This is a genomic window from Pseudomonas sp. T1.Ur, assembly GCF_023516725.1.
Lineage (GTDB): Bacteria > Pseudomonadota > Gammaproteobacteria > Pseudomonadales > Pseudomonadaceae > Aquipseudomonas > Aquipseudomonas alvandae.
Genome location: NZ_JAMGSN010000001.1, coordinates 2,966,727 through 3,082,069, shown reverse-complemented (window position 1 = coordinate 3,082,069; position 115,343 = coordinate 2,966,727). Strand labels below are relative to the sequence as shown.

Annotated in this window: 93 protein-coding genes (2 of these 93 cut by a window edge); 41 read left to right on the top strand and 52 right to left on the bottom strand. The window is 61.6% G+C overall.

What is annotated here, in order from left to right; all coding sequences use genetic code 11:
• From M8Q45_RS13600 to M8Q45_RS13580, 5 genes are all read left to right on the top strand, one after another.
• A protein-coding gene (locus M8Q45_RS13600; RefSeq protein WP_249875176.1) for a sugar ABC transporter substrate-binding protein crosses the window boundary here: on the top strand, window positions 1–258 show its final stretch. Its footprint begins 666 nt before the window's first position; only the last 258 of its 924 coding nucleotides appear in the window; the start codon falls outside the window, past its left edge; the stop codon is at window positions 256–258.
• Window positions 259–331: 73 nt separating this feature from the next.
• Window positions 332–1,885 carry a sugar ABC transporter ATP-binding protein gene (locus M8Q45_RS13595; RefSeq protein ID WP_249875175.1) on the top strand — a complete coding sequence of 518 codons (1,554 nt, stop codon included), beginning with the start codon at window positions 332–334 and terminating at the stop codon, window positions 1,883–1,885.
• A gap of 282 nt (window positions 1,886–2,167) precedes the next feature.
• A complete protein-coding gene (locus M8Q45_RS13590) occupies window positions 2,168–3,190 on the top strand; it encodes an ABC transporter permease (RefSeq protein ID WP_030141285.1) in 1,023 nt (340 codons plus the stop codon).
• Window positions 3,191–3,671: 481 nt separating this feature from the next.
• Window positions 3,672–4,076, top strand: a complete 405-nt coding sequence (locus M8Q45_RS13585; protein ID WP_030141286.1) for a TraR/DksA family transcriptional regulator — start codon at window positions 3,672–3,674, stop codon at window positions 4,074–4,076.
• Between the two features lie 171 nt (window positions 4,077–4,247).
• On the top strand, window positions 4,248–5,855 hold the full coding sequence (locus M8Q45_RS13580; RefSeq protein WP_249875174.1) for a methyl-accepting chemotaxis protein: 1,608 nt from the start codon (window positions 4,248–4,250) through the stop codon (window positions 5,853–5,855).
• A 665-nt stretch (window positions 5,856–6,520) separates the two neighbouring features.
• On the opposite strand, the gene M8Q45_RS13575 is transcribed toward M8Q45_RS13580, so the two are convergent.
• From M8Q45_RS13575 to M8Q45_RS28620, 3 genes are all read right to left on the bottom strand, one after another.
• A complete protein-coding gene (locus M8Q45_RS13575) occupies window positions 6,521–6,757 on the bottom strand; it encodes a DUF2789 family protein (RefSeq protein WP_249875173.1) in 237 nt (78 codons plus the stop codon).
• 90 nt (window positions 6,758–6,847) lie between these two features.
• Window positions 6,848–7,078 carry a hypothetical protein gene (locus M8Q45_RS13570; protein ID WP_181290429.1) on the bottom strand — a complete coding sequence of 77 codons (231 nt, stop codon included), beginning with the start codon at window positions 7,076–7,078 and terminating at the stop codon, window positions 6,848–6,850.
• A gap of 122 nt (window positions 7,079–7,200) precedes the next feature.
• Entirely contained in the window at window positions 7,201–7,437 is a 237-nt protein-coding gene (locus M8Q45_RS28620; RefSeq protein WP_502940303.1) for a hypothetical protein, read from the bottom strand.
• Window positions 7,438–7,846: 409 nt separating this feature from the next.
• Here M8Q45_RS28620 and M8Q45_RS13560 point away from each other — a divergent pair, with 409 nt between their 5' ends.
• The 3 genes from M8Q45_RS13560 (at window position 7,847) to M8Q45_RS13550 (ending at window position 10,229) form a co-directional block, all read left to right on the top strand.
• Window positions 7,847–8,296 (top strand): hypothetical protein, encoded by a 450-nt coding sequence (locus M8Q45_RS13560; RefSeq protein ID WP_217861986.1) that lies wholly within the window; start codon window positions 7,847–7,849, stop codon window positions 8,294–8,296.
• Window positions 8,297–8,484: 188 nt separating this feature from the next.
• Entirely contained in the window at window positions 8,485–9,495 is a 1,011-nt protein-coding gene (locus M8Q45_RS13555; protein ID WP_249875172.1) for an ABC transporter substrate-binding protein, read from the top strand.
• 296 nt (window positions 9,496–9,791) lie between these two features.
• Window positions 9,792–10,229 carry a DUF3995 domain-containing protein gene (locus M8Q45_RS13550; RefSeq protein WP_249875171.1) on the top strand — a complete coding sequence of 146 codons (438 nt, stop codon included), beginning with the start codon at window positions 9,792–9,794 and terminating at the stop codon, window positions 10,227–10,229.
• Between the two features lie 224 nt (window positions 10,230–10,453).
• Here the strand turns inward: M8Q45_RS13550 and M8Q45_RS13545 are convergent, their stop codons facing one another.
• From M8Q45_RS13545 to M8Q45_RS13520, 6 genes are read right to left on the bottom strand one after another with little or no spacing between them, the layout of a single operon-like run.
• The gene (locus M8Q45_RS13545) at window positions 10,454–10,816 is read right to left on the bottom strand and encodes a Na+/H+ antiporter subunit G (RefSeq protein WP_249875170.1); all 363 of its coding nucleotides are present in this window, start codon (window positions 10,814–10,816) and stop codon (window positions 10,454–10,456) included.
• Window positions 10,813–11,091: a K+/H+ antiporter subunit F gene (locus M8Q45_RS13540; RefSeq protein WP_030141293.1), complete on the bottom strand. Its 279-nt coding sequence runs from the start codon at window positions 11,089–11,091 to the stop codon at window positions 10,813–10,815. Before M8Q45_RS13540 ends, M8Q45_RS13545 begins: the two co-directional genes overlap by 4 nt.
• Entirely contained in the window at window positions 11,088–11,576 is a 489-nt protein-coding gene (locus M8Q45_RS13535; RefSeq protein WP_249875169.1) for a Na+/H+ antiporter subunit E, read from the bottom strand. The genes M8Q45_RS13540 and M8Q45_RS13535 overlap by 4 nt, the downstream gene beginning before the upstream one ends.
• The gene (locus M8Q45_RS13530) at window positions 11,573–13,258 is read right to left on the bottom strand and encodes a monovalent cation/H+ antiporter subunit D (protein WP_249875168.1); all 1,686 of its coding nucleotides are present in this window, start codon (window positions 13,256–13,258) and stop codon (window positions 11,573–11,575) included. The genes M8Q45_RS13535 and M8Q45_RS13530 overlap by 4 nt, the downstream gene beginning before the upstream one ends.
• The gene (locus tag M8Q45_RS13525; protein ID WP_003180540.1) at window positions 13,255–13,599 is read right to left on the bottom strand and encodes a Na+/H+ antiporter subunit C; all 345 of its coding nucleotides are present in this window, start codon (window positions 13,597–13,599) and stop codon (window positions 13,255–13,257) included. Before M8Q45_RS13525 ends, M8Q45_RS13530 begins: the two co-directional genes overlap by 4 nt.
• A complete protein-coding gene (locus tag M8Q45_RS13520; RefSeq protein WP_249875167.1) occupies window positions 13,599–16,523 on the bottom strand; it encodes a monovalent cation/H+ antiporter subunit A in 2,925 nt (974 codons plus the stop codon). The genes M8Q45_RS13525 and M8Q45_RS13520 overlap by 1 nt, the downstream gene beginning before the upstream one ends.
• A 258-nt stretch (window positions 16,524–16,781) precedes the next feature.
• Between M8Q45_RS13520 and M8Q45_RS13515 the strand changes: the two genes are divergently transcribed.
• The 3 genes from M8Q45_RS13515 to M8Q45_RS13505 all read left to right on the top strand — a co-directional run bounded on the left by M8Q45_RS13515 (window position 16,782) and on the right by M8Q45_RS13505 (window position 21,521).
• Window positions 16,782–19,352, top strand: a complete 2,571-nt coding sequence (locus tag M8Q45_RS13515; protein ID WP_249875166.1) for a pyocin-S2/colicin E7-DNase domain-containing protein — start codon at window positions 16,782–16,784, stop codon at window positions 19,350–19,352.
• A complete protein-coding gene (locus M8Q45_RS13510; protein WP_249875165.1) occupies window positions 19,352–19,828 on the top strand; it encodes a DUF6392 family protein in 477 nt (158 codons plus the stop codon). Before M8Q45_RS13515 ends, M8Q45_RS13510 begins: the two co-directional genes overlap by 1 nt.
• A 193-nt stretch (window positions 19,829–20,021) precedes the next feature.
• Entirely contained in the window at window positions 20,022–21,521 is a 1,500-nt protein-coding gene (locus tag M8Q45_RS13505; protein ID WP_249875164.1) for an S-type pyocin domain-containing protein, read from the top strand.
• 216 nt (window positions 21,522–21,737) lie between these two features.
• On the opposite strand, the gene M8Q45_RS13500 is transcribed toward M8Q45_RS13505, so the two are convergent.
• The gene (locus M8Q45_RS13500; RefSeq protein ID WP_249877325.1) at window positions 21,738–22,742 is read right to left on the bottom strand and encodes a DMT family transporter; all 1,005 of its coding nucleotides are present in this window, start codon (window positions 22,740–22,742) and stop codon (window positions 21,738–21,740) included.
• A gap of 12 nt (window positions 22,743–22,754) precedes the next feature.
• Between M8Q45_RS13500 and M8Q45_RS13495 the strand changes: the two genes are divergently transcribed.
• Window positions 22,755–23,318 (top strand): helix-turn-helix domain-containing protein, encoded by a 564-nt coding sequence (locus M8Q45_RS13495; protein WP_249875163.1) that lies wholly within the window; start codon window positions 22,755–22,757, stop codon window positions 23,316–23,318.
• 17 nt (window positions 23,319–23,335) lie between these two features.
• Window positions 23,336–24,778 (top strand): FAD/NAD(P)-binding protein, encoded by a 1,443-nt coding sequence (locus tag M8Q45_RS13490; RefSeq protein ID WP_249875162.1) that lies wholly within the window; start codon window positions 23,336–23,338, stop codon window positions 24,776–24,778.
• A 206-nt stretch (window positions 24,779–24,984) separates the two neighbouring features.
• Here M8Q45_RS13490 and M8Q45_RS13485 read toward each other — a convergent pair whose 3' ends face one another.
• From M8Q45_RS13485 to M8Q45_RS13470, 4 genes are all read right to left on the bottom strand, one after another.
• Entirely contained in the window at window positions 24,985–26,097 is a 1,113-nt protein-coding gene (locus M8Q45_RS13485) for a Gfo/Idh/MocA family protein (protein ID WP_249875161.1), read from the bottom strand.
• A 232-nt stretch (window positions 26,098–26,329) separates the two neighbouring features.
• Entirely contained in the window at window positions 26,330–27,097 is a 768-nt protein-coding gene (locus M8Q45_RS13480) for an SDR family oxidoreductase (protein WP_003180553.1), read from the bottom strand.
• Window positions 27,098–27,121: 24 nt separating this feature from the next.
• Entirely contained in the window at window positions 27,122–28,189 is a 1,068-nt protein-coding gene (locus M8Q45_RS13475; protein WP_249875160.1) for a phosphotransferase family protein, read from the bottom strand.
• A 145-nt stretch (window positions 28,190–28,334) separates the two neighbouring features.
• Complete coding sequence (locus M8Q45_RS13470) at window positions 28,335–29,300, bottom strand: 2-hydroxyacid dehydrogenase (RefSeq protein WP_249875159.1); 966 nt, start codon at window positions 29,298–29,300, stop codon at window positions 28,335–28,337.
• 286 nt (window positions 29,301–29,586) lie between these two features.
• Here M8Q45_RS13470 and M8Q45_RS13465 point away from each other — a divergent pair, with 286 nt between their 5' ends.
• Entirely contained in the window at window positions 29,587–30,867 is a 1,281-nt protein-coding gene (locus M8Q45_RS13465; RefSeq protein WP_249875158.1) for a serine/threonine transporter, read from the top strand.
• 258 nt (window positions 30,868–31,125) lie between these two features.
• Here the strand turns inward: M8Q45_RS13465 and acnB are convergent, their stop codons facing one another.
• Complete coding sequence (gene acnB / locus M8Q45_RS13460; protein WP_249877324.1) at window positions 31,126–33,735, bottom strand: bifunctional aconitate hydratase 2/2-methylisocitrate dehydratase; 2,610 nt, start codon at window positions 33,733–33,735, stop codon at window positions 31,126–31,128.
• Window positions 33,736–34,141: 406 nt separating this feature from the next.
• Between acnB and M8Q45_RS13455 the strand changes: the two genes are divergently transcribed.
• Complete coding sequence (locus tag M8Q45_RS13455) at window positions 34,142–34,612, top strand: DUF1289 domain-containing protein (protein WP_198797473.1); 471 nt, start codon at window positions 34,142–34,144, stop codon at window positions 34,610–34,612.
• Window positions 34,613–34,691: 79 nt separating this feature from the next.
• Here M8Q45_RS13455 and uspL read toward each other — a convergent pair whose 3' ends face one another.
• Window positions 34,692–35,555 (bottom strand): universal stress protein UspL, encoded by an 864-nt coding sequence (uspL, locus tag M8Q45_RS13450; protein ID WP_249875157.1) that lies wholly within the window; start codon window positions 35,553–35,555, stop codon window positions 34,692–34,694.
• Window positions 35,556–35,714: 159 nt separating this feature from the next.
• Here uspL and M8Q45_RS13445 point away from each other — a divergent pair, with 159 nt between their 5' ends.
• On the top strand, window positions 35,715–36,317 hold the full coding sequence (locus M8Q45_RS13445; protein WP_249875156.1) for a MiaE family protein: 603 nt from the start codon (window positions 35,715–35,717) through the stop codon (window positions 36,315–36,317).
• On the opposite strand, the gene M8Q45_RS13440 is transcribed toward M8Q45_RS13445, so the two are convergent.
• The 3 genes from M8Q45_RS13440 to M8Q45_RS13430 form a co-directional block, all read right to left on the bottom strand.
• Window positions 36,314–36,802, bottom strand: a complete 489-nt coding sequence (locus tag M8Q45_RS13440) for a GFA family protein (protein ID WP_249875155.1) — start codon at window positions 36,800–36,802, stop codon at window positions 36,314–36,316. The two genes, M8Q45_RS13445 and M8Q45_RS13440, sit on opposite strands and share 4 nt — an antisense overlap.
• Window positions 36,803–37,005: 203 nt before the next feature.
• Window positions 37,006–37,620 carry a DNA-3-methyladenine glycosylase family protein gene (locus M8Q45_RS13435; protein ID WP_249875154.1) on the bottom strand — a complete coding sequence of 205 codons (615 nt, stop codon included), beginning with the start codon at window positions 37,618–37,620 and terminating at the stop codon, window positions 37,006–37,008.
• A gap of 23 nt (window positions 37,621–37,643) precedes the next feature.
• Window positions 37,644–38,726 (bottom strand): bifunctional transcriptional activator/DNA repair enzyme AdaA, encoded by a 1,083-nt coding sequence (locus tag M8Q45_RS13430; RefSeq protein ID WP_249875153.1) that lies wholly within the window; start codon window positions 38,724–38,726, stop codon window positions 37,644–37,646.
• Between the two features lie 146 nt (window positions 38,727–38,872).
• Between M8Q45_RS13430 and M8Q45_RS13425 the strand changes: the two genes are divergently transcribed.
• Window positions 38,873–39,361 carry a hypothetical protein gene (locus M8Q45_RS13425; RefSeq protein WP_249875152.1) on the top strand — a complete coding sequence of 163 codons (489 nt, stop codon included), beginning with the start codon at window positions 38,873–38,875 and terminating at the stop codon, window positions 39,359–39,361.
• Window positions 39,362–39,436: 75 nt separating this feature from the next.
• On the opposite strand, the gene M8Q45_RS13420 is transcribed toward M8Q45_RS13425, so the two are convergent.
• Window positions 39,437–40,891, bottom strand: coding sequence for a TrkH family potassium uptake protein (locus tag M8Q45_RS13420; protein ID WP_249875151.1), 1,455 nt, complete (start codon window positions 40,889–40,891; stop codon window positions 39,437–39,439).
• 177 nt (window positions 40,892–41,068) lie between these two features.
• On the opposite strand from M8Q45_RS13420, the gene M8Q45_RS13415 reads away from it, so the two are divergent.
• Window positions 41,069–41,656, top strand: a complete 588-nt coding sequence (locus M8Q45_RS13415; protein ID WP_249875150.1) for a LysE family translocator — start codon at window positions 41,069–41,071, stop codon at window positions 41,654–41,656.
• A 246-nt stretch (window positions 41,657–41,902) separates the two neighbouring features.
• On the opposite strand, the gene M8Q45_RS13410 is transcribed toward M8Q45_RS13415, so the two are convergent.
• Window positions 41,903–42,727 (bottom strand): helix-turn-helix transcriptional regulator, encoded by an 825-nt coding sequence (locus M8Q45_RS13410; RefSeq protein WP_249875149.1) that lies wholly within the window; start codon window positions 42,725–42,727, stop codon window positions 41,903–41,905.
• A 119-nt stretch (window positions 42,728–42,846) separates the two neighbouring features.
• On the opposite strand from M8Q45_RS13410, the gene M8Q45_RS13405 reads away from it, so the two are divergent.
• Complete coding sequence (locus M8Q45_RS13405) at window positions 42,847–43,809, top strand: GGDEF domain-containing protein (RefSeq protein ID WP_249875148.1); 963 nt, start codon at window positions 42,847–42,849, stop codon at window positions 43,807–43,809.
• A gap of 243 nt (window positions 43,810–44,052) precedes the next feature.
• Here M8Q45_RS13405 and fabI read toward each other — a convergent pair whose 3' ends face one another.
• The 8 genes from fabI to gloB all read right to left on the bottom strand — a co-directional run bounded on the left by fabI (window position 44,053) and on the right by gloB (window position 54,798).
• The gene (gene fabI / locus M8Q45_RS13400; RefSeq protein ID WP_003202751.1) at window positions 44,053–44,847 is read right to left on the bottom strand and encodes an enoyl-ACP reductase FabI; all 795 of its coding nucleotides are present in this window, start codon (window positions 44,845–44,847) and stop codon (window positions 44,053–44,055) included.
• A gap of 19 nt (window positions 44,848–44,866) precedes the next feature.
• Entirely contained in the window at window positions 44,867–46,477 is a 1,611-nt protein-coding gene (locus M8Q45_RS13395; RefSeq protein ID WP_249875147.1) for an ABC transporter ATP-binding protein, read from the bottom strand.
• 1 nt (window position 46,478) lies between these two features.
• Window positions 46,479–47,498 carry an ABC transporter permease gene (locus tag M8Q45_RS13390; protein ID WP_217861752.1) on the bottom strand — a complete coding sequence of 340 codons (1,020 nt, stop codon included), beginning with the start codon at window positions 47,496–47,498 and terminating at the stop codon, window positions 46,479–46,481.
• 1 nt (window position 47,499) lies between these two features.
• Window positions 47,500–48,573, bottom strand: a complete 1,074-nt coding sequence (locus M8Q45_RS13385) for a microcin C ABC transporter permease YejB (protein ID WP_030142635.1) — start codon at window positions 48,571–48,573, stop codon at window positions 47,500–47,502.
• A gap of 4 nt (window positions 48,574–48,577) precedes the next feature.
• The gene (locus tag M8Q45_RS13380; protein ID WP_249875146.1) at window positions 48,578–50,431 is read right to left on the bottom strand and encodes an extracellular solute-binding protein; all 1,854 of its coding nucleotides are present in this window, start codon (window positions 50,429–50,431) and stop codon (window positions 48,578–48,580) included.
• Entirely contained in the window at window positions 50,428–52,260 is a 1,833-nt protein-coding gene (locus M8Q45_RS13375; RefSeq protein ID WP_283939040.1) for an extracellular solute-binding protein, read from the bottom strand. The genes M8Q45_RS13380 and M8Q45_RS13375 overlap by 4 nt, the downstream gene beginning before the upstream one ends.
• 222 nt (window positions 52,261–52,482) lie before the next feature.
• Window positions 52,483–53,931, bottom strand: coding sequence for a transglycosylase SLT domain-containing protein (locus M8Q45_RS13370; protein ID WP_249875145.1), 1,449 nt, complete (start codon window positions 53,929–53,931; stop codon window positions 52,483–52,485).
• A gap of 99 nt (window positions 53,932–54,030) precedes the next feature.
• A complete protein-coding gene (gene gloB, locus M8Q45_RS13365; RefSeq protein ID WP_249875144.1) occupies window positions 54,031–54,798 on the bottom strand; it encodes a hydroxyacylglutathione hydrolase in 768 nt (255 codons plus the stop codon).
• A gap of 65 nt (window positions 54,799–54,863) precedes the next feature.
• Here gloB and M8Q45_RS13360 point away from each other — a divergent pair, with 65 nt between their 5' ends.
• From M8Q45_RS13360 to M8Q45_RS13345, 4 genes are all read left to right on the top strand, one after another.
• Window positions 54,864–55,622, top strand: coding sequence for a class I SAM-dependent methyltransferase (locus M8Q45_RS13360; protein ID WP_030142630.1), 759 nt, complete (start codon window positions 54,864–54,866; stop codon window positions 55,620–55,622).
• A gap of 92 nt (window positions 55,623–55,714) precedes the next feature.
• Complete coding sequence (gene rnhA, locus M8Q45_RS13355; RefSeq protein ID WP_030142629.1) at window positions 55,715–56,167, top strand: ribonuclease HI; 453 nt, start codon at window positions 55,715–55,717, stop codon at window positions 56,165–56,167.
• A 300-nt stretch (window positions 56,168–56,467) separates the two neighbouring features.
• On the top strand, window positions 56,468–57,232 hold the full coding sequence (gene dnaQ / locus M8Q45_RS13350) for a DNA polymerase III subunit epsilon (RefSeq protein ID WP_249875143.1): 765 nt from the start codon (window positions 56,468–56,470) through the stop codon (window positions 57,230–57,232).
• A 298-nt stretch (window positions 57,233–57,530) separates the two neighbouring features.
• Entirely contained in the window at window positions 57,531–58,145 is a 615-nt protein-coding gene (locus tag M8Q45_RS13345; protein WP_249875142.1) for a GNAT family N-acetyltransferase, read from the top strand.
• On the opposite strand, the gene M8Q45_RS13340 is transcribed toward M8Q45_RS13345, so the two are convergent.
• Window positions 58,111–59,004, bottom strand: coding sequence for a LysR substrate-binding domain-containing protein (locus M8Q45_RS13340; RefSeq protein WP_249875141.1), 894 nt, complete (start codon window positions 59,002–59,004; stop codon window positions 58,111–58,113). The two genes, M8Q45_RS13345 and M8Q45_RS13340, sit on opposite strands and share 35 nt — an antisense overlap.
• Window positions 59,005–59,089: 85 nt before the next feature.
• Window positions 59,090–59,350 carry a hypothetical protein gene (locus tag M8Q45_RS13335; protein WP_249875140.1) on the bottom strand — a complete coding sequence of 87 codons (261 nt, stop codon included), beginning with the start codon at window positions 59,348–59,350 and terminating at the stop codon, window positions 59,090–59,092.
• Window positions 59,351–59,537: 187 nt separating this feature from the next.
• Between M8Q45_RS13335 and M8Q45_RS13330 the strand changes: the two genes are divergently transcribed.
• Both M8Q45_RS13330 and M8Q45_RS13325 read left to right on the top strand, forming a co-directional pair.
• On the top strand, window positions 59,538–60,095 hold the full coding sequence (locus M8Q45_RS13330) for an NADPH-dependent FMN reductase (RefSeq protein ID WP_249875139.1): 558 nt from the start codon (window positions 59,538–59,540) through the stop codon (window positions 60,093–60,095).
• 205 nt (window positions 60,096–60,300) lie between these two features.
• Window positions 60,301–61,584, top strand: coding sequence for an arsenic transporter (locus tag M8Q45_RS13325; protein WP_249875138.1), 1,284 nt, complete (start codon window positions 60,301–60,303; stop codon window positions 61,582–61,584).
• A gap of 114 nt (window positions 61,585–61,698) precedes the next feature.
• Here M8Q45_RS13325 and M8Q45_RS13320 read toward each other — a convergent pair whose 3' ends face one another.
• Window positions 61,699–62,649, bottom strand: a complete 951-nt coding sequence (locus M8Q45_RS13320) for a DUF1853 family protein (RefSeq protein WP_249875137.1) — start codon at window positions 62,647–62,649, stop codon at window positions 61,699–61,701.
• A 105-nt stretch (window positions 62,650–62,754) separates the two neighbouring features.
• Between M8Q45_RS13320 and M8Q45_RS13315 the strand changes: the two genes are divergently transcribed.
• The 8 genes from M8Q45_RS13315 (at window position 62,755) to M8Q45_RS13280 (ending at window position 73,176) form a co-directional block, all read left to right on the top strand.
• Window positions 62,755–63,645: an NAD(+) kinase gene (locus M8Q45_RS13315; RefSeq protein WP_003180647.1), complete on the top strand. Its 891-nt coding sequence runs from the start codon at window positions 62,755–62,757 to the stop codon at window positions 63,643–63,645.
• On the top strand, window positions 63,642–64,616 hold the full coding sequence (locus M8Q45_RS13310; RefSeq protein WP_249877322.1) for a metallophosphoesterase: 975 nt from the start codon (window positions 63,642–63,644) through the stop codon (window positions 64,614–64,616). Before M8Q45_RS13315 ends, M8Q45_RS13310 begins: the two co-directional genes overlap by 4 nt.
• Window positions 64,613–65,485: a rhomboid family intramembrane serine protease gene (locus tag M8Q45_RS13305; protein WP_249875136.1), complete on the top strand. Its 873-nt coding sequence runs from the start codon at window positions 64,613–64,615 to the stop codon at window positions 65,483–65,485. Before M8Q45_RS13310 ends, M8Q45_RS13305 begins: the two co-directional genes overlap by 4 nt.
• A 47-nt stretch (window positions 65,486–65,532) precedes the next feature.
• Window positions 65,533–65,793, top strand: coding sequence for a YeaC family protein (locus tag M8Q45_RS13300; RefSeq protein ID WP_030142618.1), 261 nt, complete (start codon window positions 65,533–65,535; stop codon window positions 65,791–65,793).
• A complete protein-coding gene (locus M8Q45_RS13295) occupies window positions 65,790–66,620 on the top strand; it encodes a DUF2797 domain-containing protein (RefSeq protein ID WP_249875135.1) in 831 nt (276 codons plus the stop codon). The genes M8Q45_RS13300 and M8Q45_RS13295 overlap by 4 nt, the downstream gene beginning before the upstream one ends.
• A gap of 13 nt (window positions 66,621–66,633) precedes the next feature.
• Complete coding sequence (gene pepN / locus M8Q45_RS13290) at window positions 66,634–69,291, top strand: aminopeptidase N (protein WP_249875134.1); 2,658 nt, start codon at window positions 66,634–66,636, stop codon at window positions 69,289–69,291.
• 413 nt (window positions 69,292–69,704) lie between these two features.
• Complete coding sequence (locus M8Q45_RS13285) at window positions 69,705–70,757, top strand: WD40/YVTN/BNR-like repeat-containing protein (protein WP_249875133.1); 1,053 nt, start codon at window positions 69,705–69,707, stop codon at window positions 70,755–70,757.
• Window positions 70,758–70,800: 43 nt separating this feature from the next.
• On the top strand, window positions 70,801–73,176 hold the full coding sequence (locus M8Q45_RS13280) for an efflux RND transporter permease subunit (RefSeq protein WP_249875132.1): 2,376 nt from the start codon (window positions 70,801–70,803) through the stop codon (window positions 73,174–73,176).
• 70 nt (window positions 73,177–73,246) lie between these two features.
• On the opposite strand, the gene M8Q45_RS13275 is transcribed toward M8Q45_RS13280, so the two are convergent.
• The 3 genes from M8Q45_RS13275 to M8Q45_RS13265 form a co-directional block, all read right to left on the bottom strand.
• Complete coding sequence (locus M8Q45_RS13275; RefSeq protein WP_249875131.1) at window positions 73,247–77,947, bottom strand: dermonecrotic toxin domain-containing protein; 4,701 nt, start codon at window positions 77,945–77,947, stop codon at window positions 73,247–73,249.
• Window positions 77,948–78,158: 211 nt separating this feature from the next.
• Window positions 78,159–82,700: a dermonecrotic toxin domain-containing protein gene (locus M8Q45_RS13270; protein WP_249875130.1), complete on the bottom strand. Its 4,542-nt coding sequence runs from the start codon at window positions 82,698–82,700 to the stop codon at window positions 78,159–78,161.
• 269 nt (window positions 82,701–82,969) lie between these two features.
• Window positions 82,970–83,689, bottom strand: coding sequence for a FadR/GntR family transcriptional regulator (locus tag M8Q45_RS13265; protein WP_249875129.1), 720 nt, complete (start codon window positions 83,687–83,689; stop codon window positions 82,970–82,972).
• Between the two features lie 236 nt (window positions 83,690–83,925).
• Here M8Q45_RS13265 and M8Q45_RS13260 point away from each other — a divergent pair, with 236 nt between their 5' ends.
• A complete protein-coding gene (locus M8Q45_RS13260; RefSeq protein ID WP_249877317.1) occupies window positions 83,926–84,999 on the top strand; it encodes an IS110 family RNA-guided transposase in 1,074 nt (357 codons plus the stop codon).
• A 412-nt stretch (window positions 85,000–85,411) separates the two neighbouring features.
• Here M8Q45_RS13260 and M8Q45_RS13255 read toward each other — a convergent pair whose 3' ends face one another.
• On the bottom strand, window positions 85,412–87,148 hold the full coding sequence (locus tag M8Q45_RS13255) for an IlvD/Edd family dehydratase (protein WP_249875128.1): 1,737 nt from the start codon (window positions 87,146–87,148) through the stop codon (window positions 85,412–85,414).
• A gap of 193 nt (window positions 87,149–87,341) precedes the next feature.
• On the opposite strand from M8Q45_RS13255, the gene M8Q45_RS13250 reads away from it, so the two are divergent.
• The 7 genes from M8Q45_RS13250 to M8Q45_RS28415 all read left to right on the top strand — a co-directional run bounded on the left by M8Q45_RS13250 (window position 87,342) and on the right by M8Q45_RS28415 (window position 93,727).
• Complete coding sequence (locus M8Q45_RS13250; protein ID WP_181290492.1) at window positions 87,342–88,664, top strand: MFS transporter; 1,323 nt, start codon at window positions 87,342–87,344, stop codon at window positions 88,662–88,664.
• Between the two features lie 149 nt (window positions 88,665–88,813).
• On the top strand, window positions 88,814–89,806 hold the full coding sequence (araD1, locus tag M8Q45_RS13245) for an AraD1 family protein (protein ID WP_249875127.1): 993 nt from the start codon (window positions 88,814–88,816) through the stop codon (window positions 89,804–89,806).
• A 13-nt stretch (window positions 89,807–89,819) separates the two neighbouring features.
• A complete protein-coding gene (locus M8Q45_RS13240; RefSeq protein WP_249875126.1) occupies window positions 89,820–91,400 on the top strand; it encodes an aldehyde dehydrogenase (NADP(+)) in 1,581 nt (526 codons plus the stop codon).
• A gap of 228 nt (window positions 91,401–91,628) precedes the next feature.
• Complete coding sequence (locus M8Q45_RS13235; RefSeq protein WP_249875125.1) at window positions 91,629–91,925, top strand: DUF5629 family protein; 297 nt, start codon at window positions 91,629–91,631, stop codon at window positions 91,923–91,925.
• On the top strand, window positions 91,912–93,087 hold the full coding sequence (locus M8Q45_RS13230; RefSeq protein WP_249875124.1) for a lactonase family protein: 1,176 nt from the start codon (window positions 91,912–91,914) through the stop codon (window positions 93,085–93,087). Before M8Q45_RS13235 ends, M8Q45_RS13230 begins: the two co-directional genes overlap by 14 nt.
• Before the next feature lie 156 nt (window positions 93,088–93,243).
• Window positions 93,244–93,423: a hypothetical protein gene (locus M8Q45_RS13225; protein WP_030142605.1), complete on the top strand. Its 180-nt coding sequence runs from the start codon at window positions 93,244–93,246 to the stop codon at window positions 93,421–93,423.
• Window positions 93,424–93,595: 172 nt separating this feature from the next.
• Window positions 93,596–93,727: a hypothetical protein gene (locus M8Q45_RS28415; protein WP_283939038.1), complete on the top strand. Its 132-nt coding sequence runs from the start codon at window positions 93,596–93,598 to the stop codon at window positions 93,725–93,727.
• Between the two features lie 130 nt (window positions 93,728–93,857).
• On the opposite strand, the gene M8Q45_RS13220 is transcribed toward M8Q45_RS28415, so the two are convergent.
• The 16 genes from M8Q45_RS13220 to M8Q45_RS13145 all read right to left on the bottom strand — a co-directional run.
• Complete coding sequence (locus M8Q45_RS13220) at window positions 93,858–94,469, bottom strand: glutathione S-transferase (RefSeq protein WP_249875123.1); 612 nt, start codon at window positions 94,467–94,469, stop codon at window positions 93,858–93,860.
• Window positions 94,466–98,107, bottom strand: coding sequence for an AAA family ATPase (locus tag M8Q45_RS13215; RefSeq protein ID WP_249875122.1), 3,642 nt, complete (start codon window positions 98,105–98,107; stop codon window positions 94,466–94,468). Before M8Q45_RS13215 ends, M8Q45_RS13220 begins: the two co-directional genes overlap by 4 nt.
• The gene (locus tag M8Q45_RS13210; RefSeq protein ID WP_249875121.1) at window positions 98,104–99,348 is read right to left on the bottom strand and encodes an exonuclease SbcCD subunit D C-terminal domain-containing protein; all 1,245 of its coding nucleotides are present in this window, start codon (window positions 99,346–99,348) and stop codon (window positions 98,104–98,106) included. Before M8Q45_RS13210 ends, M8Q45_RS13215 begins: the two co-directional genes overlap by 4 nt.
• A 134-nt stretch (window positions 99,349–99,482) precedes the next feature.
• On the bottom strand, window positions 99,483–101,120 hold the full coding sequence (locus M8Q45_RS13205; protein ID WP_249875120.1) for a BatD family protein: 1,638 nt from the start codon (window positions 101,118–101,120) through the stop codon (window positions 99,483–99,485).
• Window positions 101,117–102,850 (bottom strand): vWA domain-containing protein, encoded by a 1,734-nt coding sequence (locus M8Q45_RS13200; RefSeq protein ID WP_249875119.1) that lies wholly within the window; start codon window positions 102,848–102,850, stop codon window positions 101,117–101,119. Before M8Q45_RS13200 ends, M8Q45_RS13205 begins: the two co-directional genes overlap by 4 nt.
• On the bottom strand, window positions 102,847–103,926 hold the full coding sequence (locus M8Q45_RS13195; RefSeq protein ID WP_249875118.1) for a vWA domain-containing protein: 1,080 nt from the start codon (window positions 103,924–103,926) through the stop codon (window positions 102,847–102,849). Before M8Q45_RS13195 ends, M8Q45_RS13200 begins: the two co-directional genes overlap by 4 nt.
• On the bottom strand, window positions 103,919–104,413 hold the full coding sequence (locus M8Q45_RS13190; RefSeq protein WP_249875117.1) for a DUF4381 domain-containing protein: 495 nt from the start codon (window positions 104,411–104,413) through the stop codon (window positions 103,919–103,921). The genes M8Q45_RS13195 and M8Q45_RS13190 overlap by 8 nt, the downstream gene beginning before the upstream one ends.
• Window positions 104,410–105,354, bottom strand: coding sequence for a DUF58 domain-containing protein (locus M8Q45_RS13185; RefSeq protein ID WP_249875116.1), 945 nt, complete (start codon window positions 105,352–105,354; stop codon window positions 104,410–104,412). The genes M8Q45_RS13190 and M8Q45_RS13185 overlap by 4 nt, the downstream gene beginning before the upstream one ends.
• A 9-nt stretch (window positions 105,355–105,363) precedes the next feature.
• Window positions 105,364–106,323, bottom strand: coding sequence for an AAA family ATPase (locus M8Q45_RS13180; RefSeq protein WP_030142594.1), 960 nt, complete (start codon window positions 106,321–106,323; stop codon window positions 105,364–105,366).
• 305 nt (window positions 106,324–106,628) lie between these two features.
• Window positions 106,629–108,344, bottom strand: coding sequence for an ATP-binding cassette domain-containing protein (locus M8Q45_RS13175; RefSeq protein ID WP_249875115.1), 1,716 nt, complete (start codon window positions 108,342–108,344; stop codon window positions 106,629–106,631).
• Between the two features lie 28 nt (window positions 108,345–108,372).
• Window positions 108,373–109,545 carry a YcaO-like family protein gene (locus M8Q45_RS13170; RefSeq protein WP_249875114.1) on the bottom strand — a complete coding sequence of 391 codons (1,173 nt, stop codon included), beginning with the start codon at window positions 109,543–109,545 and terminating at the stop codon, window positions 108,373–108,375.
• A 556-nt stretch (window positions 109,546–110,101) separates the two neighbouring features.
• On the bottom strand, window positions 110,102–111,079 hold the full coding sequence (locus M8Q45_RS13165; RefSeq protein ID WP_249875113.1) for a 2-hydroxyacid dehydrogenase: 978 nt from the start codon (window positions 111,077–111,079) through the stop codon (window positions 110,102–110,104).
• A 13-nt stretch (window positions 111,080–111,092) separates the two neighbouring features.
• Window positions 111,093–112,391, bottom strand: coding sequence for an MFS transporter (locus tag M8Q45_RS13160; RefSeq protein ID WP_249875112.1), 1,299 nt, complete (start codon window positions 112,389–112,391; stop codon window positions 111,093–111,095).
• Window positions 112,392–112,477: 86 nt separating this feature from the next.
• Entirely contained in the window at window positions 112,478–113,458 is a 981-nt protein-coding gene (locus M8Q45_RS13155) for a sugar kinase (protein WP_249875111.1), read from the bottom strand.
• Window positions 113,451–114,233 carry a sugar phosphate isomerase/epimerase family protein gene (locus M8Q45_RS13150; protein ID WP_249875110.1) on the bottom strand — a complete coding sequence of 261 codons (783 nt, stop codon included), beginning with the start codon at window positions 114,231–114,233 and terminating at the stop codon, window positions 113,451–113,453. The genes M8Q45_RS13155 and M8Q45_RS13150 overlap by 8 nt, the downstream gene beginning before the upstream one ends.
• Before the next feature lie 155 nt (window positions 114,234–114,388).
• Window positions 114,389–115,343: the 3' portion of a LacI family DNA-binding transcriptional regulator gene (locus M8Q45_RS13145; RefSeq protein ID WP_349654624.1), read on the bottom strand. 71 nt of this gene lie beyond the right edge of the window; the window shows 955 of its 1,026 coding nt (coding positions 72–1,026); the start codon falls outside the window, past its right edge; its stop codon occupies window positions 114,389–114,391.

Genomic DNA, 115,343 nt, shown 5'->3' with positions numbered 1-115,343 from the left:
GCCATCGGCGCCGCCATGGCCCTCAAGCAAGCGGGCACCAAGAAGGGCAGCGTGTTGATTGCCGGGGTCGACGGCACGCCGGACGGCTTGAACGCCATCAAGAAAGGCGACATGGCGGTCTCGGTGTTCCAGGACGCCAAGGGCCAGGCCGATGGCTCCATCGACACGGCGGTCAAAATGGCCAAGGGCGAGAAAATGGAATCCGTCGTGGTGCCGTATCGCCTGATCACGCCGGAGAACGTCGACCAGTTCAAGTGACGCCGCGCCTGGCCCACCACAACAATAAGCAGGCAAGGTCGCCGCGCCGACCTTGCCGAGGGAGTACCTGACCATGTTCGCATCTGCGACTGCTTCGAGCGCCCCGGCGGCAACGTTCCGGCCGGATGTATTACCCGACGAACCGTACCTGTTGGAGGTCGTCAACGTCAGCAAGGGCTTTCCCGGCGTGGTGGCGTTGTCCGACGTGCAATTGCGGGTGCGCCCTGGCTCGGTACTGGCCCTGATGGGCGAAAACGGCGCAGGCAAATCGACCCTGATGAAGATCATCGCCGGCATCTACCAGCCCGACGCCGGCGAGCTGCGCCTGCGCGGCAAGCCGGTCACCTTCGACACGCCCCTGGCGGCGTTGCAGGCCGGGATCGCGATGATCCACCAGGAATTGAACCTGATGCCACACATGAGCATCGCCGAGAACATCTGGATCGGCCGTGAACAGCTCAATGGCCTGCACATGGTCGACCACGGTGAAATGCATCGCTGCACCGCCCGGTTGCTGGAGCGCTTGCGCATCAAGCTCGACCCGGAGGAGCAGGTGGGCAACCTGAGCATTGCCGAGCGCCAGATGGTGGAGATCGCCAAGGCGGTCTCGTACGACTCCGACATCCTGATCATGGACGAGCCGACCTCGGCCATCACCGAGACCGAAGTCGCCCATCTGTTCTCGATCATTGCCGACCTCAAGGCCCAGGGTAAGGGCATCATCTACATCACCCATAAAATGAACGAAGTCTTTGCCATTGCCGATGAGGTGGCGGTATTTCGCGATGGCGCCTACATCGGCCTGCAACGGGCCGACAGCATGGACGGCGACAGCTTGATTTCGATGATGGTCGGACGCGAACTGAGCCAGTTGTTCCCGGTGCGGGACAAGCCCATCGGTGACTTGGTCCTGTCGGTGCGCGACCTGAGCCTGGACGGTATTTTCAAAGGCGTGTCGTTCGACCTGCATGCCGGGGAAATCCTTGGCATCGCCGGGCTGATGGGCTCGGGGCGGACCAATGTCGCCGAAGCGATCTTTGGCGTGACCCCGAGTACCGGTGGCGAGATCCTGCTGGACGGCCAGCCGGTGCGCATCACCGACCCGCACATGGCGATCGAGAAGGGCTTCGCGCTGTTGACCGAGGACCGCAAGCTCAGTGGCCTGTTCCCGTGCCTGTCGGTGCTGGAAAACATGGAAATGGCGGTGCTGCCCCATTACGTCGGCAACGGTTTCATCCAGCAAAAAGCCCTGCGTGCGCTGTGCGAGGACATGTGCAAGAAGCTGCGGGTCAAGACCCCGTCGCTGGAGCAGTGCATCGATACCTTGTCCGGCGGCAACCAGCAGAAGGCCTTGCTCGCTCGCTGGTTGATGACCAACCCGCGCATCCTCATCCTCGACGAGCCGACCCGCGGCATCGATGTCGGCGCCAAGGCCGAGATCTATCGGCTCATTGCCTACCTCGCCAGTGAAGGCATGGCGGTGATCATGATTTCTTCGGAGTTGCCGGAAGTGCTGGGCATGAGCGACCGCGTCATGGTCATGCACGAAGGCGACCTGATGGGCACCCTCGACCGCAGCGAAGCCACCCAGGAACGCGTCATGCAACTGGCGTCGGGCCTGTCCTGATGCCAGTCGTTCGGATCAATAACGTCGGGCAATAATCCCGTGGCGAGGGCGCTTGCTCCCGCTGGGGGCCCGTAGGAGCTGGCGAAGCCTGCGATCTTTTGATCTTTGATCTTTGATCTTTGACCTTTGATCTTTCGCTTGAGATCCGAGTGCCCTTGGAAAGATCGCAGCCTCGTTTCACTCGGCAGCTCCTACGCAGCTCCGACGCAGTTCCGACGCAGCTCCTACGGCGCAACCCAGGGGGGGCAAGCTCCCTCGCTACAGATAAAAAGGTAAATGGTTATGAACGCGATACTGGAAAACAAACCCGCGGCCGCACCGGCCAGGACGCGTCGGCGGTTGCCGACGGAACTGAGCATTTTCCTGGTGCTGATCGGCATCGGCCTGGTGTTCGAGCTGTTCGGCTGGATCATGCGTGACCAGAGCTTCCTGATGAACTCCCAGCGCCTGGTGCTGATGATCCTGCAGGTGTCGATCATCGGCCTGCTGGCCATCGGCGTGACCCAGGTGATCATTACCACCGGCATCGACCTGTCATCGGGCTCGGTGCTGGCACTGTCGGCGATGATCGCCGCCAGCCTGGCCCAGACCTCGGATTTCGCCCGGGCGGTGTTTCCTTCCCTGACCGACCTGCCCGTGTGGATCCCGGTGGTGGCGGGGCTCGGCGTGGGGCTGCTGGCGGGAGCGATCAACGGCAGCATTATCGCCGTGACCGGCATCCCGCCGTTCATTGCCACCCTCGGCATGATGGTCTCGGCCCGTGGCCTGGCGCGCTACTACACCGAAGGCCAGCCGGTGAGCATGTTGTCCGATTCGTACACGGCCATCGGCCATGGCGCGATGCCGGTGATCATATTCCTGGTGGTGGCGGTGATCTTCCACATTGCCCTGCGCTACACCAAGTACGGCAAGTACACCTACGCCATTGGCGGCAACATGCAGGCGGCGCGAACGTCGGGCATCAACGTCAAGCGTCACCTGGTGATTGTCTACAGCATCGCCGGGCTGCTGGCGGGGTTGGCCGGCGTGGTCGCCTCGGCGCGGGCGGCGACCGGGCAGGCGGGCATGGGCATGTCGTATGAGCTGGACGCGATTGCCGCGGCGGTGATCGGCGGCACCAGCCTGGCCGGTGGGGTGGGGCGCATCACCGGGACGGTGATTGGCGCGTTGATCCTTGGAGTCATGGCCAGCGGCTTCACGTTCGTCGGCGTCGATGCGTACATCCAGGACATCATCAAGGGCTTGATCATTGTGGTCGCGGTGGTGATCGATCAGTATCGCAACAAGCGCAAGCTCAAGCGCTAGGCTTTGTACGAAAAGTGCCTGCGCGACGATCATGCTGCGTTGAAAACAGGCTCGGAATGCTCATTGACAACCAGTCAAGTCGAACGCGACCCCGGCCGTTCCTCGCCTGTTTTCGCCTTGCCTGATCGCCGCTCGGCGACTTTTCATACAAACCCTAACGGTTTTTATGTGACAAAGCGCCACGCCTGACCCGCGTGGCGCTGCCATTTGTCTTCTTGATAAAGCCATTACAGCGAATTTCTTGTTATAAACGCACTCCGACGACCGGCGGAAGCCCGTTAAACGGCATTTGAAGCGCTTGTCGGACATTTTCCCCATGTTTTCTGTTGCTGAGGCCACAACTCGGCCTTAGACTGCCGCCCCTCGTAAATTGAGTGCCGGGTGGCGCTTGGAATAGACGGCGCCTTTCCGATGAGCGTGGCCGCTTGATGCGGGACGCTCCATAATTCGCCTTAATGCACGTTTTTTTATAGAGAAATCAATGACAAAGGAAAAGTTGCTGGCCATGCCGGCGGATGACTACATGAATGCCGAGCAACTGGCTTACTTCACCAAGCTGTTGCAGAACATGAAAGTCGAAACCCACGAGCGCATCGAACAGAACCGAATCGCCATTGAAAGCCTGGACAGCCCGGCCGACCCGGCGGACGCTGCTTCCGTAGAAGAAGAGCGCACCTGGCTGGTCAACGCCATCGATCGCGACCAACGCATGCTGCCGCAACTGGAGCAGGCCCTGGACCGCATCAACGATGAAAGCTTCGGCTGGTGCGATGACAGCGGCGAGCCCATCGGCCTCAAGCGCCTGCTGATCAGCCCGACCACCAAATATTGCATCGAAGCTCAAGAACGCCACGAGCAGATCGACAAGCACCAACGTCAGGCCTGATCCCCGTTTCTGGAAAAGATCGCAGCCCTTCATCCGAAGCTGCGATCTTTTTGCTTTCTGATCTTCACGCTTCTTGATCTGTAGCCGAAAACACGACTAATGGACCATGGATAATGGCTCGGTAGTGGCGTTTAATGCTGGCATAACAACGAGAAATGTGGGTGACGAAAAATGGCGACAGACGGATCTCTGGCGGCGACAGCGTCGGCCTCGGTGCCTGTGGCGCGCGGTACGGCGCGCTGGCTTGCGCCGACGTTGCAAAGCCTGGCGCTGGTTGTGTTGCTGTGCGGCGTGACGTTGGGCGGGTGGCCTTTGTACCTGGGCCTGCCCATGGCGATGCTCATTGTCTGGTTGCCACGTCTGCGCTCGCGCCTGGCCAATGTGCCGGCACAAGTGGCAAGCGACAGCCTGGCCGAGCTGACCCGCGACCTTTCCTATACCACCAGCCATAACGCACTGTCCGCGGCGGGCGTGGCCTATTCCGTCAAGCAGTTGGCCGGCAAGGTCCAGTCGCAACTGGGTGCCGCCGCGCAGATCGTCAGCAATGCCGAATCGATGATCGCCACCGAACAGGCCACCTCGCAGCTCAGTCAACAGGCCTTGGGGGCGGCCAGCGAGGCTCATCGCAGCAGCGTGGCCGGGCGCAGCGAGCTGGTGGAATCCATCAGTCGCATGCATCAGCTCAGCCAGCGCGCCAATGAAAGTCGTGAACTGATCGAAGCGCTGAGCGTGCGCAGCGACGAAATCCAGCGCGTGAGCCTGGTCATCCAGTCGATTGCCAGCCAGACCAATCTGCTCGCCCTCAACGCGGCCATCGAGGCCGCGCGGGCCGGTGAACATGGTCGTGGCTTCGCGGTGGTGGCCGATGAGGTGCGCGGTCTGGCCGGGCGCACCGCCGCGGCGACCGGCGAGGTCGGCGTGATGGTGGCGGACATCCAGCAGCGCACCGCGCAAGTCGTCGAGCAGATCCGTCAGTTGGCCGGCGACCTGGACAGCGGCGTGCAGCAAGTCGAGCACACGGGCCAGCATCTGGAAAATATCGCTCGCCTGGCGGCCGGCGTCGAAACCCAGGTCAGCGCCATCGCCCAAGGCACCGACACCAATCGCGAGCAACTCGACAGCCTGTTCCATGCCATCGAGCAAATGCGCGGTGACCTGGCCATCAGCGACCAGCAGACCCAGCGCCTGGCCGAAGCGGCCGTGCAGATGGAGGGCCAGGCCGAAACCATCAGCGAGCGCCTGGCCGAGGTGGGCCTGGACGATTATCACCAACGGGTTTATGACTTGGCCCGGGAAGGGGCCAGCCGGATTGCCGCGCAATTCGAGGCGGACATCGACCAGGGCCGCATCAGCCTGGACGATCTGTTCGACCGAAACTACCAAGCCATCCCCAACACCCATCCGGCCAAGTTCCAGACGCGTTTCGACCGCTACACCGACCAGGTGCTGCCGGCGATCCAGGAACCGTTGCTGGCGCGACATGAAGGACTGGTGTTTGCAATTGCCTGCACCCAGCAAGGCTACGTGCCGACCCACAACAACGCGTTCTGCCAGCCGCTGACGGGCGATCCTCAGGTGGACACGCTGAGCAACCGCACCAAGCGCAAGTTCTCCGACCGCACCGGAATTCGCTGTGGCAGTCACCAGCAGCCGGTGTTGCTGCAAACCTACACCCGGGACACCGGTGAGCTGATGCATGACCTGTCGGTGCCGATCATGCTCAAGGGGCGTCATTGGGGTGGGTTGCGGTTGGGCTATAAGCCGGAGAAGGCGCGCTGAGTCTCGACGCAACCTAGGCGATGAGCAAGCCCTTGTGGCGAGGGAGCTTGCTCCCGCTCGGCTGCGCCTTGTCGGAGCAGCGCAGGAGCTGCGTTGGAGCTGCGCAGGAGCTGTGTAGGAGCTGTGTAGGAGCTGCCGAGTGCAACGAGGCTGCGATCTTTACCCAACCACCTTAAATCTCAAGCGAAAGATCAAAAGATCAAAAGATCGCAGGCTGCGCCAGCTCCTACAGGCCAAGCTCCCGCGCGCGCCTGTAGGAGCTGCCGAGTGCAACGAGGCTGCGATCTTTACCCAACCACCTTAATCTCAAGCGAAAGATCAAAAGATCAAAAGATCGCAGGCTGCGCCAGCTCCTACAGGCCAAGCTCCCGCGCGCGCCTGTAGGAGCTGCCGAGTGAAACGAGGCTGCGATCTTTACCCAACCACCTTAATCTCAAGCGAAAGATCAAAAGATCAAAAGATCGCAGGCTGCGCCAGCTCCTACAGGCCAAGCTCCCGCGCGCGCCTGTAGGAGCTGCCGAGTGCAACGAGGCTGCGATCTTTCCCAGGCGCCTGAATTTCAAGCGACAGATCAACATCAAAAGATCGCAGGCTTCGCCAGCTCCTACAGAGCCGAGCGGGAGCAAGCTCCCTCGCCACAAGAGCAATTCTGCCGGTCTTCAGGCTTATTTCCCGTCGTGCAGACGCACGTTCAACTGGTCCACCAATACCGCCTCTTCGCCGTCTGCAAGCAGCCACTCCCGAAGCAGATCTTGCTGTTGACTCGACCAGAAAGGCGCATCGACCAACTTGGTATTCGGGTCCAGCGGGTGCGCCATGATGAAATCGTCGATGGCTTTGCCGTCCGAAGGCAGGCCGAGTTGGTCGAACAGGGTTTTGAGCTCGTGGGATGGTTGTTCCATTTTGTAGGACTCCTCTGGACTGCCGCCGTCATGGCGCCTCGGTTGCTTCCTTCTATCTGAGGCAAGCAGTCGTCAGGAGTTCGATCGGTTTCAAGCTTTCAGCGCACCTTCGTCGATGGCGCGCTTGAGGGCCTTCGCCGCTTCCCTGGCTGCCTGGGCGGCAACTTCCGGAGTCTTGAACCAGCGATCCTTTTCCACCTGGTGACAGGTGATGGCGGTCAACGGTGGTTTGGCGCGCATGACAATCACCGCCTGGAATTCGCCTTCGACCTCTCTGGCCTCGCCCCGAATAAAAAAATCACCGATATCAAGTTCCGTCACGTCGCGCTTCCCTTCTGCCTATGCGAAGACCGCCAATGAGCGGCGGTCTTTTTTGGGCAGCCAGTATGGCAGCAGTTGTCGTGGCACGGCTGAGTTAAGTCATGGACGGTTCATAAATGAGCTCAAGCGCGTCGTTCGAGGCTTCTGGCCAGATGGCAGGCTTCGTTGTGATCGGCGCGGAAACCTCTTACACGTCCAGTCGATGTTTCTTCGATGTGAAAAAAACACCTGCCGGCCAGGACAACCCTGTAACGCGGCTGGACCAACGCAATGGGCGGGTAATCGCCATCGTCAGCGGTCCCACGGGCTTGGGCAATACTGGGGGTGACAGGGCGGATCAGGGTAGTGAAGGTTGCCATGCGAATTCCTTTTCTATGGTTTACCGACGAATTGCCGGTTATTTCGAGTAGTCTGCGCGCCATCGGCTGCTCTAGAATCGACTACACCGTGGGGGCGGCTGTGCTATCTAAAGCAATTTTTTTTGGCCTCGATGTCAGAAAAAAGCTTTTTTAAGTGAGAAATTTCCCTAAAGTTAGTAGTCCCACCTTTTCCGATGGCCAGAGTGGTGTTTTCCTTCAGCCTCTGGTGACCGCCGGGAAAGGCAGCGAGAGCGACAATCCTTTAGTCTTCTCTCGCCCCGGGCCTGGGCACGCCGTTCACTTCGAATTCAACTTCCGGTCATTGCGACCATACGGGTTCTCGTGGTCCATCCTTCGCGGGTGGCCGTATAAAGATGGGGATGTTTCCTTGGCAGTAAGTAATCTCGACATGCATGCGTTATTTGTACTGGGTGATCTACGGGCAAAGCTGGTCAAGCTGTTCCAGTCACGTTTTGTCTACATCACCGAACAGACCGCCGAAGGCATCTATGTTGCCGAAATCGATACCGAGTCGGCGTTGGTGGTGGATGACAAGCCGCGGCTCGAGCTCAAGGTTGGTGATCATTTCCGCGCGGCAGTATTGCCCAGTCGCGAGGGTGGCAAATTTGAAATCAGGTTTCGCGAAATCAAGTTGACCGTCTATGGCCTTGGCGATTATGCGTTCGTCACGACTGCCGATGGCCATGCCATTCTCTTCAAGGAAGGGCACAGCGTGGTGACCGTATTTGCGGCCAATGAACAGTTGCAGGAAGGTTTGACCAAGACCTTGAAAGCGGTCACCGCCAAGGCGGCCAAATGGCGCAAAGGTGAACTTGTGACATTCAAGGCCAGCGAATAACAAGTGGCCGTTGATTGGCAGAAATGACGCATCGGGTTGATGGGCCTTCGCTCTTTCCCTTTCCCTAACAGTTTTAAAGGCTCTTGCTGGAACCTTGGCTACAGTCAATTGACTGAACTATTCAGAGGCTTGCGTCCGGTTCGCCAGTCTGTTCGGTTTATTGCTGTGTTCGGCATGAGGTATCAAGCATGAAACGAGTTCGACAGTGGTTGGCTGCCTGGGCCACCCTCGCTGTGTTGGTTTCACCCCTTCCGACGTCTGCTGCATCGGCGCCGATCCATTTCGCCGACCTGAACTGGGAAAGCGGCAGCCTGATCACCGATATCCTGCGAATCATTGTTGAAAAAGGCTACGGTCTATCGACCGACACGCTACCGGGGACGACCATCACTCTGGAAACCGCCCTGGCCAACAACGACATCCAAGTGATCGGTGAAGAATGGGCCGGTCGCAGTCCGGTGTGGGTCAAGGCCGAGGCCGAGGGCAAAGTGATTGCCCTGGGCGATACCGTCAAAGGCGCGACCGAAGGCTGGTGGGTGCCGGAATACGTCATCAAGGGCGATCCGGCCAAGGGCATCAAGCCCCTGGCGGCGGACTTGCGCAGCGTCGAGGACCTGGCGCGCTATAAGCACGTATTCAAGGACCCGGAAAGTCCCGACAAGGGCCGCTTTCTCAACAGCCCCATCGGCTGGACGTCCGAGGTGGTCAATAAGCAGAAGCTCAAGGCCTACGGCCTTTCCGACAGCTACGTGAATTTCCGCAGCGGTTCCGGCGCCGCGCTCGACGCGGAAATCACCTCTTCGATCCGCCGTGGCAAGCCCATCCTGTTTTACTACTGGTCCCCCACGCCGTTGCTCGGGCGATTCAAGCTGGTGCAACTGCAAGAACCGCCGTTTGATGCCGAGGCCTGGAAAACCCTGACCGATGCCGATAACCCCAATCCGAAACCGACCCGGTCCCTGGCGTCGAAGCTGTCGATTGGCGTGTCCGCGCCGTTCCAGCAGCAACACCCGGACATCGCCGAGTTTTTCAGCAAGGTCGACCTGCCCATCGAGCCGCTGAACAAGGCCCTGGCCGACATGAGCGAGAAGCGCACGCCGTCCCGCGAAGCCGCCGAGGCGTTCCTCAAGGCCCATCCCCAGGTCTGGCAGGCCTGGGTGCCCAAGGAAGTCGCCGACAAGGTTTCCGCCGGGCTGTAGCGAGCTCCTGCGCCAGTCCGTTGAACAGTTGATCCTGGGCAAGTCGTCATTCGCTGGAAACGGGCAATCTTTGCCGGTCCGGCGAAATGCCAAATTCGAGCTAGGCTTTGTACGAAAAGTCGCCGAGCGGCGATCAGGCAAGGCGAAAAAAGGCGAGGAACGGTCGGGGTCGCGTTCGACTTGACTGGTTGTCAATGAGTATTCCGAGCCTGTTTTCAACGCAGCATGATCGTCGCGCAGGCACTTGTCGTATAAAGCCTAGGATGAATGTTCAATCTTATTCAGGAGGCTGGCGAATGACGCTTTTATTGGCTCGGTCGCTGGTCGCAGTGTTTGCGACCATCAGCTTGATTCATTTGTATTGGGCGCTGGGGGGCCGTTGGGCGACTTCGGCGGTCGTGCCGCAGGTTCCGGTGAAGCAGGGCGGCACGCTGCAACCGGCTTTCAACCCATCGGGTTGGCTGACGCTGTTGGTGGCCCTCGCGCTGCTGATGATTGCGGTGCTGGTGTGCCTGCGGGTCGGCCTGATCGCGCCTCCGGTCACTCACCGGGCGTTGCAGTGGTTGATCAGTGCGATTGCCTTGCTGATGTTCGCCCGCGCCATCGGCGAGTCGAACCTGGTGGGCTTCTTCAAGGAGGTCAAGGACTCGACGTTCGCCCGGCTCGATACCTGGGTCTATTCGCCGTTGTGTGTCGTGTTGGGGGCAGGGTTGCTGGCGGTGGCGTGGGCTTGAGCGCTTGCCAGTCCCGTGGCAAAGGAGCTTGCTCCCGCTGGGCCTGTAGGAGCTGTGTAGGAGCTGCCGAGTGCAACGAGGCTGCGATCTTGTCCCAGACAATTGAGTCGAGAGCGAAAGATCAAGATCAAGATCAAGATCAAAAGATCGCAGGCTTCGCCAGCTCCTACAGGCCCGGCGGGAGCAAGCTACCTCGCCACAATGGTGCCTGGCCGAAGCTTCTCCTAATCTTCGGGGCCGGTCCTCGGACTGCTCACCTCCGCCGGCACATCATCCCCGGCCATGCGCTTGCGAAACAACGCCGCCCGGGCCAGCAGCAGGGTGGTGACCGGTACGGTGATGGACAGCAGGATCGGTATCAGCCAGGCGTGCAGCACCGGCCCGGACTTGAGCGCCGAAAAGTAGATGATCGAGGCCAGCGCCACGCACCAGGTGCCCAGTGTCGAAGCCAGCGCAGGCGGGTGCATGCGCTGGAAATAGTCCTTCAAACGCACCAGTCCGATGGCGCCGACCAGGGCGAGCAGGCTGCCGGACACCAGCAGGATCGCCACCGGGATTTGCACCCACATCGACAATTCCCCGGTCATTCGATCACCTCCCCACGCAACAGGAACTTGGCCAGCGCGAAGGAGCCGACGAAGCCGAACAGGGCGATCAACAACGCCGCCTCGAAATAGGTATCGCTGGCATAACGAATCCCCAGCACCAGCATCATCAGCATCGCGATGATGTACAGATAGTCCAGGGCCAGGACCCGATCCTGTGCCGAAGGGCCCTTGAACAGGCGCACCAGGGTCAGGACCATGGTCAGCGAGAACAGGAACAGGCTCAGCAGGATCGCGTTGGACAGCAGCGGGCTCATTCGAAAATCTCCATCAACGGGCGCTCATAGGTGGCCTTGAAGTGCGCGATGAACGCCGCCTCGTCGTCCAGATCGAACACGTGCATCAGCAAGAGGCTGCGATCGAGCGCCAACTCCGACCAGACCGTCCCGGGAATTACCGTGGCGATCATCGCGAGCGCCGCCAGGCCGTTGGCGTCGTGCAGGTCCAGCGGCACCTTGATGAACCGTGAGCGAGGCGGGTGGCGTCCTGCGTTGAGTACGCCCCAGGCAACTGCCAGGTTGGAAGCCAGTACGTCGCGGCCTACCAGCAGGAACAGCCGCAGCATGACCCATGGTCGACGGATACGGATGGGGCGCGGTCGCAGTGGGCGCATCATCAACGGCGCGAGGAAACCCAGTGTCGCGCCCAGCAACAGATGGCCGGCGCTGAGGGACAGGTTCAGCAACAGCCAGAGCAACCACAATGCGAGGGACAGCCAGGGGGCGGGAAACAGGCGCTTCATGGCTGCACCGCCTGCAATTCCGTGCTGGCTTGCGGGCTGGGGACGGCACGGGTAGCCAGCACCGCCATGACATAATGTTCAGGCGCGTTCAACGCATCGGCGGCGGATTGGGTGTAGCGCAGCAACGGCTCGGCCTTGAAACTCAACACGATGCCCAGGCCCAGCAGCGCGATGATCGGTACGCATTCGAAAGGTCGCAGCAGTGGCGAAGGCCGCTCTTGCGGCGTCCAGAAGCGCTGGATGCCCAAGCGCGAGAAAGCGATCAGCGAAGCAAGCCCGGACAGAATCAGCAACGCCAGCAGGCCCCAAGCCTGATTGGACACCGGCACATCACCGCTCGCCCCAAGCCCTTCGGGATTGAGCAGCGCGCTGAGCAGGCTCAGTTTGCCGATAAAACCCGACAGTGGCGGCATGCCGATAATCAGTAGCGCGCAGGCGATGAAGCTCAGGCCGAGGAAAGCCATGGTCCAGGGAATCACCTGGCCGACCACGGCTTTCTGCTCGTCATCGAGGTTGCTGCCCTTGGGTGGCTGCAGCGACTCGAGCGGTCGCGGAAGGCTATCGAGGTCGTCTTCAAGCGCCAAGTCATTGGCCGAGCGCGATCGCTCGATCAACTCGGCCAGCAGGAACATTGCGCACAGCGCCAGGGTCGAGCTCACCAGATAGAACAGCGCCGCGCCCACCAGGTTGGGTTGGGCGAAGCCGATGGCCGACAAGAGGATGCCGGCCGAGACCAGGATGCTCAGGCTGGCCATGCGCTCCAGGCGCTGGGCCGCGAGAATCGCAATCGCGGCGCAGGTGATCGTCGCCATGCCGCCGTAGACCAGCCAGTCGGCGCCAAAATACGCCGAGGCGCCGGCCTGCCCGGAAAACATCAAGGTCCACAGGCGCAGAATCGTATAGACACCGACCTTGGTCATGATCGCAAACAGCGCCGCCACCGGTGCACTGGCCGCGCTGTAGGCCGGCACCAGCCAGAAATTCAGCGGCCACATGCCGGCCTTGGCCAGGAACGCCACGGCCAGGATCGCCGCGCCGGCGTGCAACAGGCCGCGGTCGGCTTCCGGCACCAGCGGGATTTTCAGGGCCAGGTCAGCCATGTTCAACGTGCCGGTAACGCCGTAGATCAGGGCCGCGCCAATCAGGAACAGCGACGAAGCCAGCAGATTGATGGAGATGTAATGCAGGCCCGACGAGACCCGCGCCCGGCCCGAGCCATGCAGCATCAGGCCATAGGATGCCGCCAGCAGCACCTCGAAGAACACGAACAGGTTGAACAGGTCCGCGGTCAGGAACGCCCCGTACAGGCCCATCAATTGAATCTGGAACAGCGCGTGAAAACTCGCCCCGGCCCGGTCCCAGCGGGCCATGGCGAACAGCAGGGCGCAGGCGCCGATGATGCCGGTCAGCACCAGCATCAGGGCTGAGAGACGATCGACCACCAGCACGATGCCGAACGGCGCCTGCCAGTTACCCGGCAGGTAGACGCCGATGGAGGCGGGCAAGGGCTGGTCCTGGGTCCAGGCCAGCAACAGCACGGCGATGCCCAGGCCCAGCAGGGTAGAGAACAGATTAATCCGCGCCTTGAGCGGACGGTGTTTCTCGCCGAGCATCAGCATCAACGCGGCGGTCAGCAACGGAAGCAGGATGGGCGCGGCGATCAAGTGAGGCGTCAACGTCATTCCCTGGGCTCCCGACCGTCCACGTGGTCGGTGCCGGTCAGCCCACGGGACGCGAGCAGGACCACGAGGAACAGCGCGGTCATGGCGAAGCTGATCACGATGGCGGTCAGCACCAGCGCCTGGGGCAGCGGATCGGTGTAGTGCAGCAGGTCCTGGGGCACGCCGTCCTTGATGATCGGCTCCTTGCCGATGAACAGGCTGCCCATGCTGAAAATGAACAGGTTGACGCCGTAGGACAACAGGCACAGGCCCATCACCACCTGGAACGTCCGTGGGCGCAGCACCAGCCAGACACCGGAGGCGGCCAGCACGCCAATTGCAATCGCGATGACTTCTTCCATCAGGCGTTGGCTCCTTTGAGGGGGGCTACGGGCCTGGCGTGCAGGCCCGGTTTATGGGCTCGCACCGATTGGTGGGCCAGGGCGGTGAGAATCAACAGTGTGGAACCGACCACGACGGCATAGACGCCGATGTCGAAGAACAGCGCGCTCGCCAAGTGAATATCACCCAGCAACGGCAGTTCGAAATGCCAGGTGTGAGTGGTCAGGAACGGATAACCCACCGCCATCGCCCCCAGGCCCGTGGCAGTGGCGAAAAACAGCCCGGTGCCCATCCAGCGCAGCGGTCGCAGGCTCATCTGGGCCTCGACCCATTGGGTGCCGGCAACCATGTATTGCAGGATGAACGCCACCGACATCACCAGGCCGGCGACGAAGCCTCCGCCGGGTTGGTTGTGGCCACGCATGAACAGGTAGAACGACACGACCAGGGCAATCGGCAGCAGCAGGCGCACCAGCACCGACGGCACCATCATGAAGCCCAGCGCGGTGTCGCTGGCGTGGCGTGGGTTGACCAGGTCGGTGACCACGTCCGGCGCCAGCAGGCGCTGTTGCGCCGGCAGCTGCATACTTTCCTTGGGCGGCCGGAAACGCCGCAGCAGGGCGAACACCGCCAGGGCCACCGCCACCAGCACGGTGATTTCCCCGAGCGTGTCGAAGCCACGGAAGTCCACCAGCATGACATTGACCACGTTGCTGCCGCCGCCTTCGGGCAGGGCCCGGCTCAGGTAGAACGATGAAATGTCGTTGGGCGTCTGGCGCGTCAGCATCGCATAGGACAACAGCGCCATGCCGCCACCCACCGCGACGGACAGCAACAAGTCCCGCAGGCGCCGGACGCGCGCGCGGCGTTCGCTGTTGGGCAGGGGAGATACCTCTTCGATTCGCCGTGGCAGCCAGCGCAGCCCCAAAAGGATCAGTACCGTGGTGACCACTTCCACCACCAACTGGGTCAACGCCAGGTCAGGGGCCGAGAACCAGACGAAGGTCACGCACGTCATCAAGCCGCAGACACTCACCATCGTCAGCGCCGCGAGACGGTGATACTTGGCCTGCCAGGCGGCACCCAAGGCGCAGCCAATCGCCAGCACCCACAGCACGACGAACACCACGGAGCCGGGGATCTTCGGTCGATCACCCCAGACCAGCGCGCTGTTCATCATCGGAATCAGCCCGGCCAGTACCGCTGCCAATACCAACCAGAACAACTGGGCTTGCAGGCGCCGCGTGCTGATCTTGCGTTCCAGCCGCCGACCCTGACGCATCATCAGCACCAGGCAGCGCTCGAACAAGCGCTTGCCGCTGAGACGACCGATCAACGGCGGATGCTTGATGTGGCCTTGCTTGAACTGTTTGCGCAGCAGCAGGTACAGGGCGATACCACCCGACATCGCCACCAGGCTCATGATCATCGGTGCGTTCAGGCCATGCCAGATCGCCAGGCTGTACTCGGGCAGCGGGCCGCCCACCACCGGCAGCGCGGCGGCGGCCAGCAACGAGCCCACCACCTGGGCGGGAAAGATGCCCACCAGCAGGCAGGTGAACACCAGCAGTTCCACTGGTGCGCGCATCCAGCGCGGCGGTTCGTGGGGTATCAGGGGCAGGTCGCTGGCGGTCGGACCGAAGAACACATCCACGGTGAAACGCAGGGAATAGGCGACGCTGAACGTGCCGGCGATGGTGGCGATGATCGGCAGCGCCAGCTCGACCCAGGCCGTGGCGGAGATAAACACGGTCTCGGCGAAGAACATCTCCTTGGACAGGAAGCCATTGAGCAGCGGCACCCCGGCCATGGCCGCGCTGGCGACCATCGCCAGGGTGGCGGTGAACGGGATCAACCGCACCAGGCCGCTGAGCCTGCGTATGTCCCGGGTGCCACTCTCATGGTCGATGATGCCGGCGGCCATGAACAGCGAGGCCTTGAACGTGGCGTGGTTGAGGATATGAAACACTGCCGCCACCGCCGCCAGCGGACTGTTGAGGCCCAGCAGCAAGGTGATCAGCCCGAGGTGGCTGATGGTCGAATAGGCGAGGAGGCCCTTGAGGTCGTTCTGGAACATCGCGCAATAAGCGCCCAGCACCAGCGTGCACGCTCCGGCCCCGCCGACGATGTAGAACCATTCTTCACTGCCCGACAGCGATGGCCATAACCGCGCGAGCAGAAAGACACCGGCCTTGACCATGGTCGCCGAGTGCAGGTACGCCGACACGGGCGTGGGCGCGGCCATGGCGTGGGGCAGCCAGAAATGGAAAGGAAACTGGGCGCTCTTGCTCAGGGCGCCGATCAGGATCAGCGGCAGCAGGACGGGGTAGAGGGCATGGTCACGAATCAGGTTGCCGGCGGCCAGGACCTTGTCCAGGTCATAGCTGCCCACCACATGGCCGAGCAGCATCACCCCTGCCAACAGGCACAACCCGCCGGCGCCGGTCACCATCAACGCCATGTAGGCGCCGCGTCGAGCGTCGGCGCGGTGATGCCAATAGCCGATCAGCAAGAACGAAAACAGGCTGGTCAGCTCCCAGAAAAACACGATCTGGATCAGGTTGCCGGAAATCACCAGGCCGAGCATGGCGCCCATGAACGCCAGGAAAAACGCGAAGAAACGCGGCACCGGATCGTCCGGTGACATGTAATAGCGAGCGTACAACGACACCAGCGTGCCGATGCCCAGCACCAACAGCGAAAACAGCCAGGCGAAGCCGTCCAGGCGCAGCACGAAATCCAGGCCCAGGCTGGGCAGCCAGTCATAGTGCTCGCGAATCACGCCGCCGTCGGCGATCTGCGGGTACCACAAGGCCACCTGAACCGTACCGACCAGGGCCACGAGGCCGGCCAGCAGGGATTCGGCGTTACGGGCGTTATGCGGCAACAGCGCCGCGACACAGCTGCCGATGAAGGGCAAAAGCAATAGAACTATCAGTGACATAGGTTTCTATTCGGCAAAGGTTGTTGGGGATCATACGTGGCGTATTCCCGATCACCAACCGCGAGGGTGTCGCAGAATCCTACAAGGTAGACGGATTTTTCCTGTTTAGGTTTGTTTCGGTCAGTGGCGGGCTGCGGGGATTGGTCACGGATATCGAAGCGCTCTTAGCTCAAAAACAGAATCCAGGTGCGGTACTTATGTACCGCACCTGAACATCGCTCCATCGCCATGCTGCGCCATACAGAAAAGGAGATCTGTATGGCACAGCAAACACTTAACGATGGATCAGATGGAACAGTAGTCATCAGCCCTGGGCCAACGGCTTCAGGTGGCGGTTTCCAGATTGGAAGCGGCGGCTTTTCAGGCGGGTTTGGTGGCTCGGGCAGCAGGCGCAGCAGACGACGGCGTAAAGCCAGGGCGAGAGCCAGATACGAGCAGCTGAAGGCTCAGCGAGAAGCCCAGGCAAAGGTAGACGCGGAAAAGGCCCAGGCTGCGGCCACGGCCCAGGAGCAAGCGCGCGCCCAGGCACGTCAACAAGCGCTGGCGACTATGGTGCAACGCCACACCAGCACCCGGGCTGAGGTGGATCGGAGCTTCGCGGGCAAAAAGCAACAACTCGACGCGTCCCTTCAAAAGGAAATTTCCGCCGCAAAACGGCCGCCCGTCTCGAACTCGACCGAACGCTGGCAGCTTTACCTCATCACCAAGGAGAAAAGCGAAATCGACGGGCTGATCGCCCGTAAGACCACGGAACTCAAGGCAAAAAATAGCGCCGCCCGCGTTTTCGACGGACAGGATCCACTTACCCGTTCGGCGAACGACTATCGAGCGCGACTGGACCAGTTCGGCCCAGCGCTCGACGCCGGCCACCGACTCTGGGAACAGGCTTACACCGCAGCCCAAGAGGCGCGACTGCTGTCCGAGCAGATCAAGGCCCTGAGCGAAAAATCCAACGCGCTGTCCCGGCACCATGCCGAACTGACGGTGGTTTGGCGTGAGCGGGAAGCCGTCTGGGAGCGCCAGCGTCAATACGCCGAACAACGGGCAGCGCGTATTCGCTTCAAACAGCAGGTTGATGAAAACCTCCGGCTAGAAAGGCTCAGGCAAGTCCATACCGTGAGTGTGCCCGCCGCTTCGTTGACAGCAGGCGGGATGGTGTTGAGCCAGGGGACCGTGTTTGTGCCTCGACAAGACACGGCGGTATTGGACAAGGCTGTCCAGTCGGCCGTGGAAATGCTCGGTGAGTTAAAGAGCATTGCCTTGAAGGGGCCAGGTTTATTTATCGCACTGGCGACACACACCACCCCTCTGGGCAACGGAGAGCTTACCGTCGAGCAACGTCGGCGACTGTTTCAAGGCGTTGGCGTACCGGCCCAGGCACTGGGTCTGGCAGACGAGCAGAGGCTGAGGTCAGTTGCCGATGCAGGTGGCTCGATGCTAATGCCGCACCGGCTCAAACCTGAAACCGTATCCGAAGGCACCACGATCCACGTCGCCAATACCGGCGGGGCAATCAGCGCTCAGGTTCCGGTCATCAATGCAGTCCTGGACCCTCTGACCGGCCTCTATAACGCCGAAGTTCCTGGCGTTGTACCCCGGCAACTCCAGTTCGCCACTGACGCGGTCCCACACACCGCCCCGACAAGCCCGCCAGTGCTGATGCTCATGGCGCCACAAGTCGAGACCCTTCCGGCGAACGCGGACCTGCGCATTCAAGACTGCATCGTCTGCGTGCCTGGGTTGCCGCCGACCTATTTCTCCTTCGATTTGCCACCCCTGGGCTCGGGCATCGTCGCGGGCGCCGGCAAGCCGGCTGCCAATGATTGGTGGAGCACGGCCAGCCAGCCCCAGGGCGCGGCCATTCCCGAGCAAGTCGGCCAGCAGATGCGGGCGCAGACGATAAAGTCCTTCAGTGCCTTCGACCAGGCACTGTGGCGCACCCTCGCCGAGCACCCAGCGCTGTCGGTGTCGGGCAACGCAGATGAAATCAACCAAAAACGCATCGAACGAGGTTTTGCGCCCTACGCGCCGAAAAGCACGTGGGTAGGCCAGCGTCGTGAATTCGAACTGCGTTACCAGGAACGGGTCGAGCTGGGCGAAAACCCGTTCAACCTCGACCGCATCAGCATCACCACCCCAAACAGCCTGCTGGGCAGGCCGGGCATCGTACCGGCCGTCATCCCCTGGCCCGCGCCTCCCATCGGCAAAGGGACCCGGACACCTCTGGTACCACCGGGCATCGAACAGCTTGGCCCGACCACCTCACCGATCACACCGCCACTCTCGTCGGTATATCCCGGCAATCCTGTCATCCCGGTCCTACCGGAAAACGAGACGTTTCCGGCTGTTGATCCGGGGCAAACCGGTGCCAATATGCCGGGGTATCCGGCGGACATGGAACTGCCTTCGCCGGGGTTGGTGTTTGTCGGCCCTCCAGTGGAACCGTTGGAGGTAGGGCCGTATAACGAACTCAGTGGTCGAAGCAGAGGGGATGGGTTGGATATTGATCACATACCGTCTAGGAAGGCGTTGAGGGCCTATATAGATCTGAACCATGAAGGTATGAACACCTCCGAAATTCGGGACGCCATCCGAAGGGCGCCGTGTATTGCTATTCCTTCGAGTGTTCATCAGAAATTCAGTGAGACATATGGTGGGCGCAACAGTGTTGAGAAAAGCATGAACGACGCTTCAGATCTGGAGGCGGCGGTGAACAGTAATTTGACAGCACTTAAGCTGGGGCTTATTGAGTCTGGAGCGTCAGAGTCAGATATAGATGCCGCCCTGAAATCGTTGCATGAACTGCATAAAAAACAAGGATGGTATTGATGAGAGTTGCTGAACTTGAAGTGCTTATTGAACGTATGGGAAGTCAGCATGAGGTATTGGTAAGCGAGGGCATACTGCCCGATCAATCGTTGACCGAAATGTTTGAAGGAGATGATCGACTTGGGCTTGAGACGGAGCCGGGTATAGAGATGGAGTTCTGGCGGGAGACGAGGAGGCTCGAGACGCTTTTCGTTACCCTCATACGAACTACACCTTCGACGAAGGAGTATAAAGGCGAGCTCCCTGCTCTCTATATGGCACAAATGACGCAGTCTGATGTTCATGTCATTTTCGGGAAGCCGATGGCATCGAGAGGCCCAACCAAAATGCCAGTTCCGATAGGGATGACGGGGGGGTGGGATTCGTACCCATTGGACCCAGAACGGTATCCGGGTAAAAAGGTTATTTTTCAATACACCCAGGATATGAGAGTGAAGACCTTGGTCTTCACTTTGATAGATAAAGGGCACCTTTGATCAGGTGATGAGTGCGTTGCATCACTTTTTCCGCAGCGCTTAAATCTTCAGGAAAAAATTTAGGCTGTAACGAATCTGAGTTTTTACAAACCCGGCTTCGAACCGAATAGATCAAGCCCCGTGTACGCCCCTGCTCGACCAATCGAGCAGGTGCGTTACCGAGCATGCATGTTCAAACAAGGAAAAACCATAGATGGAACTTAAACCCAAACTCCAGGATTACACTGAAACCGAGTTTCAGGCGTTCGTAGGAAAAATCTGGAATGTCGACGTGGGCAAAGAAGAGCATGACCGACTCATCAACCATTTCGATCGAATTGTCGGGCACCCCAAAGGCGCGGACCTGCTGTTTTACCCCGAGGACACCGGCTATACGAACGCCCCGGACATGATTATCCACTTCATAAAACAGTGGCATTTCAAAAAGAACGTTATTCCCTTCAAGGGTGGGGTACTGCCTGCCCCGGCCAAGCCCGCGCCTCGCTTGAGCATGGCGCAACACGCGACGGCAAGGGCCAAGCGCGAGCTTGCCAATGCACAGCGGTTGGCCTCGGACATCACCGCCGCAGACCAGACGGTTGAAAAAGCCTTTACCCAGCTGGAGCTTGCGACCCGGCAACGACAAAACCAACCCGAGGCAGAGCTGACACTGGATGCACTCAAGCAGGGGATGCGGCAATTGGAGCAGGCACAACACGAAGTGGTCATGGCCGTTAGCACGTTCGAGCGGCATAAAATGCGTGTCGAGTTCGCCTTGAGTGGCGCCCAGCGTGATCTCACCTATAACAAAGCCGACCAGGCGCTCTGGCAAGCGAATGCACGGCAGGCCACTGCCAATCATGGCCGCTATCTTGCGCGTTTGTCCTCGATCGCCCAGCGCCATGCCGTTCTTCATGCCGCCGCTGAAGCGGTACTGGAGCGTTCCTCGCAGCGACTGATGCGGTTACGCGGGCAGGACAACGGCTCGGTGTTGTTTCGCATGTCAGCTATCCAGGATATGGGGCGTCCGAACCTGCTGCTAAGCGACGCGCCGCCGCTAAGAACCAGTCAGCGGGTGGACTTGCAGAAATCCATTCGTTCAGCCGTCGCCGAGTTCAATTGGTTGATGACGCATCCAGAGCAGGGCCACGCCGGGCAATATGCCGAGGTCCTGAGTTTTGATTTTGTCAGTCGAACCAAAGAGGTGCGTTTTGGCCTGTGTGTGGCGCTGGCCGAGATCTTTGCAATCGAACAGGACTGGCAAGCCCTTGCCGCACAGCAGGGCGAGGTGGCGTTGCCGTTGCGAATGAGCACCGCCACCGTCGCGGCAAAACCCGGCAGCCACTTCAGGGGCCTGAAAGAAATACGTGAGCTTCTTCAGATCTACATCACGCCTGCCACGGGTGTGTTGCCGTCCAAGGTGCGCGTGAGGCTGGCGGTTTGGGATGAAACTGGACGGGCTTTTCGCTTCACCACGGACGGCCCGCACGCCCGAGTGATTGAATGGACCCGTGCGGAGAGCTTGGCGCCGCCGGTTGCGTCCGAGCAAAGTCGACTCGATTCTGCCGGTCTTATTCACTCTTCACCGGTGCCGACATTGGCATCCTTTGATTTCATCGAAGACGTTCGATTCGATGATTATGTCGTGGTGTTTCCTCAGGATTCGGGATTGGAACCGCTCTATGTCGCGTTCAACGACCGCCGAAGCGCGTGATTGAAAGCGCTTGGGTAATGCCAGTCAGGAGATAGCACGCCATACAGATAACCCGTGGCGAGGGAGCTTGCTCCCGTTGGGCCTGTGTGAGCTGCCGAAGGCTCGGGCCGCGTTCGGACGATCTTTTGATCTTTCGCTTGGGATTCAAGTGTCTGGGGAAAGATCGCAGCCTCGTTGCACTCGTCAGCTCCTACACCGGTTCAAACGCCCCCGGCCTCACTGCTCCCGCTCAAGCACCTCATCCACCTCGACAACCGCTTTGTTCCGAGTCTTCAGCTCACTGACAATCACCGCCGCCACGATCAGCGCCGCGCCGAACAATGCAACAGCCGGCAGCCGCTCGCCAGCCAGGCGCCCGGCAATGCCGGCCCACACCGGTTCGCCGGCATAGATCAACGTGGCGCGGGTCGGCGAGACGCTTTTTTGCGCCCAGTTCATCGCCACCTGGATCGCTGCGCTGGCGGCGCCCAGGCCGACGGCGCTGACCAGCAGCAACATGGAAAAATCCGGGATCTTTTCCTGGGTCGGCACCACCATCAGGAAGGCCAGCACCGCCGTGCTCGCCAGTTGCACCACGGTCACCCGGCGCACATCGACCTGGCCGGCATAGGCGCTGATCAGGATGATTTCGGCGGCAATCGCAATAGCGCTGATCAGCGTGGCGATTTCACCGGGGCTGAAGTTCAGCGAGGCCCCGGCCGGGCCCGACACCAGCATCAGCCCGGTGAACGCCAGCATGATGCCGATGCTTGGCATCAGTCCGGGCCGGCGGCCCAGCACCAGCCATTGCAGTAACGGCACGAACGGCACGTAAAGTGCTGTGATGAACGCCGACTGGCTGCTGGGGATGGTTTGCAGGCCAACGGTCTGCAGGCCATAGCCGAGCATGATCGCCATGCCAATGAAACATCCAGCCTTGAGTTCGAACAGCGTCAGGTCCCGCAGGTGCCGCCAAGAGAACAACGCGACAAACGCGGCCGCCGCGGCGAAGCGCAGGCCGACGAAAAACATCGGGCCGCTGACGGTCATGGCGCGCTGCACCAACAGGAAAGTCCCGCCCCAGATCATGGTAATCAGCACCAGCACGCATTCGGCCTTGCTGAACCTTGAGAAACGGGAGGAAGCTTGCGGGGAATTCACCGATGCCATGACCTTGCGCGCCACTTGAGGCGGACGCACAATGCGCCCGAAGTTGGGCAGTATAATGCGCAACCCAGCCATGTGAGCAATATAGTGCACAAAGAATCCGGTCAGCGGGCCTCCGTCCTGCAACACGTCAGCCAGAATGTCCGTCGTCTGCGGCATGCCGCCGAGCTCAGCCAGACGGCGCTGGCCGAGCGGTCGGGGGTCAGCCGGCGAATGCTGGTGGCCATCGAGGCTGGCGAAAAGAACGTCAGCCTGACGACCCTGGACCGGGTCGCCGAAGCCCTTGATGTCGCCTTCAGCGATTTGATCCAGGCCCCCGAAGCCCGCGACCCGAGCCGCATCAACGAGCTGGTCTGGGCCGGTGTGATCCCAGGCAGCAAAGCTGTGTTGCTCGCCAAGGCCACCGCCAGCCGTGAGGTAGAACTCTGGGAATGGCGGCTGGAGCCAGGCGAGCATTACCATTCCGAGTGCGACGCAGATGGATGGAGCGAACAACTTTATGTATTCGAAGGCTGCCTGACGTTGCTGCTGGGCAGCGAAGAGCGCCGCATAGGCGTCGGTGAGTTCTTCATGTTCGCCAGCAACCAGCCCCATGCCTATCGCAACGATGGCTCGGTGGCGGCGAGATTCGTACGCAACGTGGTGATTTGATGCCTGGGGAGAGCGGTATGGACACAGCGCTGGAGCAACAGGGCAGCGGCCTCATCCGCGAAGTCGATATCCTGATCATCGGTGGCGGCCTGAGCGGTGCCATGCTGGCCGCGCAGTTACTGCGCCTGCCGGGCCGGCGCGAGGTGCTGATTGTCGAGCCGCGTAGCGAGTTGGGCCGGGGCGAGGCCTACAGTGCCGTGGAACTGGGCCATACCTTGAATGGAAACGGGGCCCGCATGAGCGTCGACCCGGACAACGCCGACGATTTGACCCAATGGCTCACCGCGTTCATCGCGGCCGGCGGCTGGCCCGAGTCGGATCAGCAACACGTGCCGATCAGCGAGCTGTTCCCGCCCCGAGGAATGTTTGGCCTCTACGTACAGCAACGCCTGGCCGAAGCGCGCGAATCGGGCGCACAGAACGGTTCGACCGCCGAGCATGTGCGGGGGGAAGCCGTGGACCTGCGGCTTGTCGACGGTGGCGTGATGGTGACGCTCGGCGACGGCCAGGTCTTGCGTGGCCGTTTCGCTGTGCTGGCCACCGGCATGTTCCCGGCGGCGCGCACCCCGCAGACCGAATCCAGCGGCTTGAACGCCGCAGCCCTCGATCCCTGGGACGTGGCCGCCATGCGCCAGCTCGATCCGCAGTCCACGGTGCTGATCATCGGCTCGGGGCTGACCATGGTCGATGCCGTGGTGTCCCTGGAACAGGCCGGGCATCGCGGGCCGATCGAAGTGTTTTCCCGCCATGGCCTGCTACCCCATGTACGCCGCCAGCCACCGGCCTGGGTGGATTTCCTCGCCGAAGATCCCAGCCTGCGTTCGCCCCGCCAGTTGATGCGCGCCCTGCGGGAACAATGCCGTCAGGCCCAAGCCCAGGGCATCGATTGGCAGGCGCCGCTGGACACGGTGCGCGCCCATATCGGGCGTTTATGGAACCAGGCCAGCGATGTGCAGCGCCGGCAGTTCGTGCGGCATGTGCGGCCGTGGTGGGAAAGCCATCACCATCGCTCGCCGCCGTTGAGCGCGGAACTGGTGGCGCGCCTGCATGGGGAAGGGCGGTTGCGGATTCAGGCGGCGTCGTACAAGGGGCTTGTATCGTCTGGCGAAGGATCGGTGGCGGTCAACATTCGCCGACGGGGCGAGGCTGGACTGGAAGTGGTACAGGGCGCCGCGTTGATCAACTCCAGCGGCATTGAGTATGACTGGCGTCGCGTTGCGCGACCGTTGCCGCAGCAGTTGTTGGCGCGAGGTTTGGTCCAGCCCGGCCCGCTAGCGTTGGGCATCGCCGCCCGTCCCGACGGCGCAGTGTTGGACGCCCAAGGCAACCCTGCCGAGCGCCTGTTCGCCATGGGCCCGCCACTGCGGGGGATGTGGTGGGAAAGTACCGCTGTGACTGATGTGGCGAGCCAGGCCAAGGCGTTGGCGGGACGGTTGGCTGAGCTAAAAGCTCAAGACTGAGCACCGTGGCGAGGGAGCTTGCTCCCGCTGGGCTCTGTAGGAGCTGGCGAAGCCTGCGATCTTTTGATCTTGATCTTGATCTTTAGATTCAAGGTGTCTTTGGAAAAGATCGCAGCCTCGTTGCACTCGGCAGCTCCTACACAGCTCCTACACAGTTTCTACAGAAGAGCTCCTACACAGCTCCTGCTCAGGGGGAGCCGGTTTCATCATTTCTGCACTGCCACCCAACGCTCCTCACGCGCCGCTACGCGAATCGCCGCCGCCAGCCGCTCCACTTCCCAGGCCTCTTCGAAGTCCGTCCCGCTGGCGCCTTTGCCGGCCAGCGCCATGATCAATTCCTGCACCTCCAAGGTCTTCAACTCGTTGTACCCCAACTGGTGCCCGGCGGCTGGGCTGAAGGCGGCGTAGCCGGGCAAATCCGGGCCGGCCAGCAGTCGCTGGAAACCCGCCTGGCCGGCGCGGCACACGCGCAGTTCGTTCAGCCGCTCCTGATCGAACGCCAGGGTGCCGAGGGTGCCGCTGATCTCGAAACTCAGGTGGTTCTTGTAGCCGTGCTTGAGCCAACTGCTGCTCACCGTGCCCCGGGCGCCGCTGGCGAAACGCAACAGTGCGTGGACCTGATCATCCACCGCGATCGCGCGTTGTTCGGTATTGCCGACGCTGGCAGGGCGTTGGTTGTGAACGGTCTGGCTGTCGGCGCACACCGCCTCGACATCGCCCAACAGATGCCGGGCCATGGCCAGCAAATGGCTGCCCAGGTCCGCCAGCGCGCCACCGGCATGCTCGGCCTCGCAACGCCACGACCAGGGTGAGGTCGGGTCGGCCATGAAGTCTTCACTGAATTCGCCCTGGAAACTGACAATGCGCCCCAGCTCCCCACGATGGATCATTTCCCGCGCCAGCTGGATGATCGGGTTGTGCTGGTAGTTGTAGCCGACCCGTGTCACCACGCCCGCAGCCTTGGCCGCCTGGCGCATCTGCTCGGCCTGCTCCAGTGAGACCGCAAGAGGCTTTTCGCAATACACCGGTTTGCCCGCCGCCAGCGCGGCCATGGCCATCGGGAAATGCAAATGGTTGGGTGTCGTGATGGCGACCACGTGAACCTTCGGGTCATCAATCAACCGTTGCCAATCGCTGTGGGCCGTTTCGAACCCCCAGCTCTGGGCGCACTGGCGGGCACGCTGGGGATCGGCGTCGGCCAGGGCGGCCAATGTCAGGTTCAGGGGAAGGTCGAACACCGCTTTGGCATTGTGGAATGCCAAGGCATGGGCGCGGCCCATGAAGCCGGTGCCAATCAGACCGATGCCGAGTTCACGCATGAGAAGAGCCCTTTGAGTTTTTATTGTCAGAAGGGCTCTTTATGGAATAAATATTCGCTAATTGCAAATAGTAGAATAAATATTCATTTTGGCGATCACTGAAGATCCCCCTGCGGGAGCGAGCTTGCTCGCGATAGCGCTGTATCAGTCACACAAGTATTGGCTGACCCACCGCTATCGCGAGCAAGCTCGCTCCCACAGGGGCACTCTCAGGTCTGCCATGCGCCTGCTGTCAGGACAGGAACCCACCATCCACATTCAGCGCCACGCCTGTGGTGTAGCTCGACGCATCACTGGCCAGGTACAACACCGCGCCGGCCATTTCGCTCGGGTCGGCCACGCGCTTGAGGGGGATCTGCGCCAGGGCGGTTTTCAGGATGGCGTCGTTCTTCACCAGCGCCGAGGCGAACTTGGTGTCGGTCAGGCCCGGCAACAGGGCGTTGCACCGGATACCGAACTGCGCGCATTCCTTGGCGAAGACCTTGGTCATGTTGATCACCGCCGCCTTGGTCACCGAATAAATGCCCTGGAAGATCCCCGGCGAGATGCCGTTGATCGACGCCACGTTGATGATGCTGCCGCCGCCGTTTTCGCGCATCAGCTTGCCGGCTTCCACCGACATGAAGAAGTAGCCGCGGATGTTCACGTCCACGGTTTTCTGGAACGCACCGAGATCGGTGTCCAGCACGTTGCAGAACTGCGGGTTGGTAGCCGCGTTGTTCACCAGGATGTCCAGGCGCCCGAACTGTTCGCGGATGCCGGCGAACACCTGGCTGATCTGCTCCATCTCGCCGATGTGGCAGGCAATGGCGGTGGCCTTGCCGCCAGCGGCGATAATCGCGTCGGCGACGTGCTGGCAACCGTCGAGCTTGCGGCTGGACACGATCACATGGGCGCCTTGCTGGGCCAGCAGTTTGGCGATGGCTTCGCCGATGCCACGGCTGGCGCCGGAAACGAAGGCGATTTTACCGTCGAGGTCGAACAACTGGGTCTTGGACATGCTGTTTCCTTGTTATAGGTGCGCTCAGAGCGTGGATTTGCTGATGACCTGCAGGCTCATCTGCTCCAGCAGTTTGTTCATCTGAACGAACTGCGCGAAGCGTTTGTCCTGGGTCTGGCCATGGAAGAAGCGGTAGTAGATCTGCTGGACAATACCGGCCAGGCGGAACAGTCCGTAGGTGTAGTAGAAGTCGAAGTTGTCGATACGGATCCCGGCGCGCTCGGCGTAGTAGTCGACGAATTCGCGGCGGGTCAGCATGCCCGGCGCGTGGCTTGGCTGACGGCGCATCAGTTGCACCGGTGCCGGGTCGTTGGCCTCGATCCAGTAGGCCAGGCTGTTACCCAGGTCCATCAGCGGATCGCCGAGGGTGGTCAGTTCCCAATCCAGCACACCGATGATCTGCATCGGGTTGTCCGGGTCGAGGATCACGTTGTCGAAGCGGTAGTCGTTGTGGACGATGCTCGACGTCGGATGATCGGCGGGCATCTTGTCGTTGAGCCAGGCCTTGACCGTCTCCCACTTGGGCGCATCGGGGGTCAAGGCTTTTTCGTAGCGCTCGCTCCAGCCACGGATCTGCCGCGCCACGTAACCTTCGGGCTTGCCCAGGTCGGCGAGGCCGCAAGCGTTGTAGTCGACGCGGTGCAGCTCGACGAGCCGGTCAATGAAACTCTTGCACAGTGCTTCGGTGCGGGCGGCGTCGAAGCCCAGTTCCGGCGGCAGCTCGGCGCGCAGGATGATGCCCTTGACCCGTTCCATCACGTAGAACTCGGCACCCATCACCGACTCCTCGGTGCAGTGCACGTAGGCTTTCGGGCAGTACGGGAAACCTTCGCGCAGTTGATTGAGGATGCGGAACTCACGGCCCATGTCGTGGGCCGATTTGGCCTTGTGGCCGAACGGTGGCCGGCGCAGGACGAACTCCTGTTCGGGGTATTCCAGCAGGTACGTCAGGTTCGACGCACCACCGGGAAACTGGCTGATCACCGGCGTACCGGTCAAGCCAGGAATGTGGGCCTTGAGGTACGGGTCGATCAGGTTGGCATCGAGTTCTTCACCGTCGCGCACGTGGGTGGACTGATCAGTCACTGCCATGCTTATCCCTTCTGCTTATTTTGGAGGCCATCGATCATTGGCTAATCTAATGGCGTGCGACAGCCGTCACAAGCACGCCGGGGTGTTATAGGTTAGCGTGTTGCTAGGTGATCAGCGGATTTGATGAGCCGTGGTGCTGCGTGGCCTATCGGTCGACGCAAGCCTGTGCGTCGGGCATCTCCACCGGTGTTAGCACCGGTTTGCCGGAAAAGAACGCGTTCAGGTTATCGCCGACCAGTTCCACCATGGCGCGTGTCGCTTCCGGCGACAGCCCGGCCACGTGGGGTGTCAGCACGACGTTGGGCAAATGCTTGAGGGCGTCGGGTACTTCGGGCTCATGGTCGAATACGTCCAGCGCAGCCCCGGCAATTCGCCGATGTTCAAGGGCGCTGATCAGGTCGGCGGTGGCGACCACGCTGCCCCGGGCGATATTCACCAGGAAGCCGTTGGGCCCCAGGGCATCGAGGGCCTGTTTGTTGATCAGTTGCCGGGTATCCAGGCCGCCAGGCGTCGCAACGATCAAGAAATCGGAAACCCGGGCCAGTTCCGTGGGCGTGGCGCAGAAGCTGTAGGGCACGTCGGTGCGCACGCGGCGATTGTGGTAGCTGACGTTCATGTCGAAACCGAGGGCGGCCCGCTTGGCAATCGCCATGCCCACGGCGCCGAGTCCCAGCACGCCCAGGTGCTTGCCGGCGAGGGAAGGGCGCGTGCTTCGCGGCCATTCCCCCCGGCGCAGGGCTGCATCGGATCGAGGCACATCGCGCACCAATGCCAGCAACAACGCCATGGCATGGTCGGCCACCGACGAGGCGTTGACCCCGGCCCCGTTGGTGACGACGATGCCTCGGTCGCTGGCGGCTTGCAGGTCCACTTGTTCATAACCGGCGCCGATCACGCAGATGATCTTGAGGTTGGGCAGGGCCGCCATTTCTTCAGCCGTCAAACCCAGCGGGCCACGGGTCAACACCGCGCTGAATCGGTCGCCGTGTTCGAAGATCGCTGCCTTGCGTTCGGCGGGCGTGGGCGCCAACTCCAGGTGATAGCCCTGGCGCTCGAGGATCGGCAGGTATTCGTTGACGGTTTCAACCAGTACCAGAACGGTTGCGGTCATGCTGGGCTCCTGTGGGCGGTGTTTCGATCATTACGTATTCAACCTGATTGTAGGAGTCGAAAGGAGAGGTAGCCTGGGCTTTTTAGGGTCATTTTTGGATCCGGTTCAATCCTTGTGGGCGTGAGTCAAAAAATCTGCTCCGCAAAACCACTCCTCAGCTAAGTCTTTGCTTCTGCTCGCTAATCCCGGACAATCGCGCCCCTGTTTCGGCCAGGGCGCTGCCTGTCGGGGTTTTCCGACTCGTCCCGGCCGGGTGCATGTGACCGGAAAGCGGAGATCCGACCGGATGAATGATCAGGCCAACAGCGTCGAAGAGCGCTTTGAAACGACAGCCCCAGCCACCCTCAGCCAATGGAGTCGCCACGATACGACGTGGATGTTGGGCCTGTTTGGAACCGCCATTGGCGCTGGCACGCTGTTTTTACCGATCAATGCTGGCCTGGGGGGCTTCTGGCCGCTGCTGGTCCTGGCAGTGCTGGCATTCCCGATGACGTTCTATGCGCACCGGGGCCTGACCCGTTTCGTGCTGTCCGGTCGCGACGGGGCGGACATCACCGAGGTGGTGGAGGAGCATTTCGGTATCAAGGCTGGCGCGCTGATCACGCTTCTGTACTTCTTCGCCATCTTCCCGATCCTGCTGATCTACAGCGTGGCGCTGACCAATACGGTCGGCAGTTTCCTGGAACACCAGCTGCACGTGCAGCCCCCTCCCCGGGCGGTGTTGTCGCTGATGCTCATCCTCGGCCTGTTGGCAGTGGTGCGCTGTGGCGAGCAGGCGATCGTCAAGGCCATGAGCCTGATGGTCTATCCGTTCATCGTGGCGCTGCTGTTCCTCGCGGTGTTCCTGGTGCCTCACTGGAACGGCGGGATCCTGACCACCGCGTCGACGCTGCCGGAGCCTTCGGCGTTGCTGCATACCTTGTGGCTGGCGATTCCGGTGATGGTGTTTTCGTTCAACCATTCGCCGATCATCTCGGCATTCGCGGTGGACCAGAAACGGCGCTACGGCAACAATGCCGAAGAGCGCAGCTCACAAATCCTGTCGCGTGCCCATGTGCTGATGGTGGTGATGGTGCTGTTCTTCGTGTTCAGTTGCGTGCTGACCCTGTCCCCGGCACAGCTGGCCGAGGCCAAGGCGCAGAACCTGTCGATCCTGTCGTACCTGGCCAACCATTTCAGCAACCCGACCATCGCCTTTGCCGCGCCGCTGATCGCATTTGTCGCCATCTCCAAGTCGTTCCTGGGGCACTACATCGGCGCCAGTGAAGGCCTCAAGGGCCTGATCGTCAAGAGCGGCCGCCGCCCAGCCCCCAAGACCCTCGATCGCCTGACTGCGGCGTTCATGCTGGTGGTGTGCTGGGTCGTCGCCACGCTCAACCCGAGCATCCTGGGCATGATCGAAACCCTGGGCGGTCCGGTGATCGCGGCGATCCTGTTCCTGATGCCGATGTACGCCATCCGCAAAGTGCCAGCCATGGCCCGCTATCGCGGCCAGGCGTCGAATGTCTTTGTGGTCGCGGTGGGCTTGGTGGCGATTACGGCGTTGGTCTATTCCCTCTTGACGTAGGCCTTTCCTGTGGGAGCGAGCTTGCTCGCGAAGGCGTTGTCACAGTCGATGAAGATGTTGGACGGGCCGGCCTCTTCGCGAGCAAGCTCGCTCCCACAGGTTTTGCGGTGTATATGAATTTTGTGTTCGCTGAAAATCCAATGTGGGAGCGAGCTTGCTCGCGAAGGCGGTGGCTCAGCGTGCATCAAAAATAGACAGGCATAAAAAAACGCCGCCCCTCGCGAGAAGGGCGGCGTTTTTAGTTGGGCGTCTTAAGCGTTAGGCTTGGACGACCGGGATGTTGGCGTTCGCAGCCGCCTCACGGAACTCGGCGATCTGGTCGAAGCTCAGGTAGCGGTATACGTCCGCTGCCATGCTGTCGATCTTGCCGGCGTATTCCATGTACTCCTCGACGGTCGGCAGGCGACCCAGGATGGACGCTACGGATGCCAATTCGGCCGAAGCCAGGTAGACATTCGCGCCATCGCCCAGACGGTTCGGGAAGTTACGGGTGGAGGTCGAGACCACGGTGGAGTTCGGCTCGACGCGTGCCTGGTTACCCATGCACAGCGAGCAGCCTGGCATTTCCATCCGTGCACCGGCCTTGCCGTAGATGCCGTAGTAGCCTTCTTCGGTGAGCTGGTGAGCGTCCATCTTGGTCGGTGGCGACAGCCACAGACGGGTTGGCAGCTGGCCCTTGACCTGATCCAGCAGTTTACCGGCGGCGCGGAAGTGACCGATGTTGGTCATACACGAGCCGATGAACACTTCGTCGATCTTCTCGCCAGCAACGCTGGACAGCAGACGGGCATCGTCCGGATCGTTCGGCGCGCAAAGCACAGGCTCGCTGATGTCGGCCAGGTCGATCTCGATGACTTCGGCGTATTCGGCGTCGGCATCGGCTTCCATCAGTTGCGGGTTGGCGATCCAGGCTTCCATCGCTTGGGCGCGACGTTCCAGGGTACGTGCATCGCCGTAGCCTTCGCCGATCATCCAGCGCAGCAGGGTGATGTTGGACTGCAGGTACTCGGTGATCGACTCTTTGGACAGCTTGATGGTGCAACCGGCAGCCGAACGTTCGGCCGAGGCGTCGGACAGTTCGAACGCCTGTTCCAGGGTCAAGCCTTCCAGGCCTTCGATTTCCAGGATTCGGCCGGAGAAGGCGTTTTTCTTGCCTTTCTTCTCGACGGTCAACAGACCGTTCTGGATCGCGAAGTACGGAATGGCATGAACCAGGTCACGCAGGGTGATGCCAGGTTTCATCTTGCCTTTGAAGCGCACCAGGATCGATTCCGGCATGTCCAGCGGCATGACGCCGGTGGCAGCGGCAAACGCGACCAGGCCGGAACCGGCCGGGAACGAGATGCCCATCGGGAAACGGGTGTGCGAGTCGCCGCCGGTGCCCACGGTGTCTGGCAGCAACATGCGGTTCAGCCACGAGTGGATGATGCCGTCGCCCGGACGCAGGGAAACGCCGCCGCGGGTCATGATGAAGTCAGGCAGGGTGTGGTGGGTGGTCACGTCGATCGGCTTTGGATAAGCCGCGGTGTGGCAGAAGGACTGCATCACCAGGTCAGCCGAGAAGCCCAGGCACGCCAGGTCTTTCAGTTCGTCACGGGTCATAGGACCGGTGGTGTCCTGGGAACCTACGGTGGTCATTTTCGGTTCGCAGTAGGTGCCAGGACGAACGCCTTGGCCTTCCGCCAGGCCGCAAGCCTTGCCGACCATCTTCTGCGCCAGGGTGAAACCCTTGGTGCTTTCGGCTGGCGCTTCAGGCTTCTTGAACAGGTCGAACGGTGGCAGGCCCAGTTCGGCGCGAGCCTTCTCGGTCAGGCCACGGCCGATGATCAGCGGAATACGGCCGCCGGCGCGGACTTCGTCCAACAACACCGGGGTCTTCATTTCGAAGGTGGTGATGACTTCGTCGGTACCGTGCTTGCAGACCTTGCCGGCATGCGGGTACAGGTCGATCACGTCGCCCATGTTCATGTTCGACACGTCGAACTCGATCGGCAATGCGCCGGCATCTTCCATGGTGTTGTAGAAGATCGGGGCGATCTTGCTGCCGAAGCAGAAACCGCCAGCGCGCTTGTTCGGTACGTAAGGGATGTCGTCGCCGAAGAACCACAGCACCGAGTTGGTGGCCGATTTACGCGAGGAACCGGTACCGACCACGTCACCGACGTAGGCGATCGGGAAGCCTTGGCCGCGCATTTCTTCGATCTGCTTCATCGGGCCGGTCTTGCCTTGCTCGTCCGGAACGATGCCGTCACGGGCCATTTTCAACATGGCGAGGGCGTGCAGCGGGATGTCAGGACGCGACCAGGCGTCCGGGGCAGGGGACAGGTCGTCGGTGTTGGTTTCGCCGGTGACCTTGAAGACGCGCAGGCTGATCTTGTCGGCCAGCACCGGGCGCTTCTTGAACCACTCGCCGTCAGCCCAGGATTGCAGCACGGCCTTGGCGTGGACGTTACCGTTCTTGGCTTTCTCAGCCACGTCGTGGAAGGCATCGAACATCAGCAGGGTGTGCTTGAGTTCTTCGGCGGCGACTGGCGCCAGCTCGGCGTCGTCCAGCAGTTCGACCAGGGTCACGATGTTGTAGCCGCCCTGCATGGTGCCGAGCAGTTCGACGGCGCGCTTCTTGTCCAGCAGAGGGGATTGGGCCTGGCCCTTGGCCAGGGCGGACAGGAAACCGGCCTTGACGTAGGCGGCTTCGTCGACTCCAGGCGGAACGCGATTGGTGATCAGGTCAACGAGGAAAGCTTCTTCGCCAGCCGGAGGATTCTTCAGCAGCTCGATCAGGCCTGCGGTTTGTTCGGCGTTAAGCGGCTGGGGAACGATACCCAGTGCTGCGCGCTCTTCGATATGTTTGCGGTAGGCTTCAAGCACAGTTATTACCCTCATCAGTGGTCCCAAATGGGTGTCCGGGACGCTCATCCAGAAACTCACGGCATTCATGCGCGCAGGGGGCTTTTTGAGCCGCCGCGCCAGGATGGCCGGAGTTCCTCACAGAAGCTGCTTTCAAAGTTTTACGCCTGCAGAACGGGAGCTGATGAGGGTTGGCGCTGGGCTTTCCCCGCTGGAAAGACCCTTCGCCAACACCGCTCTGAAGGAACGACTGTGCTCGTGACGCTTTGAAAACAGCTTCTAACGGACATTGGCGCCTTAAAAGGCTGGCTGATTCTACGGGAAAAAAAAATTAAAGGTAAGTTGGGCTTCCAGGTTTGAGGGGTGATCAATCTTAGACAAAGGGCTAACATGCCCGCCTGTCCTGTTTTTGCGTGTGCGTTGCCTTATGCCCAACCAGCTCATCAAGACGCCCTGCGTCGGCCTCTGTTCCACTGTCTACGGTGACCTGGTGTGCCGTGGCTGCAAGCGGTTCCACCATGAAGTGATTCACTGGAACGGCTACAACGAGGACGAGAAACGCGCGGTGTGGATGCGGCTCGAGCAACTGCTGGTGCAGGTGATGGTGGCGAAGCTGGAGGTTTTCGATCCGGCGCTGCTGCGCCAGCAACTGGAAGCGCGCAAGATCCGCTTCGTGCCGCACCAGTCTGAATATTGCTGGGCCTACCAGTTGATTGCCCGGGGTGCGCGGGTGATCAACAACCTGGAAGCCTACGGGATGGTGCTGCTGCCCGAATTCCGCGATTGGGAGCTGCCGGACCTGCGCGATGCCATTGATCGGGAATTTTTCCTGCTGTCCGAAGCGCATTACCAGCGCTACATCGCGCCGGGATTCCTGAAGGATGCGATCGGCGGCTGAAAAGATCGCAGCCTTCGGCAGCTCCTACAAGGACCGCGCCATACTGTAGGAGCTGGCGAAGCCTGCGATCTTTTGATCTTCAACCCTTGACCGCCAGTTCCACCAGGTGATCCTCGACCTCCTGCGGCTTGAGTACCAGCACGTCGCTTTCCAGCGCATCGAGCACGGCTTCGGCGGTATTGCCGATCAGCACCCCTGACAAACCGGAGCGCGCCACGGTGCCGATCACCGTGACCGCGGCCTGGAGCTTGTGGGCCATGTAGGGAATCAACACGTCCGCCGGGCCTTCCTGGATGTGCAGGTGCTGGTCGTCAATGTCGAATTCGGCCTGGAACGCCCGGCACTGTTCGCGATAACGGGCCTCGATGGTTTCCTTGAGCTGGAACGTCGGGTCGGCCGACGAGAGCATCGGTGACGGATGGGCGCTGATGACGTGCAGGTGCGCCTTGGCCAGGAGGGCGATGTCATAGCCATGGTCGATGATGGTCGAGTGCAGGTGGCGATGCTCGCCATCGGCATTGCCGACGTCGACAGCGGCGAGGATGACCCTGTCTTTCCAGGAACCGGTGGTCTTGACCAGCAGCACCGGGGTCGGGCAATGGCGCAGCAGTTTCCAGTCCGCCGGGGTCAGCAGGGCTTTTTTCAACGGGCTGTCGGGGAAATGCTGCTTGATGACCAGGCCACAGCCTTCGGCCTGTTGCACGTCGATGATGGTTTCGTGGAGGCTGTCGTTCCAGGCTTGCTCGGTGGTGACGCTGTAGCCGTCCGACAGCAGCGCGCTCTTGAGCACACTGAGCAGGCCCGCGTGGTCATGGTGCTTGTCGCACACCAGCAAGTGCAGGTGGGCTTGGGTCACTCCGGCGATCAGCTTGGCGCGCTTGAGCGCCAGGCTTTCCGAATGTTCGGGTTCGATGACCACCAGGATGCTGCGAATGGCTTGCATGATCGGCGTCTCCAGCAATAAAGAGGCATGGCGTTGCTCAACTATAGTTGCTGTGGATGGCCCGTCGACTTGATGCATATCAACGGCGGTGGCTGGTGGTCTGGAGGCAGGCCGGTATAATCGGCGCCCTTTGCTCGACTACCTTTTCCCGTGAGCCCCATGATCCTTCCCGAAATCCACGAATTCCTTGGCTGCCGCACGCCCGATGCCTGGGTCCAGGCGGCGCTGGCCGATCAGGAAACCTTGCTGATCGACCACAAGAACTGCGAGTTCAAGGCCGCCAGCACTGCCCTGAGCCTGATCGCCAAGTACCATTCCCATGTTGACTTGATCAATATGATGTCGCGCCTGGCCCGGGAAGAACTGGTGCATCACGAGCAGGTCATGCGCCTGATGAAAAAGCGCAAGGTCGGCCTGCGCCAGCTTTCCGCCGGGCGCTACGCCTCGGGGTTGCGCAAAGTGGTGCGCAGCCACGAGCCGGTGAAACTGGTGGATACCCTGGTGGTCGGCGCCTTCATCGAGGCCCGCAGTTGCGAGCGTTTCGAGGCGTTGGTGCCGCATCTGGATGAGGAGCTGGGCAAGTTCTATTTCGGTCTGCTGAAAAGCGAGGCCCGGCATTTCCAGGGCTACTTGAAGCTGGCCTATCAGTATGGCGACGCCAAGGACATCGCCCAGGTGATCGACAAGGTGCGTGAGGCCGAGCGGGAACTGATCGAGTCGCCGGATGTGGAGTTCCGGTTCCACAGCGGCGTGCCGGCCTAACGAGGCAAACCCAGGCGCTCATGCCATTGGGCAATCGATTCTTCGGGATACACCTCGAACTGCTGGTCGTCCTGATGCGCCTCGACCTCGACCCACGACGCCTTGGAGCCCAGCATCAGGTGGGTGTGTTCCGGCGGGATCGGCAACGGCGTGTCGATGGCCGAGGCAAAAGGATGTATCAGCTCCGGCCATTCCGGGCTGAACAGCCACAAACCCGACCCGCATAACGAGCAGAAGTGTCGTTCGGCGCTGCTGCGGTGGGCGCGTTTATCGCCCTCATCCTTCAGCCGCGCGTGATAGACCGTGATGTGTTTGCGGCCTTGCACCTTCAGGCTCTGCGCATCGCCCCCCAGGTTGATCGCAAAACCGCCGCCGCCCTGGGTCTTGCGGCAGATCGAGCAATAGCAGCGCTGATAAGGATAGGGATGATGGCTGTCCAGGCTGAACGACACGGCGCCGCAGTGGCAGGATCCTTCGAGGTGCATGGGGGAACCTCCGATTGGGGTTGGAAATGACTCAGTACAGCCTAGACGGCCGGTGTCTTGACCGTTGAATCGAAAGTGACCATGCGACCGCCTTCGCGAGCAAGCTCGCTCCCACAGGGATCTTCAGTGTCCACACATTGTATCTACACAGAAAATCCCCTGTGGGAGCGAGCTTGCTCGCGAAGGCGCCGGCACAGCCAGCATCACTTGGGAATCCGCCACAAATACCACGCCGCCACCGTCCGATAAGGGCTCCAGCCCAGGCCGATCTCGACCATCTGCTTGCGGCTGGGCTGTTGCGCCAATCCCTTTAGCCGCCGATATCCCTCGCGAACCCCAAAGTCATCCGCCGGCAGCACATCGGGTCGCTCCAGGCTGTAGATCAGCAACATCTCCACGGTCCAGCGCCCGACGCCGCGCAAGCTGACCAGGCGTTCGATCAGCGCTTCGTCGTCCATGTCTCGCGCCGTGGCGTAATCCGGGACGACGCCGTCCAGTGTGGCTTGGGCGATGCCTTGGATGGTTGTGATCTTGCTGGCGGAGAATCCGCAACCGCGCAGTTGCGCCACGTCTGTCGCCAGGATCTGCTCGGGGCGGGGAAACGCCTGCGCCGGGAACAACGCCTGGAGGCGACCGAGGATCGCATCGCCTGCCTTGGCGTGCAGTTGCTGGTAGGCGATCGCCCTGGCCAAGGCTTCATAGGGATCCCGGGCCGGCTTGGGCTGCAACAGGCAAGGGCCAATCGCCTCGACGTGCCGTCGCCAGTCTTCGTCGAGATTCGCCAGGAAAACACTGGCGTCGTGGTAGGGCACAGGCATGCGTCGTTTGTTCTCCGGGACGTTCAAAACGCCAGCGGCAGTGAAACCTGCACCTTGGCCTTTTCCAGCCGCAAGAGGAAAGCCTTGCGCGGCTGGCCGCCACCGTAGCCGGTCAGCGAGCCATCGGCGCCAATCACCCGGTGGCAGGGAATGACGATGGCCAGGCGATTCTGCCCGTTGGCCAGGCCCACGGCGCGGCTGGCGCCAGGGCTGCCCAGGACGGAGGCGATGGCGCCGTAGCTTCGGGTTTCACCGTAGGGGATCTTCTGCAGCTCGGCCCAGACCCGGACCGCAAAGACGCTGCCGGGCATGTGCAGGGGGACGTTGAACACCGTGAGTTTGCCGGCGAAATACTCCGCCAGTTCGGTTTCGATCTGTTGCAGATGAGCGTTGTGCCCCGGTGCGACTGTGTAGCCGTAGCGTTGCTGAAGTTCCTCCAGCTCCTTGGTCAGGGCCGGGCGGTCGAGGAATTCCAACAGCACCAGGCCACGGCGCTCGGCCATCGCCAGCATCGGCCCCAGCGGCGTGGTCAGGCGAGTGAACAACAAGGGTTCACTGAGACCGGCACGGCCGGGCGTGATATGAAAGGATTTCACGAAGGCATCGCGAAACCCGCTCAGCGATTCATAGCCGGAATCGAACGCTGCGTTGTCGATCGAAGCGCCGTCCTTGATGCCGCCCAAGGCAATGCCCAGGCGCCGGGTACGCAGGTAGGCATGGAAAGTCATGCCGAAATGCTGCTTGAACCAGCGGCGCAAAGTCAGCGGTTCGATGCCTTGTTCCAGTAGCAGGGCGTCGGTCCAGCGCAGGTCGGGTTCAGCGTCCACGGCCTTGAGCAGCGCCTGGATCCAGTCCGGCGCAATGGCGGCGGCGTCCAGCGGCTTGCAACGCAGGCAGGCTCGATAGCCGGCGGACATGGCTTCATCGGCGTGGGCGAAGAATTCTACGTTCTCCGGTTTCGGCTTGCGCGCGGTGCAACTGGGGCGACAGAAGATGCCGGTGGTCTTGACCGCAGTGAAAAACACCCCCTCGTAGGCGGTGTCTCGTTCGAGCATGGCGCGGACCATCTCGGCGTGGGGCGGGAGCAGCGAGTCATGTAGGTTCATGGGGCAGAGCATAGAACCGCGTGCGGGACGACTCCACCGAAAAATCGACAGTGAATTTTCCAGTCATTTGGTCGGACGATCACGAACAAAAATTGAACCTTCGAGTCTTAAGGGTTCACCCGCTGTTTTTGTCTTTCGGAGACATCATGTCCAAACATAAGAAAACCCTGATTGCCGTTGCTGTCTGTGCCTTGGCGTTCGGTGCCTCGGCATTGTTGCCTGCCGACCTGTCGCCAATCGGCTCGACCTACGCCGCAGGCGGTGGCAATGGGGGCGGGGGTGGTAACGGCGGCGGAAACGGTGGCGGCAATGGCGGCGGCCACGGTGGTGGCATGGGGGGCGGCATTGGCGGGGGCCAGGGCCATGACAAGTCGGGCGATTCCAGCGGTCATGGCAAGGGACTGGCCAGCGACCACACCGGCACCCGCACCCGTGATCACGGCCTGAGCGGCAAGCACACCGGCACCACCCGCACCGACCGTGCCAGCAAGTCTTCCGTGACCTCGGCCATTGCGAAGGATCGCGATACTCGCGGCTTGAGCAAGGCGTCGGCGATTTCCACGGCGACACCGGGTACGCACAACACCAAGGGCCTGACCAATGCGACCCGTTCTTCGATAAAGAACGACCGCTGATTGCGTGAATGAAGCCGCGATGCCTGTACAGGCATCGCGGCTTTTTTTCGTCTGTCGATCGGCCGTGGCGAAGGGTCAGTATTTCCAGAACACCGGCGTGAACAACACCAGCACCGTCAGGATTTCCAGGCGTCCCAGGAGCATGCCGATGGTCAGCAGCCATTTTGCCGAATCCGGCAAGGTCGAGAAGTTGCCGGCCGGCCCGATGATGTTGCCCAGGCCCGGGCCGACGTTACACACGGCGGTGGCTGCGCCGGTCAAGGCGGTCGTCCAGTCCAGGCCGATCAGTGCGAGGCCCAGGGCGATGGCGCCGATCGTGATGGTGAAGAAGAACGAAAAAGTCAGCAGCGAGCGAACGATTTCCTCGTCGATGGGGTGGTTGTTGTATTTCTTCTGGATCACCGCCCGGGGGTGGATCAGTTGCTTCAAACTGCCCATCAGCAGGACGTTGGCGACCTGAAAGCGAAAAATCTTCAGGCCCCCGGCCGTGGACCCTGAACAGCCGCCGACGAAGGTCAGGTAAAAGAACAGCAACAGGGCGAAACTGCCCCACAGCGTGTAGTCGCCCAACGCCACGCCCGTAGTGGTGACAACGGATGTGACGTTGACCGCCACGATACGGAACGCGTCCCACCACCCGTAGTCGCTGTTCAGGCTCAGCCAGGTACCGACCACGAGCCAGGTGACGACCAGGAACCCGACGAACCCCCTGACTTGCTGGTCCTTGAGCAAGGCGCGCCGGTGGCCTCGCAATGTCGCGACATACAGCGTAAAGGGCAGCGATCCGGCCATCATGACGATCACCGACACCCAATGAACCGCCGGTTGCGGCCAGTGTGCAAGTGACGCATCGGAGGTGGAGAAGCCGCCGGTGGAAATCAGCGACATCGCATGGTTGATCGCCTCGAAGGGCGTCATGCCGGCCAGCCACAGCGCCAGGGTCGAGAGGGCGGTCAAGCCGACGTAGATCCACAGGATGTAGTTGGCCGCGACGTGAGAGCGCGGCGTGACTTTCTCCGACCAGTCCGATGATTCGGTCTGGAACAGCCGCATGCCGCCGACCCGCAGCAATGGCAGCACCGCCACGGCCATGCCGATGAAACCGATCCCGCCGAGCCAGTGCAGCATCGAGCGCCAGATCAACAGGCCCGGAGACGCGGTATCCAGCCCGGTCAGGATGGTCGAGCCCGTGGTCGTGATGCCCGACATGGTCTCGAAGAAGGCATCGGTGTAGCTGATGTGCTGGATCAACACCATGGGCAGGGCGGCGAATGCACAGACGAACACCCAACTGGCGGTGGTCAGCAGGTACATTTCCCGAGGGCGCATATGGGCATGTTCCGGACGGCCACGGGCGACCAGTGCAATGCCGCAGACGAAGGTGATCAGGCTCGACCAGAGAAACGCCGACAAGTCGTCGTTGCGGTCGTAGAACATCAGCGTGAACAGCGGAATCGCCATGCTGATCGCGAGGGTGATCAGGAAAATACCAAGGATGAAACCGATGAGACGCAGAACCGCAATTGACATGAGAAACGCCTGATCCAATGAGCCGCACAGTATCGATTTTGGTGAATCGGCTACCGCGTAAAGTTTGCGTAAAAAAATGAGCGGTGGCGCTCGATGACAAGGCAGTTTTCTTCAATACCCCCGGAGCAGGCCCGTTTACCTTTGGGGCCTCTTTCCTGAACTGAAGAAGATTATGTGATGAGCTTGATATTTTCCATGGCAACCTTCGCACTGGTGGCTTCCATCACACCGGGGCCGGTCAACATCGTGGCCCTCAGCGCCGGGGCCCGCTATGGGTTTCGCGCCACCTTGCGCCATGTCGCCGGTGCGACCCTGGGGTTTGTCCTGCTGCTGGTCTTGATGGGGTTGGGGTTGCACGAGGTCTTGCAGCGCTGGCCGGGCCTCACGCGTGTGGTGCAACTGGCGGGCGTGGCATTCCTGTTGTACATGGCCTGGAAACTGGCGATGGACAACGGCGAGCTGGGGAGCCGGGACGAGGGGCGCGCGCCGTCGATGTTCCATGGCGCGCTGATGCAATGGCTCAACCCCAAGGCCTGGCTGGCCTGCGTCGCGGGGATGGGCGCTTTTGTGGCCGATGGCGAGGCATCGCTGGTGTGGCAGTTCGCGGCGATTTACCTGGTGATCTGTTACGTCTCGGTGGGGTGCTGGGCCTACGCTGGGAGTTTTTTGCGTGCCTGGCTGGGGAACCCCGCGACCATGCGCCTGTTCAATCGGGCGATGGCCGCGTTGTTGGTGGCGAGTGCGGTGTATCTGCTTTTGCCTTGAGCCAACCCGTCCTTGTGGTGGAGCTGCGTAGGAGTTGCGTAGGAGCTGCGTAGGAGCTGCCGAGTGCAACGAGGCTGCGATCTTGTCCCTGGCAATTGAATCGAGAGCGAAAGATCAAAAGATCAAAAGATCAAAAGATCAAAAGATCAAAAGATCAAAAGATCAAAAGATCAAAAGATCGCAGGCTTCGCCAGCTCCTACAGAGCCCAGCGGGAGCAAGCTCCCTCGCCACGGGGATGGGTAGCATCAGCCGCGATACTGCCCGGGCGTCGCCGCCAGGTGTTGCTTGAAGGCCCGCTGGAAATGCGCCTGGTCGGCAAACCCACTCTCCAGCGCCACGTCGGCGATCAACTTGCCCTCGCGCAATTGGCGACGGGCGAACTGGATTCGCCGGTTAATCAGGAAGGCATGGGGCGTCATGCCGTAGTGACGTTTGAACGCCCGGCTCAGATAGGATGGGGAAAGCTGGGCGAAGGCGCAGATGTCTTCAAGCTTGAGGGCTTCGGTGCAATGATCATGAATGAACTGCGCGGCCCGCATCAGCGCTGGATGACTGCCCCGATCCGGGCGTCCCGCCGGGTTGAGCCGATACTGCAGGTCAGTGAAAAACGCCAGGGCGGCGCCTGTCTTGTCATCGGCATCGATCTGCTCGTCCACCAATACTTCGTAAAGTGCGCACAGGCCCGAATAGAGCACGACGTCCCGGCTGTGCGTCGTGTCGAATGCCTGGAAATCCAACGTCGGATCAAAGCCGATCCGCCGTTGCAGGTCCCTCAGCCACTGCGTGTCGACATACAGCATCACGTAGGACCAGGGTTGATCGTTGATCGGGTTGCAGGCGTGGACATCGCCCGGGTTCATCAGCACCACCGTGCCGCTCTGGACCAGGAAGCGCGATTGTTCGTGCAGATAGGTACTGCGTCCGCCCGTGATCGCGCCAATGGAAAAATGGTCGTGGGCGTGGCGCGAATAACAGACCTTGCGGCCATCGGCGATGGACCGGGCTTCGATAAAGGGCAGCGCCGCGTCGCGCCAGAAGCGTGGGGCGGCGTCGTGGTTGGCAAGCTTCATCGATGAGTGTCCTGTTTTTGTCGGCTGCTTGAGTGTATTCGCCTGTGCCGCAAAATGCCCGTTCGAGTTCGGCACGGGCCTGGACTAGAATGCAAGGACTCTCGCCAACGGAGTTTCCGATGCTTGCGCCCGGCAAACCTGACAACGAAGCCGTCCGGCTGAAAAACCTGCAATCGCTGAAGTTGCTCGATACCGCCCCCGAGGAGCGGTTTGATCGACTCACCCGTCTCGCCCGACGCCTGTTCAACGTGCCTTTTGCCCTGGTTTCACTGGTGGATGCCAACCGGCAGTGGTTCAAGTCCAGCGCCGGCCTGGATGCCAGTGAAACCCCGCGAGAGATATCCTTCTGCGGGCACGCCATTCTGCAAGACGAGATCCTGGAGATTTGCGACGCGGAGCAGGACGAGCGGTTCCATGACAATCCGCTGGTTACGGACCAGCCCGGCATCCGCTTCTATGCAGGCCACCCCTTGGGCCTGGGCGATGGCAGCAAGATGGGCACGTTGTGCCTGCTGGACACCGAGCCACGCAAGCTCAATGACGAAGAGCGCGAGCTGCTGCGGGACCTGGCAAGCATGGCCGAGCAGGAATTGATCGCCGTGCAGATGGCCAGCATGGATGAACTGACGCTGTTGTCGAATCGGCGCGGCTTCAAGACGTTGGCCCAGCATGCGCTGAATGTTTGCGATCGGCTTTCACGACCGGCCACGCTGCTGTTTTTCGATCTCAACGATTTCAAACCCATCAACGATCGCTTCGGGCATGCCGAGGGCGATTGCGCGCTGAAGACCTTTGCCGACGTGCTGCGCATCGCCTTCCGCGAAAGTGACGTCATCGGCCGTCTGGGCGGTGATGAGTTCGTGGCGTTGCTCACCGGGTCCTCCCATGTCGAGACGACCGCGATCATGGCGCGGCTCAGGGAAATTCTCGACGAGCGCAACGCGACGTTGCAGCGCGGCTACGACATCGGTTTCAGCGTTGGCCAGATCGAATACCACCCCGAGCGGCATGCATCGATCGACAGCCTGCTGGCCGAGGCGGACGCGGCGATGTACCGGCAGAAGCAGGCACAGCGCCAATAGCCCTAGCCCCGGTACCCTGTGGGAGCGAGCTATGTCGTGCCCGGGTATGTTGGACGACGCAGGCCAATGTGGAGCGAGCTTGCTCCGGGCGGCGATCCGACGAAGACGCCGGCACAGCCTACATCACCGTTGACTGACCCACTGCAATCGCGAGCAAGCTCGCTCCCACAGATATTTTTACAGGGCAAAAAAACGCCGCTTGTCCTTTCCAGGGCAAGCGGCGTTTTTGTTGCAGCGCGAAGATTACTCTTCGATGTTGCCCATGGCGGTGGTGTTGAAGCCGCCGTCCACGTACATGATTTCACCGCTGATGCCCGACGCCAGGTCCGAGCACAGGAAGGCGCCGGCGTTGCCGACTTCTTCGATGGTGACGTTGCGACGCAGCGGGGTTTGCGCTTCGTTGGCGGCCAGCATCTTGCGGAAGTTCTTGATGCCGGAGGCGGCGAGGGTGCGGATCGGGCCAGCCGATACGCAGTTTACGCGGGTGCCATCCGGGCCCAGGGAGCCGGCCAGGTAGCGAACGCCGGCTTCCAGGGAAGCCTTGGCCATGCCCATGACGTTGTAGTTCGGCATGGTGCGCTCGGCGCCCAGGTACGACAGGGTCAGCAGGCTGCCGTTGCGGCCTTTCATCATTTCGCGGCCGGCCTTGGCCAGGGCCACGAAGCTGTAGGCGCTGATGTCGTGGGCGATGCGGAAACCTTCACGGGTGGTGGCTTCGGTGAAGTCGCCGTCCAACTGGTCGCCCGGGGCGAAGCCCACGGAGTGCACGATGCAGTCCAGGCCGTCCCACTTCTTGCTCAGTTCTTCGAAGACCTTGGCGATTTCTTCATCGCTGGCCACGTCGCAGGGGAAGCACAGCTCAGGGCTCGAACCCCAGCCTTGCGCGAACTCTTCGACACGACCCTTGAGTTTGTCGTTCTGATAAGTGAAGGCAAGCTCAGCGCCCTCGCGATGCATGGCGGCGGCGATGCCGGATGCGATGGACAGCTTGCTGGCGACACCGACGATCAGTACGCGCTTACCGGCGAGAAAACCCATGTGTTGCTCCTCTTTCAGGTTATTCGGCAGTTGTTGGGGCCAGGAAGGCGGCCTCCAGCAACTGCTGTGTATAGGGGTGTTGCGGCGCGGCGAATATGCTGCGGGCATCACCTTGTTCGACCACTTGGCCATGCTTGACCACCATCAGTTGGTGGCTCAGCGCTTTGACGACAGCCAGGTCATGGCTGATAAACAGGTACGTCAGGTTGTACTTGGTTTGCAGCGACCGCAACAGCTCCACCACTTGGCGTTGCACGGTACGGTCCAGGGCCGACGTTGGTTCATCCAGCAGAATCAACGCCGGCTTGAGCACCAGGGCCCGGGCAATGGCGATACGCTGCCGTTGCCCTCCGGAAAATTCATGGGGGTAGCGGTTCCGGGTTTCCGGGTCCAGGCCGACCTCCTTCAATGCCGCGATTATCGCTTGTTCCTGTTCGGCCGGGGTGCCGATCTTATGGATCCGCAACCCTTCGCCGACGATCTGGCTCACACACATCCGTGGGCTCAGGCTGCCGAACGGGTCCTGAAACACCACTTGCATCTCCCGGCGCAGCGGCCGGACCTGTTGCTGCGTCAGGCTGCCCAGCTGTTTGCCTTCGAAGCGGATCCCACCCTGGCTGCCGATCAACCGCAGGATCGCCAGGCCCAAGGTGGACTTGCCGGAACCGCTTTCGCCAACGATGCCCAGGGTCTGGCCCTGGGGCAGGTCGAAGCGGATGCCGTCCACGGCCTTGATGTAATCGACCGTGCGCTTGAACAGGCCTTTCTTGATCGGAAACCAGACTTTCAAGTCCTCGACCTGCAACAGCGGCGGGCCGACGACGTTGTCTGCCGGGTTGCCGCTGGGCTCGGCGGCCAGCAATTCCCGAGTGTACGGATGTTGCGGCGCGCGGAACAACTCTGCGCACGTTGCCTGTTCGACGATGCAACCGCGCTGCATGACACATACGCGATGCGCAATTCTTCGCACCAGGTTCAAATCGTGGCTAATGAGCAGCAGCGACATGCCCAGTCGCGCCTGCAAATCCTTGAGCAGATCGAGGATTTTCAGCTGTACGGTGACGTCCAGTGCCGTGGTCGGTTCGTCGGCGATCAGCAGTTCCGGCTCGTTGGCCAAGGCCATGGCGATCATCACCCGTTGCCGCTGGCCACCGGACAGCTCGTGGGGCAGGGCCTTGAGGCGCTTGTGGGGTTCGGGAATCCCGACCAGCTCCAACAGTTCCAGCGTTCGCCGAGTGGCAACTTTGCCGGTCAGGCCCTTGTGGATGCCGAGCACCTCATTGATCTGTTTTTCAATGGAGTGCAGCGGATTAAGGGAGGTCATCGGTTCCTGGAAAATCATCGCGATCCGGTTGCCGCGGATGTGGCGGATGGTTTTTTCCTTCAGGCCCAACATGTTCTGGCCGGCATACTGGATGGTCCCGGTGGGGTGATGGGCCAGCGGGTAGGGCAACAAACGCAGTATCGAGTGGGCCGTCACGGACTTGCCGGAGCCGCTTTCGCCCACCAGGGCCAGGGTTTCGCCGCGCTTGATGTCGAAACTGACGCCCTCGACCACCCGCTGGCGGCGTTCGCCGACGATGAATTCCACCGCCAGGTCGCGTACTTCGATCAGATTGTCCTGGTTCATATCACTTCCTCGGATCGAAGGCATCGCGAGCGGACTCGCCGATGAACACCAGCAGGCTCAGCATGACCGCCAGCACGGCGAACGCGCTGATGCCCAGCCACGGCGCCTGGAGGTTGGACTTGCCCTGGGCCACCAGCTCGCCCAGGGAGGGCGCGCCCGCCGGCAGGCCGAAGCCGAGGAAATCCAGGGCGGTGAGGGTGCCGATGGCGCCGGTGAGGATGAAGGGCATGAACGTCATGGTCGAGACCATGGCGTTGGGCAGGATATGCCGGAACATGATCGCGCCGTTCTGCATGCCCAGCGCCCGCGCGGCGCGCACGTATTCCAGGTTGCGCCCGCGCAGGAACTCGGCGCGGACCACGTCCACCAGGCTCATCCAGGAAAACAGCAGCATGATGCCCAGCAGCCACCAGAAATTGGGCTGGACGAAACTGGCGAGGATGATCAGCAGGTACAGCACCGGCAACCCGGACCAGATCTCCAGGAAACGCTGGCCGGCCAGGTCCACCCAGCCGCCATAGAAACCCTGCAGGGCCCCCGCGATTACGCCGATGATCGAGCTGAGTATCGTCAACGTCAGCGCGAACAGCACCGAGATACGAAAGCCATAGATGACTCGCGCCAGCACATCGCGGCCCTGGTCGTCGGTGCCGAGCCAGTTCACCGAGGAGGGCGGCGCCGGGGCCGGGACTTTCAAGTCGTAATTGATGCTCTGGTAGCTGAACGGAATCGGCGCCCACACCACCCAGGCATCCTTGGCAGCGAGCAACTCACGAATGTACGGGCTCTTGTAGTTGGCCTCCAGCGGGAACTCACCGCCGAAGGTGGTCTCGGGGTAGCGCTTGAGGGCCGGGAAGTACCAGCCGCCGTCGTAATGCACCACCAGCGGCTTGTCGTTGGCGATCAACTCGGCGCCCAGGCTCAGCCCGAACAGGATCAGGAACAGCCACAACGACCACCAGCCACGCTTGTTGGCCTTGAACAGTTCGAAACGGCGGCGATTGAGTGGGGACAGGTTCATCTCAATGCTCCCGGCTTTCGAAGTCGATGCGCGGATCGACAAGGGTGTAGGTCAGGTCGCCGATCAGCTTCACCACCAGCCCCAGCAGGGTGAAGATGAACAGGGTGCCGAACACCACCGGGTAGTCGCGGTTGATGGCCGCTTCGAAACTCATCAGGCCGAGGCCGTCGAGGGAGAAAATCACTTCCACCAGCAGCGAGCCGGTGAAGAAAATCCCGATGAACGCCGAGGGGAACCCGGCGATCACCAGCAGCATCGCGTTGCGAAACACATGGCCATAGAGCACCCGGTTGCGCGTGAGGCCCTTGGCCTTGGCTGTGACCACGTACTGTTTGTTGATCTCATCGAGGAAGCTGTTCTTGGTCAGCAAGGTCATGGTGGCGAAGTTGCCGATCACCAGCGCTGTCACGGGCAACGCCAGGTGCCAGAAATAATCGAGGATCTTGCCGCCCAGGGTCAGCTCGTCGAAATTGTTGGAGGTCAGTCCTCGCAGGGGAAACCAGTCGAAATAGCTTCCCCCGGCAAACACCACGATCAGCAGGATGGCGAACAGGAACGACGGGATGGCGTAGCCGACAATGATCGCCGAGCTGGTCCACACATCAAAATGACTGCCGTGGCGCGTCGCCTTGGCGATCCCCAGTGGAATCGACACCAGGTACATGATCAGCGTGCTCCACAACCCGAGGGAGATGGACACCGGCATCTTTTCCTTGATCAGGTCGATGACCTTGGCGTCGCGGAAGAAACTGTCGCCGAAGTCCAGGTGGGCGTAGTTCTTGATCATGATCCACAGGCGTTCCGGGGCCGATTTGTCGAAGCCGTACATGCGCTCGATTTCCTTGACCAGTGCCGGGTCCAGGCCCTGGGCGCCACGGTAGGAGGAACCGGCCACCGACACCTCGGCGCCGCCGCCAGCGATGCGGCTGGTGGCGCCTTCGAAACCTTCGAGCTTGGCGATCATCTGCTCGACCGGCCCGCCGGGCGCGGCCTGGATGATCACGAAGTTGATCAACAGAATGCCGAACAGGGTCGGGATGATCAGCAGCAGTCGCCGAAAAATGTAAGCCAGCATGTTGTTACTCCACGCTCGCAGGGGCGGCGATTTGCTGCTCGATGACCTGCTTCTCTACTTCATCGGCCGGCTTGACCTCCGGCTTGACCCACCACGTGGTCGTGCCGATGTCATAGGTCGGCGTGATTTTCGGATGACCGATGTGGTTCCAGTAGGCGACGCGCCACGTCTTGATGTGCCAGTTGGGAATTACGTAGTAGCCCCACTGCAACACCCGGTCGAGTGCCCGGGCGTTTGCCACCAGGCTCTGGCGTGAGTCGGCGTTGATCAGTTGCTCCACCAACCGGTCGACGGCGGGGTCTTTCAGGCCCATGGTGTTTCGGCTGCCAGGCTTGTCGGCCGCGGCGGACATCCAGAATTCGCGCTGTTCGTTCCCCGGCGAACTGGACTGCGGGAAGCTGCCCACTACCAGGTCGAAATCCCGGGAACGCACGCGGTTGATGTACTGGGATACATCGACGCGGCGGATCACCAGGTCGATGCCCAAGTCACTCAGGTTGCGCTTGAACGGCAGCAAGACCCGCTCGAAGTCGGTCTGGGCCAGCAGGAACTCGAGCACCACGGGCTTGCCTTGGGCATCGACCATCTTGTCGTCGACGATGCGCCAGCCGGCTTCTTGCAGCAGTTGATAGGCCTTGCGCTGTTGGTCGCGGATCATACCGCTGCCGTCGCAGATCGGAGCCTGGAAGGCTTCAGTGAACACCTGCTCGGGAATCTTGCCGCGCAGGGGTTCGAGAATCTTCAGTTCATCTTCGCCAGGCAGGCCGGTGGCGGCCATCTCGGAATTTTCGAAATAACTGCGGGTGCGGGCGTAGGCCCCGTTGAACAGTTGCTTGTTGGTCCATTCGAAGTCAAACAGCAGGCTCAGGGCCTTGCGCACCCGTATGTCCTGGAAGACCGGCCGGCGCAGGTTGTAAATAAAACCCTGCATGCCGGTAGGATTGCCGTTGGGGATCTGTTCCTTTATCAGCCGGCCTTCGGTCACGGCCGGGATGTTGTAGGCGTTGGCCCAGTTCTTGGCAGTCATTTCCAGCCAGTAGTCGAACTGCCCGGCTTTCAACGCCTCGACCGCCACGGTGTTGTCGCGGTAGTAGTCGGTGACCAGCACATCGAAATTGTAGAAGCCGCGATTGACCGGCAAGTCCTTGCCCCAGTAATCCTTGACCCGCTCGTAGCGGATCGAGCGTCCGGCCTTCACTTCGGCGACCCTGTACGGGCCGCTGCCCAGGGGGATTTCCAGGTTGCCCTTGCTGAAGTCGCGGCTGGCCCACCAATGCTTGGGCAATACAGGCAATTGGCCGAGGATCAACGGCAATTCACGGTTGTTGGTGTGCTTGAACTTGAACAGCACCTTGAGCGGGTCTTCGGCGATGACTTCGGCGACGTCGTTGTAATAGCCACGGAACATCGGCGCGCCGTCCTTGGTCAGCGTCTGGAAGCTGAATACCACGTCTTCGGCGCGCACCGGATGGCCGTCGTTGAAGCGGGCCTCGGGGCGCAGATAAAAACGTACCCAGGCGTTATCCGGGGCTTTCTCGATTTTTTCGGCGACCAAGCCATATTCTGTGAAGGGTTCGTCCAGGCCCTGCTTGGCCAGGGTGTCGTAGATCAGCCCGATGTCATCGGCCGGCACGCCTTTGCTGATGAACGGATTGAGGCTGTCGAAACCGCCAAAGCCACCCTGGCGGAACACGCCGCCCTTGGGCGCGTCCGGGTTGACGTAGTCGAAATGCTTGAAGTTGGCCGGGTACTTGGGGGGCTCGTTGTACAAAGTCACGGCGTGCTGCGGCGCGGCACAAGCCAACCCGGCGAATAGCAGGCTGCTGGCCTGCAGGAGCAGGGCGCGTAAAGGCTTCATTGATCTTTCTCCGAAGATTTCAGCCACCATGCGCTCAAGCCCAGGGTGTAGGGCGGCGTAGTGACGAAGGCGAACCGGTTGCGGTACGCCAGGCGATGATAATTGATATACCAGTTGGGGATGCAGTAATGCTGCCACAGCAGCACGCGGTCCAGGGCCTTGCCCGCCGCGACTTGTTCATCCCGGGTCTGGGCGGCGAGGAGCTTTTCCAGCAGGTGATCGACGACGGGGTTGGCAATGCCCGCGTAGTTCTTGCTGCCCTTGATCCCGACCTGGCTGGAGTGGAAATACTGCCACTGCTCAAGGCCTGGGCTGAGCGTCTGGTTCAGGGTCAGCAGGATCATGTCGAAATCGAACTGGTCCAGGCGCTGCTTGTATTGGGCGCGGTCCACTGTGCGCAGCCGGGCCTGGATGCCGATGCTGGCGAGGTTCTCGACGTAGGGTTGCAGGATGCGCTCCAGGTTCGGGTTCACCAGCAGGATCTCGAAGCGCAGGGGCTGGCCGTCGGCGTTCAGCAGGCGCTGGCCGTCGAGGGACCATCCGGCCTCCTTCAGCAGGGCGAGGGCCTTGCGCAAGGTTTCCCGGGGAATGCCGCGCCCGTCCGTCTGGGGCAGGCTGAACGGTTCGGTCAGCAAGCGCAGCGGCAGTTGTTCGCGATACGGCTTGAGCAGCAGCCATTCGTGGCCCACGGGCAGTCCCGTGGCGGAGAACTCGCTGTTGGGGTAGTAGCTGAGGGTGCGTTTGTAGGCGCCACTGAACAGGGTGCGGTTGGTCCACTCGAAATCGAACATCAGCCCCAGTGCTTCGCGCACCTTCACTTCGGCGAAGGTGCTGCGCCGGGTGTTCATGAACAGGCCTTGGGTCTGGGTCGGAATCTGATGGGGAATCTGCGCCTTGATCACCTCGCCACGGTCCACCGCCGGGAAGTCGTAGCCGTTGGCCCAGTTCTTGGCCTGGTGTTCGATGTAGATGTCGAATTCGCCGGCCTTGAAGGCTTCGAAGGCGACGTCGCTGTCGCGGTAGAACTCGACTTCCATTCGATCGAAATTGTACTTGCCGCGATTGACCGGCAGGTCCTTGCCCCAATAATCCTTGACCCGCTCGAACACCAACTGGCGACCTGGCTGCACTTTGGTGATGCGGTAAGGGCCGCTGCCCAGGGGCGGTTCGAAGGTGGTGGCCTTGAAATCGCGGTCTTTCCAGTAATGCTGCGGCAACACCGGCAGTTCACCCAGGCGCAGGATCAGCAGCGGATTGCCCGAGCGCTTGAAGACAAAACGGATTTTCAGCGGGCCGAGGACGTCGACTCGCAGCACTTCCTGGAGGTTGGTGCGGTATTGCGGATGGCCGTCCTTGAGCAGCGTCCGGTAGGAGAACGCCACGTCATAGGCGGTGATCGGCACGCCGTCGTGAAAGCGCGCTTCGGGCCGCAGGTTGAACACCACCCAGCTACGGTCCTCGCTGTACTCCACGGATTGGGCGATCAGGCCGTAGCTTGACGTCGGTTCGTCACCGGATGGCGCGTACTGGCCGGTGCCGACCATCAACGGTTCGTTCAGCTCATTGATGCCGTATTGCAGGAAGTTCGGCGTGGAAACCGGGCTGCTGCCCTTGAATGTGTAGGGATTGAGGGTATCAAAGGTGCCGAACGCCATGATCCGCAGCGTGCCGCCCTTGGGCGCTTGCGGGTTGACCCAGTCGAAGTGGGTGAACCTGGCCGGGTACTTGAGCGTGCCGAACTGCGCATAGCCATGGCTTTCGCTGATGGTGGCGCCGGCGGGGGAGCTCAAGGCCAGGCTGATCAGGAGCAGGAGGAGGGGACGTATCAAGTCTGGGATCCGATCCAGGCGGCTTGGGCTGTTATGGGCTGTACAGTAACAGCTTGTATCGGCAGGAAAAAGGCGGGGGTGTGTAGGAGCTGCCGAGCGAAGCGAGGCTGCGATCTTGACCCTGACGCTTGAATCTCAAGCGAAAGATCAAAGGATCAAGGGCCGAGATCAAAAGATCGCAGGCTTCGCCAGCTCCTACAGAGGCCAGCGGAGTCTCGATGATCAATGCGGGGAATAGACCGTCAGCATCTGCCCAGGCTTGAGCGCCTTGCCCATGCTGGGATTCCAGCGCTTGAGGTGCTGCATTTCGACGTTGAAGCGCTTGGCGACGACATACAGCGAGTCACCTTGCTTGACCTTGTATTGGGTCTGCTTCTTTTGCTTCTTGTCATTGACGGCCACTACGGTATTGATGCGCTTGCCCGTGGCCCTGGTCGGTTTGGTGTCCTGCATCACCAGGGTCTGCCCGACCTTGAGCTTGTTGCCGCTGAGCTTGTTCCAGCGCTGCAAGTCCTTGGTCTCGACGTTGTTGGCCTTGGCGATCTGGGCCAGGTTGTCGCCGCGCTTGACGCGGTAGGTGCGCCTGGCGCCTTCCACTTCGCTGTCATCGGCGGTCTCGAAGACCGGCTTGAGCGAGCGTGGACTGATCAATTCTTCCGGGCGCATGGTCGACAGGCTGGCAGTCAGCAGTTGCGCCTTGGAGGTTGGGACGAGCAGGTGCTGCGGGCCGTCGATGGTGGTGCGTTGCTTGAAGGCCGGGTTGAGCTGGAACAGCTCGTCTTCGTCGATGTTGGCGACAGCCGCGACCTTGGACAGGTCCATGCGCTGGTTGATCTCGACGACCTGGAAGTAGGGTTCGTTGGCGATCGGGTTGAGGTTCACGCCATACGCATCGGGGGCCATCACGACCTGGGACAGCGCCAGCAGCTTGGGCACGTAGGCCTGGGTTTCGCTGGGCAGCGGCAGGTTCCAGTAGTCGGTGGGAAGGCCAAGCTTCTCGTTGCGTTCGATGGCGCGGCTGACCGTGCCTTCGCCTGCGTTGTAGGCTGCCAGTGCCAGCAACCAGTCGCCGTTGAACATGTCGTGCAGGCGCGTCAGGTAGTCCATGGCGGCCGTGGTGGACGCGGTGATATCGCGGCGCCCGTCATAGAAGCGGGTCTGGCGCAGGTTGAAATAACGGCCGGTGGACGGGATGAATTGCCACAGGCCCACCGCGTTGGCCCGTGAGTAGGCCATGGGGTTGTAGGCGCTTTCGATCACCGGCAGCAGCGCCAGCTCCAGCGGCATGTTGCGTTCTTCGAGACGCTCGACGATGTAGTGGATGTACAGGCTGCCGCGCTCGCCAGCGTTTTCCAGGAAGGACGGGTTGCTGGCAAACCACAGGCGCTGTTGTTCGATGCGCGGGTTGACGCCGGCGGTTTCCTGGAGCTGAAAGCCTTGGCGCATGCGCTCCCAGACGTCCTGGGGCACCTGCGGGCTGGGTTTTTCATTGAGCCACACAGGTTTCTGCTTGGCTCGCGCGGCGATATTCGGCGTATGCGCGGCATCGGTCTGCGGCACCTGGCCGCTGCTCTGACAGCCCGCCAGCGTGGCGGACACAGCCACCGCGATGGCTTGAGCCAAGCGGGTCAATGTGTCTGACTGGACGGACCTACGGATAGATGACGACATTGGCTGGAAGTAAGTTCCGGGCAAAAATGTCGGCCGATTCTAGGAAGCGCACCCCAGCAGGTCAACCATTCAGAATTTTTGTATCAATCGATAGCTGCCTTAGAACTTATCTTTCCAGGCCCTCAAGGCCGCAAAAACCTCACTCGGCGTCTGGTTTCGCTGGCCGTTCCGTTCGTCTGCTTTTTGTTTAACGGATGTTTCAGACGTGCGCAAAAACGGATTGGTGAGTTTCTCCAGGGCGAGGGTCGAAGGCAGGGTCATGACGCCCTGGTTGCGTTGCTCGACGACTTTTTCCAGGCGGGCGGCGACGTCCGGATTGCCCGGCTCGACCGCGGCGGCAAACTTCAGGTTGCTCAAGGTATATTCATGGGTGCAATAAACGAGGGTATCTTCAGGCAGCGCGGCGAGTCGGCTGAGGGAATGGTGCATCTGCTCGGGCGTGCCCTCGAAGAGCCGGCCGCAACCGGCGGCGAACAGCGTGTCGCCGCAAAACAGCAGGCCGCGGTGGTAGTAGGCGATGTGGCCCAGCGTGTGCCCTGGCACGGCATGGACATCGAATTCCAGGCCGAGCACAGTGATGTTCGCGTTGTCGCTCAGGGCGATGTCCCGCGCCGGGATGTTTTCGCTGGCCGGGCCGAAGACCGTGGCGTTCGTTGCGCTTTTCAGCGATTCGACACCGCCGACATGATCATGATGGTGGTGGGTGACCAGGATGTCGCTCAGGGTCCATCCGGGATGGGCGTCGAGCCAGGCCCGCACGGGCGCGGCATCGCCGGGATCGACCACGGCGCAGCGTTGGGTCGTGTGGTCCTGTAACAACCAAATGTAGTTATCGGTAAACGCGGGCAGGGCACTGATCTGTATCATCGTGGAATTCGCCAAGCTTGAAACAAAGGCGCATCTTAGAACTTCCTGGCGCGTTGGAGAATGCAATGACCGATGAAGCGTTCGCTCAGGCTGATCCTGACTGGCTGGCATTGATCAGCTCCGCCCGTGAATGGCTGTCCGGCCCTGTCGGGCAATTTTTACTGGAAGAAGAACGGCGGATGCTCGAAGACGAGTTGGGCCGGTTCTTTGGTGGCTATCTCGTGCATTACGGCCCTTCGGCGCAAACACCGCCTTCGGCACCGCAGGTCCAGCGCAATGTGCGCCTGGGCGCTCCGTTGCCCGGGGTGGAGATCGTCTGCGAGGAGCAGGCCTGGCCGTTGAGTGAGCATGCCGCCGACGTGGTGGTCATGCAGCACGGCCTGGATTTTTGCCTGTCGCCCCATGGCTTGCTGCGAGAAGCCGCCAGCAGCGTGCGCCCCGGCGGGCATCTGCTGATCCTCGGCATCAACCCCTGGAGCAGTTGGGGGCTGCGCCACGTGTTCGCCAGCGACGCGTTGCGCCAGGCCCGTTGCATCTCGGCTTCGCGGGTCGGGGATTGGCTCAACCTGCTGGGCTTTGCGCTGGAGAAACGCCGCTTCGGGTGCTATCGTCCGCCGCTTGCGTCACCCAAGTGGCAGGCCCGCCTGGCCGGCTGGGAGCGCAGGGCCGGTGGCTGGCAGTTGTCCGGCGGCGGTTTTTATCTATTGGTGGCGCGCAAGATCGCAGTCGGGTTGCGCCCGGTGCGCCAGGCGCGACGCGAGCCGATGGGCAAGCTGATTCCCTTGCCGATGGCCAAGGTCAATCGGCGCCACATCGAGCCGTGACCCTTTTCCGCTGGTCCTGGCCTGCATCCTGTTGCGAGTGCTGAACGCTCCCCGGGCGGCAGGTCTTTGTATTTTTTTCTGGATAGATTGGCATGAGCGATAGCGTAGAACTCTTCACCGATGGCGCCTGCAAAGGCAACCCCGGTCCGGGCGGCTGGGGGGCCTTGCTGGTGTGCAAAGGCGTGGAAAAGGAGCTCTGGGGCGGCGAAGCCAACACCACCAACAACCGCATGGAGTTGATGGGGGCCATTCGGGGCCTCGAAGAGCTCAAGCGGCCATGCGATGTGCTGCTGGTGACCGACTCGCAATACGTGATGAAAGGCATCAACGAGTGGATGGCCAATTGGAAGAAACGCGGCTGGAAGACGGCGGCGAAGGAACCGGTAAAGAACGCCGACCTGTGGAAGCTGCTGGACGAGCAGGTCAATCGCCACAACGTCACCTGGAAATGGGTGCGCGGGCACATCGGCCACCACGGCAACGAGCGGGCCGACCAGTTGGCCAATCGCGGGGTGGATGAGGTGCGGGGCTACAAGCAGGCTTGACGCCCGTAGGAGCTGCCGAAGGCTGCGATCTTTTGATCTTTTGATCTTTTGATCTTTTGATCTTGATCTTGATCTTGATCTTGATCTTTCGCTTGAGACTCAAAGGGCACTGGAAAGATCGCAGCCTCGTTTCACTCGGCAGCTCCTACGCAGCTCCTACGCAGCTCCTACGCAGCTCCTACGGTGCAGCCGAGCGAGAGCAAGCTCCCTCGCCAAAAAAGCAGGGCTGCGGCTTATCCTTTATCCGAGCGTGCTAATATCCGCGCTTTTGCAAGACTGCCCGTTGAGAGCTGAACACTGATGGCCAACAGATCTGTAGTACTGGATACCGAAACCACCGGCATGCCGGTGACCGACGGTCACCGGATTATCGAAATCGGCTGTGTCGAGTTGATCGGTCGACGCCTGACCGGTCGCCATTTCCACGTTTACCTTCAACCGGACCGCGAAAGCGACGAGGGCGCCATCGGCGTGCACGGCATCACCAACGAATTCCTGGTGGGCAAGCCGCGTTTCGCCGAAGTGGCCGATGAGTTCTTCGAGTTCATCCAGGGCGCGCAGCTGATCATCCACAACGCGGCGTTCGACGTCGGGTTCATCAATAACGAATTTGCCCTGATGGGCCAGCATGACCGGGCCGATATCACCCGGCATTGCACCATCCTCGATACCCTGATGATGGCCCGGGAACGGCACCCGGGGCAGCGCAACAGCCTCGATGCCCTGTGCAAGCGCTACGGCGTCGACAACTCCGGCCGTGAATTGCACGGCGCCTTGCTCGATTCCGAGATCCTGGCCGACGTCTACCTGACCATGACCGGCGGCCAGACCAGCCTGTCCCTGGCGGGCAACGCCTCGGACGGCAACGGTACCGGTGAAGGGTCCGGCAACCAGGCCACGGAAATCCGTCGTCTGCCGGCAGACCGCAAGCCCGCCCGGATCATCCGCGCCAGCGAAAGCGACCTGGCCGAACATGCCGCACGTCTGGAAGCCATCGCCAAGTCCGCCGGCGCCCCGGCATTGTGGACGCAATTGGTCGAGGCGCAAGCCACCGCGCACGGATGAACCCCTGTTAGGCCATGTCGTTCCGTAGGAGCTGCCGAGCGGAGCGAGGCTGCGATCTTTCCCCTGGCAGTTGAGTCTCGAGTGAAAGATCAAAAGATCGCAGGCTTCACCAGCTCCTACAGGGGCCATCGCGAGCAAGGTTATCCATCGTTCATTTCTCGCCACAATCGCCACGACCTTCTAACCTGAGGTAACGGGCAGGCTACGGATCCCGCTTGATGTGTGATGATTTGAAAGACAAGGGCAATGGATGGCATTTCGCTGTTGGTTGCCTCAAGGAATGAGGACCTTCCCCAGCATGCAACCCGTCATGAATCCCAAGCACCCTGGCTTGTCGGTCCGCGTTGCCGATGACGGATTCGCCACCTATATCTGGGGCAGCGATTTCAGTTTCGACGTCAGCGCCTATGGCACGGCGCAGATCGGTCGGCCGGTAAGCCAGTGGCCGGTGACGCCCATCGTTCCGTATCGCAAGTGCTATGGCATCGATCCGGAAGAGTTCGCCAGCTTCCGCAATGCCCCGGAAAGTGAAATCTTCATGGCCTATCTGGACGACCAGCCCGTGGGGCATCTGGTGGTCAGTACCAATTGGAACGGTTACGCCCATATCGACGAGTTGGCGGTGCATGCCCCGGCGCGCCGGCATGGTGTGGCGAAGGCATTGCTGGACGTGGCGCTGTTCTGGAGTCGCAAGAAAAAACTCCCGGGCATCATGTTGGAAACACAGAACAACAACCTCGGTGCCTGCCGGCTCTATGAGCGCTGCGGCTATGTGCTGGGTGGCATCGATCACTTGCGCTATCGCGGCATTGATCGGCACACCGCCGAGGTGGCGTTGTTCTGGTACCGGTTGTTCGACGACCCACTGGGCATGACGATCAGTGGTTCAGCAACGCCTCGGCTTGTTCCTTGATCCGCTCCAGCAACGATTGGATCGTGGGTGTCGGCTCCGCGCCGTTCAGGCTCAGTGCGTAAAGGCAGATGGGTACCGCCGGTGACACCGGGCAGATATCCAGCCCGCTGCCCTTGGCCCCTGAGGCGGTGAACGGATCGACAATGGCGAGGCCTTCGCCGGCCTCGACCATCGCCCGCATCATCTGGTGCGTCTGCACGCGGATCTGGATCACCGGCGCGGGACGCAGTGCTGCCAGTTTATGGTCGAAGGCCGGGCTCAAGGGGTCGTGACCTTCGAGCCCCACCAGCGACTGGCCCGCCAGGTCCTGAAGCGAAATGTATTTTTGCCGCGGTTGCAGCCAGCCGTGAGGCGCCAGCAATTGCAATTTGCCTTGGGCGATCATCTGGCACTGGATGTCGGGATGTTCGGGGTCGTGCAGGCTCAGGCCCAAGTCGCTTTCGCGCAGCAACAGATGCTTGACGATGTCGCGGGTCGGCTGGCTGAGGAGCGTGCAAGGCGCATCTGGATGTCGCCGGCGCAAGGCGGCGACGCTCAGGGGCACCAGTTGTTGGGCCAATGGTGGCGTGCAAATGATGCGAAGGGGCGGCGCCTGGTAATGTTTCAGGCTACTCGCCAGCCGTTGTATCGGTTCGAGGGTGTCGTACAGCTGCGTGATGCCATCGCGCAACGCCAGGGTTTCGCGAGTCGCCTGCAATCGTCCACGCACGCTGGCGAACAGCATGAAGCCGAGCTGGGCTTCGGCATCGCGCAGGATCGACTCGACCTCGGCCACTGGCAATTGCAGCCATTCGGCCGCTGTGCCCAGGTGGCCAGTCTGCAACAGCGCCTGGATCACTTCGATGTGGCGTAAACGCATGCAAGAAGTCCGTATTAGGCAGGTAAGCCATTGAGTGGCTGAATCCTAACCCAATTGCGGGTGCGACTTCTGCTCATGCAGGCCGTTATAACGCGATCTGCGGTTCAACGTGTGCCTGCGGCTGCGGCGCTGTTTCCGGCTCGCGGATCAGTTGGACGCCGGACTGCACCAGGCGGAAAGTGTCCTCATCCAGCTTGTCGACGCGGTCGCCAATGGCCAGCTTATAGGTGATGACATCCTTGCCACTGCCGTCTTGCGACGGGTCTGATTCTTGGAATTCATGCACCGAATAGACGCGGCCTTCGGCGTCCCGTGCATGGAATTGTCCGACAAGTACTGCTGCCATTGCTTAGAACCTCTGGAAATAGATCACTCGATTTGCGGTTCTGTAGACCTTGGTCAAGTGCGGTAAGTTTTCCTACAAGAAAAAAATAGTCGGTGTGGCGGGTTTTCGACGTTCCACTGGTCCAATTGTCGTGCCGATCATCTATAACTACACGCTTCCCTTTAATCCGACAGTCGAGAAACTTCCCATGAGTCATGTCTACACAGTCGCCGTTTTAGTGGGCAGCCTGCGCAAGGCGTCAATCAACCGCAAGATTGCCCTTGCACTGGCCGAACTCGCACCGGCCCATCTGAAGCTGGAAATCGTCGAGATTGGCGAGTTGCCACTTTATAACGAAGACCTCGACGTCACGCCGCCGGCGGCCTATACCGCGTTTCGCCAGAAGGTGGGGGCCGCCGATGCGTTGTTGTTCGTGACCCCGGAGTACAACCGCTCGGTCCCGGCCCCCCTGAAAAACGCCATCGACGTCGGCTCGCGCCCCTATGGCCAGAGCTGCCTGAGCGGCAAACCGGGCGCGGTGATCAGTGCTTCACCGGGTGCCATGGGTGGCTTCGGCGCCAATCATCATCTGCGTCAGTCCCTGGTATTTCTCGACGTGCCCTGCATGCAGCAACCGGAAGCCTACCTGAGCGGCGCGGGGACGGCGTTCGACGAGGCGGGCAACCTGTCGGATTCGGTCAGGCCGTTTTTGCAGAAATTCATCGATGCCTATGGCAAGTGGGTCGAGCAACACAAGAAAGCCTGATACCACCGCAGCCCCGTGGCGAGGGAGCTTGCTCCCGCTGGGCCGCGAAGCGGCCCCCCCAACACTGTCTGCGTATCAGCACAAAACCCGGGGCCTGCTGCGCCCGAGGCGTCGGATCGGTCCAGCGGGAGCAAGCTCCCTCGCCACGCCCTGTTGCGTGGTTGTTGTTCCTTGTCTTTAGCATTCTCTTTTCAGGTTGTTATGCATGCTCGTCGCGTCATTGATTTTCCTGCTGACCATCACGCTGGTGATCTGGCAGCCCAAAGGCTTGGGTGTCGGCTGGAGCGCTACCCTCGGCGCATTGTTGGCGTTACTCAGCGGGGTGGTGCAGGTCGGTGACATTGCAGTGGTCTGGCAGATCATCTGGAACGCCACCGGTACGTTCGTCGCGCTGATCATCATCAGCCTGCTGCTGGACGAGGCCGGTTTCTTCGCTTGGGCGGCCCTGCATGTGGCGCGTTGGGGGCGGGGCAATGGACGCAAGCTTTTCGCCTTCATGGTGTTGCTTGGCGCCCTGGTGTCGGCGCTGTTCGCCAATGACGGGGCGGCGCTGATCCTGACACCCATCGTGATTTCCATGCTGCTGGCCCTGCGCTTTTCTCCAGCGGCCACGCTGGCGTTCGTGATGGGCGCCGGCTTCATCGCCGACACCGCCAGCCTGCCGCTGGTGGTGTCGAACCTGGTGAACATCGTCTCGGCGGACTTCTTCGGTATCGGCTTCAATCGCTATGCGTCGGTCATGGTGCCGGTGAACCTGGTCAGCGTGGCGGCCAGCCTGGCGATACTGCTGTGGGTGTTTCGTCGCGATATCCCGAGCGACTACGACCCCCATCAACTGGACGATCCGGCGACCGCGATCCACGACACCGCGACGTTTTATGCCGGCTGGGCGGTGTTGGTGATCCTCTTGCTGGGCTGCTTTGCCCTGGAACCGCTGGGGATTCCCATCAGCGCGATTTCAGCGGTGTGCGCGGCGTTGCTCCTCGCCGTGGCGGCACGCGGCCACAAGATTTCCACGCGCAAGGTGATGAAAGAAGCACCCTGGCAGATCGTGATTTTTTCCCTGGGCATGTATTTGGTGGTCTATGGCCTGCGCAACGCGGGCCTGACGGGCTACCTGGCCCACTGGCTCGACGGTTTTGCAGGCTATGGCGTGTGGGGCGCGGCCATGGGCACGGGGCTTCTGACCGCGCTTTTGTCCTCGGTGATGAACAATTTGCCGACGGTGCTGGTCGGCGCCTTGTCCATCGATGCCAGCCAGGCTACCGGGGTGGTCAAGGAGGCGATGGTCTACGCCAACGTCATTGGCAGCGACCTGGGCCCGAAAATCACCCCGATCGGCAGCCTGGCGACCTTGCTGTGGTTGCATGTGCTGGAACGCAAGGACATCCGCATCGGCTGGGGCTACTACTTCAAGGTCGGCATCGTGTTGACGGTGCCGGTGTTGCTGGTGACGTTGGCAGCGCTGGCTGTGCGGTTGTCGCTGTAGGAGCTGCCGAGCGAAGCGAGGCTGCGATCTTTCCCCTGGCACTTGAGTTCCAAGCGAAGGATAAAGATCGTCCGAACGCGGCCCGAGCCTTCGCCAGCTCCTACAGGGCGTGTGTCAGCCATTGCCCGGCACATCCGGCCAAAGGTCCGCCACCAGGAATGCCCGCTCGGCTTCTTCCCATTCGCCCTCGGCATTCTCGGTCAGGCGCACCATCAGTTGCGCCGGCGCCATTGGGTCGAGGGCGGTTCGCCAGGCGTCCAGTTGCGCCTCGGTCCACACCTGCTCCGCAGGGTAATGGGCCGGCGCGAGCCAGGCGGCGCGGGGCAGGGGTTGCCAGTGCCCAGGCGGTCGCTGGGCGACGAATCCGGACCAGTCGCGCTGATGCAGCCAACGGCCGCGCAAATGCCTGGGGTGCGCGCCGCTCGGTGGTTCGGCCTCGCCCGGCCAGGGGTAGAGCAGGTAGCCGCCGAGCCAAAGGTGGGAACGAAACGATTCGATGCCCAGCGCCGCCAAGGCCTCGCGGCTCTCTGGACGAGCGCAAATCGGCAGTTGGTGTTCGTGCAGGTGCGCCAGCTTGCGATCGAGTCGGTCATGGCAGCCGGGGCCGAGCCATTGCGCAGTGTCGAGCCCGTTGCCTTGCTGCGGGCCCAGGTACAGCTTGATCGCCAGCTCCAGGTGATGAACACCTTCGCCGTCACGCAGCAGCAAATCCAACTCCCCCAGCGTATGACCCTCGCGACGAATGGGCAGGTTCGCCGCGATCCATTGGATGCCCGGCGCGTGCTGCACGGCAAATTGCCACAACCTTTCGTAATACAGGCCCAGGCGCCGTGTCCGACCTTGGGACAGGCATTGCAGCAGCGGGTAGCTGTCGCGATCCAGTTGCCGCAGCCAGTGTTCCAGCCGGTGCGGCTGTTGCACCCAGTCGCTGCCCGCCAGGGGGTGACGCTGGGGCCAAGGGGTGTCGATGAGCATCGGCGGCGCGATGATCACCCACGCCAGGTCCCGCACTTCGGGATGGCGCAGGCGGCGGGGCAGGTCGAGCAATTCAGGAAACAGGATCATGTTGCGAGCATAGCCGTTGCGCTGGAGGCTTAAAGAATTTTGTCTACGGAGCGCTTTCGCCCATAATCGGGTTTTTCGCCCGCCGCAGACCCTCGCAGGAGCCTCATGGAGCAATTTCGCAATATCGGCATCATCGGTCGCCTGGGCAGTTCACAGGTGCTGGACACCGTTCGCCGTCTCAAGCGCTTCCTCCTGGAGCGGCATCTGCACGTGATCCTCGAAGACACCATCGCCGAAGTGCTGCCGGGCCACGGCCTGCAGACGTCGTCGCGCAAGATGCTCGGCGAGGTCTGCGACATGGTCATCGTCGTCGGTGGCGACGGCAGCCTGCTGGGGGCCGCCCGGGCCTTGGCACGGCACAACATCCCGGTACTGGGGATCAACCGGGGCAGCCTGGGGTTCCTGACGGATATCCGCCCCGACGAGCTGGAGATCAAGGTCGCCGAGGTGCTGGACGGCCACTACCTGGTGGAAAACCGCTTCCTGTTGCAAGCCGAGGTCCGTCGTCACGCCGAGGCCATCGGCCAGGGCGATGCCCTCAACGACGTGGTGCTGCACCCAGGCAAGTCCACGCGCATGATTGAATTCGAGCTGTACATCGACGGCCAGTTCGTCTGCAGCCAGAAGGCCGACGGCCTGATCGTCGCCACGCCGACCGGCTCCACCGCCTACGCGCTGTCGGCCGGCGGGCCGATCATGCACCCCAAGCTCGACGCTATTGTGATTGTGCCCATGTACCCCCATACCTTGTCTGGGCGACCGATTGTGGTCGATGGCAACAGTGAGCTGAAAATCGTCGTGTCCAAGGATATGCAGATCTACCCACAAGTGTCGTGTGACGGCCAGAACCATTTCACCTGCGCGCCGGGTGACACCATCACCGTCAGCAAAAAAGCGCAGAAGCTGCGCCTGATCCATCCACTGGATCACAATTACTACGAAGTCTGCCGGACCAAGCTCGGCTGGGGCAGTCGGTTGGGGGGTGGAGGCGACTGATGCTCGATCCCGCGCGCAGTTACGACCTGATCGGCGACGTGCACGGATGCGCCCTGACCCTGGAACACCTGCTGGACCGACTCGGGTACCACAAGCAGGGCGGGGTCTGGCGGCATCCGTCGCGCATGGCCGTGTTCCTGGGGGACATCATCGACCGTGGCCCGCGGATTCGCGAGGCGCTGCACATCGTCCACGACATGGTCGAGGCCGGCCAAGCGCTGTGCATCATGGGCAACCACGAATTCAACGCCCTGGGTTGGAGCACGCCAGCATTGCCGGGCAGCGGCCAGCGCTACGTGCGTGAACACACGCCGCGCCATGCCCGCCTGCTCAACGAGACCCTGACCCAGTTCGAGCAGCACCCTGGCGACTGGCAGGATTTCCTCAAGTGGTTCTATGAGCTGCCGTTGTTTGTCGATGCCGGCCGTTTCCGCGTGGTTCACGCCTGCTGGGACGCGGGCCTGATCGAGCCCTTGCGCGGCCTGTTCCCGGATGGCTGCGTCGACGAGCATTTCCTCCAGGCGTCGGCCGAATCGGGCAGTTTTGCCTGCACGGTGTTCGACCGCCTGCTGCGCGGCACCGACATGCGCCTGCCCCACGGCATGACCCTGACGGGCGGCGATGGCCTGACGCGGGCGTTCTTCCGCACCAAATTCTGGGAAGACAACCCACAGACCTACGGCGACATCGTCTTCCAACCCGATGCATTGCCGGAACCGGTGGCGCGCACGCCGTTGTCGCCGGACGAGAAAAACAACCTGCTGCGCTACGGCGTCGATGAACCGATGCTGTTCGTCGGCCACTACTGGCGCAGCGGCAAGCCCGCGCCGATCCGCCCGAACCTGGCGTGCCTGGACTACAGCGCGGTGCTCTACGGCAAATTGGTCGCCTATCGCCTCGACCAGGAAACCCGCCTCGACCCGCACAAGTTCGTCTGGGTCAACGTCGAGCGACCGGAGGTGGTGCGATGAGTGCCGTGGCCGTCCTGCGCTTGCCCTTGGGCGTGGACCTGAGTGGCTTCGTCAAGTTGTTGCAACGCATGCAAGTGCCCCATCGGGTCAGCGAAGAGGCCGGTGAGCAGGTGCTGTGGGTGCCGGATGAAATCAGCGAGGACGTGCGTTCGTTGTACGAGCGTTTTCCCGCTGGCGACCCCGACCAACAGCTGGAACTCCCGAACACGGGCGGCACGTCCCGGCGCCCCGGGCTCGTCGCGCAGCTGACCCGCAGCCCGGTGACGGCCCTGGTGCTGTTGCTGAGCCTGATCGTCAGCGCCGTCACCCTCCTGGGGGACAATCTTGAAACCCTGCGCTGGTTGACCTTCCTTGAATTTCGCGTCGTCGGCGACTACATCCAGTTCACGCCGTTGGCCGATAGCCTGGCGGCGGGGCAGTGGTGGCGGCTGGTGACGCCGATGCTGATCCACTTCGGCTTCCTGCACATCGCCATGAACGGCATGTGGTATTGGGAGTTGGGGCGGCGGATCGAGGCGCGCCAGGGCGGTATCAACTTGTTGGGGCTGACGCTGCTGTTCAGCCTGGTCTCGAATTTCAGCCAGTACTTTTTCAGCGGCCCGACGCTGTTCGGCGGCTTGTCGGGCGTCTTGTACGGCTTGCTGGGGCATTGCTGGATCTACCAATTGCTCGCGCCGAACCCGGCCTATCACTTGCCCCGTGGGGTATTGGTGATGATGCTGGTGTGGTTGCTGCTGTGCCTGTCCGGGCTGGTTTCGCTGATCGGTTTCGGTGAAATCGCCAATGCGGCCCACGTCGGCGGGCTGCTCGTCGGCTGCTTCACCGGGCTGTTGGGCGGGCTGTTCGCTCGCCGTAAAATGGCCCTCTGATCGGCGACCTGTGCCTTTTTGAAAATGCGCGATTGCGCGGAGAACCCATGTCTTCCTTCAATGAAATGATCCAGAACATCACCCCCGACATCTACCGCAGCCTGAAACTGGCCGTGGAAATCGGTAAATGGGCCGATGGCAACAAGCTCACCGCCGAGCAGCGCGAGCTGTCCTTGCAGGCGATGATCGCCTGGGAAATCCAGAACCTGCCCGAAGAAGAGCGCACCGGTTACATGGGCCCCCAGGAGTGCCAGTCGAAAGCCACCGAAGTACCGAATATCCTGTTCAAGTCGGACGCCATCCATTGATCGAGATCGGCCGCGGTGCAATCAGCAAGATGTCGGCACGCCTGGACGGGCCGACCGTTCAATACGCCTTTCGCCTGGGCGATGTCGAGGTGCCGGTCAATCCGTTGATCGGCAGCACGATTCGCCTGGAATACCTCGGTGCGATCCACTGCACCCACTGCGGACGTCGGACCAAGACCAGCTTCAGCCAGGGCTATTGCTACCCTTGCATGACCAAGCTGGCCCAGTGCGACCTGTGCATCATGAGTCCCGAGCGTTGCCACTTCGACGCGGGCACCTGCCGTGATCCGGCCTGGGGCGAGCAGTTCTGCATGACCGATCATGTGGTCTACCTGGCCAATTCGTCGGGCGTGAAAGTCGGCATCACCCGCGCCACGCAACTGCCGACCCGTTGGTTGGACCAGGGCGCGAGCCAGGCCCTGCCGATCCTGCGGGTTGCGACCCGGCAGCAGTCGGGCTTCGTCGAAGACCTGTTCCGCAGCCAGGTGGCGGACAAGACCAACTGGCGGGCGTTGCTCAAGGGCGACGCAGCGGCGGTGGACCTGCCCGCCATCCGCGATTCGCTGTTTGAAAGCTGCGCCCAGGGTTTGCAGGGGCTTCAGGAACGATTCGGCCTGCAGGCGATCCAGACCATAGCGGACGTCGACCCCATCGAGATCCGTTATCCGGTGGCGCAATACCCGGCCAAGATCGTCAGCTTCAACCTGGACAAGGACCCGATCGCCGAAGGCACGCTGCTGGGAATCAAGGGCCAATACCTGATTTTCGACACTGGCGTGATCAACATTCGTAAATACACGGCTTACCAGCTCGCCGTGCATCAGTAGAAGGATTCGACCCATGCGCACCGAACAACCGAAGATGATCTACCTGAAGGACTATCAGGCGCCCGAATACCTGATCGACGAGACGCACCTGACCTTCGAGTTGTTCGAGGACCACAGCCTGGTCCATGCGCAACTGGTGATGCGCCGCAACCCGGAGCGCGGTGCCGGGCTGCCGCCGTTGGTGCTTGATGGCCAACACCTGGAATTGCTGTCGATCAAGCTTGACGACGCTGACCTGGGGCAGGGCGATTATCAACTGGATGACAGCCACCTGACCTTGCAACCCAAGGGGCAGGCATTCACGGTCGACACCACCGTGCGCATTCATCCGGAAACCAACACGGCCCTGGAAGGCCTGTACAAATCCGGCAGCATGTTCTGCACCCAGTGCGAGGCCGAAGGCTTCCGCAAGATCACCTATTACCTCGATCGCCCGGACGTGATGAGCAAGTTCACCACCACCGTGGTGGCCGAGCAGCACAGCTATCCGGTGCTGCTGTCCAACGGCAACCCGATCGCCAGCGGCCCCGGCGAAGACGGCCGGCACTGGGCGACCTGGGAAGACCCGTTCAAGAAACCCGCCTACCTGTTCGCCCTGGTGGCCGGTGACTTGTGGTGCGTCGAAGATACCTTCACCACCATGACCGAGCGCACCGTGGCGCTGCGCATCTACGTCGAGCCGGAAAACATCGACAAGTGCCAGCACGCCATGACCAGCCTGAAGAAGTCGATGCGCTGGGACGAAGAAGTGTATGGCCGCGAGTACGATCTCGACATCTTCATGATTGTCGCGGTCAACGACTTCAACATGGGCGCCATGGAGAACAAGGGCCTCAACATCTTCAACTCCAGCGCCGTGCTGGCCCGTGCCGAAACCGCCACTGACGCCGCGCACCAGCGGGTCGAGGCGATCGTCGCCCACGAATACTTTCATAACTGGTCCGGCAACCGCGTGACCTGCCGCGACTGGTTCCAACTGTCGCTCAAGGAAGGCTTCACGGTGTTCCGCGACGCCGGTTTCTCGGCGGACATGAACTCGGCCACCGTCAAGCGCATCCAGGACGTGGCGTACCTGCGCACCCACCAGTTCGCCGAAGACGCCGGCCCCATGGCGCACCCGGTGCGCCCGGACAGCTTCATCGAGATCTCCAACTTCTACACCCTGACCGTGTACGAAAAGGGCTCGGAAGTGGTCGGCATGATCCACACCCTGTTGGGCGCCGAAGGCTTCCGCAAGGGCAGCGACCTGTACTTCGAGCGCCACGACGGCCAGGCCGTGACCTGCGACGACTTCATCAAGGCCATGGAAGATGCCAACGGGGTTGACCTGGGCCAATTCAAGCGCTGGTACAGCCAGGCCGGTACGCCACGGCTGGCGGTCAGCGAGACCTACGACGCCGCGGCCAAGACCTACAGCCTGACCTTCCGCCAGAGCTGCCCGCCAACGCCGGACAAGGCGGAAAAACTGCCGTTCGTGATTCCGGTCGAGTTGGGCCTGCTGGCCAGCAATGGCGCCGAAATGCCCCTGCGCCTGAGCGGCGAAGCGGCGGCCAGCGGCACGACCCGGGTGATCTCGGTCACCGAAGCCGAGCAGACCTTCACGTTCGTCGATGTCGCTGAAAAGCCCCTGCCTTCCTTGCTGCGTGGTTTCTCGGCGCCGGTGAAGCTGAGCTTCCCCTACGATCGCGACCAACTGATGTTCCTGATGCAGCACGACAGCGACGGCTTCAACCGCTGGGACGCCGGCCAGCAGTTGTCGGTGCAGGTGTTGCAGGAGCTGATCGGCCAGCACCAGAAGGGCGAGGGCCTGGTGCTCGACCCTCGACTGGTCAGCGCGTTGCGCACGGTGTTGTCGGACGATTCCCTGGACCAGGCGATGGTCGCCGAAATGCTCTCGCTGCCAAGCGAAGCCTACCTGACCGAAATCAGCGAAGTGGCGGACGTCGAGGCGATCCACGCCGCCCGCGAATTCGCTCGCCAGCAACTGGCCGACAGCCTGTTCGAAGCCTTGTGGTTGCGCTACGAAGCCAATCGCGACCTGTCCCGGCGCACGCCATACGTGGCCGAGGCCGAGCATTTCGCCCGTCGCGCGTTGCAGAACATCGCGCTGTCGTACCTGATGCTGACCGACAAGCCGGAAGTGCTGAGCGCGACGCTCGATCAGTTCGACACCGCCGACAACATGACCGAGCGCCTGACGGCACTCGCCGTGCTGGTCAACTCGCCGTTCGAGGCCGAGAAGGCCAAGGCGCTGGAAGTGTTCGCGGAAAACTTCAAGGGCAACCCGCTGGTCATGGACCAATGGTTCAGCGTCCAGGCCGGCAGCCCGTTGCCGGGTGGCCTGGCGCGGGTCAAGGCACTGATGGAGCACCCGGCGTTCACCCTCAAGAACCCGAACAAGGTCCGGGCATTGATCGGCGCGTTCGCCGGGCAGAACCTGATCAACTTCCACGCCGCCGACGGCTCGGGCTACCGCTTCCTGGCGGACCTGGTCATCCAGCTCAACGCTTTCAATCCGCAGATCGCCTCGCGGCAACTGGCGCCGCTGACCCGCTGGCGCAAATACGACAGCGCCCGCCAGGCGCTGATGAAGGCCGAGCTGGAACGCATCCTGGCGTCCGGCGGGCTGTCGGCCGATGTGTTCGAGGTGGTGAGCAAGAGCCTGGCTTGACCGGGCTTCGCGCTGGCTGTAGGAGCTGTGTAGGAGCTGCCGAGCGAAGCGAGGCTGCGATCTTTCCCCAGACACTTGAATCCCAAGTGAAAGATCAAAAGATCAAAAGATCAAAAGATCAAAAGATCAAAAGATCAAAAGATCAAAAGATCGCAGGCTTCGCCAGCTCCTACGAAGGCCCGCGTGAGCAAGTTGCCTCATCACATCCATCACCCCACCGAATACCCCGCCATTCACCCACGCCGCCAATCCCCCACGGTTAACAAAAGATAACGTGGCGTCGATTGTCAGACCTTTCGAAAGCCCGATAGGATAGGTCCAGCTTGCGAAGTGGCTCTAGATTGCAGGTTTCAGGACTATGCTTCAGGACTGCAACGTACCAAGCCATAACAATAATAATGGGGGAAAGGTCTATGAGTGAGCCTGTCATGGCTGTGGGCCGCTGCCGGCCGCCGATGCTGCGCCGTGTGGCGTTGCTGGCCTCGGCGCTCTCGCTGCTGGGCTCTGTGGTGTTGTCGGCACCGGTGCTTGCGGTGGCGGCATCAACGTCCGATGTCATCTATTCCGTCGAATCGGCCAAGGCCAGCAAGACCCTGATGCTCGATGTGGTGCAGGCCGGCCAGCGCCTGGTGGCGGTCGGTGACCGGGGGCATATCGTCTATTCCGATGACCAGGGCAAGTCCTGGACCCAGGCCAAGGTGCCAACCCGTCAATTGCTCACCGCCGTGTTTTTCGTCGACGACAAGCACGGCTGGGCCGTGGGGCACGACGCGCAGATCTTTGCCAGCGAAGACGGTGGCAGCACATGGACCAAACAATTCGAAGACCTGACCCGTGAAGCACCGTTGCTGGATATCTGGTTCCAGGACGCCAGCCATGGTTTCGCCGTGGGTGCCTACGGTGCGCTGTACGAGACCAACGATGGCGGCAAGCACTGGGAAAACGCCAGCGACCGCCTCGACAATGAAGATCAATACCACCTCAACGCCATCGCTGCCGTAAAGGACGCCGGGCTGTTCGTCGTCGGCGAGGCCGGCAGCATGTTCCGTTCCGCCGACGGCGGGCAGACCTGGGAAAAACTCCAGGGGCCGTATGAAGGCTCGCTGTTCGGCGTCATCGGCACCGCCCAGCCTTCGACGCTGTTGGCCTATGGCCTGCGCGGCAATCTTTATCGTTCCGCCGATTTTGGCGCGACCTGGGAGCAGGTCGAGCTCAAGGCTGCCCGTGGCGCGCTGGAGTTCGGCTTGTCGGGCGCGACGCTGTTGGCGGACGGCTCGATCGTGATCGTCGGCAACGGTGGCAGCGTGATCCGCAGCACCGACGACGGCGTGACGTTCAGTGTCTTCAACCGCCCCGACCGTATTTCCGTAGCGGCCGTCACGGCGGCGGGCAATGGCAACCTGATCCTGGCGGGACAGGGCGGCGTCCGCGCCACCTCGGCCACTGGCGCCGAACTGAGCAAATGAGCCGGGCCTGTCAGGCGGGCACAATAACAACAAGGCGGACCCCATGAGCAGTCATCACCAAGACAAGGCGACGTTCCTCGAGCGCCTGATTTTCAATAACCGCCCGGCAGTGATCGTCATTTGCCTGCTGGTCAGCATTTTCCTGTTCTGGCAGGCCACGCTGATCCGGCCGTCCACCAGCTTCGAAAAAATGATCCCCCTCGAGCACCCCTTCATCGAAAAGATGCTCGAACACCGCAACGACCTGGCGAACCTGGGCAACACGGTGCGCATCTCCGTTGAAGCCACTGACGGCGACATTTTCTCCAAGGAATACATGGAGACCCTGCGCCAGATCCACGATGAAGTTTTCTATATCCCGGGCGTCGACCGTTCTGGGCTCAAGTCGCTGTGGAGCCCGAGCGTGCGCTGGACCGAAGTGACGGAAGAGGGCTTCGCCGGCGGCGAGGTGATTCCCCAGAGCTACGACGGCTCGGCCGACAGCCTCGACCTGTTGCGCAACAACGTGCTGAAGTCCGGCCAGGTCGGACGCTTGGTGGCCAACGATTTCAAATCGAGCATCGTCGATATTCCATTGCTGGAGTCCTACCCGGACCCGCAAGACCAAGGCAAGTTGCTCGCCCTGGACTACCGCAAGTTCTCCCATGAACTTGAAGACAAGATCCGCAACAAGTTCGAGGCCCAGAACCCGAACGTGCAGATCCACATCGTCGGTTTCGCCAAAAAGGTCGGCGACTTGATCGACGGCCTGGTCATGGTGGTGATGTTCTTCGGCGTCGCCTTCGTCATTACCTTGATCCTGCTGTACTGGTTCACTCACTGCATGCGCAGCACCGTCGCGGTGCTGAGCACTACCTTGGTGGCGGTGGTCTGGCAATTGGGTTTGATGCACGCGGCCGGGTTTGGCCTGGACCCTTATTCAATGCTGGTGCCGTTCCTGATCTTCGCCATCGGCATTTCCCATGGCGTGCAGAAGATCAATGGCATCGCCTTGCAATCCAGCGAGGCGGACAACGCCCTGACGGCAGCGCGGCGCACCTTCCGCCAGTTGTTCCTGCCGGGCATGATCGCGATCCTGGCCGATGCCGTTGGCTTCATCACCCTGTTGATCATCGACATCGGCGTGATTCGCGAACTCGCCATCGGCGCGTCCATCGGCGTGGCGGTCATCGTGTTCACCAACCTGATCCTGCTGCCGGTGGCGATCTCCTACGTCGGCATCAGCAAACGCGCCGTGGAGCGCAGCAAGAAAGACGCGACCCGCGAGCATCCGTTCTGGCGCACGCTGTCGAACTTCGCCAGCGCCAAGGTCGCGCCGGTATCGATTGCCCTGGCCGTGCTCGCGTTTGGCGGTGGCCTCTGGTACAGCCAGAACCTGAAGATCGGCGACCTCGACCAGGGCGCGCCGGAGCTGCGCCCGGACTCGCGCTACAACCAGGACAATAATTTCATCATCAGCAATTACTCCACCAGCTCCGACGTACTGGTGGTCATGGTCAAGACCAAGGCCGAAGGCTGCTCGCGCTATGAAGCCATGGCGCCGATCGACGAATTGATGTGGAAGATGCAGAACACCGAGGGCGTGCAGTCGGCGATTTCCCTGGTGACCGTGTCCAAGCAGATGATCAAGGGCATGAACGAGGGCAACCTGAAATGGGAAACCCTGTCGCGTAACCCCGATGTGCTCAACAGCTCCATTGCCCGGGCCGATGGCTTGTACAACAACAGCTGTTCCCTGGCGCCGGTGCTGGTGTTTCTCAACGACCACAAGGCCGAGACCCTGGACCGCGCAGTGAAGGCGGTGCAGGACTTTGCCAAGGAGAACAATCGCGATGGCCTGGAGTTCATCCTGGCTGCCGGCAACGCGGGCATCGAGGCCGCCACCAACGAGGTGATCAAGGAATCGGAGCTGACCATCCTGGTCCTGGTGTACATCTGCGTGGCGACCATGTGCATGATCACTTTCCGTTCCTGGGCAGCGACGCTGTGCATCGTGCTGCCGCTGGTGCTGACGTCGGTGCTGGGCAACGCCTTGATGGCCTTCATGGGCATCGGGGTGAAGGTCGCGACCTTGCCGGTGGTCGCCCTGGGCGTGGGGATTGGCGTGGACTACGGCATTTACATCTACAGCCGCCTGGAAAGTTTCCTGCGGGCCGGGCTGCCGTTGCAGGAAGCCTACTACCAGACGCTGAAGTCCACCGGTAAAGCCGTATTGTTCACCGGCTTGTGCCTGGCGATTGGCGTGTGCACGTGGATCTTCTCGGCCATCAAGTTCCAGGCGGACATGGGCCTGATGCTGACGTTCATGCTGTTGTGGAACATGTTCGGCGCGCTGTGGCTGCTGCCCGCGCTGGCACGGTTCCTGATCAAGCCTGAGAAGCTCGCCGGGCAGAAGGGTAATTCGTTGTTTGCCCACTGATTTGCCGTCGAAGAAAAAGCCGCAACCCCTGGGTTGCGGCTTTTTTGCAGGTGTCACGCCGGCGCGTCGGTCAGGGGGCCAACGGCAGGAACTTGCTGGCCGCCAGGGATTTGCCGATTCGCCCACGGTACACATCCACCACGGCGTGGGGATTGTTAGCGTGGGCGAGCAGGGAGTGGTAGTTCGCCCTGCGCTGTTCCTTGGTTTTCAAATGCGCGACGCTATAGTCCGCTTTCGGCGTGTCGGCTTTCTCATAGTGGAAGTGCGCGTACCAGACGGGCCGACCGTCACGGTCATTGATGGCGTACTCCTGGAGGTAATCCTTGCGGGACCCGGTCATGGCCTGACGCGGCCCGAGCCGTGCGACCTGTATCAGGTCATTTTCAAACAGGTATCGGACGGTGCCGTCGGTGGGTGGCAATTGCAGGCTCAGCTCGATGCGCAGGGCGCGGCCTCGAGTGGTCAACAGGGTGACGGCCGCGGCGATTTGCCCGGCCAATGCCTGATCCGCCGGGGTCCGTGGGGCTTGCGCGGCGTTGATAGCCCTGTCGAACTCCTCGCCCAGTCGGCTGAAGCGCGTGGCCTCGATATTCAGGATCTCTTCTATCTCCTGGGGATAGCGGCAGTAGGCTTTATAACTTTGCGCGCCGCGCATGCGCGCGTCCAGTTGCCCCAGCAGCGCTTGCACATCGCTCCTGACTGCATTGAGCGCTCGCGTCCTGGGCGGCGGAGTCGGTCGGCGTACTTCGACCATATCCCAGACATCGTCATGCTGCGTATAGGTGGCGATGACCTGATCGTCAACTTCGGAGCGCAGCTCCACGGTTTCGATTTGCGGGGCTGTTCCGACGGGTTTGAGGTCGCCGATCAAGAAGCCACTTTTGCGGGTCCTGATGACTTTCTTTTGCGGCTTTCCGGCGGGAGTCCTGGTCTGTTTAGGCGGGCGGGGCTTGCGTTGCGGCTCTGGCTTGACCTCGGCGGCCAGCCGTTTGTGCACCTCCTCGTAGAGCCCTTCGACAAGTTTGATCAGCCTGTCGAAATAAGGAGGATTGATTTCGCTGGCCTCCAGGGCTTTTATGCCCTGCAAGGCGTCGAGGGCTTCGCCGTAATGCTGGGTCAGGCTCTCCAGCAGCTCAAGCTGCTGCGTGGCGGGCAGTTCGTAGATTTTTAGATCGGAATGGGTGCGCACCTGCTGCACCAAGGGTTGGAGGATGCGATGCACGCTGTCGGGCAGGTCGGAGTCGAAACGTTTGAAAACCAGTGAGGCCAGCGTCGGCAACTGAACGGCTTTGGTGGCGATCGAGTCTCTTTCGTTGGGCGGGCGGTCTTGGGTCAGACGCTGGAACGCTTGCATGCCATCGGCGTCCAGGTTGTACAGCGCCTCCAGGTATTGATCCTTGAGGTCCAGCCAATGGATCGCTCGATCGTTGATTCGACTCAGCTCGTCAAGGTACCGCAAGTAGCCCAGGGTATCTCGGGTAACCGCTGCTTCGACTGCGTCCACGTCGCCGGTGTAGCGGCTATTGGCGGACATTAGTGCAGCCCGATCCATTTCCGCCAGCAGGAGTGCTTTGCGACTGTCGACGATCAGGTTCTCCATCAGGCTATGGAGGGTTCCCGGGGGCAGTTCGAGACCCAGTTGGTCGAATTCCGGCGCCGCTGTGAGCAGCTTCAAATAGATGTCGGTCTGTTCCTGAATCAGCCGCGAGACCTGCCCTCGCTGTGTCGATAGCCTCTGTTCCGAGACGCCGCTCGTTTCGTTAAGTCGGGTCAACACCGCCAAGGCAACGTTCAGGTTCCTCTGCCGATCAGTTTGCTCGTTGGCGTAGGTCTTCAGTTCCGTGCTCAGCTCCATCAACCGGGCGATCTTGCGCTCGCGCATCTCGGTGATGCGCTTGGGCATTCCCCCACGCAGGCGCAGACGCAGGTCCATGGACCAGTTTCCGAGTCCGTCGGTTTTCAATGCCGGGCCGTTCCGTGCCGGGTCGAGCGGGTCGGCCATTACCATGCTGCCGCCCGGTTCCTGCCTGGCTTGATAGAGGATGCCTTCAATCAGGACGTGGTACTGACCGCCAATGAGGTAGAGGCCCTTGAGCGGACCTTCCTTCAGCGGGGCAGGCAGTGACGCGGGGCGCGGCACGCGTAACGCGTTCAGTCGCGCACGCAATGGAGGCGTCAGGCGATGCCGGGCGCTGGCGAAACTGAAATCCAGGGCACCGCCGGCGGCTTCGGAATATTCGCCGGGCAAAGCAACGGCCCCATTCACGATGGCTGGCGCGGCGGGTGCGGGCCATTGCTCGGCAACGATGCGTGGCGCGGGCGGGCGCATCGTCTGCGTCTTGAGCGACTCGGGCAGCGGTTCTGCAAAGGGCGTGGCGCTGGTGTGAAACTGGTTCACCAGCATGCTGAGGTTGATCAGCAAGTCGATGGCGGCGAGTTCCCGGGTCATCGGGTCGTCACTGCTGAAAGCCGGGATGTCATGACTGGCACTGGCCATCAGGTTCCACAGCCAGGTGGCGGCCATGGCCGGGCCGCGCAGCAAGGGGACCAGCAGTGTGTTGAACAACAGGCTGCTTCCCTCTATCAAGACGGCCCAGCGGCTTTCGGTGTTGGAGTTGGAGCCCCGGTCCGCCTGTGAGATCAGGGCTTCGGCATTGCAGCCGTACAGGTACTGCATCAATACGCCGTTGCGCAGGGACTGCTGCAGCTCATCGTCGCCTGCGTCGGTGGCGAGCGTCGCCGGGGCGGGTTTTTCCGCAAGTGTGAACTCGTCTCCCTGTAAAAAACGCACGATGTGCGGCTCAAGAAAGCCGCCGCCGTCATAGATCGGACGGGCCGCATCCGGCATCCAGTTCAAAATGCTGGTCTGGAGCTCGCCCGGCGTGGCGATGGCTTGCAGCAGCGCCGCCCGCGTGGGGAATTCATGCAATGTCGGCGAGTAAAGCGGGCGATACAGCAGGTGGGGGCCTGTTGTGTGGTCTTGGGATTCGATGATGAACATATTGGTCACCGTATCGGGCCGGGCCTCGGGTCTGCGCAGCAAGGCCAGGTGTCGGATGAGCACCGGTCTGCCCCCGACTTGCTGTTCGCTTGCGTCGGGCTTGAGCAAGGCTTCCACCAGGTCCAGGCCTTGGCGAGTCATGCCGTTTTCGTTGCTATGCACCAGCTTCAACGCCTCGAGCGCCAGTTGCGCTGGATACTGATCGGCAAACAAGCGTTGGTGGTCCGGCGCCTCGGAGGCATTGTCCAACAGCTTTTGTTGCAGATAACGGGGATAAGCCGTTCCTATGTCTACCTGTTCGATCAAGCCGCCCGGGCGGTTGATCAAGTCTGGCGTCAACCATTCGGGCAGTGTCAGCCCATGGCGGTGCCTGAGGCGGACACGTCCGCTTGGCCTGCCCACGAGATTCCTGATGGCCAATTCAGTCAGGGTCATCGTTCTTTTCTCGACGATGCCTGCGGTGCCGGGGAAACCCGCGGCCACGGTAAAAATCAGCTCGATGTCGTCGGGCGCATAGTGGCTGGCCTGAACCAGGGCCCGGCTGCTGTCATTGATTTGTCTCATCCGGTCGAGCAGCGCCTCGGCCGCGAATTGCTCGATGTTCTGGATGTCGCTGAGAAATGTCCGGCCTTGGCTGTTTCTTTTGGCGCTGGCCAGGGCAAGGCTGTAGTGCTGGAACCTGGTCTGGTCGACAATGGACGCCTGCTTCACCCAATCGGGCAGGATGGATTGCAACGGTGCCGATGTCTGGGGCGTGAGGCGCGGTGCGTCGAGCAGGTAACGCGCCGGATCACTGAGCTCGTTGTAGAGCCTGCTCAGGTTTTGCAGGCCGATCCTGGAAGGCAGCTGTATCGCCTTCAAGTCGAGTAATTGCTGCTCCAGTATCAACATCGCCTGGGTATCGAAGGCATTGCCAGCGATCTCGTTGTATTGGCACGTGATGGTATCGGCAACGTACCGATTGGCAAACCGTTCACCCCAATGACTCAGGAACGTTTCCATGGAAGCGAAGGGGCGTACCGCGTTGCCTGGGCTGCACAGCAGAATGACGCGTCCGCTGCGGGTGAACCGCTGCAGGAGGATGTCGTTGCTGGGCAAGACAGTGCTGGAGGCACCTTGGGTGAGCGTGGTTTTCAGGGCGTAGGCGTACACCGGGGACGCATGGCGGCTCAAGCGCTGATCGCCTTCCGGCCAGCGTGCAAGCTGATCCAGGGCATCACGTTGCGGCTCGGTGAGCCCAGGTTGCTGCAAGGCATGGACATGCGCCAGGTTTTTCAGTGAGTCGCTGAGCCAGCGCCAGCGACTGGTGACGTTGTTTGGGGCGGCCACGCCGTTGGCCTCGATGTCCCCGTTCCAATAATCGGTCAGCGCCGTTTCGAGGCCAATCGGCACGGTCCAGGGCAGTTCGCGTATCAGGTTCTCGACGACTTTGATGTCCAACTGCTCGCTCTCCGAGGAGAGCGGGTAGGGGAACGTCTGGGAAAGATAGCATTGCCGGCCATGCCGTTCGCCCAGGTCCACTGGGGTACCCAGCGCCAGGTAGTCGAGCAGGCGCGGCATCAACAGAGCAAATCCCCAACTGCGCGAATCGGTCGGGGTCGCCACACGCAGGTTGGAAAAGTCGAGAGCGCAGAGTGAAGGGTATCTTTCCTTGAGGGCGTGTTCGAACATTTGCTGCGCGACCTGCTCGAATGCAGGGCGGCTGGCGAATGCTTGGCTCACTTTTTCAGCGAAGGCCGAGGGGCCATCGGCGGTGGAGGATGAGGTCATGAGAAGTCCTTTTCATAAACGGGTATCGTCGCAATGACGGCGAACAGAGTGTCGAGCCAACAAGCCTTGGCAAGGTGGTATATACATATGACCCGATCGGGCGTGGTTTCTGGTAGCGCCCGACACTGGCGCCATTGGCCGTCGCTTGCTGAATGATTGCGTAACGAAACGGCGCCAAGGCTTTTCCGCTACGCGGCGGTGCGTCTGTCGATCAAGGCGCTAATGGCAGGAACTTTTGTGTTGCCAGGGCTTTTCCGATCGAGCCTCGATGCACATTTACGACGGCGTAAGGACTGTCGGCCTTTGCCAGCATTGAGTGGTAGTGTTCCCTGCGTTGGGCCTTGGTCTTGAGATGCGCGACGCTGTATTGCTCTTTTGGCGTATCGATCTTTTCGTAGTGAAAATGCGCATACCAGATCGGCGAACCGTTGCGATCGTTGATGGCGTATTCCTGGAAAAAGTCTTTTCGCAGGGGTTTGCGTCCTTCGATCCGTGCAATTTGTACGTTGTCGCTCTCCAACAAATACTGGAGGGCGCCGTCGGTGGGGGGTAATGCCAGGCTCAGTTCGATACGCAGGTCTCGTCCCTTGGCGCTCAGGCGACCAGCGACGCTGGACAGTGTGTCCATCAGTTCCTGGTCCGCTGGTGGCCATGAGCCCTGCGTAGCGGTCAAGGCCCTGTTCAGTTCTTCGGACAGGTTGCCATAGCGATTGGCCTCATTGATCAGGATCTCTTCAATTTCCTGAGGGTAGCGACAGTATTTTTTATAGCCTTCGGCACGCCCCAGGCGTTCTTCCACATCATTGAGCAGTTTCCTGGCCTCGCCTTTGATCGTGTTGACGCTCCTCATTTGCGGTGTGGGAGCAGGCCGGTGCTCCTCGACGATATCCCAGACATCTCCGTGCTGCGTATAGCTGGCCATCACGTGGTCATCCACTTCGGAGCGCAACTCGACGACTTCAAGGGTCGACGTTGGGTCGACTTTCGTCATGTCGCCGATCAGGAGCCCGTTTTTGCGGGTCTTGATGATCTTCTTCGTGACTCTTCCGGGCAGCTTGGGCAGGCGCTTGCGAGGTTGCGGTTCGGGTTTGACATGCAGGGCCAGCTTAGCGGAGACCTCCTCGTATAGCCCTTCCACCAGGTTGATGATCCTATCGAGGTAGGAGGTTGGGGACTCGCTGCCGCGCAGGGCTTTTATGCCTCGCAAGGCGTCCAGGTTCTGACCGTAATGTTGTGTCAGGCTGTCCAGCAGGGCGAATTCCTCCGAAGGCTGCAGTTCATACATCCGTAAGTCGGCGTGGGAGCGGATTTGCTGCTCCAGCATGTTGACAATCGATTGCAGGAGGGAGGGCAGGCCAGGATCATGAATATTTGCCAATGCCGCCAGGGCGGGCAAATGCAGCACCTTCACCGCGGGCGCACTTCTTTCCCCCTGCCGGCCTTCGGTCATTTTTCTGACGATGGCGACGCCGGCGCTGTCCAGATTGAACAACTCATCGAGATAACGATCCTTGAGCTCGAGCCAGTGGATGCCGCGGTCATTGATGTCGCATATCCGTTCCAGGTATTCGACGTACTCCCGGGGGGAATGGATGGAGGCGCCTGGCGCTGTTTCTATCCTCGTGAAGGGGACGTGAGCAGCCTGCTCGGCGTTGAAATCCATTTCAACCACCACGAACGCCTTGCGCGCATTGATAACGATGTTTTGCATGAGGAAGTGCTTGAAGTCGTTGCGCAATGTGCCACCGAGGCGGGTGTACTCAGGAATGGCATCGAGTAGGCGCTGATAGCGCGTTACCTGCTCTTCAAGCAACTTATAAGCGTATGCGCGCCTCTGGGCACGCTGCACTTGGGTCACGTCGCTTCTTTCATGGGCCTTCTTCATGACCTCCAGCGCGACGTCCGCGGCTTTTATCTGGTTGTCGTGTTGCTGTTCGAAGTTGAGAAATTCCAGCGCCAGCTCGTTGAATCTTTGTGTATTGCTGCGACGCATCTGGGCGATGCGCTTGGGCGGCATCCCTCCACGCAGACGCAGCCGAAAATCCAGGGACCAGCGGCCTCGATCGTCCGATTGCAAGGGCGGGCCGCTTCGTGCCGGATCGAGCGGATCGACGATCGTCGCGCTGCCGTCCGCCTCGGGACGCACTTGATACAGCTGTTCATCCACCAAGGCGTACCATCTTCCGTCAATGCTGTGCAGACCCACGTAGGGCGGCTGTTCGATCGGCTCAGGCAGTGATGCCGGGCGTGGCACTTGCAGACGATTCAATTGCGCTCGTTGTCCAGACGTCAGGCGGTGGCGAGCGTTGGCGAAGCTCAAGTCCAAGGCGCTGCTGGCAACCCCGGAATCTTCGCCAGGTAAAGTCACCGTGCCTTCAAGGACCCTTGGCGAGGCCGGAGCGGGCCACTGTTCGGCAACGGTTCGCGGCGCGGGTGAACGCATCGCCTGTTCCTTCAATGTCTCGGCCGGTGGGGCATGGACAGGCGCGCTGATGGCAGGGAACTGGTGCACCAGCATGCTGAGGTTGATCAGCAGGTCGATGGCGGCCAGCTCCCGGGTCAACGGATCTTCACTGTTCAGCGCCTGGATGTCGTGGCTGGCCCCGGCCATCAGCGTCCACAGCCAGGCGGCGGCCATGGCCGGCCCGCGTAGCAGGGGCATCAATAGTGTTTGGAACAACAGGCTGCCGCCCTCCAGGAGCACGGCCCAGCGGCTCTCGCTGTTTGAAACCGATTCCTGGTTGGCCTGGGCGATCAGGGCACGGGCATTGGCGCCGTAGAGGTATTGCATCAGCTCGCCTTTGCGCAGGTACTGCTGTATTTCCTCGCTGACCTCGTCGGTCGCCACCGTCGCGCGAGCGGGGATGGGTGGAAGGTCGAATTCATCCCCCTGGAGAAAACGTATGATGTGCGGCTCCCGAAAACCTCCATTGGCGTAGATGGGACGAGCGGCATCGGATAGCCAGGTCAGGATGCTGTTCTGCAGTTCCCCCGGTGTTGCGATCGCCTCGAACAGTGCCCGACGTGTCGGGAATTGTTGCAGCGAAGGTGTGTAGAGCGGTCTGTACAACAGGTGTGGCCCTGTTTGCAGGTCCTGATGTTCCATGAGGTACATGTTCGCCACGGCGTCGGGCAGGGCTTGGGGTTTTCGCAGGAAAGCCAGGGTCCGGATGACGACCGCTCGCCCGTTGACCTGTTGCTCGCCCGCCTCGGGTTCCAGGAGCGCTTCCAACAGGGCAAGGCCTTCGCCGGTCATGCCGTCTTCCTGGCTGTGTACCTGCTTGAGGGCCTCAAGGGCCAATTGGGACGGGATCTGTTCGGCGAACAGGCGCTGGCGTTGCTGCACGTGGGGCGAAGCCAGGAGCTGTTCCTTGAGATAACCGGGGTAGGTTCTGCCGATGTCGACCTGCTCGATCAGTCCGTCCTTGCGGGTAATGAAGTCCGGCGTCAGCCATGCCGGTATTGCCAGGCCCCGGCGGTGGCTGAGTTTGAAACGCCCACTGCGACGGGCGATCAGGTTGTCGATGGCCAGGTCGGTCAGGCTCATGGTGTGTTTCTCGACAACGCCGGATGTGCCGGGGTAACCCGCGGCAATGGTGAACGTCAGTTGCACCTCGTCGGGGTGGCAGCGATCGTCGTTGGGCATCGCGGCCGGTTGCCGCATGCGCTCGATCAAAGCGTCGGCCGCAAAGCGCCTGATATCCTTGATGTCGCTGAGGAAGGTCCTGCCGTCGTTGCGTTTCTTGGCGCTGGCCAGGGTCAGGCCGTAATGCTGGAATCTGGTTTGGTCAACCAGCGGTGCCGTCCTCAGCCAGTCGGGCAGCAATGGTGACAGCTTGTCCGACGTCGAAGGAGAAAGGTGCGGAGTGTCGAGCAGATAATGGGAGGGGTCGCTCAGCTCGTTGTAAAGCTCGCCGAGGCGTTGCAGACCGAACCGCGAGGGCAACTGGACGGCCCTGAGGTCCGTGAGCTGCTGCTCCAGGATCATCGCGGCCTGGGTGTCGAAGACATTGCCGTCGATTTCATCGAGTCCGCAGGTGATGGCATCGACAATGTATTGGCCCGCAATCCATTCGGCCCAATGGGTCCTGAAACTGTCCAGCGAGGAGAAAGACTGGACGGGACGGCCAGGACTGCACAACAGCACGACGAGTCCGACGCGGGTGTAATGCAACAACACTATATCGGAGCCGGATAACACGGTCGTGGTGTCGCCCTGCGTCAAGGTGGTCTCCAGGCGGTACGCGTAGACCGGTGGAACCTGGCTCATCCGTGTATCACGGTTCGGCCAGCGCACGATCTGATCCAGGGCTTCGCGTGCCGGTTCGGTCAGTTCAGCTTGTTGCAGCGCGCACAGGTGCAGGGCGTTCTTCAATGCGGTGCTGAGCCAGCCCCAGCGACTGTCGCTTTCGGGCGGCCCGGTCTGGCTGTCCCTGTCCGGACCCTCATTCCAGTAGCGGACCAGTGCGTCCTCCAGGCCGATCGATACTGTCCATGGCAGTTCGAGCACAAGCTGCTCGATGACTTTCATGTCCAGCCTTCCATCGCGTGGATGAAGTTGCCGGGGTGGCTGGTCGGTGAGAAAACTGCGCAGCTCGCGCCGTCCCTTGAAATCAACGGGTTTGCCGAGGGCCAGGTAATCGAGCACCAGGCCCATCAATGATTGGAAACGGTAGCTGTTGGCAGTCGCTTCGGGCGTCGCCAATCGGGTCTTGGAAAGATCGATCGTCAGCGAGGGGTATCTTTCTTTCAAGGTCCGCTCGAGCATGCTTTGCGAGACGTGCTTGAAGGTCGGACGGCTTGCGAACACTTGGCTCACGCGTCTGGCAAGCGCAGAGGGGGGCGCTGTGGAAAGCGAGGTCATATGAAGTCCTTTTCATGAATGGATGGCCGTCGCAATGGCGGCAAGGACAGTATTGACCTCAGTCTTTTGGCGCGGGCGGTATATAGATACCGCCCTGTCGTGCAGCGGTTGTGCCTGTCAGCCGACTGGCCCGCGCCAGGCGCATTCAGCGGGATCGGTCAGGCGGGATCGGCGCCCAGCACCACATTCAGTGCGCTGCGGGCATCGTCAAGTTGCACCAGCGTGGCATGGCGGGCGCCGAGGGCGTCGCGGTTCTCGATGGCGGTGAGGATCGCCTTGTGCCGTGGCATTGCCAGCTCATGCAGGTTGGGCCGCTGGTTGGAGTGCTTGAGCGCTTCGGCGATCGCCACGGACAACATGTTGCAGAGGTTGGCGAGCAGGTCGTTGTGAGTGGCGTCGGCAATGCGGCTGTGGAAGTCCAGGTCCGGCTGCAACAGGGCTTCGGGGGTCGGGGCGGTTTCCATGCGCTGGTAGGCTTCGTTGATCGCGGCGATGTCTTCGTCGGTGGCGAACTGGGCGGCGAGGGCAGCCGCGGCCGGCTCGATGATGCTGCGCACGCTGGTGAGCAGGCCGAAGAATTCATTCTGCGGGCTGCTCTGCATCAGCCAGTGCAGCACATCGGGATCGAGCATGTGCCATTCCCGCCGGGCCTTGACCACCGTGCCCACGCGCGGGCGCGAATACACCAGCCCCTTGGCGACCAGCACCCGCGTGGCTTCGCGCAGCACCGGGCGACTGACCGCGTACTCTTCGCATAACAACGCTTCGGCGGGCAGTTTGTCATCCGGCTTGAAGCGCCCGGAGACGATCTGCATGCCCAATTCCTGGACGATGCGCGCATGCATGCTCTTGCGGTCGGAGGGTTTGCGGTAATCCATGGGACGCGGCGCGATCCTGTCGGCGAGGGGAGTGCTGCGCATGATAGCAGGCGCGGCGGGTGTTCATCAGGTCAAACCCTGGGGGCTGAATGACCTTGTGGCGAGAGAGCTCCCGCTGGACCCTGTAATTGGATGGACTCGCCCAAGCCGAGGCGTCTGTAGCGCCACGGTGGCATTCTTAAGAAGCCAACGACAGCGAGGGCGAGCCCGTGAAGAAGCATACGACCAAAACCAGTCTGTCTCCAGCCGATGTATCGGCCTGTTCGACCCTGGCGGTGGACCTTGCCAAGAACGTGTTCCAGGTGGCCGGAGAAGACGCTCTCGGCCAGGTGATTTACGAACAACGAATCAAGTCGCGTGAAGCCTTTTTGAAGTTCCTGCACCAATTGCCCACAGGCCTGACAGTGTTGATGGAAACGGGACCAGGGGCGCAGGCCTGGGCGCGGCAGTTGCAGCAACAGGGCAATGCGGTGCGGATTCTGCCAGCGCAGCGTGTGGCCGAGCATCGCAGCGGCGCGAAGAATGATCGAAATGATGTGCTGGCGATATTGCGGGCAGGTCGGGACAAGGGCATTGCAGCCGTGCCGGTCAAAAGTACGGCACAGTTGGCCATGCAGGCACTGCATCGGGCCCGGCAGGGTTACGTGCGACGGCGTACCGCCCTGGGTAATCAGATGCGCGGTTTGCTGCTCGAGCATGGTATTGCCATTGCGCAAGGCGAAACCTCCCTTGGCCGCAATATTCCACGGCTACTGGAGGATGCCACCCAGCCATTACCGGACATGTTGCGCGAGCTGATCGCCGAGTTGCTGGGCGAGTGGAGCCAGATGAGCGAACGTATCCGTATGCTGACGGGGCGGCTGGAAGTCGCGGCTCGTGAAGATGAAACAGCGAAACGGCTGATGACGGTACGCGGCATCGGCCCCATCATCGCCACCGCCGTATTGGCCAAGCAGACCGAACCTGAGCGGTTCCAAAATGCCCGGCAATTTGCTGCCTATTTCGGCACAGTGCCCGAACAACACAGCAGCGGGCAGACGGTGAGACTGGGCAAGATGTGCAAGCGTGGTGATGCCTACCTGCGAAGCTTGACGATCCAAGGGGCGCACGCGGTGTTGAAACAGGTGCGGCCGGATTCGGATCATCCAGATGATCGGCGACTGCGGCGCTGGTTGAACCGTCATGGACAAAAAGGCGCGGCTGTACGACTGGCCAACCGTAACCTACGAATCATTTGGGTATTGCTTCAAAACGAAGAAACCTATCGTCGCCAACCGGCGTCTAGTCCGGAGGCTGCGATGGACCATTAATTTACCGAGTTGTGCCACCGGGGCGCTGAGCCGCCTCAACCCTTGCTAAGGAACATTGACCCCAGGTCAGACCGTCGCGGATAGATGCCTGAGCTCCTACCGGCCCTTGAGGCCTCACTGTAATCGGCATACCGCGAGCTCACCCAATGTTGGCCAGAAGCTGATCATGCTTCCTCGAACAGGCCTTATACATAGATGCAACCGGGTATCGGTGTTCAAACGCAGGTTGACAGTGGGGGCGAGTCCATACATAGGAGCTGGCGAAGCCTGCGATCTTTTGATCTTGATCTTGATCTTGATCTTGATCTTGATCTTGATCTTTCGCTTGAGATTCAAGTGTCCTTGGAAAGATCGCAGCCTCGTTGCACTCGGCAGCTCCTACGCAGCTCCTACAACAGCTCCTCATTGTGGGTCAGTGGGAGTGACGCGGCACCTCGGCCCCACGGCAGCCCACCAGGAAATCGAAATCGCAGCCCTGGTCCGCTTGCAACACGTGATCGATGTACAACTGGCGATAGCCGCCCACCAACAATTGCTGCGGTGGCGCGAGGTCGGCCAGGCGCGCGGCGAGTTCGGCGTCCGGGATGTCCAGGTGCAGGCGGCCGCTGGCGCAGTCGAGTTCGATCCAGTCGCCTTCTTTCACGGCGGCCAAAGGTCCGCCGGCCGCGGCTTCCGGTGCCACGTGCAGGACTACGGTGCCGTAGGCGGTGCCACTCATGCGCGCATCGGAAATCCGCACCATGTCCGTCACGCCCTGGGCCAGCAGCTTGGCCGGCAAGCCCATGTTGCCGACTTCAGCCATGCCTGGATAACCTTTCGGCCCGCAGTTCTTCATCACCAGGATCGAGTCGGCGTCCACATCGAGTTCAGGGTCGTTGATCCGCGCCTTGTATTCGTCGAAATTCTCGAACACCACGGCGCGGCCACGATGCTGCATCAGCTCAGGCGTGGCGGCGGAAGGTTTGAGCACCGCGCCCAGGGGCGCCAGGTTACCGCGCAAGACGCAGATACCGCCGTCGGCGCGGATCGGGTTGTCCAGGGTGCGGATGACTTCGTCCTGGCCGTAGATCGGCGCATCCTTGGTGTTTTCGCCGAGGCTCTTGCCGTTGACCGTCAACGCGTTCGGGTGCGGGATCAGGTTCGCTTCGCCGAGACGACGGAGCACGGCGGGCAGGCCACCGGCGTAGTAGAACTCTTCCATCAGGAAGCGCCCGGACGGCTGCAAGTCGACGATAGTCGGCATGCCGCGGCCGATGCGGGTCCAGTCGTCCAAGTCCAGTTGCACGCCGATGCGCCCGGCGATGGCCTTGAGATGGATCACCGCATTGGTCGAACCGCCAATGGCGGCGTTGACGCGGATGGCGTTTTCGAAGGCTTCCTTGGTCAGGATCTTCGACAGCTTCAGGTCTTCACGGACCATTTCCACGGCGCGCATGCCCGACATGTGGGCCAGCACGTAACGCCTTGCATCCACGGCGGGAATCGCCGCGTTGTGGGGCAGGGAGGTGCCGAGGGCTTCGGCCATGCAGGCCATGGTCGAGGCCGTGCCCATGGTGTTGCAGGTACCGGCCGAGCGGGACATGCCGCCCTCGGCCGCAAGGAAATCGTCGAGGGTGATGGTGCCGGCCTTGACCTGTTCGCTCAACTGCCACACCACGGTGCCCGAGCCGATGTCCTGGCCCTTGTGCTTGCCGTTGAGCATCGGCCCGCCGGTGACAACGATGGCTGGCACGTCGCAACTGGCGGCGCCCATCAGCAAGGCCGGGGTGGTCTTGTCGCAACCGGTGAGCAGCACCACGCCGTCGATCGGATTGCCGCGAATCGCCTCTTCCACGTCCATGCTCGCCAGGTTGCGCGTCAGCATGGCGGTGGGGCGCAGGTTCGATTCGCCGTTGGAGAACACCGGGAACTCCACTGGGAAGCCCCCAGCTTCGATCACGCCACGCTTGACGTGCTCGGCGATCTGCCGGAAGTGCGCGTTGCACGGCGTCAGCTCCGACCAGGTGTTGCAGATGCCGATGATCGGCTTGCCATGGAACTGATGGTCGGCGATGCCCTGATTTTTCATCCAGCTGCGGTACATGAAGCCGTTCTTGTCGGCGGTGCCAAACCATTGGGCCGAGCGCAGGGAGGGTTTCTTATCAGACATGATCGATTCTCTTATTGTATGACTATATTGTTCGAGCTGAAGCGTAACATAAGCGCAATTTGCGCGGTTTGGAAGTGTTGTTGGGTAAATAGTATTACTATATAGTCCGATTCAACGGAGGGGTTGTCCTGGCGGTCATTCGCGAGAGAAATCCCCCGAGGTTCTATAACAACAACAATCGGAGACCGGTCCCATGAGCCAGGAATTGCGGCTTATTCGTCGCATCACCCTCAAACTGATTCCCTTCCTGATCCTGCTGTACCTGATCGCCTACGTGGACCGCTCTGCAGTGGGGTTTGCCAAACTGCACATGGGTGCCGACATCGGCATCGGCGACGCCGCCTACGGCTTGGGCGCAGGGCTGTTTTTCATTGGTTACTTCCTGCTGGAGATCCCCAGCAACCTGATGCTGGAACGCTTCGGTGCGCGGCGCTGGTTCGCGCGGATCATGATCACCTGGGGCGCCATCACCATCGGCATGGCCTTCGTGCAGGGGCCCCACAGTTTCTACGTGATGCGCTTTTTGCTCGGCGCGGCCGAAGCCGGGTTCTTCCCGGGCGTGCTGTACTACATCACCCAATGGTTCCCGGTGCGCCATCGCGGCAAGATCCTGGGCCTGTTCATTCTTTCCCAACCCATCGCCATGATGATCACCGGCCCCGTGTCAGGTGGCTTGCTGGGCATGGACGGCATCCTTGGCCTGCACGGCTGGCAATGGCTGTTCATCGTCATCGGCCTGCCGGCGGTGCTGTTGACGTGGCCGGTGCTGCGCTACCTGCCGGATGGCCCGCAGCAAGTGAAATGGATGGACCAGGCCGAGAAGGACTGGCTGACCGGCGAACTGCAAAAAGACCTGCAGGAGTACGGCCAGACCCGCCACGGCAACCCGCTGCACGCGTTGAAGGACAAACGGGTGTTGCTGTTGGCGCTGTTCTACCTGCCCGTGACCTTGAGCATCTACGGCCTGGGCCTGTGGTTGCCGACGCTGATCAAGCAGTTCGGTGGCAGCGATTTGGTGACCGGTTTTGTCTCTTCCGTGCCGTATATCTTCGGCATCGTCGGTCTGCTGATCATTCCCCGCAGCTCCGACCGCTTGAATGACCGCTACGGTCACTTGGCCGTGTTGTACGTGCTCGGTGCCATCGGCCTGTTCCTGAGTGCCTGGCTGTCGGTGCCGGTGTTGCAACTGGCGGCGCTCTGCCTGGTGGCGTTCGCGCTGTTTTCCTGCACGGCGGTGTTCTGGACCTTGCCGGGACGGTTCTTTGCCGGCGCCAGCGCGGCGGCGGGCATTGCGCTGATCAACTCGGTGGGCAACCTCGGTGGCTACATCGGACCGTTCGTGATCGGTGCGCTGAAGGAGTACACCGGCAACCTGGCCTCGGGGCTGTATTTCCTGTCCTGTGTGATGGTGTTCGGCCTGGTGTTGACTGGCGTGGTCTATCGCCTGTTGGAGCGCAAGCATGTGCTGCCGGCGGATCAGTTCGCCGCCAGTGCCCGCGGGGCGACGCGTACCTGAGGTCACCACAACCCACTGTGGGAGCGAGCTTGCTCGCGATGGCGATCTGACAGATGACATCATGAGTGAACGTAAGGCCGCTATCGCGAGCAAGCTCGCTCCCACAGGGGACCGCACCGAATTCAAGATTTGCTTACAAGGAGAAAGATATGCGTTTAGTTCAGTTCGAATTGAATAACGGCGAGCGCCGCGTTGGTGTGGTCGACGGCGATCACGTGCGCGAAGTACAGGGCGCCAACACGGTGCGTGAGCTGGCGCTGGCCGCTATCGAAGCGGGCGTGAAGCTTGAGCAGCAGGTCAACGGCCTGGGCTTGGGGGCGAGCCATGACTACGCCCGATTGCTCGGCGAGCTGCGCATCCTGCCACCGCTGGATCACCCGGACCCGGCGCACCTGCTGGTCAGCGGCACCGGCCTGACCCACCTGGGCAGCGCCTCGGCCCGCGACAAAATGCACCAGCAGGCCGGCGACGAAGCGACGATGACCGACACCATGCGCATCTTCAAGTGGGGCGTCGAGGGCGGCAAGCCACAGGCCGGGCAGGCCGGTGTGCAGCCGGAATGGTTCTACAAGGGTGACGGCAGCATCGTGGTCCGTCCGGGCCATCCGTTCCCGTTGCCTCCGTTTGCCGAAGACGCGGGCGAAGAGCCAGAGATCAGCGGCCTGTACGTCATCGGCCACGATGGCAAGCCTTATCGCCTTGGCTTTGCGGTGGGCAACGAATTCTCCGACCACGTCATGGAGCGCAAGAATTACCTGTACCTGGCCCATTCGAAACTGCGCAGTTGCAGTTTTGGCCCGGAACTTCGCGTGGGTGAATTGCCTCAACATCTGTCCGGGACCAGTCGTATCCTGCGCAACGGCGAAGTGCTGTGGCAGAACGAATTCCTCAGCGGCGAGGCGAACATGTGTCACAGCCTCGAAAATCTGGAGTTCCACCACTTCAAATACAGTCAGTTCCTGCGCCCGGGGGACGTGCACGTTCACTTCTTCGGCACCGCGACGCTGTCGTTCGCCGACGGCATCCGCACCCAGCCGGGGGATGTATTCGAGATCAGCCAGGCCGAGTTCGGCGCGCCGCTGGTCAACGGCATTGCCCCGGTGGACGCGGTATTCAATCCGGGTACTATCGGCACACTTTAAGAGGAGACTTGCGATGAACCAGATCCTTGGCCACAACTACATCGGCGGGGCGCGCAGCGCGGCCGGTCAGACTCGCCTGCAAAGTATCGACGCCAGCACCGGCGAGGCATTGCCCCATGATTTCGTCCAGGCCTCGGCGGAAGAAGTCGACGCCGCCGCCAAGGCCGCTGCGGCGGCTTATCCGACGTATCGCAGCCTGAGTGCGGCGCGCCGGGCCGAGTTCCTTGATGCCATCGCCGATGAACTGGACGCCCTGGGCGATGAGTTCGTCGCCGTGGTCTGCCGCGAAACCGCTTTGCCAGCGGCCCGGATCCAGGGCGAGCGCGGTCGCACCAGCGGCCAGATGCGCCTGTTTGCCAAGGTCCTGCGTCGTGGCGACTTTTACGGCGCCCGCATCGACCGCGCCTTGCCGGAGCGCACGCCGCTGCCGCGTCCGGACCTGCGTCAATACCGCATTGGCCTCGGCCCGGTGGCGGTGTTCGGCGCCAGCAACTTCCCGCTGGCATTTTCCACTGCCGGTGGTGATACGGCGGCTGCGCTGGCCGCCGGTTGCCCGGTGGTATTCAAGGCCCACAGTGGCCACATGGCAACCGCCGAGCACGTGGCCGATGCGATCATCCGCGCCGCCGAAAAAACCGCGATGCCGGCCGGTGTGTTCAACATGATCTACGGCGGGGGCGTTGGCGAATGGCTGGTCAAGCATCCCGCGATCCAGGCCGTGGGCTTCACCGGCTCCCTCAAGGGCGGGCGTGCGCTCTGCGACATGGCCGCCGCGCGGCCGCAGCCGATCCCGGTGTTCGCCGAAATGTCGAGCATCAACCCGGTGATCGTCTTGCCACAAGCCTTGAAGAACCGTGCCGAGAGCGTTGCCCGCGACCTGACCGCTTCGGTGGTGCAGGGTTGCGGTCAGTTCTGCACCAACCCCGGCCTGGTGATTGGCATTCGCTCGCCGGAGTTCACCGCTTTCACCCAGCAGGTGGCTACGCTGATCGGCGACCAGGCGCCGCAGACCATGCTCAACGCCGGTACGCTGCAAAGCTACGGCAAGGGTTTGCAGAAACTCCTGGCTCACTCGGGTATCGAGCACCTGGCCGGTGGTGAGCAGCAGGGCAACCAGGCCCGGCCGCAATTGTTCAAGGCTGACGCCAGCCTGCTGATCAACGGTGACGAGGCCTTGCAGGAAGAGGTCTTCGGGCCGACCACGGTGTTCGTCGAAGTGGCGGACCAGGCGCAACTGAGCGCCGCGTTGAACGGCCTGCACGGCCAGCTCACCGCGACGATGATTGGCGAGCCGGCGGATTTCGAACAGTTCGGCGAACTGACACCGTTGTTGGAACAGAAGGTTGGACGCATCTTGCTCAACGGCTATCCAACCGGCGTCGAGGTGTGTGATTCGATGGTCCATGGCGGCCCTTATCCGGCCACGTCCGATGCCCGCGGCACCTCGGTGGGCACGCTGGCGATCGATCGCTTCCTGCGTCCGGTGTGCTTCCAGAACTACCCGGACAATCTGTTGCCGGAGCCGCTGAAAAACGCCAACCCGCTGGGGATCCTGCGGCTGGTGGATGGGGTGCCGGGGCGCGAGGCGCTTTGAGAGTCAGGCAGTTCCATTGAGGTTGATGGACTGCCGTCATCGCGAGCAAGCTCGCTCCCACAGGGGATTTTTTTGTGAATGCAAAAGTTGTGTTCGCGGAAGATCCAATTGTGGGAGCTTGCTCGCGATGGCGATCTTCCAATCGAAAGTGCCTTCGAACCTTATGGCCCAAGCCCCACTCTGACATTGGGTTATCATGCTGGCTTTCCCAATGACCGACTGATCGCCATGACTGCCCTGACCGACACCCTGCTGCACGCCCTCGAACACTGCGACATGCTGATCATCGACGGGCTGCACGCATTCGATTTCTCCCTCGACGAGCAGGACCAATTGCACGTCGAGTGCATGAACGGTCGCACCCTCGAACACTGGCGTTTCACGCCGACGCAGATGCAGGCCGCGACCTTCGACAAAGCCCTGAAGCATTGGATCATCACCAGCGATTCGGGCGACCACCACCTGGAATGCGTGGAAGCGACCAGCGGCCACGACGATGAGGACTCCGAACATGAAGATGCGTAGTTTCTGGCCCTTGTTGATGGCCGGCAGCGTCGGCGCCATGGGCGTCCAGGCCGACACCAGCGATCGTCATCAATTGCTGGTGGGTTCCTACACCGCCGGGCAGAGCCAGGGCATCTACCGATTGCAATTCGACAGCCGCACCGGCCAGCTCGATGCCAATCCGTTGCAGGTGATCAAGACCGACAACCCCTCCTGGCTGACCCTGTCCAAGGACCAGACCCGGCTGTTCGTCGTCAACGAAAACGGGCCGGGCCAGAAGGACCCGGTGGGCAAGGTCAGCAGCTACGCCATCGACCCGAAGACCCATGAGCTGAGCCTGATCAACCAGGTGCAGTCCCTGGGCAACGAGCCGACCCATTCCAGCTTGAGCCAGGACGGCCAGCATTTGCTGGTCAGTAATTATTCCGTCCTGGAGAACCCGGGCGGCACTCTGGTGGTGCTGCCGGTGGGCGCGGACGGCAAGCTGGCGCCGGTGGTGCAAGCGGGCGGCCATCAGCCGAGTCGGGTCAATCCCGAGCGACAGAAGTCCGGCCATGTGCATTCCGCGGTGCCTTCACCGGATGGCAAGTATGTGTTCGCCAATGACCTGGGGGCGGACAAGGTGTTTGTCTACCGCTACGACCCCAAGGCCAACCCCGAAATGCCGCTGACACCCGCCGAACCGCCGTTCGTGCAATTGCCGCCGGGTAGCGGGCCACGCCACCTGTTGTTCAGTGGCGACGGCAAGCACGCCTGGCTGACGATGGAAATGACCGCCCAGGTCGCCGTATTCGATTACCAGGACGGTCGCCTGACTCAGCGCCAGTTGGTCAATCTGGCCGACGGAAAACCCCAGCCGGGTAAAGCGGCGGCAGCATTGCATGCCTCCAGGGATGGCAAGTTTCTCTATGTCAGCAATCGTGGCACCACCAATGAACTCCTGGTGTTTGCCATCGACCCGGCGGCTGGCACGTTGAAGGCGCTGCAACGGCGCTCCGTCGACGGTGATCACCCCCGGGAGTTCAGCCTCGATCCGAGCGAAAAATTCATCCTGGTCGCCAATCAGAAGAGCAACCAGATCGTGGTCATCGAGCGCGATCCAAAGACAGGCCTGCTAGGCAAGACCGTCCAGAAACTGCCGATGGACGCACCGAGTGATTTGAAATTCCTGGTTCGTCAGTGAGCTGAAGGCCCCGATTCATGGGGCCTTCGCCGTTGTATCAACGCGGCTGATAGTCGCTAGTATTACAAAGCATTTCAAGGCGAGACGCCTCGGCGCGTAAGTTTGCTTCACGGCCCCACCGGGCAAATCAGCCAACTGAATCCGAGGACTACCGCCATGAACCTGAATCTCTTCTCCGTTATCGCTGCTTCCGCCATCTCCGCCACCGTGGCATTGCCGGCCAGTGCCAGCGTCGAAATCAGCAACAAGCAAAACCGCACCCAGAGCTACACCGAGAAATACCTGCAACAGAGCGCCAACTTCTACGCGGCGCTGGACCACAAGACTCAACACTGAATTACGCTGACCACTGAAGCCTGCGATCTTTTCATCTCCCCATGGATTTTCAGGGAGAGACAAGATCGCAGGCTTCGTGCATTCGGGAGGAAAATTCCGTTGTGATATCACATGGCCATGTGTTTAAATTTGACGCTAGTTAATTGACTCCTTTGCGTTAAGGATCGACACCATGGCGATGCGTCTGGCAGTGATGTTGCTGTTCCTTTACTCCACCCCGATTGTCTCGGCCGCCCAGCCCGTTCCCGGCGAACTGGAAGTGGCTCGGGAGCGGTTGTTGAGCTTGCTCCCGCTGGACTTGTAGGAGCTGGCGAAGCCTGCGATCTTTTGATCTTTTGCTTGATATTCAAGTGTCCTTGGAAAGATCGCAGCCTCGCTTCGCTCGGCAGCTCCTACACGCCACCCAGCGGGAGCAAGCTGCCTCGCCACAAAAGCTATACAGCTTGCTTGGCCATGATCGCCACGAACAGCTCGGAATCGAGCAAGCCCTGCAACCAATCCTGTAGCCGAGGGTAGGGCGCCTGGGCAAACCACTGGCGATCGACATGGGCGAACTGGCGCACGAACGGCAGCAGCGCCATGTCCGCCAGGCTAAGGTGCGCCGCCGCCAGGAACGGTCGCGCTTGCAGCCGTTCTTCCAACTTGCGAAGAAACGCTTCGCCTTCACTTCGATAGTGTTCCATCGGCTGTTCGGGATGACGCTCCGGGTATTTGTAGCGGTTCAGGTGAAGCTTGAATACCTGATCGTTTTCCTCGATCAGGTCCGCCGTAACCTGCTGGCCCTCTGGGTCGTCCGCCAGCCTCCAATCCTGCGGATCACGCTGGTCGAGTGCCCAGCGCATGATCTCAAGACTTTCATCGATGACTCGCCCGTCGACGTGCAACACCGGCACCGTGCCCTTGCTCGACAGCGCGAGCAGTTCGGCGGGCTTGGCCTTGAGGCTGACTTCGACGATGTCCAAGGCGATGGCGCTGTAGCGCAACGCCATCCGCGCGCGCATGGCGTAGGGGCAACGGCGGAAGGAGTACAGCGTGGCGTGGCTCATTTCACCTCCACCGTGCTCAGCCCGTTGCCTTGGCGGCGCACCTGGATCTGCACCGGGATGCGTTCGTGCATTTCCTGCACGTGGGAAATGACCGCGACCTTGCGGCCCTGGGCCTGCAAGCCATCGAGGGCGTCCATCGCCAGTTGCAGCGACTCGGGGTCGAGGCTGCCGAAGCCTTCGTCGATGAACAGCGATTCGATTCTCAGCGTGCTGGACGCCATCGACGCCAGGCCCAGCGCCAGGGCGAGGGAGACGAGGAAGGTTTCGCCGCCGGACAACGAATGCACCGAGCGCAGTTCGTCACCCATTTCGGTGTCCATCACCAGCAGCCCGAGCATGCTGCCGCCGCGCTTGAGGCGGTAGCGGCGAACCAATTGCCGCAACTGCGCGTTGGCGTGGTGCACCAGCAGGTCGAGGTTGTACGCCTGGGCCAGTTTGCGGAAGCGGTCGCCGGTGGCCGAGCCGATCAGCGCATCCAGGCGTGCCCAGCGCTGGTACTCGGTGTAGGCCTGTTCAATCTCTCGGGCCAGGGCTTGGTTGGCGTTCTGTCGACGCTGGTCCTCGGCTTGCTCGGCGCGCAAGTCCGCACACCGTTGTTCACTGGCGGTAAATTGCTCGTGCAGCGTGGCGAGGGCATCAGCCAACTGTTCGGCCGACAGGTTGCCGTTGTCTTGCGCCTGGTGGTTTTGCAGGCGCAGCTCCCGTTCGGTGAGCAATACGCGGGCTTGTTCGATGGCTTTTTCGCTGTTGAGCAGGCGTTGCCGCAACTGCGCGACTTGCTGCTCATCAAGGCTGAGCAGGGCGTCGAGCGCCGCGTCGTCCAGTTCCGGGTGAGAGGCGCGCCATTGGGCGATGCCCGCGGCCAACGCCTGTTGTTCGGCCTCCAGCGCCTGGGCCTGCTCCTGCCGGGCCTTGAGTTCGGCTGCGAGTTGCACAAGTGCGTTGCGTCGATCCTGGAGTTGCTGGTTGGCCGTTGCCTCGGTGGCGCGGGCCTGTTCCATTGCCGCGTCGAGCTGCTGCTGCCATTGTTCGGCGCTGGAATGTTCGCCCAGCAGATTTGTGAGTTTTTCCTGGCAGGCCTGTTGCTGTTCGACCAGGGCATTGAACTGCTGCTGTGCCGATTCCAATTGCTGCACGCGGAGCTGCTGGCGATCCTGCTCTTTTTCCAAGGCTTGCTGGCGCTGTAGTTGCTCGGCGAGTTCTTCGCGTTGCTGTTCCGATTGCGCGAGGCGCTGGCTGATCCGTTGGTCAAGTTCCATGAACGTGGCGGCCGGTTCGCTGCGCAGGGCCTGCAAGGTGTCGGCCGGCAACAGCGCGCTGAAGTGCTCGAGCTCCTCGTCCAGGCGCTGGCGATCCCGGGCCAATTCCTGTTGCTGGTTGCTCAGGTGCTGCGACGCTTGTTGGCTGGCTGTCTCTGCATCGCGCAGTTGCTGCGTCAGTCGCGCGGCGTCCTGTTGCAGGGTGAGCAGGGCAGCCTGGCGTTGTTCGTCCTGGCTGATGCGCAGCTGCAGTTGGCTGGTTTGCTGGGCCAGCCAGGCGTCGCGCTTGGGCGAATCCTGGGCGAACATCTGCGCCGACAACGGGTGGGCTTCAAGGCTTGGCGCCAGGCCCTGATGCTGGGTGGCGAGTTGTTCCTGCTGTTGCTTGAATTCCTTGAGCTGGGCGATGACGCCGCTGTACTGAGCCCTGAGATCGATGACTTTTTCGTTGAGCAGCTCCACCGCTTTGCGGGCGTTGGCCTGTTCGCTTTCATCGAAGCGACCGAGGCTTTCCAGCAGTGCTTCGGGCTGATGGTAAGGATGTTCGACGCTGCCGCACACCGGGCAGGGCTGGTTGTCTTGCAGTTGTTCGCGCAGTTGCTCGACGCTTTCGCTGCGGGCCAGGCGCTGGCGCTCCAGCAGTTCGCGGGTCACGGTCAGGGTCTGTTCGGCGATCGTCAGCTCGGCCTTGGCTTCGCCGCCTTCGCGCACCAGTCGGTCGCGTTCCTGCAAGGCGCGCTGCTGGCGTTGCTCAAGTTCCGCGCTGCGTTTGTCCAGTTCCTGCTGGCTGGCCCACAACCGAGCCAGTTCCTCGAAAGCGCGCAGTTGCTTGCGGTTGTCCTGCAAAAGGTTGCCGAGCAATTGGATCTGTTCGGCCACCGCCTGCGGTTCGGCATCGGCCTCCTTGTAGAGCACTTCAAGGTCTTGGCGACGGGTGGCAAGGTCCTCGGTGGCACGCGTCGCGTTGTGTTCCAGCAGCGTCAGTTCGTCCTGGCCCTTGTTCAGTCGATTGCCGATCAGCATCAATTGTTGAAGGCGATCGCGATAGGCGCCCCAGGCATCGCTCAACGGCGCGAGCCCGGTGCTCTGTTCCAGTTCTGCGGCGATCCGTTGCAGGCGTTCGCCCACCTGTCGCTGCTGTTCCAGGAGGGCGTCGAGGGTACGCTGGCCGTCGGTGCAAGCCAGTTGGGCCTGTTGCAGGTCCCCGGCGCGCTGGCCGGCTTCCTGGGTCAGGCGAGCGAGGCTGCTTTGTTCATCGAACGCCTGGCGCAGCAGGGGCGCGCTGTCGGTGCTCTGCTGGCGGGCCGCGACCAGTGCCAGTTGCGCCACGCCCAGGCTTTTTTCCAATTCGCCCTGTTGTTCATGCAACTCGACTTGCTGCTGGGTCAGTTGCTGGATCCTGACCGCCAGCGGCTCGAATTGCCGGGCCAGTTCCGCCTGCCGGATGAACTGATGCCGCTGCGGTGCCAGTTGTTCCAGGCGGACCAGCTTCAGGCGTTCATCGGCCTGCGCGTCCCAATCAGCCTGGGCTTGTTGCAGTTGCTCGGCGGCGCTGGCCTGTCCGTCCTGCAATTGGCGCAGGTCCTTGAGCCAGGTTTGTTGCTGTTCCAGTTGCTTGAGCTGTGCCTGTTGGGTCTTGAGCGCTTGTTGGGCCTGGTTGACGCGCTCATCCAGGTCGGCGCGGGCCTCAGGCGCCAGGGGCGTGACGCCGCTGGCCTGGTCCTGCAGCTGCTTGTGGGTTTCCTTGGCCTGCTTGGCCTTGTCGAAGGCGCGGCGGCCGAGGCGGGTATACAGGGCGGTGTCGGTGAGTTTTTCCAGCAGTTCGCTGCGGTCGTTGTCATCGGCCTTGAGAAACGCACTGAACTCGCTTTGTGCCAGCAACACGGCGCGGGTGAACTGCTCGAAGTTAAGGCCGAGGGCGGCTTCGAGCTGGGTCTTGTATTCGCCTTTCTGGCTGGCCAGTAGCTGGTCGTTGTCCAGATCCCGCAGGCTCTGGCGGCTGGCTTGCAACTTGCCGGCGGCCTTTTCCCGGGCGCGATTGGCCTCCCAGCGGGCCCGGTAGCGGCGACCGTCGATGCCGCGAAAATCCACTTCGGCATAACCGTCGCCGGTGCCACGGCGCAACAGCGTGCGCGGATCGCCCGTGGCGATTTCACCGTCGGCGTCCGGCACCTTGGCGTCCCGCCCGGTGTTGTTCAGCCGTGGCACGGCGCCAAACAACGCCAGGCACAAGGCATCCAGCAGCGTGCTCTTGCCCGCGCCCGTGGGGCCGGTGATAGCGAACAGGCCGGCGCTGGCCAGCGGCTCGGCAGTGAAATCGATTTCAAATGGCCCGGCCAGGGAAGCGAGGTTCTTGAGGCGGATGGCGAGGATCTTCATGGCTGTTCGCTCTCCATCTGCACATCTTGCAAGAGCACGGCGAAATCCTGCAGCGTCTGTTCGTCCACTTCGCTGCCGTAGGTGTCCTGCCAGGCGCGGCTGAACAAATCCTGCGGGCTGAGCTGATCCAGTTCGATCAATGCGGCACCTTCCTCGGCGCCTGCGGTGGTGCCGCTGCCGGCGTACTCGGCGGCGATTCGCACCAGCCGCACGGCTTTGCCTTGCAGGGCCGTTTCCACTTGATGACGCAGGTCGGGTTGCGGCTCGTCGAGGCGCACCCGCACTTCCAGCCAGGGTTGGCGCTGGACATCGGCCAACAGGTCGATATCGGGCAGGTCCTTGAGTTGCACCAGGACATCGGCCAGCGGCGCCGGGCCCAGGCGTTGCAGGTTGACGGCGCGGGGGATCAGCCGTGGCTCGACGTTCAGCAGTTTCTCGCCGTCCAGGGTGATGTCGAGGATTTGATGCTGATAGCCGATTTCCGAGAACGACAGCGGGATGGGCGAGCCGCTGTAGCGAATGCGCGTTTCGCCATTGACCTTCTGCGGCTTGTGCAGGTGGCCGAGGGCGACATACGTGATGCTCGGGCCGAACAGGCTGGCGGGCAGGGCTTCGGCATTGCCGATGATCAGGCTGCGCTCGGAGTCTTCCGACACCGAGCCGCCGGCCATGTGCGCATGGCTCACGGCGATCAGTGCCTGGCCCTTCTTGCGCTTGGCGTTGGCGGCGGCGATCAGCCATTCATGGACCTGGCCGATGCCCCGCAAGTAATCATCTCCCAATTGTGCGCCCGTGACCTCGGCCGGCCGCAGGAACGGCAGGGCCAGGCACCAGGCCCGGACCTTGCCCTTGGCGTCGGGCAACGGCAGCAACAGGCGCTCGACGTCCAGTTGTCCATCGTCCAGCCATAACACCCGGCCCAGGGCATGGGTGCGCAAGCGGCGCATCAACGGCGCCGGCAATTCGATACGCGAGCCGGAATCATGGTTGCCGGCGATCATGACGACGGTCAGGTTGGCGTTTTGTTCGTGGGCGCTGACGATGAAGTCGTACAGTCGCTCCTGGGCTTTGACCGGCGGGTTGACCGTGTCGAAGATATCGCCGGCAATCAGCAGCACGTCGGGTTTTTCGCTGGCCAGCTGACGGAGCAGCCAGTCAAGGAAGCAGGCGTGCTCGAAGTCGCGATCCTGACCGTGGAGGTTTTGCCCCAGGTGCCAGTCGGAGGTGTGAAACAGACGCAAGGCAGACTCCAGAAACAGACGGTGGCCGCGGGAAGAGAGGCGGCGCAAAAATGCAGAGTTTACTGGGAAACGGAGGGTAGGGGCTGCTCAACTTTGTCGGGACCTGCAATGCAACCCAGCGGGAGCTGGAGCCCTTATTTGGGATAAAGCGGCGGCAGGCTGGAATCGCTGGCAGCGTCCGGCGCCCCCTCGAGCGGCGGAATGGTGCGGATGGCCCGCCATAAATCCTCGCCTTGCCAGTGCTGGCCGGTTTCGCTGTAGAGGGCGCCGTTCAAGCCGTCGAGGGCATCGGACAACGGCACGAAACGCGCGGCCATGTCGGCGAGGGTCTCCGGCTGCTGCCGGGCCCAGGCGTCCAGTGCCTGGCGAGTGGCGTGCGGGTCGTTGGCCAGGCAGGCCCGCTTGAGGTCGTCCAGCAGCGTACGCGGGCTGGGCCCGGCCTGGGTCGAGCGCAGCACTGCCGGTTGCCATCGGGCACGCCACCACAGGCCGAAACCGAGCAGTGTCGTACCGGCGAGGAGGAGCGTGCTCAATTGCCAGTACCACAGCGCCTCGCTGTCAACGGTCGTGACGATCTGGGTCGTGCCCGCCGGGGTGTCGACCATCAGGCTCGGGTTGTTCGCCACTTGCAGGGTCCGCGCAGGCAGGCTGGTGCGGTCCAGGTGATCCTCCAGGGTGTTCCACCAGACCACTTCCACCGGCGGCAACTCGATGGTGCCGCTGCGGTTGGGCACCAGGGCTTCGCGGTCTTCACGGCTGCCCACCAGGCCACGTTCGCTGTTGCGGCTGCTGAGCACCGGTTGGTCGGGGTAACGCCGCAGGCCGTTGATTTCGGTTGCTGGCAGCGGCGGCAACTGGGCGCTGGTCAAGCCCTCGGCTTCCAGGGTCAGGCTGCGGGTCAACGAGTCGCCGACCTGGCTGTGGGTCGGCTCCGGGCTCCAGCTTTCGCTCAAGGACAGGCTGCGGGCCGGAAGCCAGGGGAGGTCGGCCGGATAGCTGGCGGGCTTGGGCTTGACGGTCAACATCAATTGCGAGGAGCTCACACGCATCAGCTGGCCGGGCTTGGCCCCCTGCGATGCGGTGCCCTGGGCCACCGGCTCGACCAGCGTGGCGCTGAAGGTCTGGGCCGGGATCGCCAGTTCGCCGCTGCGCTGCGGGTAGATGCCGTAACGCAGTTCGATCACGCCGTGGCGCACGTCGTTGATCACTTTTTCGTAGGTGCGGGATTCGCCCAGTTGCTCGGTGCGGGCATCCGGAATGTGGAGCGGAGTCAGGCTGCTGTCGTCGTACAGCGACACCGAATGGTAGATGCGCAGGGTCAGGATGGCCTGGGCCTGTACGTACACCTCGGCCTGGTCGAGGCTGGCCTCGATGAACACCGGCTCGAGGGTGCCGGAGGCGTTACGGGTTTCGCTCTCGATCACTTGCAAGGTAATCGGCTGGCTGGTCACTTCGCCCAATTGCAGCGCTGGGATGACCACGGTGCCGCTCTGGCGCGGCAGCAGCGTCACGATCCAGCGCGTGGTGGCGCGGTTCTCGCCGTCGAGGGTGGTCAATTGGTTGACCTGGCGGGTGCCCCGGACATCGAACAACGCCTGCAGCGGGCTCAGGTCGGGTTTGCCGAACAGCGTGGCATCGTTGGATTCCAGCGTCAGCTCGACGGTCTCCCCGGAGTTCAACCGGCTGCGATCCACGCTGGCAGTCAACTGCGCGGCCTGGGTCCCGGCGGTCCAGAGCAGCAAGGCGAGGAGGTAGGCGGTGAAGCGGGTCATGGGTGTTTTCCCTGGGCCTGATGGCTTTGCTGTTCATACCAGAATTTTCGTCGAAGCAGTTCGCCCGGGTTGTCCGGGATCTGGCGCAGCCATTGTTCCAGCGCCTGGCGTTGTTCTTCTTCGTTGCGTTGACCCGCGGCCGGGCGAAGCGGCGGGGTGGTGGTCTGCTCGTCGGGCAATTCGCTGCCCGGCACATCCTGGGCGCCGGACGGTGGAGTCTCGGTCGCCTGGGCCTCGTCCGGCGTGGCGGTCGCTTCGGAGGAGGGATGGCCCTGCCCGGACGATTGGCTCGGCCTGTCGGTCTCCTGCGGTTCCTCGGTGGGAGGTGGTTCCGGGTTCTCGGCAGGTTTGGGCGGCTCCGCTGGCGGAGCCTGTTCTTGCAGCACGCTTTCCACCAGGGCCTTGTTGGTCTGCGCCGGGCGCAGGTCCGGTTGCAATTCCAGGGCCTGCTCATAGGCGTCGATCGCGGCGTCCAGCTCGCCGCTGCGGGCCAGGGCGTTACCGCGATTGTAATGGGCGCGGGCGTCGTTGCCTTCGGCAAAGCGCTGGGCGGCTTCGCTGTACCGGCCGGCTTCGTACAGGGCGACCCCTTGCCATTGGCTGTCCTCGAAATGCGCGGCGGCTTCGGCTGGGCGCTTTTGCTTGAGCAGGTGTTGGCCCTGTTGGTCCGGGCGCAACCATAAATCCTCGAACTCGAAGGCATGGCCGGTCTGCGGCAATGCCAACAGCAATGGCAGGCAGAAAAGCCAACCGCGCCGCCCGGCGCACGCTGCCAACAACAACAGCGGCAACAGCAGCCAATAGCCCTGGTCGGCCCAGGTGTCCAGGCGCAGTTTCTGGCCGTCGCTGCGCAGGTGTCGCGGTCCCTCCAGCAGGCCCAGGCCGCGCAGGTCGCGGTCATCCAGGCGTGCCGGACGGTAGCGGCCGTCCAGCTCATTGACGAAGGACTTGAGGCCCGGGCTGTCCAGGCGCGGCACCAGGATCGCGCCCTTGGCATCCTTCAGGTAGCTGCCGTCATCCTGGGCCACTGGTGCGCCTTCCCGGGTACCGATGCCGAGCATCAGCAGGCGCGTGGCGGAGCCGTCCAGGACCTGGCGAATGCCTTGGCGTTCTTCCTCGTTCAGGGAAGAACCGATCAGCAGGATCCGCCCGTGGCCAAGTCCGGCCTGGTCCAGCAGCGCCATGGCCTTGTTGACGGCCAGGTCGGCGCGGTGGCCGGCTTGGGGCATGATCGATGGTTTCAGGGCTTCGAGCAGGTTGGCGCTGGTGGCGAGGTCGTCCGACAGCGGGACCAGGGTGTGCGCACTGCCTGAGTAGACGACGATCGCGGTCTGCGCGTCGCTGCGGCCATGCAGCACGTCCAGCACTTTGCGCCGCGCCTGTTCCAGGCGCGTGGGCGGGACGTCGGTGGCGAGCATTTCCGGGGTCAGTTCGAGGATGACCACCAGCGGATCGGCGGGTTTCTGGCTGGTCTGTTCGACGCGCGTCCAACTGGGGCCGAGCAACGCCAGCACCATCAGCACCCAGCCCAGCCCGAGGGCAATCCAGGGCAGCTTGCTTTCACGACCGCTGCCGCCGCTGAGCAGCACTGCGTGAAAGGCCGCAGGCAGGATCATCTGCCAGCGGCCCACGCGTTTCTGGCGGTGCCACAGTTGCCAAAGCAGCCAACCCAGCAAGGGCAGCAGCAGGATGAAACCGGGGCGCAGCCAATGCGGCCAGAGCGCGATCATCGGCGCCTCCGCAGGCGCAGGCGCTTGAGCCGCTGCCGCCATTCGGACGGTTGTGACGGTTGGAACAATGGCTGGGTGAACAGGCGCTGCAACGGGTTATCCGGCCAGCGTTCCCGGGCCACCAGCAACAGGCTCAGCAGCAGCGCGACAGCCAGCGGCCAATGATAGAGCGCTTGGGCCGGACGGGCCTGGGTCGGCTGTTGGGTCACCGGTTCGAGTCGGTCGAGGGTGGTCTTGATCGTGAGCAACTGTTCACCGTCCTGGGCACGGAAATACTGGCCGCCGGTGACCTGGGCGATTTCCCTGAGGGTCGCTTCGTCGAGATCCAGGCTCGGGTTGACCCCCAAGAAGCCCGCCGTGCCGCTTTGCTCCGGATCGGCGCCTACGCCGATCGTGTAGATTTTCACGCTTTCATCGGCGGCCAGCCGGGCGGCAGTCAGGGGATCGATTTCACCGCCGTTGTTGGCGCCATCCGTGACCAGGATCAGTACGCGGCTCTGGGCCGGACGCTGGCGCAGGCGTTTGAGCGCCAGGCCGATGGCATCGCCGATGGCGGTGTTCTTGCCAGCGATGCCGACGCGCGCCTCGTCGAGCCAGCGCCGCACGGTATGACGGTCGAAGGTCAACGGTGCCTGCAGATACGCCTGACTGCCAAACAGGATCAGGCCGACCCGGTCGCCTTCGCGGCTTTCCAGAAAGTCCCCGAGCATGCGCTGGACCAGCCCCAGGCGGCTGATGTCTTCTTCCTGCCACTGCATGTCAGGAAAATCCATGGACCCGGACACATCCACGGCGACCAGCAAGTCGCGGCCGCTTGCGGCAATCGGCAGCGGCTCGCCCAGCCACTGCGGGCGGGCGGCGGCGATCAACAGCAGCAGCCAGAGCAGGATGAAGGGGGCCTGCTGGCGCCAGGTGGGCAGGTTGGCCCGGGCGCGACGCCCCACGAGTCCTTCGAGGTCTTCAAGGAAACTGACCTTGAGTGCCGCCTCGCCGCTGTCCGCCGCCGGCAATACCAGGCGCATCAACCAGGGCAACGGCAACAGGACAAAGATCCACGGCCAGGCGAATTCAAACATGTTTGCGAATCCAGATCTCGACGGCTTGGGTCAGGCCGGCGATGGCTTTGTCATCGAGTTTGCATTCGGGCTTGTAGGCGCCCTCCACCAGGATCATCCAGCGAGTCAGGCCGGCGGCCGGGCAGCGGTTGTCCAGGAAGGCCAGCCACTTGCGCCCATTGAGGGTGTGGCTCTGGCTGTAGGGATAATGGTTGCGGCACAAACGCTTGAGCAGGCCGTTGAGCTGCTGCAGCCAGGCCCCGGCCGGCGCACCGTCGTAGGGCTTGGGCAGCAGGGCGAGCTCGGCCAACGCCGCCAGGCGGACCGGGTCCAGCGGCTGTTCGGCGCGGGCGGTGTTGCGCTTGACCGGAATGAACCGGCGCAACTGCCATGCACCCATGCCCAGCAGAGGCAGCAATACCAGCAATAGCCACCAGCCCGGCGCGGGCGGCCAGAATCCGATGGGGGGCGGGGCCATGAGCGGTTGCAACTGGTCGAGGCTGCTCATCGGGTTTTCCCCGGCCGCTTGGGGTTCAGGTATTCGCGCAGCTGTTCGACCATGTCGCCCTGGGTGCTCAACGGCAGCATCAGGATCCGCAACTTCTGGGCCAGCATTTCCCAGCGCTCCAGCCTTGCCTCGGCCTGGGCGCGGTAGGCCTGGCGCAATTCGACGTTCAAGGTGTCGAGCTCCAGCTGTTCACCGCGCTGGGCAAAACGCAGCAGTCCGGCGGCGGGCAGGGCGTGGTCCAGCGGGTCGGACAGTGGCAACAGCAACAGGTCGCAATGGCGCGACAGCAAACTCAGTTGCTGTTCCGCGCTGTCGGACAAGGCGCGCTCGTCGCAAATCACGATCGCCAGGCTGCCAGGGCGCAGCACCTCTCGGGCGCGGCGCAAGGCCACGCCGAACGAGTCGCGGTCCGACTCGCCGTCGGTGTGCAGCGATTGATTGACGCGCACCAGGCGGTTGAGCAACTGCAACAGGCTTTGTTTGCTGCGCCGTGGCTTGACTTCGTAGTGAGTGTTATTGCCGAACACCAACCCGCCAACCCGGTCGTTGTGCCCCAGCGCGGCCCAGCCAATAAGGCTCGCGGCCTGGGCGGCGAGCACCGACTTGAAGATCAGCCCAGAACCGAAGAACAGGCGATGGCTCTGCTCGATCATGATGAAGATCGGCCGCTCGCGCTCTTCGTGGAACAGTTTCGTGTGAGGTTCCTGGGTCCGTGCGGTGACGCGCCAGTCGATGGTGCGCACATCGTCGCCGGCCTGGTAGATCCGCACCTGGTCGAAATCCACCCCGCGCCCGCGCAGCTTGGAATGGTGCAGGCCGATCAGCGGGCTGCGCTGGCCGGGCGTGGAAAACAACTGCACTTCACGCACGCGATGGCGCATCTCGATCAGCTCCGAAAGGCTGACGCGGATGCCCGGGACGGGCGCGAGTGGGTTATTCATGATGGATACTCAAGCGACGGCGACGACGTCGAGAATTCGCTGCACGACCCGGTCCTGGTCAATGCCGGCGGCTTCGGCTTCGAACGACAGGATGATGCGATGGCGCAGTACATCGAACAGCACGGCCTGGATATCTTCCGGGCTGACGAAATCGCGCCCGGCCAGCCAGGCGTGGGCGCGGGCGCAGCGATCCAGGGCAATCGAGCCCCGTGGGCTGGCGCCATAGGCAATCCACTCGGCCATCTCCGGATCGAACTTGGCCGGGTTGCGAGTGGCCATGATCAGTTGCACCAGGTATTCCTCCACGGCGTCGGCCATGTACAACCCGAGGATTTCCTTGCGCGCGGCAAAAATCGCCTGCTGGCTGACACGACGCTCGGGCTTGGTTTCCCCATTCAGCGCTTCACCCCGGGCCTGTTGCAGGATTCGGCGCTCCACCGCGGCGTCCGGGAAGCCAATCTTGACGTGCATGAGGAATCGGTCGAGCTGGGCTTCGGGCAATGGATAGGTGCCTTCCTGCTCGATCGGGTTCTGCGTGGCCATCACCAGGAACAGCGGCGACAGTTCATAAGTGCTGCGCCCGACGCTGACCTGCCGCTCGGCCATGGCTTCGAGCAAGGCCGACTGGACCTTGGCCGGAGCCCGGTTGATTTCGTCCGCCAGCACCAGGTTGTGGAAGATCGGCCCCTGCTGGAACACGAAACTGCCGGTTTCCGGACGATAGATCTCGGTGCCGGTGATGTCGGCCGGCAATAGGTCGGGTGTGAACTGAATGCGATGGAACTGCGCTTCGATGCCCTCGGCCAGCTCCTTGATCGCCTTGGTCTTGGCCAGGCCCGGCGCACCTTCCACCAGCATATGCCCGTCGGCGAGCAGGGCGATGAGCAGGCGCTCGATGAGTTTTTCCTGGCCGAGAATCTGCGTTGAAAGAAAGGTTCGCAGCGCCAGCAGCGCTTCACGATGTTCCATCGGTGACTGTTCCTGGAAAGGGTGGCCCAGGCGTTCGGATAACGCCGGGGCTGGGGGCGTTACTTTAATGCATGGCGGGGGGTGGCGACTAACGGGATTTTGATGGGTGTGCGGATTTGTGATCGGCTTGGATCTGTGGAAGCGGGCTTGCTCGCGAAGGCGGTGTGTCAATCGACGAAAATGTTGCCTGACACTACGCCTTCGCGAGCAAGCTCGCTCCCACAGGGGATTGGCGGTGAACACCTGAGATCAGTGTGGCAGCCTGCTCGCGATTACCGGAGTAGATCCGGCACTTCATGCTCTCGCTAGTTTTGCATCCGAATCTCATCCACCAGCAGCTTGATTGCTGGCCTGTCGATAAGATCCAACCAGGGACCATCCTCCACGATTGCCCCGTCATGCATCACAATGACCCGGTCAAACCGATGCAGGTGGTCAATGTCATGGGTGACACATATCAACCCCTGCCCGGCAAAAACGTCGAATAACAGGTCCCATAGCGGCGTGGTTAGCCTAGGTTCGATGGATGCGCTTGGCTCGTCGAACATATTGAATTTTCCGGGTTTGTTGATAAGGCGCAGCAGTGATAGGCGTTTGGCTTCACCTCCGGAGATATTCGATGCATTTTCGCTGACCTGCCGTGTTGTCACGATTTCATCCAGTTCCAATTGCCGTATGGCTCTAGACAAAATCGGCGATGCGCTGCCTCCGAACAGAACCGATTGTTCAAAAGAACCTTCCAGAAATCGCGGTTGTTGAGGGCAGTATCTCAAGGCGTCCAAGTGGGCTTGGCCGGTCAGAAGTGAGACCGGTACCGAGTCGATGCTCAGTAGGTCTCGCTTTGATGCATCAAGCCCGGCGAGGACTTCCAGAAAAGTGGTTTTGCCTGCGCCGCTAGGGCCCGTAACGGCCACTGACTGCCCTTGAGCAAATGCCAGGGAGCGCTTGATCGACAGGCGAAGCGGTCCTGTTCCAGCCACTTCGCAGGGTCCGAGTTCCAGAACTGAGGAGCGCTGGGAATCAACCAAGGCCAGCCGATTGCTGCGATCGAAGTCCGGAAGTGATAGCAGGCCCTGGAATTGACGCTGGTCTGCAAGGAACTGATCAAGAACACGGTACCCTTCGGTCAAGGTTGAAATACTGAGCAAATAACTCCCCGCGATTGAAAAAATGGCAACCAACTGGCCGACACTGATACTGGGCTGACCCGAAAGCTGGTCCACGACGCCCCAGTAGAGCAATCCCCCAGTGGAAAGGCTTACGAACAATATCTTGGCGGTGCTCAGCAGGCCGCCAGAGGATGCCGTAGTCACAGCAGCGCTGGCATAACGTCTGAACGCCGCGTTCAACGGGGGCAGGGCAGTAGGTATGGCATTTTCCAGTTTTATGTTTCTCCCCGCGTTGAGGGTGTTGTAAAGGTGGGCACTTAACTCATCTTCCTGTTCATTGACTGCATCGATGTGCTTTCTGCGCCATTTGATAATTCGATGGGTGGCAGCCAGATAGATAACGCCGAACGCCGTCATGCTCAAAAAAATTTCACCGCCCCCTATGTGAATAAAAGCCCCTCCAACAACTATGAATTCCAGGAGTACGGGAAGCGCAATGGTTGTCATGAAAGTGAGTAGTTGTTCGTGCGCAGTAATTCCGCGCTCGACCGATTTGATGAAGTGACCGATTCTCCAAGAGTTGAATAACGAAAATTCTTTGCCTATGAGTTCGGTGATCCATTCAATGGAAGCGTTCATGATAATGCTCTGTACCAGCTTGGACAGCGCACGGAACTGCAGGGGCGTGATGATGGCATGAATACATCCCGCGATAATCAGGCCTGTCGTCAGTGCAAGTAGAATGCTCGATGCTGGATTGCTGTTGTCTTGCAGGGTGTCGATAATGGTTCCGAGTAACAGCGGGGGAGCCAGTGTGATGAGCTTGAGTGCGATGATTGTGATTATGGTTATTGCTAGAAGTTTGGCGTGTTTTTTATAGGCGGTTTTTATCATTGCTCGGATGCTGTGCATGTACTCGCTCCTGGTTTTTTTCGATGATTCAACCGCGTAACACATACTGAGGCACCACCAAGCGACCGTTTCTAATAATGTTGAAGCGCTCAAGTCCTGGAATATAAATCTGGGTGACGATGCTGTTGCCCGAGAAACGGGCTACCGTTCGGTAGAATATTTTCATCCCTTTAATTGATAGGTTTTTTTGCAGTGCCTCTAATTGTTTGGAGACCGTCATGGGTTCGATGTGTACAGGCGTGTATATGACAGGGAATGTTGTTTTTATGATGGGTGCGAAGTCAATCAGGTTTTTTAGGTGTCTTGATTTAGATAATAAATCAAAGGTTTCTCTATCTATAGATTCTTCAGCGGCATCATATAAATCCTCGGACTGGAACTGTTCAGTAATTGCCCTTTGGATTGCAGTGTGGATTTCAAGCGAACATCCGGAGCCAATGGGTGAAAGATGGTGAGCTCCAGGGCCCGCTTTGGGAAATGCCACTGCAAAATAAACCGACAGCACGTCCTTGATGATGATCACTTGCAGTCTGTCCGCTGACGCCAAGGCAGCGGGGTGGCTCGTCAGTGCAGTTTCAAGCAACGCGGTAGAAGGTGTATACAGGTCCATTGCCGGACCGAGGCCACAGACAGCCATGTAGAAAAGAGACAGGATATGCCTCTCGATTGTTTCGTTGGCACCATGTAATAGTGCTTCGTTCTCTGTGCAACCAAAAGCAATTCCTGAGTTTGATGAGTAGCGAGATAGAAAACGCAGTGCGGAATTCGAATCTCCGTGGATGTTTTTCTTTGTTTCAGGGCATAAAAGGATGCACGGCGCGAATAGCTCTTCATTGTTGCTGAGCGAGGTAAGCCTAAAGCATTCGATTAAATTTTCGGTGTGAGGCAGGCTGGTAAAAATCCCGTCTTCTGTAACTGCTTTTTGGGTAGCTATTTTGTTGGATCGGTATCGTATGGGAGTGTCAGCAAGAGGCTGGAACGTGCTGAAGTGTTCAATGCTTTCAGCCAGGGCGCCTATTAGCGAGTCTGGTCCCTTGCCTGCTCCCGATTCAACGAGGTTGTCGTTGTCATCAAACAGTTCGGCCGTTGCTACTAGCTTGGATGGTGTCGTATAGCGTGTTACTGCACTTAGGCCCAGAGTATGGAGCGTGGACATGATATTGAATAGCGCTTCGGTGGGTGATAGTTCTCGTTCGGACATATGAATCTCCATCAAGGGATGCCGAAAGGAGATCCTTTCGGCATCTGTTCGCCGATATTTAATCGGTCACTGGCTTAATTGGTCAGTGATGCGAAAAAATCGGCTTCCGTCGCGAGGAGATCTTTAGAAAGGCCTAATGCCTGCGGCAGCCCGAAGAAGGTGTGATTTATTTCAGAGCGTTTCCTACCCATGTCGATTTACTCCAACGTAGTTAATGGACATCGCGATGCGAGCGTCCAACTTGCGTTTGTTCGCAAGTGATTAATTAATAGCATTGGCGTGAGGTGAGGGCTATTGCCCGACTTCCGAGGCTGACGTAGGTTTGTTCTTGCCGTTGAGTAGGAGGGGGATGTAGGAATGTCGCTGCTTTGTTGGAAGTCTGGTTTCTCTCTGCTGTATTCGCCGTTTGGGATGTTTAAGAAAGGAGCAAAAGAAATCTGGCAACGGTGTTCTAGGTCGAGAGTGCCCGGAAAGGCTGGGTTGCGTGCACATCTAACTGAATACAGTTGCCACCGCGATCTTGCTTGCGATGGCACATTTGAAGGCGGCGAATACGTCAGCGCTTCAGCGCCCCCGCATTCACCAGATTCATCGGCCGCTCACCCGCCAACACCGCCAGCAGGTTCTCCACGGCACAACGCGCCATCGCCTCCCGGGTCTCGTGGGTCGCCGAACCGATGTGTGGCGTCGCCACTACGTTTTCCATCCGCAGCAGCGGCGAATCCGGGTCGAGGGGCTCGCGCTCGAAAACGTCCAGCCCGGCGCCACGGATCTGCCCGTTGCGCAGGGCGTCGATCATTGCCGTTTCGTCCACGACCTTGCCCCGGGAGATATTGATGAAGATGCTTTCAGGGCGCATTTGCGCGAACGCCCGCGCATCGATCAGGCCTTCGGTCTCGGCGGTCAAGGGCAAGGTCAGGCAAATGAAATCCGCTTGTTGCAACAGCGTGTCGAGATCGCAATAGCGCGCCCCGAAACGCTGCTCCACTGCAGGCTTGGGCGAATGACTGTGATAGAGCACCGGCATGCCGAAGCCGAAGTGTCCGCGTTGGGCCAAGGCTTCACCGATGCGGCCCATGCCGACAATGCCCAGTGTCTTGCCATGGACGTCGCTGCCGAAATGCCGCGGGCCGATGCTTTGTTGCCAGCCGCCTGCGCGAACCAGGTTGGCCAGTTCCACCACGCGTCGCGCCGTTGCCAGGATCAAGGCGAACCCGGTGTCGGCGGTGGTCTCGGTCAGCACATCCGGCGTGTTGGTGAGCAGGATCCGGCGTTCGGTCAGGTAGTCGATATCGTAATTGTCGACGCCCACCGAAACGCTGGCGATCGCCTCGAGGTGCGGTGCCAGGTCCAGCAGCGCCGCATCGAGCTTGAGGCTCGCGCCCAGCAGGGCATGGGCGCTGGGCAGGGCGTCGCGCAGTTGCGCCAGGCCCTGGGTGTCGAGGCGTTCGATGAGGGTGACTTGGGCCTGGGCCTGCAGGCGTTCCATCAGTTGCGCTGAGAGTTTCTTGTACAACACCACGTGCTTTTTCATGGGATTTCTCGATTCAGGAACGGGCAGGCGCCGGCTGCGGCGTCACGGTTTTGGATACGATCCGATCGCTGGCGCCGGGCTTGAGGGCGAGGGTCAGGACCACCGACAGCAGCAAGGCGCCGCTCATCAGCAGGAAGGACATGCCGGTGGAGCCAGTGGAGCCGTTGAGGTAGCCCACCAGGTACGAGCCGCCGAATGAACCCAGCGCGCCCATGCTGTTGATCAGCGCCATGGCGCCACCGGCGACGTTGGCCGGGAGGATCTCCGGAACGATGGCGAAAAACGGACCGTAGGGCGCATACATGCAGGCGCCGGCGATCACCAGCAAGGCATAGGACCACCAGAAATGCTCAGCCCCGAGCAGGTAGGACGCGTAGAACGCGATGGAGGCGACCAGCAGCGGCGGCCAGACGAAACGCTTGCGCTTTTGCACTTTGTCGGACGCCCAGGACACGATCAGCATGGCGACCACCGCCGCCAGATAAGGCAGCGATGACAGCCACCCGGCTTCGACCATGCTCATCTTCAAGCCAGCCTTGAGGATCGACGGCAACCAGAGCACAAATCCGTAGACGCCGATGCTCCAGCAGAAGAATTGCAAGGCAAGGATGATCACTTTGGGTGAGCGGAAGGCCTCGGCATAGTTCTTGACTGCCTTGATGCCCACCTGCTCGGCGGCCAGGGCGCTTTCCAGGTCTTGTTTTTCCTGGTCGCTGAGCCACTTGGCCTGGGCCGGGCGATCATCGGCCAGGCGCCACCAGACGAAGGCCCAGAGGACCGCCGGCAGGCCTTCGATGATGAACATCCAGCGCCAGTCGAATTGCTGCACCAGATAGCCCGAGACCACCGACATCCACAGCATGGTTACCGGGTTGCCGAGGATCAGGAAGGTGTTGGCGCGCGAGCGTTCGGCCCGGGTGAACCAATGACACAAATAGACCAGCATCGCCGGCATGACGGCGGCTTCCACCACGCCGAGCATGAAGCGGATCACGATCAGCCAATACGCGTTGGAGACCACGCCAGTGAGGGTCGCCAGCGAGCCCCAGAGGATCAGGCTGACGAAGATCAGCTTCTTCACGCTGTGCTTCTGCGCGTAGATCGCCCCGGGCACCTGGAAGAAAAAGTAGCCCAGGAAAAACAGCGCGCCGAGCAGCGATGACAGCCCTGGGGTAATCATCAAGTCCTCGGCCATGCCCGACGCGGCGGCAAAGCCATAGTTGGCCCGGTCGAGGTAGGCCAGGCTGTAGGTGATGAAGACGATGGGCATGATGTACCACCAGCGGCGGGTGGCAAGGTTGAGCGTTTGCATGTCGTTGACTCCTGAGCTTGTTGTTTTTGTTCAGCAGGTGCGTTTTGCGGTGGCTTCAATCGCGAGCAAGCTCGCTCCCACAGGGTTTAGCGTTGGCCCGTGTGGGAGCGAGCCTGCTCGCGAATAGCGGTTTCAAATTCAGCCGACCATTCATCGCGCGTCGGCAATCCTTCCATGTCCCCACGGCTCTGCACCGCGCGGCTACCGATCCAGTTCGCGCGGCGGACTGCCTCGGTGATGTCGCGGCCTTCGAGCAGTGCGCTGATCAGGCCGACGGCGAAGCCATCCCCGGCGCCCACGGTGTCCACCACCCGGGCCACGGGCACGCCGGCAATGAATCCCTGGTCGAGCGCGGTGCGGTAATAAGCGCCGTCCGGGCCGAGCTTGATCACCACGGCTTCGGCGCCCAGGTCCAGGTAGAACGCGGCGATGTCGGCGGGATCGTCAAAGCCGGTCAGCAACCGACCTTCGCCGAGGCCCGGCAAGACCCAATGGGCGAGGGCGGCGTGGCGATTGATCTCGCGGATCATCGTCGCTTCGTTCGACCACAGGCTCGGGCGCAGGTTGGGGTCGAACGACAGGCTGCGGCCGGCCTCGCGCATGCGGGTCATCAATTCGAAGGACATTGCCCGTGCAGTCACCGACAGCGCTGGCACGATGCCGGTGGCATGCAAGTGACGGGCGGCGAGCAAGGGCGGCGCGATGGAATCGACGGACAAGTGACTGGCGGCTGAGCCCCGTCGGAAATATTCGACTTGCGGGTCGCTGCCATCGTCGGTGCGGGACTTGAGCTGGAAGCCGGTGGGGTGCGCCGGATCGACGGCCACGTAGCGACAATCCAGGCCTTCCTTTTCCAGCGTCTGCACCACGAAGCGTCCCAGGGAGTCGGCGCCGACCCGGCTGAGCCAGGCCACTTGGAAACCCAGTCGCGACAAGCCGATGGCCACGTTACTGTCGGCCCCGGCGATGCGCTTGTGAAACTGGTTGACGGCGGCCAGGTCGCCGGTTTCGTCGGCCACCAGCATCGCCATGGTTTCACCGAACGACAGCACATCGAATTCAGGCATGGGCAGCCTCCCGGCGCGATTGCCCGAGGCGGGACAGGATGGCGACATGTTCTGCGGTCAGTTGCAGCAGGTCGTCGCCCTGCAACGGGTATTCGGCGGCGCGCATCACGCCGACCGGCATGTGCTTGAGCAATTGTTCCCACAGGTGCAGGTCAGCCTGGCCTGGCGGTACGGCAACGAGCTTGCCATCGGGACGCCGGGCCACCGCCTTGCAATGCACGTAGGCGACATATCGTCCAAGTTGCCGGGCCGCCACCGTGGCCGATTGGTCCTGCCATTGCCAGTTGCCGATGTCGAAGGTCATGGCGATGGGCAACCCCTGTGCTTCGACGGCAGCGAAGAAGCGTTGCAGCGGTTCGATCCGTCCGCCCTGCAGGGTCTGGTCGTTTTCCACGAGCAGTTGCACCGGGGTTGTCGCAAGGATGTCCGCCAAGGCCGACAAGTCGTGGGAGTCGGTGAAATGACCGAGGGAAACCTTCAGCCATGCCGAACCGAACGCCTCGCCACGTTGCAGGGCGGTCGCGAGGGCGGGATTGGGCCTGGGCTGGCCGGGGAGCCAGAGTTCCAGAGGCGAAGAGTAGATGCTTTGCAATCCATGGGCGCGAGCGCCAGCGGCCAATTCGGCGGGTTGTTCGAAGGTCAGCAACTCTTCGCGCCATTCGATGCGCGAGGCGCCTGCGGCGGCCAGCAGGTCGATGAAGCGGCCTTGGCCGCATTGGCGCACCAGGTCGGCGCCGTAGCTGGAGAGGCTGATGGAAACGGCTGGTTTGTTCATTGTTGTTGCACCTCTGAAACCGGTTTCAGTTTTGGTCAAAAAAATTTAGGTGGTGTGCTGGAGGGCCCTATCGCGAGCAAGCTCGCTCCCACAGGCCCGCGCAACACTGAAAGTCCCTTGTGGGAGCGAGCTTGCTCGCGATAGGGCTCTCACCATCACCGAACATTCCCAAGCGTCGACCCACGCTCAATCAACCGCGCGGCAAAATCCAGCGTCTGCACCGGCCCGTTGTCACCCCGCAAACGCTTGAGCAGGCATTCGAAAGCGCTGGCGCCGATTTCCGCGGTGGGCTGGGCCAGGGCCGTGATGCCGCTGCCCACCAGTGGGTACCAGTCCAGGTCGTCGAGGGCGATCAGGCCGATGTCGTCGAACAAGTGGCAACCGAGTTCGCGCAGTACCTGGATGGTGGCCAGCGCGGCGATGCCGTTGGCGCAGAACAGCGCCTTGGGACCATGGTCCGGCTCGGCGAGAAAGGTCTTGATGCGCGGCCGCAACTGATCGCCGGTTTCCACCACGGCGCCGGCCAGGGCAGGGCGCCGTTCGATGCTGGCCTTGAAGCGCTCGACCCGTTCGATCCGCGAACTGGTGCCATCGAACGGTTCGGTCACCAGCAGCAAATTGCGGTAGCCACGCTGTTCGAGGTGATCGAGGGCCATCTCGACGGCGGCCGGATTGTCCAGCCCGACCAGGTCGGTTTCGAGTCGATCGACCTTGCGATCCACCAGCACCATGGGCATCTCGCTGCGCAGTTCGACCAGCTCATCGCGGTGATGACCCAGCGTGTTCACGATCAGCCCTTCGATGTTGTAGGCGCGCAGGAGGGCCAGGTGCTGGCGCTCCTGTTCGTCGTCGCGGTCGGTGTTGCACACCACCAGGCTGTAGCCATGACGACGGCAGGCGGTTTCCACGCCATGCATCACGGCAATCGAATAAGGGTTGCGGATATCGGCCACCAGCATGCCGATCAGGCGCGTACGCCCGCGCTTGAGGCCACGGGCCATCTGGTTTGGCCGATAGCCCAGCTCGCTGATCGCCTGCTCGATGCGCCGGGCGATGGCTTCGGAAAGCAGGGCGCGGTCCTCGCCGATGAAACGCGAGACGCTGGCCTTG

Coding starts and splice junctions, on each gene's coding strand:
- araD1 (WP_249875127.1), top strand. CDS start 88,814: ATGCGTTTAGTTCAGTTCGAATTGAATAACGGCGAGCGCCGCGTTGGT.
- uspL (WP_249875157.1), bottom strand. CDS start 35,555: ATGCAAGCCATTCGCAGCATCCTGGTGGTCATCGAACCCGAACATTCG.
- M8Q45_RS13590 (WP_030141285.1), top strand. CDS start 2,168: ATGAACGCGATACTGGAAAACAAACCCGCGGCCGCACCGGCCAGGACG.
- M8Q45_RS13470 (WP_249875159.1), bottom strand. CDS start 29,300: ATGACCGCAACCGTTCTGGTACTGGTTGAAACCGTCAACGAATACCTG.
- M8Q45_RS13180 (WP_030142594.1), bottom strand. CDS start 106,323: ATGGAACATCGTGAAGCGCTGCTGGCGCTGCGAACCTTTCTTTCAACG.
- M8Q45_RS13320 (WP_249875137.1), bottom strand. CDS start 62,649: ATGATCCTGTTTCCTGAATTGCTCGACCTGCCCCGCCGCCTGCGCCAT.
- M8Q45_RS13515 (WP_249875166.1), top strand. CDS start 16,782: ATGGCACAGCAAACACTTAACGATGGATCAGATGGAACAGTAGTCATC.
- fabI (WP_003202751.1), bottom strand. CDS start 44,847: ATGGGTTTTCTCGCCGGTAAGCGCGTACTGATCGTCGGTGTCGCCAGC.
- M8Q45_RS13225 (WP_030142605.1), top strand. CDS start 93,244: ATGAACCTGAATCTCTTCTCCGTTATCGCTGCTTCCGCCATCTCCGCC.
- M8Q45_RS13480 (WP_003180553.1), bottom strand. CDS start 27,097: ATGTCCAAGACCCAGTTGTTCGACCTCGACGGTAAAATCGCCTTCGTT.
- M8Q45_RS13580 (WP_249875174.1), top strand. CDS start 4,248: ATGGCGACAGACGGATCTCTGGCGGCGACAGCGTCGGCCTCGGTGCCT.
- M8Q45_RS13155 (WP_249875111.1), bottom strand. CDS start 113,458: ATGCCTGAATTCGATGTGCTGTCGTTCGGTGAAACCATGGCGATGCTG.
- M8Q45_RS13150 (WP_249875110.1), bottom strand. CDS start 114,233: ATGAACAAACCAGCCGTTTCCATCAGCCTCTCCAGCTACGGCGCCGAC.
- M8Q45_RS28620 (WP_502940303.1), bottom strand. CDS start 7,437: ATGGCAACCTTCACTACCCTGATCCGCCCTGTCACCCCCAGTATTGCC.
- pepN (WP_249875134.1), top strand. CDS start 66,634: ATGCGCACCGAACAACCGAAGATGATCTACCTGAAGGACTATCAGGCG.
- M8Q45_RS13160 (WP_249875112.1), bottom strand. CDS start 112,391: ATGCAAACGCTCAACCTTGCCACCCGCCGCTGGTGGTACATCATGCCC.
- M8Q45_RS13410 (WP_249875149.1), bottom strand. CDS start 42,727: ATGAAGCTTGCCAACCACGACGCCGCCCCACGCTTCTGGCGCGACGCG.
- M8Q45_RS13280 (WP_249875132.1), top strand. CDS start 70,801: ATGAGCAGTCATCACCAAGACAAGGCGACGTTCCTCGAGCGCCTGATT.
- rnhA (WP_030142629.1), top strand. CDS start 55,715: ATGAGCGATAGCGTAGAACTCTTCACCGATGGCGCCTGCAAAGGCAAC.
- M8Q45_RS13205 (WP_249875120.1), bottom strand. CDS start 101,120: ATGACCCGCTTCACCGCCTACCTCCTCGCCTTGCTGCTCTGGACCGCC.
- gloB (WP_249875144.1), bottom strand. CDS start 54,798: ATGATACAGATCAGTGCCCTGCCCGCGTTTACCGATAACTACATTTGG.
- M8Q45_RS13190 (WP_249875117.1), bottom strand. CDS start 104,413: ATGAGCAGCCTCGACCAGTTGCAACCGCTCATGGCCCCGCCCCCCATC.
- M8Q45_RS13385 (WP_030142635.1), bottom strand. CDS start 48,573: ATGCTGGCTTACATTTTTCGGCGACTGCTGCTGATCATCCCGACCCTG.
- M8Q45_RS13275 (WP_249875131.1), bottom strand. CDS start 77,947: ATGACCTCATCCTCCACCGCCGATGGCCCCTCGGCCTTCGCTGAAAAA.
- M8Q45_RS13505 (WP_249875164.1), top strand. CDS start 20,022: ATGGAACTTAAACCCAAACTCCAGGATTACACTGAAACCGAGTTTCAG.
- M8Q45_RS13250 (WP_181290492.1), top strand. CDS start 87,342: ATGAGCCAGGAATTGCGGCTTATTCGTCGCATCACCCTCAAACTGATT.
- M8Q45_RS13255 (WP_249875128.1), bottom strand. CDS start 87,148: ATGTCTGATAAGAAACCCTCCCTGCGCTCGGCCCAATGGTTTGGCACC.
- M8Q45_RS13520 (WP_249875167.1), bottom strand. CDS start 16,523: ATGTCACTGATAGTTCTATTGCTTTTGCCCTTCATCGGCAGCTGTGTC.
- M8Q45_RS13440 (WP_249875155.1), bottom strand. CDS start 36,802: ATGCACCTCGAAGGATCCTGCCACTGCGGCGCCGTGTCGTTCAGCCTG.
- M8Q45_RS13535 (WP_249875169.1), bottom strand. CDS start 11,576: ATGAAGCGCCTGTTTCCCGCCCCCTGGCTGTCCCTCGCATTGTGGTTG.
- M8Q45_RS13540 (WP_030141293.1), bottom strand. CDS start 11,091: ATGAGCCCGCTGCTGTCCAACGCGATCCTGCTGAGCCTGTTCCTGTTC.
- M8Q45_RS13415 (WP_249875150.1), top strand. CDS start 41,069: ATGAGCTTGATATTTTCCATGGCAACCTTCGCACTGGTGGCTTCCATC.
- M8Q45_RS13265 (WP_249875129.1), bottom strand. CDS start 83,689: ATGGATTACCGCAAACCCTCCGACCGCAAGAGCATGCATGCGCGCATC.
- M8Q45_RS13465 (WP_249875158.1), top strand. CDS start 29,587: ATGAATGATCAGGCCAACAGCGTCGAAGAGCGCTTTGAAACGACAGCC.
- M8Q45_RS13300 (WP_030142618.1), top strand. CDS start 65,533: ATGTCTTCCTTCAATGAAATGATCCAGAACATCACCCCCGACATCTAC.
- M8Q45_RS13555 (WP_249875172.1), top strand. CDS start 8,485: ATGAAACGAGTTCGACAGTGGTTGGCTGCCTGGGCCACCCTCGCTGTG.
- M8Q45_RS13550 (WP_249875171.1), top strand. CDS start 9,792: ATGACGCTTTTATTGGCTCGGTCGCTGGTCGCAGTGTTTGCGACCATC.
- M8Q45_RS13195 (WP_249875118.1), bottom strand. CDS start 103,926: ATGTTTGAATTCGCCTGGCCGTGGATCTTTGTCCTGTTGCCGTTGCCC.
- M8Q45_RS13235 (WP_249875125.1), top strand. CDS start 91,629: ATGACTGCCCTGACCGACACCCTGCTGCACGCCCTCGAACACTGCGAC.
- M8Q45_RS13395 (WP_249875147.1), bottom strand. CDS start 46,477: ATGAACCAGGACAATCTGATCGAAGTACGCGACCTGGCGGTGGAATTC.
- M8Q45_RS13370 (WP_249875145.1), bottom strand. CDS start 53,931: ATGTCGTCATCTATCCGTAGGTCCGTCCAGTCAGACACATTGACCCGC.
- M8Q45_RS13435 (WP_249875154.1), bottom strand. CDS start 37,620: ATGCCTGTGCCCTACCACGACGCCAGTGTTTTCCTGGCGAATCTCGAC.
- M8Q45_RS13345 (WP_249875142.1), top strand. CDS start 57,531: ATGCAACCCGTCATGAATCCCAAGCACCCTGGCTTGTCGGTCCGCGTT.
- M8Q45_RS13185 (WP_249875116.1), bottom strand. CDS start 105,354: ATGAATAACCCACTCGCGCCCGTCCCGGGCATCCGCGTCAGCCTTTCG.
- M8Q45_RS28415 (WP_283939038.1), top strand. CDS start 93,596: ATGGCGATGCGTCTGGCAGTGATGTTGCTGTTCCTTTACTCCACCCCG.
- M8Q45_RS13420 (WP_249875151.1), bottom strand. CDS start 40,891: ATGTCAATTGCGGTTCTGCGTCTCATCGGTTTCATCCTTGGTATTTTC.
- M8Q45_RS13530 (WP_249875168.1), bottom strand. CDS start 13,258: ATGACGTTGACGCCTCACTTGATCGCCGCGCCCATCCTGCTTCCGTTG.
- M8Q45_RS13315 (WP_003180647.1), top strand. CDS start 62,755: ATGGAGCAATTTCGCAATATCGGCATCATCGGTCGCCTGGGCAGTTCA.
- M8Q45_RS13330 (WP_249875139.1), top strand. CDS start 59,538: ATGAGTCATGTCTACACAGTCGCCGTTTTAGTGGGCAGCCTGCGCAAG.
- M8Q45_RS13175 (WP_249875115.1), bottom strand. CDS start 108,344: ATGCACAGCATCCGAGCAATGATAAAAACCGCCTATAAAAAACACGCC.
- M8Q45_RS13575 (WP_249875173.1), bottom strand. CDS start 6,757: ATGGAACAACCATCCCACGAGCTCAAAACCCTGTTCGACCAACTCGGC.
- M8Q45_RS13390 (WP_217861752.1), bottom strand. CDS start 47,498: ATGAACCTGTCCCCACTCAATCGCCGCCGTTTCGAACTGTTCAAGGCC.
- M8Q45_RS13335 (WP_249875140.1), bottom strand. CDS start 59,350: ATGGCAGCAGTACTTGTCGGACAATTCCATGCACGGGACGCCGAAGGC.
- M8Q45_RS13380 (WP_249875146.1), bottom strand. CDS start 50,431: ATGAAGCCTTTACGCGCCCTGCTCCTGCAGGCCAGCAGCCTGCTATTC.
- M8Q45_RS13525 (WP_003180540.1), bottom strand. CDS start 13,599: ATGGAAGAAGTCATCGCGATTGCAATTGGCGTGCTGGCCGCCTCCGGT.
- M8Q45_RS13405 (WP_249875148.1), top strand. CDS start 42,847: ATGCTTGCGCCCGGCAAACCTGACAACGAAGCCGTCCGGCTGAAAAAC.
- M8Q45_RS13510 (WP_249875165.1), top strand. CDS start 19,352: ATGAGAGTTGCTGAACTTGAAGTGCTTATTGAACGTATGGGAAGTCAG.
- M8Q45_RS13165 (WP_249875113.1), bottom strand. CDS start 111,079: ATGAAAAAGCACGTGGTGTTGTACAAGAAACTCTCAGCGCAACTGATG.
- M8Q45_RS13585 (WP_030141286.1), top strand. CDS start 3,672: ATGACAAAGGAAAAGTTGCTGGCCATGCCGGCGGATGACTACATGAAT.
- M8Q45_RS13230 (WP_249875124.1), top strand. CDS start 91,912: ATGAAGATGCGTAGTTTCTGGCCCTTGTTGATGGCCGGCAGCGTCGGC.
- M8Q45_RS13475 (WP_249875160.1), bottom strand. CDS start 28,189: ATGGCAGTGACTGATCAGTCCACCCACGTGCGCGACGGTGAAGAACTC.
- M8Q45_RS13485 (WP_249875161.1), bottom strand. CDS start 26,097: ATGCGTGAACTCGGCATCGGTCTGATTGGCACCGGCTTCATGGGCCGC.
- M8Q45_RS13240 (WP_249875126.1), top strand. CDS start 89,820: ATGAACCAGATCCTTGGCCACAACTACATCGGCGGGGCGCGCAGCGCG.
- M8Q45_RS13490 (WP_249875162.1), top strand. CDS start 23,336: ATGGACACAGCGCTGGAGCAACAGGGCAGCGGCCTCATCCGCGAAGTC.
- M8Q45_RS13325 (WP_249875138.1), top strand. CDS start 60,301: ATGCTCGTCGCGTCATTGATTTTCCTGCTGACCATCACGCTGGTGATC.
- M8Q45_RS13430 (WP_249875153.1), bottom strand. CDS start 38,726: ATGAACCTACATGACTCGCTGCTCCCGCCCCACGCCGAGATGGTCCGC.
- M8Q45_RS13545 (WP_249875170.1), bottom strand. CDS start 10,816: ATGACCGGGGAATTGTCGATGTGGGTGCAAATCCCGGTGGCGATCCTG.
- M8Q45_RS13220 (WP_249875123.1), bottom strand. CDS start 94,469: ATGAGCCACGCCACGCTGTACTCCTTCCGCCGTTGCCCCTACGCCATG.
- M8Q45_RS13215 (WP_249875122.1), bottom strand. CDS start 98,107: ATGAAGATCCTCGCCATCCGCCTCAAGAACCTCGCTTCCCTGGCCGGG.
- M8Q45_RS13455 (WP_198797473.1), top strand. CDS start 34,142: ATGCCCAACCAGCTCATCAAGACGCCCTGCGTCGGCCTCTGTTCCACT.
- M8Q45_RS13360 (WP_030142630.1), top strand. CDS start 54,864: ATGACCGATGAAGCGTTCGCTCAGGCTGATCCTGACTGGCTGGCATTG.
- M8Q45_RS13285 (WP_249875133.1), top strand. CDS start 69,705: ATGAGTGAGCCTGTCATGGCTGTGGGCCGCTGCCGGCCGCCGATGCTG.
- M8Q45_RS13445 (WP_249875156.1), top strand. CDS start 35,715: ATGATCCTTCCCGAAATCCACGAATTCCTTGGCTGCCGCACGCCCGAT.
- M8Q45_RS13170 (WP_249875114.1), bottom strand. CDS start 109,545: ATGTCCGAACGAGAACTATCACCCACCGAAGCGCTATTCAATATCATG.
- M8Q45_RS13425 (WP_249875152.1), top strand. CDS start 38,873: ATGTCCAAACATAAGAAAACCCTGATTGCCGTTGCTGTCTGTGCCTTG.
- M8Q45_RS13200 (WP_249875119.1), bottom strand. CDS start 102,850: ATGATCGCGCTCTGGCCGCATTGGCTGCGCCCCGGTTTCATCCTGCTG.
- dnaQ (WP_249875143.1), top strand. CDS start 56,468: ATGGCCAACAGATCTGTAGTACTGGATACCGAAACCACCGGCATGCCG.
- M8Q45_RS13560 (WP_217861986.1), top strand. CDS start 7,847: ATGCATGCGTTATTTGTACTGGGTGATCTACGGGCAAAGCTGGTCAAG.
- M8Q45_RS13305 (WP_249875136.1), top strand. CDS start 64,613: ATGAGTGCCGTGGCCGTCCTGCGCTTGCCCTTGGGCGTGGACCTGAGT.
- M8Q45_RS13595 (WP_249875175.1), top strand. CDS start 332: ATGTTCGCATCTGCGACTGCTTCGAGCGCCCCGGCGGCAACGTTCCGG.
- M8Q45_RS13340 (WP_249875141.1), bottom strand. CDS start 59,004: ATGCGTTTACGCCACATCGAAGTGATCCAGGCGCTGTTGCAGACTGGC.
- M8Q45_RS13500 (WP_249877325.1), bottom strand. CDS start 22,742: ATGGCTGGGTTGCGCATTATACTGCCCAACTTCGGGCGCATTGTGCGT.